This is a genomic window from Burkholderia sp. MSMB1078WGS, from assembly GCF_001528895.1.
Classification (GTDB): Bacteria; Pseudomonadota; Gammaproteobacteria; order Burkholderiales; family Burkholderiaceae; genus Burkholderia.
Genome location: NZ_LPDI01000116.1, coordinates 1 through 93898, shown reverse-complemented (window position 1 = coordinate 93898; position 93898 = coordinate 1). Strand labels below are relative to the sequence as shown.

At 68.0% G+C, this 93898-nt stretch carries 86 protein-coding genes, 1 tRNA gene and 4 pseudogenes; 44 read left to right on the top strand and 47 right to left on the bottom strand.

Annotation, left to right across the window (positions count from 1 at the left end):
* On the bottom strand, window positions 1-1790 hold a 1790-nt coding region (locus WT24_RS31790), incomplete at its 3' end, for an Ig-like domain-containing protein (RefSeq protein ID WP_156441891.1).
* Window positions 1791-2925: 1135 nt separating this feature from the next.
* Here WT24_RS31790 and WT24_RS31785 point away from each other — a divergent pair.
* A complete protein-coding gene (locus tag WT24_RS31785) occupies window positions 2926-3663 on the top strand; it encodes a sulfite exporter TauE/SafE family protein (RefSeq protein ID WP_059502521.1) in 738 nt (245 codons plus the stop codon).
* Window positions 3664-3955: 292 nt separating this feature from the next.
* Window positions 3956-5335, top strand: a complete 1380-nt coding sequence (locus WT24_RS31780; RefSeq protein WP_060037217.1) for an amino acid permease — start codon at window positions 3956-3958, stop codon at window positions 5333-5335.
* Window positions 5336-5368: 33 nt separating this feature from the next.
* Here the strand turns inward: WT24_RS31780 and WT24_RS31775 are convergent, their stop codons facing one another.
* The 5 genes from WT24_RS31775 to ftrA form a co-directional block, all read right to left on the bottom strand.
* Window positions 5369-5947: an NnrU family protein gene (locus WT24_RS31775; RefSeq protein ID WP_060037215.1), complete on the bottom strand. Its 579-nt coding sequence runs from the start codon at window positions 5945-5947 to the stop codon at window positions 5369-5371.
* Between the two features lie 265 nt (window positions 5948-6212).
* Window positions 6213-6776: a TfoX/Sxy family protein gene (locus tag WT24_RS31770; protein ID WP_060037232.1), complete on the bottom strand. Its 564-nt coding sequence runs from the start codon at window positions 6774-6776 to the stop codon at window positions 6213-6215.
* Window positions 6773-7882 (bottom strand): malate/lactate/ureidoglycolate dehydrogenase, encoded by a 1110-nt coding sequence (locus WT24_RS31765; RefSeq protein WP_060037213.1) that lies wholly within the window; start codon window positions 7880-7882, stop codon window positions 6773-6775. Before WT24_RS31765 ends, WT24_RS31770 begins: the two co-directional genes overlap by 4 nt.
* A 60-nt stretch (window positions 7883-7942) precedes the next feature.
* Entirely contained in the window at window positions 7943-9397 is a 1455-nt protein-coding gene (locus WT24_RS31760; RefSeq protein WP_059502513.1) for a M20 family metallopeptidase, read from the bottom strand.
* 258 nt (window positions 9398-9655) lie between these two features.
* On the bottom strand, window positions 9656-10618 hold the full coding sequence (gene ftrA, locus WT24_RS31755; RefSeq protein ID WP_059502511.1) for a transcriptional regulator FtrA: 963 nt from the start codon (window positions 10616-10618) through the stop codon (window positions 9656-9658).
* Between the two features lie 114 nt (window positions 10619-10732).
* Between ftrA and WT24_RS31750 the strand changes: the two genes are divergently transcribed.
* Both WT24_RS31750 and WT24_RS31745 read left to right on the top strand, forming a co-directional pair.
* Entirely contained in the window at window positions 10733-11152 is a 420-nt protein-coding gene (locus WT24_RS31750; RefSeq protein ID WP_060037211.1) for a rhodanese-like domain-containing protein, read from the top strand.
* Between the two features lie 90 nt (window positions 11153-11242).
* Entirely contained in the window at window positions 11243-11569 is a 327-nt protein-coding gene (locus tag WT24_RS31745; RefSeq protein WP_059502508.1) for a superinfection immunity protein, read from the top strand.
* 15 nt (window positions 11570-11584) lie between these two features.
* Here the strand turns inward: WT24_RS31745 and WT24_RS31740 are convergent, their stop codons facing one another.
* The 7 genes and pseudogenes from WT24_RS31740 to WT24_RS31710 all read right to left on the bottom strand — a co-directional run bounded on the left by WT24_RS31740 (window position 11585) and on the right by WT24_RS31710 (window position 18062).
* Window positions 11585-12745: a cytochrome P450 gene (locus WT24_RS31740; RefSeq protein ID WP_059793420.1), complete on the bottom strand. Its 1161-nt coding sequence runs from the start codon at window positions 12743-12745 to the stop codon at window positions 11585-11587.
* Window positions 12746-12846: 101 nt separating this feature from the next.
* The gene (locus tag WT24_RS31735; protein WP_034204377.1) at window positions 12847-13113 is read right to left on the bottom strand and encodes a YodC family protein; all 267 of its coding nucleotides are present in this window, start codon (window positions 13111-13113) and stop codon (window positions 12847-12849) included.
* 344 nt (window positions 13114-13457) lie between these two features.
* Window positions 13458-14318, bottom strand: coding sequence for an oxaloacetate decarboxylase (locus WT24_RS31730; RefSeq protein WP_060037209.1), 861 nt, complete (start codon window positions 14316-14318; stop codon window positions 13458-13460).
* 144 nt (window positions 14319-14462) lie between these two features.
* Window positions 14463-16130 (bottom strand): ankyrin repeat domain-containing protein, encoded by a 1668-nt coding sequence (locus tag WT24_RS31725; protein ID WP_060037205.1) that lies wholly within the window; start codon window positions 16128-16130, stop codon window positions 14463-14465.
* Between the two features lie 183 nt (window positions 16131-16313).
* Window positions 16314-16739 (bottom strand): annotated as a pseudogene (locus WT24_RS31720) (GNAT family N-acetyltransferase).
* Between the two features lie 54 nt (window positions 16740-16793).
* On the bottom strand, window positions 16794-17654 hold the full coding sequence (locus WT24_RS31715) for a MurR/RpiR family transcriptional regulator (protein ID WP_006485686.1): 861 nt from the start codon (window positions 17652-17654) through the stop codon (window positions 16794-16796).
* Between the two features lie 54 nt (window positions 17655-17708).
* The gene (locus tag WT24_RS31710) at window positions 17709-18062 is read right to left on the bottom strand and encodes a YgiW/YdeI family stress tolerance OB fold protein (protein WP_059793427.1); all 354 of its coding nucleotides are present in this window, start codon (window positions 18060-18062) and stop codon (window positions 17709-17711) included.
* Between the two features lie 233 nt (window positions 18063-18295).
* Between WT24_RS31710 and WT24_RS31705 the strand changes: the two genes are divergently transcribed.
* The 4 genes from WT24_RS31705 (at window position 18296) to WT24_RS31685 (ending at window position 21489) form a co-directional block, all read left to right on the top strand.
* Window positions 18296-18958 carry a response regulator gene (locus WT24_RS31705; RefSeq protein WP_060037203.1) on the top strand — a complete coding sequence of 221 codons (663 nt, stop codon included), beginning with the start codon at window positions 18296-18298 and terminating at the stop codon, window positions 18956-18958.
* Window positions 18955-20331, top strand: a complete 1377-nt coding sequence (locus WT24_RS31700) for an ATP-binding protein (protein ID WP_060037201.1) — start codon at window positions 18955-18957, stop codon at window positions 20329-20331. The genes WT24_RS31705 and WT24_RS31700 overlap by 4 nt, the downstream gene beginning before the upstream one ends.
* A 42-nt stretch (window positions 20332-20373) precedes the next feature.
* Window positions 20374-20706, top strand: a complete 333-nt coding sequence (locus WT24_RS31695; RefSeq protein WP_060037199.1) for an antibiotic biosynthesis monooxygenase — start codon at window positions 20374-20376, stop codon at window positions 20704-20706.
* Between the two features lie 582 nt (window positions 20707-21288).
* Window positions 21289-21489: a hypothetical protein gene (locus WT24_RS31685; protein WP_059502489.1), complete on the top strand. Its 201-nt coding sequence runs from the start codon at window positions 21289-21291 to the stop codon at window positions 21487-21489.
* A 471-nt stretch (window positions 21490-21960) separates the two neighbouring features.
* Here the strand turns inward: WT24_RS31685 and blaPEN-bcc are convergent, their stop codons facing one another.
* On the bottom strand, window positions 21961-22899 hold the full coding sequence (gene blaPEN-bcc / locus WT24_RS31680; protein WP_060037197.1) for a PEN family class A beta-lactamase, Bcc-type: 939 nt from the start codon (window positions 22897-22899) through the stop codon (window positions 21961-21963).
* A gap of 148 nt (window positions 22900-23047) precedes the next feature.
* On the opposite strand from blaPEN-bcc, the gene penR reads away from it, so the two are divergent.
* Window positions 23048-23938, top strand: a complete 891-nt coding sequence (penR, locus tag WT24_RS31675; protein ID WP_060037195.1) for a beta-lactamase transcriptional regulator PenR — start codon at window positions 23048-23050, stop codon at window positions 23936-23938.
* 483 nt (window positions 23939-24421) lie between these two features.
* Here penR and WT24_RS31670 read toward each other — a convergent pair whose 3' ends face one another.
* The 4 genes and pseudogenes from WT24_RS31670 to WT24_RS31655 all read right to left on the bottom strand — a co-directional run bounded on the left by WT24_RS31670 (window position 24422) and on the right by WT24_RS31655 (window position 28634).
* Window positions 24422-24673, bottom strand: coding sequence for a hypothetical protein (locus WT24_RS31670; protein ID WP_009694579.1), 252 nt, complete (start codon window positions 24671-24673; stop codon window positions 24422-24424).
* Between the two features lie 96 nt (window positions 24674-24769).
* Window positions 24770-26992 carry an amylo-alpha-1,6-glucosidase gene (locus tag WT24_RS31665; protein WP_059502784.1) on the bottom strand — a complete coding sequence of 741 codons (2223 nt, stop codon included), beginning with the start codon at window positions 26990-26992 and terminating at the stop codon, window positions 24770-24772.
* A 158-nt stretch (window positions 26993-27150) separates the two neighbouring features.
* Window positions 27151-27509, bottom strand: a pseudogene (locus tag WT24_RS35890) (autotransporter outer membrane beta-barrel domain-containing protein); the annotation flags it as partial.
* Between the two features lie 90 nt (window positions 27510-27599).
* On the bottom strand, window positions 27600-28634 hold the full coding sequence (locus tag WT24_RS31655) for a rod shape-determining protein (RefSeq protein ID WP_059502482.1): 1035 nt from the start codon (window positions 28632-28634) through the stop codon (window positions 27600-27602).
* 274 nt (window positions 28635-28908) lie between these two features.
* Here WT24_RS31655 and WT24_RS31650 point away from each other — a divergent pair, with 274 nt between their 5' ends.
* Window positions 28909-31311: a patatin-like phospholipase family protein gene (locus tag WT24_RS31650; RefSeq protein ID WP_060037230.1), complete on the top strand. Its 2403-nt coding sequence runs from the start codon at window positions 28909-28911 to the stop codon at window positions 31309-31311.
* Window positions 31312-31413: 102 nt separating this feature from the next.
* On the opposite strand, the gene WT24_RS31645 is transcribed toward WT24_RS31650, so the two are convergent.
* Together WT24_RS31645 and WT24_RS31640 are read right to left on the bottom strand one after the other, a co-directional pair.
* Window positions 31414-32544 carry an ATP-binding protein gene (locus WT24_RS31645; RefSeq protein WP_059502480.1) on the bottom strand — a complete coding sequence of 377 codons (1131 nt, stop codon included), beginning with the start codon at window positions 32542-32544 and terminating at the stop codon, window positions 31414-31416.
* A 64-nt stretch (window positions 32545-32608) separates the two neighbouring features.
* On the bottom strand, window positions 32609-33319 hold the full coding sequence (locus tag WT24_RS31640) for a response regulator (protein ID WP_034204362.1): 711 nt from the start codon (window positions 33317-33319) through the stop codon (window positions 32609-32611).
* A gap of 218 nt (window positions 33320-33537) precedes the next feature.
* On the opposite strand from WT24_RS31640, the gene WT24_RS31635 reads away from it, so the two are divergent.
* On the top strand, window positions 33538-34452 hold the full coding sequence (locus WT24_RS31635; RefSeq protein ID WP_059793444.1) for a glutaminase: 915 nt from the start codon (window positions 33538-33540) through the stop codon (window positions 34450-34452).
* A gap of 76 nt (window positions 34453-34528) precedes the next feature.
* Window positions 34529-35164, top strand: a complete 636-nt coding sequence (locus tag WT24_RS31630) for an isochorismatase family cysteine hydrolase (RefSeq protein WP_059502476.1) — start codon at window positions 34529-34531, stop codon at window positions 35162-35164.
* Between the two features lie 49 nt (window positions 35165-35213).
* Here WT24_RS31630 and WT24_RS31625 read toward each other — a convergent pair whose 3' ends face one another.
* The gene (locus WT24_RS31625) at window positions 35214-35891 is read right to left on the bottom strand and encodes a TetR/AcrR family transcriptional regulator (protein WP_060037191.1); all 678 of its coding nucleotides are present in this window, start codon (window positions 35889-35891) and stop codon (window positions 35214-35216) included.
* Window positions 35892-36038: 147 nt separating this feature from the next.
* Between WT24_RS31625 and WT24_RS31620 the strand changes: the two genes are divergently transcribed.
* Complete coding sequence (locus WT24_RS31620; protein ID WP_060037189.1) at window positions 36039-37562, top strand: FAD-dependent monooxygenase; 1524 nt, start codon at window positions 36039-36041, stop codon at window positions 37560-37562.
* 135 nt (window positions 37563-37697) lie between these two features.
* Here the strand turns inward: WT24_RS31620 and WT24_RS31615 are convergent, their stop codons facing one another.
* From WT24_RS31615 to WT24_RS31605, 3 genes are all read right to left on the bottom strand, one after another.
* Window positions 37698-38429, bottom strand: coding sequence for a ribonuclease T2 (locus WT24_RS31615; RefSeq protein ID WP_034204357.1), 732 nt, complete (start codon window positions 38427-38429; stop codon window positions 37698-37700).
* Window positions 38430-38555: 126 nt separating this feature from the next.
* Window positions 38556-39128: a hypothetical protein gene (locus WT24_RS31610; protein ID WP_059502470.1), complete on the bottom strand. Its 573-nt coding sequence runs from the start codon at window positions 39126-39128 to the stop codon at window positions 38556-38558.
* 94 nt (window positions 39129-39222) lie between these two features.
* The gene (locus WT24_RS31605) at window positions 39223-40626 is read right to left on the bottom strand and encodes an HdeD family acid-resistance protein (protein ID WP_059502468.1); all 1404 of its coding nucleotides are present in this window, start codon (window positions 40624-40626) and stop codon (window positions 39223-39225) included.
* Between the two features lie 246 nt (window positions 40627-40872).
* On the opposite strand from WT24_RS31605, the gene WT24_RS31600 reads away from it, so the two are divergent.
* The 5 genes from WT24_RS31600 (at window position 40873) to WT24_RS31575 (ending at window position 47187) form a co-directional block, all read left to right on the top strand.
* On the top strand, window positions 40873-41439 hold the full coding sequence (locus WT24_RS31600) for a helix-turn-helix transcriptional regulator (protein ID WP_059502465.1): 567 nt from the start codon (window positions 40873-40875) through the stop codon (window positions 41437-41439).
* A gap of 79 nt (window positions 41440-41518) precedes the next feature.
* Window positions 41519-42100, top strand: a complete 582-nt coding sequence (locus WT24_RS31595) for an HD domain-containing protein (protein WP_059502463.1) — start codon at window positions 41519-41521, stop codon at window positions 42098-42100.
* A 456-nt stretch (window positions 42101-42556) separates the two neighbouring features.
* A complete protein-coding gene (locus tag WT24_RS31585; protein WP_060037228.1) occupies window positions 42557-43747 on the top strand; it encodes an efflux RND transporter periplasmic adaptor subunit in 1191 nt (396 codons plus the stop codon).
* Window positions 43748-43749: 2 nt separating this feature from the next.
* Window positions 43750-45801, top strand: coding sequence for a MacB family efflux pump subunit (locus WT24_RS31580; protein ID WP_060037185.1), 2052 nt, complete (start codon window positions 43750-43752; stop codon window positions 45799-45801).
* 6 nt (window positions 45802-45807) lie between these two features.
* On the top strand, window positions 45808-47187 hold the full coding sequence (locus WT24_RS31575) for an efflux transporter outer membrane subunit (protein ID WP_060037183.1): 1380 nt from the start codon (window positions 45808-45810) through the stop codon (window positions 47185-47187).
* A gap of 30 nt (window positions 47188-47217) precedes the next feature.
* On the opposite strand, the gene WT24_RS31570 is transcribed toward WT24_RS31575, so the two are convergent.
* Window positions 47218-48756: an MFS transporter gene (locus WT24_RS31570; protein WP_060037181.1), complete on the bottom strand. Its 1539-nt coding sequence runs from the start codon at window positions 48754-48756 to the stop codon at window positions 47218-47220.
* 180 nt (window positions 48757-48936) lie between these two features.
* On the opposite strand from WT24_RS31570, the gene WT24_RS31565 reads away from it, so the two are divergent.
* The gene (locus WT24_RS31565; RefSeq protein ID WP_059502454.1) at window positions 48937-49857 is read left to right on the top strand and encodes a LysR family transcriptional regulator; all 921 of its coding nucleotides are present in this window, start codon (window positions 48937-48939) and stop codon (window positions 49855-49857) included.
* Between the two features lie 40 nt (window positions 49858-49897).
* Here WT24_RS31565 and WT24_RS31560 read toward each other — a convergent pair whose 3' ends face one another.
* The 6 genes from WT24_RS31560 to WT24_RS31535 form a co-directional block, all read right to left on the bottom strand.
* The gene (locus WT24_RS31560) at window positions 49898-51037 is read right to left on the bottom strand and encodes an enoyl-CoA hydratase/isomerase family protein (RefSeq protein WP_060037179.1); all 1140 of its coding nucleotides are present in this window, start codon (window positions 51035-51037) and stop codon (window positions 49898-49900) included.
* Entirely contained in the window at window positions 51034-51822 is a 789-nt protein-coding gene (locus WT24_RS31555) for an enoyl-CoA hydratase (RefSeq protein WP_060037177.1), read from the bottom strand. Before WT24_RS31555 ends, WT24_RS31560 begins: the two co-directional genes overlap by 4 nt.
* Window positions 51819-52721 (bottom strand): 3-hydroxyisobutyrate dehydrogenase, encoded by a 903-nt coding sequence (mmsB, locus tag WT24_RS31550; protein ID WP_060037226.1) that lies wholly within the window; start codon window positions 52719-52721, stop codon window positions 51819-51821. The genes WT24_RS31555 and mmsB overlap by 4 nt, the downstream gene beginning before the upstream one ends.
* Window positions 52722-52739: 18 nt before the next feature.
* Window positions 52740-54269 (bottom strand): CoA-acylating methylmalonate-semialdehyde dehydrogenase, encoded by a 1530-nt coding sequence (locus WT24_RS31545; protein WP_060037175.1) that lies wholly within the window; start codon window positions 54267-54269, stop codon window positions 52740-52742.
* Window positions 54270-54381: 112 nt separating this feature from the next.
* A complete protein-coding gene (locus WT24_RS31540) occupies window positions 54382-56088 on the bottom strand; it encodes an AMP-binding protein (RefSeq protein WP_060037172.1) in 1707 nt (568 codons plus the stop codon).
* Between the two features lie 165 nt (window positions 56089-56253).
* Window positions 56254-57387, bottom strand: coding sequence for an acyl-CoA dehydrogenase family protein (locus WT24_RS31535; protein ID WP_060037170.1), 1134 nt, complete (start codon window positions 57385-57387; stop codon window positions 56254-56256).
* Between the two features lie 136 nt (window positions 57388-57523).
* Between WT24_RS31535 and WT24_RS31530 the strand changes: the two genes are divergently transcribed.
* The 3 genes from WT24_RS31530 (at window position 57524) to WT24_RS31520 (ending at window position 60979) form a co-directional block, all read left to right on the top strand.
* Complete coding sequence (locus WT24_RS31530; RefSeq protein ID WP_059502443.1) at window positions 57524-58555, top strand: AraC family transcriptional regulator; 1032 nt, start codon at window positions 57524-57526, stop codon at window positions 58553-58555.
* Window positions 58556-58676: 121 nt separating this feature from the next.
* Window positions 58677-60209 (top strand): nodulation protein NfeD, encoded by a 1533-nt coding sequence (locus WT24_RS31525; RefSeq protein ID WP_060037224.1) that lies wholly within the window; start codon window positions 58677-58679, stop codon window positions 60207-60209.
* Window positions 60206-60979, top strand: coding sequence for a slipin family protein (locus WT24_RS31520; RefSeq protein ID WP_059502441.1), 774 nt, complete (start codon window positions 60206-60208; stop codon window positions 60977-60979). The genes WT24_RS31525 and WT24_RS31520 overlap by 4 nt, the downstream gene beginning before the upstream one ends.
* Window positions 60980-61060: 81 nt before the next feature.
* Here WT24_RS31520 and WT24_RS34035 read toward each other — a convergent pair whose 3' ends face one another.
* Entirely contained in the window at window positions 61061-61351 is a 291-nt protein-coding gene (locus tag WT24_RS34035) for a type II toxin-antitoxin system RelE/ParE family toxin (RefSeq protein WP_082742335.1), read from the bottom strand.
* A complete protein-coding gene (locus WT24_RS31510) occupies window positions 61339-61611 on the bottom strand; it encodes a CopG family ribbon-helix-helix protein (RefSeq protein WP_059502436.1) in 273 nt (90 codons plus the stop codon). Before WT24_RS31510 ends, WT24_RS34035 begins: the two co-directional genes overlap by 13 nt.
* 289 nt (window positions 61612-61900) lie before the next feature.
* Here WT24_RS31510 and WT24_RS31505 point away from each other — a divergent pair, with 289 nt between their 5' ends.
* The 5 genes from WT24_RS31505 to WT24_RS31485 all read left to right on the top strand — a co-directional run bounded on the left by WT24_RS31505 (window position 61901) and on the right by WT24_RS31485 (window position 66589).
* A complete protein-coding gene (locus tag WT24_RS31505) occupies window positions 61901-62800 on the top strand; it encodes a M24 family metallopeptidase (protein ID WP_059502434.1) in 900 nt (299 codons plus the stop codon).
* A 44-nt stretch (window positions 62801-62844) separates the two neighbouring features.
* Window positions 62845-64632: an SDR family oxidoreductase gene (locus tag WT24_RS31500; RefSeq protein ID WP_060037166.1), complete on the top strand. Its 1788-nt coding sequence runs from the start codon at window positions 62845-62847 to the stop codon at window positions 64630-64632.
* Window positions 64633-64667: 35 nt separating this feature from the next.
* Entirely contained in the window at window positions 64668-65573 is a 906-nt protein-coding gene (locus tag WT24_RS31495; RefSeq protein ID WP_060037164.1) for a metal-dependent hydrolase, read from the top strand.
* A gap of 102 nt (window positions 65574-65675) precedes the next feature.
* Window positions 65676-65963, top strand: coding sequence for a hypothetical protein (locus tag WT24_RS31490; protein ID WP_059502430.1), 288 nt, complete (start codon window positions 65676-65678; stop codon window positions 65961-65963).
* 251 nt (window positions 65964-66214) lie between these two features.
* A complete protein-coding gene (locus WT24_RS31485; RefSeq protein ID WP_060037222.1) occupies window positions 66215-66589 on the top strand; it encodes a DUF2917 domain-containing protein in 375 nt (124 codons plus the stop codon).
* Window positions 66590-66761: 172 nt separating this feature from the next.
* Here WT24_RS31485 and WT24_RS31480 read toward each other — a convergent pair whose 3' ends face one another.
* The gene (locus tag WT24_RS31480; RefSeq protein WP_034186190.1) at window positions 66762-67040 is read right to left on the bottom strand and encodes a hypothetical protein; all 279 of its coding nucleotides are present in this window, start codon (window positions 67038-67040) and stop codon (window positions 66762-66764) included.
* Between the two features lie 805 nt (window positions 67041-67845).
* On the opposite strand from WT24_RS31480, the gene WT24_RS31470 reads away from it, so the two are divergent.
* Entirely contained in the window at window positions 67846-69147 is a 1302-nt protein-coding gene (locus tag WT24_RS31470) for an NCS2 family permease (RefSeq protein ID WP_034204332.1), read from the top strand.
* Window positions 69148-69392: 245 nt separating this feature from the next.
* Here the strand turns inward: WT24_RS31470 and WT24_RS31465 are convergent, their stop codons facing one another.
* A complete protein-coding gene (locus WT24_RS31465; RefSeq protein ID WP_006480750.1) occupies window positions 69393-69680 on the bottom strand; it encodes a DUF1488 domain-containing protein in 288 nt (95 codons plus the stop codon).
* Window positions 69681-69919: 239 nt separating this feature from the next.
* The gene (locus WT24_RS31460; protein WP_249189237.1) at window positions 69920-70195 is read right to left on the bottom strand and encodes a DUF2964 family protein; all 276 of its coding nucleotides are present in this window, start codon (window positions 70193-70195) and stop codon (window positions 69920-69922) included.
* A 185-nt stretch (window positions 70196-70380) separates the two neighbouring features.
* On the opposite strand from WT24_RS31460, the gene WT24_RS31455 reads away from it, so the two are divergent.
* The 8 genes from WT24_RS31455 to WT24_RS31425 all read left to right on the top strand — a co-directional run bounded on the left by WT24_RS31455 (window position 70381) and on the right by WT24_RS31425 (window position 75801).
* The gene (locus tag WT24_RS31455; RefSeq protein WP_060037162.1) at window positions 70381-72276 is read left to right on the top strand and encodes a sigma-54-dependent Fis family transcriptional regulator; all 1896 of its coding nucleotides are present in this window, start codon (window positions 70381-70383) and stop codon (window positions 72274-72276) included.
* An 82-nt stretch (window positions 72277-72358) separates the two neighbouring features.
* Entirely contained in the window at window positions 72359-72661 is a 303-nt protein-coding gene (locus tag WT24_RS31450) for a 2Fe-2S iron-sulfur cluster-binding protein (RefSeq protein WP_059502422.1), read from the top strand.
* A gap of 58 nt (window positions 72662-72719) precedes the next feature.
* A complete protein-coding gene (locus WT24_RS31445) occupies window positions 72720-73214 on the top strand; it encodes an SRPBCC family protein (RefSeq protein WP_060037220.1) in 495 nt (164 codons plus the stop codon).
* A gap of 92 nt (window positions 73215-73306) precedes the next feature.
* Window positions 73307-73684 carry a DUF2946 domain-containing protein gene (locus tag WT24_RS31440; protein WP_059795325.1) on the top strand — a complete coding sequence of 126 codons (378 nt, stop codon included), beginning with the start codon at window positions 73307-73309 and terminating at the stop codon, window positions 73682-73684.
* Between the two features lie 290 nt (window positions 73685-73974).
* Entirely contained in the window at window positions 73975-74340 is a 366-nt protein-coding gene (locus tag WT24_RS31435; protein ID WP_059795322.1) for a copper resistance protein CopC, read from the top strand.
* Between the two features lie 83 nt (window positions 74341-74423).
* The gene (locus WT24_RS31430) at window positions 74424-74867 is read left to right on the top strand and encodes a copper chaperone PCu(A)C (RefSeq protein ID WP_060037160.1); all 444 of its coding nucleotides are present in this window, start codon (window positions 74424-74426) and stop codon (window positions 74865-74867) included.
* A gap of 32 nt (window positions 74868-74899) precedes the next feature.
* The gene (locus tag WT24_RS35060) at window positions 74900-75073 is read left to right on the top strand and encodes a hypothetical protein (RefSeq protein ID WP_006486739.1); all 174 of its coding nucleotides are present in this window, start codon (window positions 74900-74902) and stop codon (window positions 75071-75073) included.
* Between the two features lie 98 nt (window positions 75074-75171).
* Window positions 75172-75801: a LysE family translocator gene (locus WT24_RS31425; protein ID WP_060037158.1), complete on the top strand. Its 630-nt coding sequence runs from the start codon at window positions 75172-75174 to the stop codon at window positions 75799-75801.
* 15 nt (window positions 75802-75816) lie between these two features.
* On the opposite strand, the gene WT24_RS31420 is transcribed toward WT24_RS31425, so the two are convergent.
* Window positions 75817-77130, bottom strand: a complete 1314-nt coding sequence (locus tag WT24_RS31420) for a leucine-rich repeat-containing protein kinase family protein (RefSeq protein WP_060037219.1) — start codon at window positions 77128-77130, stop codon at window positions 75817-75819.
* Window positions 77131-77272: 142 nt separating this feature from the next.
* Here WT24_RS31420 and WT24_RS31415 point away from each other — a divergent pair.
* A tRNA-Leu gene (locus WT24_RS31415) sits at window positions 77273-77357 on the top strand.
* A gap of 76 nt (window positions 77358-77433) precedes the next feature.
* Here the strand turns inward: WT24_RS31415 and WT24_RS31410 are convergent.
* On the bottom strand, window positions 77434-78306 hold the full coding sequence (locus WT24_RS31410) for a LysR family transcriptional regulator (protein WP_059502412.1): 873 nt from the start codon (window positions 78304-78306) through the stop codon (window positions 77434-77436).
* Between the two features lie 139 nt (window positions 78307-78445).
* Between WT24_RS31410 and WT24_RS31405 the strand changes: the two genes are divergently transcribed.
* Window positions 78446-79687, top strand: coding sequence for an MFS transporter (locus WT24_RS31405; RefSeq protein WP_060037156.1), 1242 nt, complete (start codon window positions 78446-78448; stop codon window positions 79685-79687).
* Window positions 79688-79869: 182 nt separating this feature from the next.
* On the opposite strand, the gene WT24_RS31400 is transcribed toward WT24_RS31405, so the two are convergent.
* Window positions 79870-80754 (bottom strand): LysR family transcriptional regulator, encoded by an 885-nt coding sequence (locus WT24_RS31400; RefSeq protein ID WP_060037155.1) that lies wholly within the window; start codon window positions 80752-80754, stop codon window positions 79870-79872.
* A 79-nt stretch (window positions 80755-80833) separates the two neighbouring features.
* On the opposite strand from WT24_RS31400, the gene WT24_RS31395 reads away from it, so the two are divergent.
* Window positions 80834-82135 (top strand): aspartate aminotransferase family protein, encoded by a 1302-nt coding sequence (locus WT24_RS31395; protein WP_060037153.1) that lies wholly within the window; start codon window positions 80834-80836, stop codon window positions 82133-82135.
* Window positions 82136-82223: 88 nt separating this feature from the next.
* Here WT24_RS31395 and WT24_RS31390 read toward each other — a convergent pair whose 3' ends face one another.
* On the bottom strand, window positions 82224-82973 hold the full coding sequence (locus WT24_RS31390) for an SDR family oxidoreductase (protein ID WP_059502405.1): 750 nt from the start codon (window positions 82971-82973) through the stop codon (window positions 82224-82226).
* Window positions 82974-83014: 41 nt separating this feature from the next.
* Between WT24_RS31390 and WT24_RS31385 the strand changes: the two genes are divergently transcribed.
* From WT24_RS31385 to WT24_RS31375, 3 genes are all read left to right on the top strand, one after another.
* On the top strand, window positions 83015-83998 hold the full coding sequence (locus tag WT24_RS31385) for an AraC family transcriptional regulator (protein WP_060037151.1): 984 nt from the start codon (window positions 83015-83017) through the stop codon (window positions 83996-83998).
* A gap of 73 nt (window positions 83999-84071) precedes the next feature.
* Window positions 84072-84929: an AraC family transcriptional regulator gene (locus tag WT24_RS31380; protein WP_060037149.1), complete on the top strand. Its 858-nt coding sequence runs from the start codon at window positions 84072-84074 to the stop codon at window positions 84927-84929.
* Window positions 84930-84973: 44 nt separating this feature from the next.
* Window positions 84974-85381, top strand: a complete 408-nt coding sequence (locus tag WT24_RS31375) for a DUF2000 domain-containing protein (RefSeq protein ID WP_059795294.1) — start codon at window positions 84974-84976, stop codon at window positions 85379-85381.
* A 44-nt stretch (window positions 85382-85425) separates the two neighbouring features.
* Here WT24_RS31375 and WT24_RS31370 read toward each other — a convergent pair whose 3' ends face one another.
* Complete coding sequence (locus tag WT24_RS31370; protein ID WP_060037147.1) at window positions 85426-85776, bottom strand: VOC family protein; 351 nt, start codon at window positions 85774-85776, stop codon at window positions 85426-85428.
* A 68-nt stretch (window positions 85777-85844) separates the two neighbouring features.
* A pseudogene (locus WT24_RS31365) lies at window positions 85845-86756 on the bottom strand (DMT family transporter); the annotation flags it as partial.
* 151 nt (window positions 86757-86907) lie between these two features.
* On the opposite strand from WT24_RS31365, the pseudogene WT24_RS35680 reads away from it, so the two are divergent.
* Window positions 86908-87759, top strand: a pseudogene (locus WT24_RS35680) (LysR family transcriptional regulator).
* A 92-nt stretch (window positions 87760-87851) separates the two neighbouring features.
* Here the strand turns inward: WT24_RS35680 and WT24_RS31355 are convergent.
* The 5 genes from WT24_RS31355 to WT24_RS31335 form a co-directional block, all read right to left on the bottom strand.
* Window positions 87852-88553 (bottom strand): ABC transporter ATP-binding protein, encoded by a 702-nt coding sequence (locus WT24_RS31355; RefSeq protein ID WP_060037145.1) that lies wholly within the window; start codon window positions 88551-88553, stop codon window positions 87852-87854.
* The gene (gene livG / locus WT24_RS31350) at window positions 88553-89326 is read right to left on the bottom strand and encodes a high-affinity branched-chain amino acid ABC transporter ATP-binding protein LivG (protein WP_059502395.1); all 774 of its coding nucleotides are present in this window, start codon (window positions 89324-89326) and stop codon (window positions 88553-88555) included. The genes WT24_RS31355 and livG overlap by 1 nt, the downstream gene beginning before the upstream one ends.
* Entirely contained in the window at window positions 89323-90594 is a 1272-nt protein-coding gene (locus WT24_RS31345; protein ID WP_034204314.1) for a high-affinity branched-chain amino acid ABC transporter permease LivM, read from the bottom strand. Before WT24_RS31345 ends, livG begins: the two co-directional genes overlap by 4 nt.
* Before the next feature lie 11 nt (window positions 90595-90605).
* Window positions 90606-91532 carry a high-affinity branched-chain amino acid ABC transporter permease LivH gene (gene livH, locus WT24_RS31340; RefSeq protein ID WP_034204313.1) on the bottom strand — a complete coding sequence of 309 codons (927 nt, stop codon included), beginning with the start codon at window positions 91530-91532 and terminating at the stop codon, window positions 90606-90608.
* Window positions 91533-91705: 173 nt separating this feature from the next.
* On the bottom strand, window positions 91706-92824 hold the full coding sequence (locus WT24_RS31335; protein ID WP_034204312.1) for a branched-chain amino acid ABC transporter substrate-binding protein: 1119 nt from the start codon (window positions 92822-92824) through the stop codon (window positions 91706-91708).
* A 706-nt stretch (window positions 92825-93530) separates the two neighbouring features.
* Here WT24_RS31335 and WT24_RS31330 point away from each other — a divergent pair.
* A partial coding sequence (locus WT24_RS31330; protein WP_179949304.1) for a transposase occupies window positions 93531-93898 on the top strand: 368 nt, incomplete at its 3' end.

Here is a 93898-nt window from a genome sequence, read left to right as displayed (position 1 = left end):
GTGCCGATCGGCAGCGGGGTCGACGGCGTATACGTCCATGCACCGCTCGGGTCGGCCGTCACAGTGGCGTCCGGCGTGCCGTCGCCGTTGGTATCGATGTTGACCGTTGCGCCTGCTTCGGCTGTACCCGACAGCGACGTACCATCCGTCGCGTTCACCGTCGGCAGTGCAGGCGCCGTCGTATCGATCGTCAGGTTGAATGCCGTGCTTGGCGTGCTTACGTTGCCTGCGGCATCGGTTGCGGTGACGGTCAGGCTGTGTGCGCCTTCCCCCAGCGCCGTCGGCGGCGTGAATGTCCAGTTTCCGGACGGATCTGCCGTCGTGGTGCCCAGCAGCGTCGTGCCGTCGTACACATTGATCGTGCTACCTGCTTCCGCAGTACCGTTCAGTGTCGGTGTCGCATCATCCGTACTGCCGCCTGAAACGATCGCGCCAACAACGGAGCCCACGTCGTCCGTCACGGTGCCGATGACCGGTGCCGCAGGCGCGGTCGTGTCACCCGACACCGTCACCGAGGCAGACGGCCCCGTGTTGCCTGCCGCATCTGTAACCGTCACACCAATCACCGTGCCGACCGGCAGCGGGGTCGACGGCGTGTACGTCCATGCGCCACTCGGATCGGCCGTCACAGTGGCGTCTGGCGTACCGTCGCCGTTCGTATCGATGTTGACCGTCGCGCCCGCTTCCGCCGTACCCGACAGCGACGTACCGTCCGTCGCGTTCACCGTCGGCACCGCCGGCGCCGTCGTATCGATCGTCAAGCCGAATGCCGCACTCGGCGCACTCACGTTGCCCGCCGTGTCCGTTGCAGTCACCGTGATCGAGTGCGCGCCCTCTCCCAAACCCGAACTCGGCGTGAAGGTCCACTTCCCGGACGAATCCGCCGTCGTCGTGCCCAGCAACGTCGTGCCGTCATAGACGCTCACCCTGCTACCCGCTTCCGCTGTACCGCTCAACGTCGGAGTCGTATCGTTCGTCGCACCGCCGATCGCAACCGGATGTTGCGCATCGTCGTTGACGGCCGTAATCGCAGGCGCTTCCGGCACGACCGTATCCACCACGATCCCGACCGTGCCCAGTTCGCTCGTATTGCCGCTACTGTCGGTCTGCGTCACCGTGATCTGATGGGCGCCGTCGGGCAACGTACCGGGCGTGTACGACCAGTGCCCGTTCGCGTCCGCGGTCACCGTACCGACCGTCTGACCATCGACCTGGATCGTCACCGTCGCGTTCGGCTGAGCACCCGAACCCGCGATCGTCGGCGACGTGCGACCCGTGACGATATTGCCGTTGCCGCCAATCGGCTGCCCATCGATCGTCAGTCGCGCCGATCCGGTCGGCGTTCCGCCGCCGCTACCGCCACCATCCCCGCCGCCGCCGCTGGCCGCGGCTGCCGCAATGCCGCCGGCCGCGGCGACGCCGCCGAGTATGCCGAGCAGGGCACCGGTCGACAACCCGTCGCCGATCGGCGCATAGGCGAGCGCCGAATCGACGATTCCGTCGCCGGTCGCCTGCAATCCGGGGCCGAACTGCACGAGAAACCGCCCGTCGTCCTGGACGAAGACGAGATTGTGATAATCCGCGCCGTTTTCGAAGAACGCCTGCACGCGCACCGTTCGGCCGTCCTTGAATTCGACGATAAGGTCGTTCCCGGAACGCGCGTAGTTGGCCACGTCCTCCTTGTGAGCCGACAGCAGGAAATTGGCTGGACCACCGGGCGACGCGACGACCTGCGAACCATTGGCGACCGGAACATCGACGTGATTGCTCAATACCGACGAGGAAACCATTGCCCGACTCCTTGTAGATAGGGATGACAAACCTGGCCCGTCGCTGACGGGCAAACGTTCAACCAAACGGGCGCGACGGGGCACGACGCGATTTCGCGCCGCTGCAAATCGGGTATCCGGCTCACGCGGGACGCAACGAGCCGCTAGCCCACCCGAGGCGGTCTATAACGGAAAAGGAAGAAAGGAGCCGGGGCTGCTATGGAATCAGGGGCGAGTCCAGACGGCCGGAACAGCCGTTCGCCCTGCGGGCCAGGCAACGGCCCGACACGGTGCGCCACCCCGCCGGACGGAGGTGTTTGATGGCCCTCGTGCCGCGGATTTTTTCCGTACGGCGATTTTTTGTTTGATATTGGATCTGCATCTCTACCGCCCTCGCCATATTAGTTATTTCCTTTTATCGCGAATAACCAACGATTCGCTTGATCAGAGCGAATTGTCGCGGTGCACCATCACTCTCTTTTATGTTACCGCTCGTGCCTGCATTTAGATTACACCGGTCTTTCACGTACATGATTGCACTCCGCTGAAGCTTTTACAAATATTTTCAGTCTTTCGTGCATATATTTTTCTCTCACCATAAAAAGATGAACAATTTTCAGGATTGATTCGACGAATTCGTTGCCAAGACAATGATTCATCGCGACAGGGTTATCTCGAAAAGCCCGGCCCGCTTGGGTCCGCGTCGACTTCAGCGGAATGAACGCGAGAGCAGATTTCGGTATGCAACTGTATTGAGACTGCGCATCCCGACGCACCGCATCCAGCTATAAACCTCATCGGCAAAAAGGATTTTCAGGAAAACCCGTATACATCCACGGCGCCTCCGAACCCGACACCTATTTCTACCGAGCACCTGGTATCCAATTCAGTCTTCGTCGTAACGATATTCATTCACATCGAAAACCGGCCTCCCCGAACCGATCCGGCGAATCCGAAAAGGAAACAAATAACGGGGTTTTGGCGGAATTGAATCCTCGATACAAATAATCGACGCGCATGCGGTCCGCCACCGGCCATCGCCGGCATGGCGCGGACACGCGTGCGTGGACGGCGGTCCTGAATTACCATCGTGCATCCTCACGCGGCGGGCTTGGCCGTCGGCGGTTCAAGGTCGGATATCCCGGATCAATCGATCGTGCTCGCTCTCATCATCGTCGCCGGCCTGTGGGCCGGCCTCCAGAACGCCCTCGCGGGCGGCGGTTCGTTCGTCACGCTGCCCGCGTTGATCGTGTCGGGAATGTCACCGCTCGCGGCCAACATCACGTCGACGGTCGCACTGTTCCCCGGCCAGGTCACGACGGGCTGGGCAAGCCGGAACATGGTGAGCGGCGTGGGCAAGCTGCCGTTTCGCGCACTGTTCGCGATCAGCGTGGCCGGCGGCGCGCTCGGCGGCCTGCTGCTGCTGAAAACGCCGTCGTCGATCTTCTCGCAGCTGGTGCCGTGGCTCGTGCTGTTCGCGACGGTCGTGTTCGCATGGGGCAGTTTCTTCCGCAAACCGGACGCTGGCGCGCAACATCTCGGCCCCGTCGCGACCGGGGTCTCGCAGTTCCTGATCGCGGTCTACGGCGGCTACTTCGGCGGCGGCATCGGGTTCCTGATGATGGCCGCGCTGACGATGGCCGGCCTGCCGCCACGTCGTGCGACGTCGACCAAGAACGCGCTGGCGGGCGTGATGAACGCGTCGGCGGTCGTCCTGTTCGTCACGTCGCCGCACCTGCACTGGCGCGCGGCGATCGCGCTCGGCGGCGGCGCGATCGTCGGCGGCCTGCTCGGCGCGTGGGCGCTGCATCGCGTAAACGAACGCGTGCTGCGGATCGCGATCGTCTGCATCGGCGCGCTGCTGACCGTCGGGTTGTTCGTCAAGCCGATCTGAGCTCACGCTCGTCCCTGCCGCGATCGCGGCAATTGATGAGCAAACCGCAAGACGTCTTTCGCATATCTCGTTTGCCGTCGCGGCGGTGCCCGACCACAATCCGGGTTGCCGCGATCGGCGCCCTCTCGCGGGCGCCGACCGGCACACTGCGGCCGCCATTTCGATTCACCGCCGGCGGTCCGGCACATCGCGTCACCCCACGCTCCCTCGACATCGGCGCCCGTGCGGCGGCAGAACGCTTGCCGACGCGCCGTCCGATACGTTCCCGGCCAACAATAACTAGAGGTAGGAGATGCAGGACAACTCGTTGAGGCAAAGCCTCAAGCAACGGCACATCACGATGATCGCGCTGGGCGGCGTGATCGGCGCGGGCCTGTTCGTCGGCTCCGGCGCGATCATCGCAACGGCTGGCCCCGCGGCGATCCTGTCGTACCTGATCGGCGGCGTGATCGTCACGCTGGTCATGTTCATGCTCGGCGAAATGGCGTCCCGCCATCCCGACAGCGGCTCGTTCTCCACGTACGCGAGCAGCTATCTCGGCGAATGGGCCGGCTTCGCGGTCGGCTGGCTGTACTGGTTCAAATCGATGATGACGATCACCGTCGAAGCGATTCTGCTCGGCGCGATCCTCCACGATTTCCTGCCGTGGCTGCCTGTGTGGGGCGGCGCGCTGTTCATGCTCGTCACGCTGATCGCGAGCAACGCCTACTCGGTGCGCTCGTTCGGCGAAGCCGAATACTGGCTGTCGTTCGCGAAGGTCGCGACGATCATCGTGTTCATGGCGCTCGGCGCATCGATCCTGCTCGGCTTCCAGCCGCGTATTCCCGCACCGGGGCTCGTGAACCTGACCGATCACGGCGGCTTCATGCCGAACGGCATCTCGCCCGTGCTCGCCGGCGTGATGGTGGTGATCTTCTCGCTCGGCGGCAGCGAGATCGCGGCCGTGGCCGCGGGCGAATCGGAAAACCCGCGCAGGAACGTGATCCGCGCGATCAAGAGCGTGATCGTGCGCGTGATGGTGTTCTACGTCGGCTCTGTGTCGATCCTGATCCTGTGCATGCCGTGGACCGACAAGGTCAACCTGAAATCGCCGTACGTGTCGCTGTTCGGCATGGCGGGCTTCACGGGGGCGGCCGTCGCGATGAAGATCGTGCTGTTCGTGTCGTTCATGTCCGTGATGAACTCGTTCCTGTTCTCGAACTCGCGCATGCTGTTCTCGCTGAGCCAGCGCGGCCACGCGCCCGCGATGTTCGGCCGCACCAACGCGAAGGGCGTGCCGATGAACGCGCTCGTGCTGTGCCTCGCCATCTGCGTGTCGATCCTCGGCATTCACTTCGTGAGCGGCGGCGATCTGTTCCTGATGCTGGCGAAGAGCAGCGGCGCGTTCGTGATGATCGTATGGATCTTCATCGTCGTCGCGCACTTCGCGATGCGCCGGCAGACGCGCCACGAGCAACGCGACCCGACGGCGTTCCGCGCGTGGTTCTATCCGGTGTCGAACTGGGTCGCGTTGCTGGCGCTGGTCGCCGTGCTGGGGTCGCAGGCGTTCAATCCGGATTCGCGCTTCCAGTTCTGGTTCACGGTGCTGACGGCGCTCGCGATCGTCGCGGCGTACTTCTTGCGGCGCAAGCAGCCGTCATTCGGGCAGGCAGCCGACGCGAAGAGCCGCTGACGAGCGGGAAGCCGACCGGCGCGCGCGTTCCGTTCAGCCGAACGGCCGCACGCCGATCAGCGGGCCGTGCAGGAACAGCGCGAACACGGCCCAGGCGACGAGCCCGGCGGCAACGGCCGCGACGTCGCCGGCCAGCCCGCCGGCCGGATAGCGGACACCGTCGCGGCGATCCCGCGCACGCGACACGACAAAATCGACGATCGACCACACGAAGAACGCACCGAACAGCACGAACGCGTGCACGGTGCCGTTCACGAGCAGGTGCGCCACCGCCCAGACCATCACGCCGGCCAGCATCGGATGCCCGACGAGCGTCTTGATCCGGTTGCGCGGCACATACGACGCGGCGATCAGCACGAACGCGACCGCGGTCAGCATGCCCGTCAGGTGGCGCACGCCGACCGGCGACATCCACAGCAACGTCGCGCTCGTGCGGGCGATCCCGGACCCCCAGATGATCAACGCGAAGCCGACGATCGACGCGATCGCGTAACCGCCCTTCCAGCCCCTCTCGCCGATCCGCTCGATCGTCGCGGACCGCCAGCCGTCGGCGACGATCCGGATCGAATGCACACCGAGGAAGATCGCTAAACCGAGAATCAGGACGAGCATCGGCTGTCTCCGTCTGGAATGATGAGTGGGGAAGCGTTCCGCGCGGCGTCCGGTGCGCCGTTCGCGGGGCCGGCGGCGAGGCCGGCGCAGGTCGCGCCAGGCACGGGCGCAACCCGCGCCGATCATAAACGCCGGGGCCGCCGTTGTGAAGCATGCACGATGTGCGGTGCGTCAAGCTCGATGCATGCGTGCGCCGGGTCGTGCGGGTTTGCCCGAAAGAAAGGAAAACGAAAAATCGCGAGGCGGTCGCGCCGCGCGGTCGGTACTACGTCTGCTTGCGCTTCGTCGCGGGCTTCGCCGCCTGCGCCCGTGACGATTTCGAAGCCGGCTCCGCTTTCCGCGCCGACGCCGGTTTCGATGCGGATTTCGCCGCTGGACCGGACACCTTTTTCGGCGCCGGTTTCGATGCGGGCTTCGCTGCAGCTTTCGGCGCGGCTTTCGGCCCTGCTCCCGATACCGTCTTCGACGCCACCCTCGCCTTGCGCTTCGGCGGCCCGGCCAGCAGCGCCGCGCGATATGCGCTGCGGCACCAGTCGAACAGCGCGCCCGCATCCTCGAGCACGTCGGCCGGCGTTTCGTAATAGCCCTCGAGCGCGACGGTGCGCGTGGGCCGCGCATACGAGAACGGCCCCATCCCCGCCGCAACGAACGCAGGGCGGTTCACATCGTCGACGCGCAGGAACAGCGACCCGCGCGACATGAAGCCGAACATCACGCCGTCGAGCCGCAAGGCCGCACCGCTGAAAAACCGCGCGACGGCGACCGTACCGAGCGGCGCAAGCTGATACGCGATTTCCTCGCCGTGCGCCTTCTCCGCCTGCCAGCTCATGCGGATGCCTCGCAGCGCTGCGTCCACGCATCGAGCTCGGCCGCGTCGAAACCGACGGCCGCCGCGCTCTCGCGAATCTGCCGCCACGTCGCGCGGTCGACCGGAATGCCGGCCGTGCCGCGCACGGCGCGGCTCGCCTCTTCCGGCTCGCCGGGCACCTGCACCGGTGCATCGCCGGCCCGCGGCGACGCCTTCGCCCACGCAACGAAGGCATCGGCTTCGCGTTCGGCGTCGGCCGCGTCGAACGCTTTCGGATCGATCAGCACCGACAGCATCCCGTTGACGATCGCGCTCGTCTTCTGCAGCGTATCGCCGTACGTCGTATGCCCGCCCACGAGCGCGCCGCCGAAGATCTCGCACATCGCCGCGAGCGCATACCCCTTATGCAGCCCGAACGGGAGCAGCGCGCCGAACGGCTGCTCGTGCATCACGGCCGGATCGTCGGTCGGCTGGCCGCGATGGTCGATCAACGCGCCGGCCGGCACGCGCTTACCCTGGTTGTAGGCAACGCGCGTCTTACCGTACGCGATCGCGCTCGTCGCGAAATCGAGCAACAGCGGCGGCTTGCCCGCCCGCGGATACGCGGCGCAGAACGGATTCGTGCCGAAACGCGGATCGGTGCCGTGCAGCGGCGCGACCAGCAGGTCGCCCGGCACGTTGACGAAATGGAACGACACGAGCCCCGCGCGCGCGCACTGCTCGGCCCAGTGCCCGATGCGGCCGAGGTGATGGACGTCGCGCAGCCCGATCGCGCAAATGCCCATGCGCCGTGCGCGCTCGATCCCTTCGACCATCGCCTCGAACGCGATCACTTGGCCGAAGCCGCGGCCGCCGTCGATCGTCAGCACCGCGCCGCCGTCGCGGACGATCGACGCGTGCCCGTTCAGTTGCAACTGCCCTTCCCGCCACGACGCGACGTAGTTCGGGATCATCCCGACGCCGTGCGAATCGTGGCCCGCGAGATTCGCGGCGACCAGGTGATCGGCGACGAGCGTCGCCTCGCGCGGGTGGCTGCCGGCCCGTTCCCAGAGTGCCGCGACGAACGCATGCAGCGGTTCGGCGCGCATGCGCAGCGGTTCGGTATCGGGCGTCGGCAGTGCGGTCATCGGCAACACTCCATCAAGTCGGTTCGGGTCGGGCAATCGGCACGTCGGATATTGCGACGATCAGTGCGCGGTCGCGATCACGTCGGCCACCGCCGCCGTGAGCTTCTTCGCGTACGGCACGTGCAGGAACTCGTTCGGGCCGTGCGCGTTCGACTTCGGGCCGAGCACGCCGCACACCATGAATTGCGCTGCGGGGAAGCCCTCCTGCAGCACGTTCATCAGCGGAATCGTGCCGCCCAGGCCCATGTACGCGCAGTCGGCGCCGAAGTGGCGGCGCGACGCGGCGTCGAGCGACGACGCGAGCCACGGCGCGAGATCCGGCGCGCTCCAGCCGGTCGCGGCGCCCGCGTCCGGCTTGAACGTGACCTTCGCGTTGTACGGTGGATCGAGTTCGAGCAATGCCTTCAGCTGCTGCACGGCCTGCGCGGCGTCGACGAGCGGCGGCAGCCGCAGCGACAGCTTGAACGCGGTGCGCGGGCGCAGTACGTTGCCCGCATCGGCGAGCGCCGGCATGCCGGCCGCCCCGGTCACCGACAGCGACGGGCGCCACGTCGAATTCAGCAGCGCCTCGCGCGGATCGGTCGTGGTCGGCAGCACGGGTTTGCCGTCCGCGCCGCACGCCCACGGCAGCCCTTTCCATACCGTATCGCCGAGAATCGCGGCGGCCGCTTCCGCTTCGCGCACGCGGCTCGACGGAATCTCGCAATGAAACGCGCCCGGCAGCAGGTTGCCGTTCTTCGCGTCTTCGAGGCGTTCGAACAACTGGCGCATCACGCGGAAGCTCGACGGCGCGATGCCGCCGTAGACGCCCGAATGGACGCCTTCTTCCAGCACCTCGACCTGCAGGTCGCCGGACACGAGGCCGCGCAGCGACGTGGTCAGCCACATCTGGTCGTAGTTGCCGGCGCCCGAATCGAGGCACACGACGAGCGATACCTGGCCGAGCCGGTCGCGCAATGCGTCGACGTACGGCAGCAGGTCGTAGCTGCCCGACTCCTCGCAAGTCTCGATCAGACCGACGCAGCGCGGCCGCTCGATGCCCTGCTCGTCGAGCGCGCCGAGCGCCGCGAGGCTCGCGTAGATCGCATAGCCGTCGTCCGCGCCGCCGCGGCCGTACAGCTTGCCGTTCTCGAACTTCGGCGTCCACGGGCCGAGGTCCGCGCGCCAGCCGTCGAATTCGGGCTGCTTGTCGAGGTGGCCGTATAGCAGGATCGTGTCGGTGCTGCCCGAACGCGTCGCGGGCGTCTCGAAGAAAATCACCGGCGTGCGGCCGGGCAAGCGCACGATCTCGAGCTTCAGGCCCTTCACGGGCTGCCGTTCAGCCCACTGCGCGGCGTCGGTGACGACGCGCTCGAGATACCCGCGCTTCGCCCAGTCGGGGTCGAATGCGGGGCTCTTCGCGGGAATCGCGATGTAGTCGGTCAGGGCGTGGAGGATTTCATCGTTCCACTTGCGCTCGATGAAGGTCACGAGCTTGTCATGGTCGAGGACGGGGGTGGTGTCGACGGATGTCATGGTGGGGATGCCTGGATCGGGCTGACGAAAATCCAGATCATACGCCGATGCTCCCCTGCCGGCGCCCCCTTGCCCGCCGTTCGGACCGCCTTCGGAAACGCGTCGCGCAGGCCAGGCGCGTCGCGCCGCAGGCACCGCGTCAGTTCACCCGCATCCTCTTCACGCGAACGCGCCGCGGGCTCGCCGACCACCGCGGCGAGAAACCGCTGGCCTGCCGCTCGAACGCGCCGCCCGCGCGAGCGCTCCGCCCGGCGCCTGCTACGTGCCGCCGCGATCCATCCCGCGCCGGTACGCGGCAGGGCTCGTCGCCGCGACACGCCGGAAATGCCGGCGCAACGATTCCTCGGATCCGAACCCCGCCCGCGCCGCGACCTGCGCCAGCGACAACGCGGGCTGCGCTTCGAGCATGTCCTTCGCGACGTTCACGCGTTCGCGGATCAGCCACGCGAGCGGCGACATCCCTGTCGCGTCCGCGAACCGACGCTGCAACGTGCGCGTGCTCATCGCGGCCTGTGCGGCGAGCGACGCAAGCGTGTGCGGCTCGGCCGCATGCGCGCGCATCCAGTCGATCAGCTTCGCGAGCCGGTCGGTGCCGCCCGGTGCGACCGGGCGCGGCACGAACTGCGCCTGCCCGCCGTCGCGATGCGGCGGCAGCACGAGGCGCTGCGCGACGCGGTTCGCGATCGCGCCGCCATGATCGCGGCGCACGAGATGCAGCAGCATGTCGAGCCCCGCCGCCGAGCCGGCCGACGTGACGATCTGCCCTTCGTCGACGTACAGCGCATCCGGATTCACGCGCAGCGCCGGATAACGCGCCTGCAGGCGTTCCGCATACCGCCAATGCGTCGTCACGGTGAGCCCGTCGAGCACGCCGGCCGCCGCCAGCACGAACACGCCCGAACAGATCGAGCAGAGCCGTGCGCCGCGCCGGTGCGCGGCCCGCAGCTTCTTCAGCAACGGCTCGGGCGGCAGTTCGTCCGGATCGCGCCAGCCGGGAATCACGATGGTATCCGCGCGATCGAGCGTCGCGAGCCGGTAGGGCGCGGCGACGGTAATGCCGCCCGCCGCCCGCACGGGCCCCGGCTCGCTCGCGCATACCGCGAAGCGATACCAGTCGACGCCCAGCTCGGGGCGCTCGAGCGCGAACAGTTCGACCACGCAGCCGAATTCGAACGTGCAGAGGCGATCGTAGGCGAGTGCGACGACGAGATGATTGTGCATGGCGCAATGTTACCGGAACTTGTCGATCGCGCCACTGCCGCGACATGCGCCGAACCGCGATACTGCCCTTCATTGCGGCGCGTTCCGCGCTCGTTCAACCAGGAGAGCCTGACCATGTCCTACGTCACCGACGTCCCCGCCGCCGACAGCCCCGCCGCCCTTGCGCATTTCGAGGCATCGCTGCGCTTCGAGACCGATTGCTGGGACGTGCACGACGCACTGGCGTCCGGCACACCCGATTTCGTGCTGCTCGACGTGCGCGGCCCCGAGCAGTTCGCCGCCGGCCACGTGCCCGGGGCGCGCAACCTGCCGCGCCGCAAGATCGTCGAAAGCAAGCTCGCCGGTTACCCGGCCGGCACGCTCTTCGTCGTCTATTGCGCGGGGCCGCACTGCAACGGCGCCGCGCGTGCGGCGATCCGGCTCGCGCGCCTGGGCCGCCCCGTCAAGCTGATGATCGGCGGCGTGACGGGCTGGCTCGACGAAGGTTTCGCACTGAGCAAAGAAGTGCAGCCGGCGGACGCCGAAGCCGCCTGATCGTCACCGAAAGCGCAACAATCAATTGCCGGCACATAAACGGAAAAAGCGCGACAATCAGCCTCATTGCAGTTCGGACGGAGCAGCACCATGCATGATGCAGTCCTGATTCAAGTGGCCGGTTCAGTCGCAGCGATCGCGCTCTATTTCCTGCCGGCCGTCATTGCCGACCGGCGTGCCCGGCACGACAAGCTGACGATCGCGATGTTCAACGCACTGTTCGGGTGGACGGGCATCGGCTGGCTGATGACGCTGTACTGGGCGTGCCAGCCGAACCCGCGCACCGACGTCGCGCAGACGATCCTCGCGAAGCGCCGCGGCGTCAGCATGCGGACCTTCTCGGCCGGCCTCGTCGAACGCGTGCAACGCCGCGTCGCCGCCCAGGAGCAATGGGCGGAAAAGCAAGGCTGCCGTTGAGCCCCGCTTCCCCCTTCACCGTATCGCGTCGAACTTCGGCATCCTGACGTTGGTCGACGCGCGGTAATCCCACTTCAGTGCATCGCGCGGCGGCCAGCCGCCCGCGCGCAACCGCGCCGCGAACGCCCCCGCCGTCACCGCCCGTGCGATCCGCTCGCCCGGACACCCGTGCGGCCCCGTGCCGAAGCCGAAATTCGGCCCCGTCGTGCGGCCAGGCATCAGCCGGTGCGGATCGCGATGCACGGCCGGATCGCGGTTCGCCGCAGCCAGCACGACGAGGATCGCATCGCCGGCCTCGACGCTCACGCCTTCGATCGTCGTGCGTGCCGCGACGAAGCGGCGCGTGTTCTGCACCGGTGAATCGAAACGCCCGACCTCGGCGACGAAGGCGTCGAGCGCGGCCGCGTCCGGCATCGCGCCTGCTTCGCCGTTCCATGCCACAAGCGCATTGCCGAGCCATGCGGCGCTCGCCTCGCACGTCTGCGACAGCAATCCGACGAGATTCGCGACCCGCGCGCCGCTCGCCTGCCAGCCCGACGCCCGGGCCGCCTGCTGCACCGCGGCGACCAGCGTGCCGTCCTCTGCATGCGACTGCGCGACGCGTTCGGTCATCCGGTCGAGCAGTTGCCGCGCAGCGTCGCTCGCGCGCGCCAGCGCCGCGGCATCCGACAGCGGCGACAGCGCGGCGACGAATTCGACGACCCGCGCCGCGATGTCGTCGAGCTGCGTTTCGTCGAAACCGAGCAGATCGGCGACTGCGCACACCGGCACCGTCATGCACCATGCGTTCAGCGCGTCGGCATCGCCGGGCGCCGGCAGTCGCCGCGCGGCAAGCGCGTCGGCGCGATCGCGCAGCGCGTCCGTGTCGATCGGCGCGAACGCCGCGCGCAACGCCTGCTTCGGCACATCGTGTCGCGACGCGCCATCGTTCATGCGCACCAGCTCGCCGAACAACGCGCCGGCCGTCGTGCCGCGCAACGCGGGCGGCACCGGCGCGTCCAGCGGGCGCACACGGCAGGCCGGATCGCCGAGCACGGCCGTCACGGCCGCCGCGCGGCTCGCGACCCACAGGCCGAGCGCGGCGTCGAACGCGAGCGGCGGGCCGTCGACGAGCGCTGCGTAATAGGGATAAGGATCGCGGTGCGTGACCGCTGCAATGGGATCGATCGGGTTCATGCGTCCAGTATCGGCGCAGCGCGCCGTCGCATGTTTCGGGGTGACGTGAAATGTCGTCGCACGGACGCCGCGCGCCGCGGCATTGCAGCGGCCGGCCGGCGTCAGGCCGCCGACCGGTCGCGGTGCGACTGCATGCGCAGCCGTACCCGCCCGGCCGAAATCGCGCGCGGCTCGGGCACCACCGTGTCGTGATGGAACATTTCCTGCCGGAACTCGCCGCTTTCGTCGAACCACTGGCAGATCAACCAGTCGCCGTCGTCGAACACGACCGGCCCGGCATACGTGACGGTCATGCGCGGCCCGCCCGTTTTCAGCGTCACGACATCGCCCACGCGAAACCTGACGCGGTGATTTTCTCGGATCGTCATCGCTCTCTCAGCTTTTTATATATTGAATATATTGATATTCCCGGCGGCCCACTCACCGGTCATTGGAACGTGCCGCAGATTATCAATCAAAAAATCATCCGGCAACTCCCATGCGCGGAAACGCTCTGAACGGGAACCTGCAACAATGTGCGGGATCGTCGCGTATGACGGCCCGCCGGGCGCCAGCCCCGGCGCGGCTTACACGCCGCCTGCGACCGATCGGGCGGAATGCGGAGAATATACGATGATTTTTGCGCCGTCATCGACGATTAATCCGGACGCGAAACCGGTTGATTATCGTCAATCAACGTTACGCCGTAAACGATTCCAGTTTTTATTAGGGATCATTCGTCGAACAAAATCGGCGAATTATCCGGTGCAGCAAACCAGCGGTTGATATCGCGCCCCGGTATGGCCGCCCGGGTAAAGGTGAACGTGCCGTCGCGCCTCATCTCCGTCGCCGCACGCAGGAATGCGCCGAGCGCGGCCCGCGCCAGCGCGCCGCCGACGCTGACGCGCTTCACGCCGAGCGCCGCCAGTTCGTCGACGCTCAGCAACCCGCCCTGCAGACCCATGACGACATTGACGGGCGCGCCGACCGCTTGGGTCACCGCCGCGATCTCGTCGGCGTCGGTGATGCCGGGCGCATACAGCACGTCGGCGCCGGCGTCGCGATAGGCGACGAGCCGCGCGATCGTGTCGTCGAGGTCGTGCCGGCCGTGCAGGTAGTTTTCGCAGCGCGCGGTCAGCGTGAACGGAAACGGCAGCGCACGCGCCGCGTCGACGGCCGCCGCGATCCGCTCGACCGACGCGTCGCGCGGATAGATCGGCGTATCGGCACGGCCGGTCGCGTCCTCGATCGAGCCGCCGACCGCGCCCGCCTCGGCCGCCAGCCGGATCGTTTCGGCCACCGTGTCGGGTGCGTCGCCGAAGCCGTTCTCGAGATCGGCGCTCACGGGCAAGCCGCCCGCGGCGACGAGATCGGCGATGTGAGCGAGCATCGCGTCGCGGTCGATCGCGTTGTCGGGTCGCCCTTTCGAAAACGCGTAACCGGCGCTCGTCGTGGCGAGCGCCTCGAAGCCGGCCATCGCGAGCAGGCGCGCGGTGCCTGCGTCCCACGGGTTCGGGATGATGAACGCGCCGGGGCGCGTGTGCAGCGCACGGAAGGCTTCGGCGTGGCGGGCTTGCAGGTCGGAACGGGTCATCGCGAACTCCGAGGAAAGTGTTGACGGGTGAGCTTACGCCGGTCGTGCACGCGACGTTTCAGCATTCGCCGAAATGTCGTGGCGCAACAGAACAAACTCGCCGATGCCGAATGCAGGCCGCCACGCATGGCCGCCCGCGTCGGTTCACTTCGATGCGGGCCGCCCGGCGTCGACGCCGAGCAACACGTCGGTGACGGCCTCGGAAAACCGCATCGCGCGACCGTCGATCAGCACGCCATCCGGATTCGACGGATCGCGCACCGCCGGCGGCACGCCGTGCGCGATCAGCACGCGCGCGCACGCTTCCCAGTCGGGATCGCCGACGCCCTCCGGCTCGTTGACGGACGCCCAGGACAACGTACCGAGCGCATCGCTGCCGAACCCGTGCACGTCGCGCCAGTTTGCGCCGTGCGCGAGCAGGAACGCCAGCAGTTCGGCATCGCCGCGGAACACCGCGTGGTTCAGCGCGCTCGCGTCCCAGTCGCCGCCGCGCGCGGCGATCGGCCAGCCCAGTTCGACCATCACCTTCACCGCATCGCGCGAACCCCATGCGGCGGCGTCCGGCAGCAACCGCAGCCGGTCGTCGGGCAACGTACCGGGCAGCTCGCGATGGCGCGCCTGGATGCGCCGCGCGTCGTCGGCATCGGCGCGCGCGCAGGCCGCCACGAATGCGTCCTGCGCATCGAGCGCTTCCTCCGCGCCGGCCGCGCGCAACAGCGCCGCGACGTCGGACAACCCGGTCTGCATCGCGAGCCGGTACGCGCTGACGCCCGCGGCGGTCCGCGCGCGGGGATCGGCGCCGGCCGCCAGCAGCGCGGCGACATGGCGCGCCGGGCAACGCACGGCGATTGCGCGCAGCAACGGCGCGCCCCACGTCTTGGTCGGCCCGTCGCCGGCCGGCTCGTTCGGGTCGCCGCCATGCGCGAGCAGGCACTCGAGCGCGGTAGCGTCCGGCACGTCGAGCGCCCGCCGCAACGCATTCGTCCCGCTCACCCGGGCGCCGTGCTCGAGCAGCAGGCGCGTGCATGCCGGATTCTCCACCGAGTGATACAGCGATTCGCCGTCGTTCGGATCGGCGCCGGCTTCCAGCAGCATCGCGGTGAGCGCCGGATCGCGATTGACGCCGGCGGCGCCATACAGCGCCGACAGCGGCGCCGACTCGTCGGGCTGCGCGAGCGAGGCCGGCGGCGTCCGGTTGCCGATCCGCTGGTTCGGATCGGCGCCCGCATCGAGCAGATAGCGCGCGCACGCACGCAGCCGGGCCGCGAATTCGGGAAGCTGGCCGAGCCGCGAATGCGTGACGGCGACGAGCGGCGGCAACTTCAGCGCACCGTCGGCGCGCGCGATCCAGCCGGGATCGGCGGCCAGCGCCGCCTTCACCGCGTCGAGATCGCCCGACGCGCATGCGATCGTCGAGTCCGCCGATACGAGATCGGGGCGATCGCGCAGCAATTGCGCGGCGACGCGCGGCCGGGCCGCGTCGAAACCGCCGGTCACGTCGGCGCCGTACGCGAGGTCGAGCCAGCGGCGAATCAACGACGACCGCGGTTGCCGCGCGAGCGCATGCGTTTCGACGAACACGCCGAGATCGGCCCATGAAGCAAAACCGTACTCGCGCGCGATGCAGGACTGTGCGTCGTGCAGGCGGAGCCCGAGTGCGAGCGTTTCGTCATGCGTGCGATTCGCGGCTGCCGGCAGGGACTGGACGAAGCGCGCGACGGCATCGGCGTCGCCCTGCCGGTACAGGCGCAACAATGCCTTGGCCTGCTTTTTCAGATGATCGGGATGAGCGTTGGGAGGCAGCTTTTTCATGCGGATCCTCGTGCGTGGATGGCCGAAGGTCCGCAATACCGCCAGCACAAAGGATGGGGGAAGACTGGATTTGCAGCGACAGGTGGGTTGAACCCTTTCCGCGGACCCGGAAGCGACCTGCATCGCTGGCCGGTATCGTAGGCGACGGCCGCCGGCGTCGTCAATCGTGCGGCGCTGCGGCGCTCACCCCGCGAGTTTCTTCGTCAGGAAAATGCGGCTGTGCCCGACCGGGTAATCGTGGAGCTCGCCGAAGCGGACATAGCCGCGCTTCTCGTAGAACGGCCGCGCCTGGAAGTCGAACGTATCGAGCCACGCGCTGTGGCAACCGCGCGCGACGGCCTCCTGTTCGGCCAGATCCATGATGCGCGTGCCGGCGCCTTGGCCACGCGCGGCTTCGGGTACTACGAGCAGGTCGACATGCAGCCAGCCGAACGCCGTGCCGCCCCACAGGCCGCCGACCACCGCGCCGGCCTCGTCGGTCACGATCACGGCCAGCGGCCGAAAGTCGACCGGGCCGGCCTAGCTTTCGTTGAAGCGGATGAGCGGCGCGACGATCTGCTTGCGCACCTCCGGGTCGCCCGCATCGGTCACGGCATAGGTCAACGTCATCGGTTGCGCGGGGTCGTGGATGAAAATGGGCGGAAATCGTGCATGCCGCGCCCGTCAAACGACGTATGCGCCCTTCGCGTGCAGTTCCGCTTCGGTCCGCTCGAGCGCCGCGATCGCATCGCTGCCTTCGAGCGCCAGCAACTGCGCGACCAGCGCCTCGGCCATCGCATGCGCGGCCACCAGCGACGGAAAGAACGACGGGCTGTCGTGCGTGAAGATCAGTTGCGCGTCCGCGTGCAGCGCGATCGGCGACACCGCGCTGTCGGTGATCGCAACGATCCGGCTGCCCTGCGCCTTCGCGGCCTGCGCGACGCGCGTCGCTTCGGCCGAATACGGCGCGAAGCTGACGATCACCGTCACGCTCTGCTTCGCGATCGTGCGCAACTCCATTTCGAGGGAACCGGCGACGCCGTTGAGCAGCGACACGGTCGGACGAAACAGCCGGTAGCCGTAGACGAAACCGAAGGCCACCGGATAGCACGAGCGAAACCCCGCCACGTGCACGTGCGACGCCTTGCGGATCAGCTTCGCCGCGTCCGCGAGCGCGTGCTCGTTCTGCGCGGCGGTCGCCGACAGGTTGTGCTGCTGCGCGGCGAGCAGATCGTGCGCGAGCGACGCCTTCGCGTCGGGCCGCACGAGCGAGCGCGCACGCTGCGTGAGCGGCTCGGGACGCGTGCGCACGCGCGCGACGCACAGGTCGCGCAGCTCGTTCCAGCCGGGAAAGCCGAATTGCTGCGCGAGCCGCACGAGCGACGCAGGCTGCACCTGCGCGCGCTGCGCGACCTTGCGCATCGACGACGTGGCGACTTCGTCGGGATGATCGAGCAGGAAGGCGGCGCCCGCCTGGAATTGCGGGCTCAGCTCGGAAAATTGCGCCCGGATCCGGGACGCGAGTTCGTCGAAATTGGCGGCCATCTTGGTGGGAACGGGAACCGGTCGTCCATGGTATCACCGGCCCCGCGCCCACCGTCAGCGCAGCACTTCGACGTGATCGGCGTCGACCTTCACGCGGCCCGACCATTTGCGCTCGAATTCGCCGGTCAGCTTCACTTCGTTCTTGTCGCTGACGGGCTGGCCCGCCGCCCACAGCTTGGGGTCGATTTCGACGCGGATCGTGCCGGTGGCGTCGGCGAACTCGTAATCCTCGCCGCCGACGTGCTTGACGATGCGCCCCTGCAACTGCACGTGCTGGTCGTCGCGGCCGTTGGCGAGCAGTTCCTTCACGGTCGTCGTGGTCAGCGCGGACGGCCCCGTGTATTGCGCGTAGACGGCGGCAGGCAGCGCGACGAGCGCGACCGCCAGGATTCTGGCCAGGTGTTTCATGATCTCGGTCCTCTTCTTCGATGTGGCGCCGCGCTCCGTTGAACGCGACGGCGCCAGCTTACGGACCGTAAGATTAAGCAAACCTGAAGGGCATGCCGAAGCGACACGGTGCCGCATTGGACCGGTACGAACGCGGGCCGCGCACGGCGTGCATTTAAGCTCGGCCTAAGGCGCGTGCGCTTATCATGAGAACCCCGGGCGCCGCGGCGCCCCTGTCGGAGAGACACGAATCCATGCGCGTACTGCTCGTCGAGGACGATTCGCTGATCGGCAGCGGGCTCGAACAGGGCCTCAAGCAGGAAGGCTTCGCGGTCGACTGGGTGAAGGACGGCGACGCCGCGTCGCTCGCGCTGCGTGCGACCGGCTACGGGCTCCTGCTGCTCGATCTCGGGCTGCCGAATCGCGACGGCCTGTCGGTGCTCGCCGCGCTGCGCCGCCGCGACGAAAACCTGCCCGCGATCATCATCACCGCGCGCGACGGCGTGCCCGACCGCATCGCGGGCCTCGACAGCGGCGCGGACGACTATCTCGTCAAGCCGTTCGCGCTCGACGAGTTGCTCGCCCGTATCCGCGCGGTCAGCCGCCGCCATGCAGGCCGCGCGCAGACGACGCTCGCGATCGGCCCGCTGCGGCTCGATCCCGTCAAGCACCTCGTCTGGCTCGACGACGACGAAGTGCCGCTGTCGCCGAAGGAATTCGTGCTGCTGCACGAGCTGATGCGCGAACCGGGCGCGGTGATTTCGCGCGAACAGTTCGAGGAACGGCTGTATAGCTGGGGCGAGGAAATCGAGAGCAACGCGGTGCAGGTGCATATCCACAACCTGCGCAAGAAACTCGGCCACGACATGATCCGCACGGTGCGCGGCGTCGGCTACCGGATCGGTGACGGCACGTGACGCGCCTGCAACGCGCGGTCGCGCGCTGGCGCAACGCGTCGTTGCGGCGGCGCCTGCTGACGTGGCTGCTGCCGGCCGCGTGCGTGATCGGCCTGGTCGCGAGCGCCGGCACCTACTGGGGCGCGCTGCGCGAACTCGACGATCTGCTAGACGACCAGATGCGCAGCATGTCGAAACAGATCGTCGTCGGCCCGAACGGCGAGCTGTCGTTCAGCAACCGCGCCACAGGCAAGCACGGCTTCGAAGCGAGCGACCCCGATGCGGTGCTGCTGCAGGTATGGCGCAACGGCACGCTCGTGTATTCGACCGACCGCGACTCGAAGCTGCCGCCGCCCGCGCAGCAGGGCATCGCGAGCGTCGACGTCGGCGGCCAGCCGTGGCGCACCTATGTGACCGAGCGCGGCGGCACGACGATCCGGCTCGCGCAGGCACGGCATGCGCGCTGGGAAGCGATCGCGGGCATCGCCGTCCACCTGCTGTGGCCCGTCTTCTCGATGCTGCCGCTGCTCGCGCTCGGCCTGTGGTTCGGCATCGGCGCGGGGTTGCGGCCGTTACGGGCAATCGCGTCCGGCCTGAAACGCAGGAATGCGAACAACCTCGAGCCGGTCGACGTCGCATCGATGCCGAACGAGGTCCGCCCGCTCGCCGAGGCCATCAACGACCTGCTCGCACGCCTCGACCGCTCGTTCACGTTGCAGCGGCACTTCATCGCCGATGCCGCGCACGAGCTGCGCACACCGATCATGGGGCTGTCGATCCAGTCGCAATTGCTGCGACGCGCGGCGACTGCCGAGGAACGCGAGCGCATCCTCGCGCAAATCCATGCGGGCACGACGCGCCTCGGCCACCTCGCCGAACAGTTGCTGACGCTCGCACGCCTCGAGCCCGATGCGCAGGCGGCCGTCGGCGCGTCGGCGCCGGTCGATCTCGCCGCGCTGTGCCGTTCGGTGGTGTCGGACCGCGCGCGCGTCGCCGACGCGCACCGGATCGATCTCGGTGCGATAGTCGACGTGCCCGTGACGACGGCGGGCAATGCCGACACGCTGCGCGTGCTGCTGAACAATCTCGTCGACAACGCGATCCGCTATGCGGGCGCAGGCGCGCGCGTCGACGTATCGGCGCGCATGGACGGCGCGACGCCCGTGCTCGAAGTCGCCGACGACGGCCCCGGCATTCCGGAGGCCGAACGCACGGACGTATGGGAACGCTTCTATCGCGGCGAAGGCGCGCAAGCCGCCACGTCGTCGGGCAGCGGGCTCGGGTTGTCGATCGTCAAGCGGATCGCCGAACAACATCGCGCGACCGTCGCGCTCGGGACCACGCGCGGCGGGCGCGGGCTGACCGTCACGGTGCGCTTCCCGCGGCCGGCCTGACGCGCGCGCGGCGGTCGGCTTGTCCCCGGATTATGTTGGCAAATCCGGCAACAGATCGCGATCGACGCGGCGCCGGTCGTGCTCGTCAACATGTTTACGCCGGCGCCCGCCGACGAAGCCGACTTTCTCGCCGTCTGGAAAGACGACATGGAATTCATGAAGCGCCAGCCGGGATTCATCTCGACGCAGCTTCATCGCGCGCTCGGCGACAGCCCGACCTACCTGAACCACGCGGTCCGGGAATCGACGGACGCCTTTCGCGCAGCCTTCACGCATCCGGAATTCGTCGCGAAGCTGTCGGCCTATCCGTGGTCCGCCGTCACCAGCCCGCACCTGTTCCAGAAGATCGGCGTGGCCGGTATCTGCACAGCGTGAGCCGGCGTGCGAAGCGTGGCAGCGCGTGGCATTTGGCCGAATCGCGAATGCGGACTTCTCCACAGAAAATGTTGGCAAGCTTGTGGATATCCTGCGCACCGCGGCGCTAAACCCTTGATCCGATGGACTTTGGCACGCGTGATGCAGACAAGGCCCGGGCAAGGGCCATCGCCGTCACCGCTTCGCCGCACATCGCATCACGACGCCACGACGATGTACGTCCACGATGTACGTCCGATGGGCATCGCAACCGCCGCACGCATGCCGGACCGGCGCTGCGCCACTTACCCACAGATTTTGTTGGCAAGCTTGTGGATATCCTGCGCAAGCCTGCGCTAACCCGTTGATCGGCCTACGATTCGCGCCGCGCGTCACCGTTTCGGCAACGCGCGGCATCGGCATGCGCGAACGCGACGATCGGGCATCCGGGCAGCGCCCTGCCGCTGCCTTGACGCCCGTGCCCGCCGCGCATCAAGATCACGCAAGCCGCACGCGGCCGCGCATCGTCGGCCATGCGCGTCGGCGCCCCGGGCCGGCCGTGCCGCCGGCACCGCATCACGACACCTCACTCCGAGGAAGACCATGGAACACTTCACCGCGTGGCAATTGCTCGTCTCGCTCGTGCTCGTCGCCATCGTCGTCTATCCGTACGTCCGCATCGTTCGGCGCACCGGGCATTCGGGCTGGTGGATCCTGACGATGTTCGTCCCGGTGCTGAACTTCATCATGTTGTGGGTGTTCGCGTTCGCGCGCTGGCCCGCCGTCGACGATCGGCAGCCCTGAGCGTTGCGGTCGCGGCCGCGCGCGAGCTTGTCCACAGATTGTGTTGGCAAGCATGTGGATAGCCTGCGCATACCGCGATCAAGCACTTGATCCGAAAGACTTTGTCCGCGCCGCCTCGAAAAGGGCACGACGACACCCGATCGCGCGTTGCATGCCGCGTCGGCACGTGACGCGCGGGCTGCCGTGCTTGTCCACAGATTGTGTTGGCAAGCGTGTGGATAGCCTGCGCATACCGCGACCAAGCGCTTGATCCGAAAGACTTTGTTCGCGCTGCCTCAAACGCGGCACGCCCGGCGCGCGTCGCGCCGGACGCCGCGGCGCGCGGGCTTGTCCACAATTTTTGTTGGCAAGCATGTGGATATCCTGAGCATGCGCGACCTAAGTCGTTGATCGCACAACGTTTGATCGCGCGGGTCACGACTGCGGCACGGCGCGCCCGCGGCGCTCGCCACGCGCGCCGTGCCGCGCTGCTCAACCGAACGTGCGCGCGACGATGCGCGCGACCGACGCGATCACGTCGTCCTTCGCCCGTGCATCGGCTTGCGCCTGCGTGTAGTACACGGCCAGCACGATCGGCGCGCGCGACGTCGGCCAGATGACGCCCGCATCGTTGGTCGTTCCGTAATCGCCGGTACCGGTCTTGTCGCCGACCGTCCATCCGGCGGGCACGCCCGCGCGAATTCGCTTGTCGCCGACCTTGTTGCCGCGCAGCCACGCGACGAGCTGCGCACGCTGCGCGGCCGGCAGCGCGTCGCCGAGCGTCAGCGCGCGCATGCTGGCGGCCATCGCGGCGGGCGTCGTCGTGTCGCGCGGGTCGCCCGGCAGCGCGGTATTCAGTTCGGTCTCCCATCGATCGAGACGGAACATGTCGTCGCCGATCGAACGCGCGTAGGCCGTTACCGCCGACGGGCCGCCGATCAGCTTCATCAGCAGGTTCGCGGCCGAGTTGTCGCTGTACTGAATCGTGGCCTCGCACAGCGCGCCGACCGTCATGCCCGCGCCGACATGCTTCTCCGACACCGGCGAATAGTTGACGAGGTCGGCCTTGGTGTACGTCACGCGCTGTTGCAGCAAGCCCGGCCGCTCGACGCTCTGCGCGAGGACCGCCGCACTCAGCATCGCCTTGAACGTGCTGCAGAACGGGAAGCGCTCGCCCGCGCGATGCTCGATGGCGCGGCCGCTCGCCGTGTCGATCGCGCACACGCCGAGACGGCCGCCCGCGTCGCGCTCGAGATCGGCGAGCGTCGTCGCCGCCGCGACGGGCGCAATGGCGTCCGCGGCAGCCGCCGCTGCCGCCGCGGCCGGGTCCGGCGCCGCGGCCTGCCGCGACGCGCACGCGGTGACGGTGAGAACGAGCGGCGCCGTCGCGGCGGCCAGCAACAGGGTTCGACGTTTCGTTGAGTAAGTCATGTCGGTTGTCTCGTGGTGGAATGGCGGCGAAACGGCATTGCGTGTCGGTATTGCGTGCCGAAAACGGCCGGCCGCCGAGACAGCACTATCGAGACTTTACGGTTGCCCGACAAGCAACGATAATTGAGCGCTGACAAAAGAAATTCTTATGACCAAACTCCGCCCTCATCTTCCGCTCAATGCGTTGCGCGCATTCGAATCGTCGGCGCGCCACCTGAACTTCACGCGCGCCGGCCTCGAGCTGAGCGTGACCCAGGCCGCGGTCAGCCAGCAGGTGCGCTCGCTGGAAGAGCGGCTCGGCTGCACGTTGTTCACGCGATTGCCGCGCGGCCTCGGGCTGACCGACGAGGGGCGTGCATTGCTGCCGGTGCTGAGCGACGCGTTCAGCCGCATCGAGACGGTGCTCAAGCAGTTCGACGGCGGGCGCTTCCGCGAGGTGCTGACGCTCGGCGTCGTCGGCACCTTTGCCCTAGGTTGGCTAATGCCGCGGCTGAAGCAGTTCGGCGACACACACCCGTTCGTCGAGCTGCGGCTGCGGACCAACAACAACGTCGTCGACCTCGCCGCCGAGGGCCTCGATTTTGCGATCCGCTTCGGCGTCGGCAATTGGCCGACGACACGCAACGAGCAACTGCTCGATGCGCCGCTCACCGCGCTGTGCACGCCGGACATTGCGCGGCGTCTCGCGCAGCCGGCTGACCTCGCGAACGAAACGCTGCTGCGCTCGTACCGCACCGACGAATGGCTCGGCTGGTTCGACGCCGCGCAACTCGAACCGTGGGCCGTCAACGGGCCCGTATTCGATTCGTCCCGGCTGATGGTCGAGGCCGCGATACAAGGTGCGGGCGTCGCGCTCGCGCCCGCCTGCATGTTCGCGCGCGAACTGCAACTCGGCCAGCTCGCGCGGCCATTCGACATCGACGTGCGCGCGGGCGGCTACTGGCTCACGTCGCTGAAGTCGAAACCGCTGACGCCCGCGATGACGCTCTTTCGCGACTGGATCGTGGCGGAAGCGGCCGGCGCGGCGCCCGCCGAATAACGCGGCCGCGCTTGTCCACAGAAAGTGTTGGCAAGGATGTGGATATCCTGGGTATCCGGAGCCTAAGCCTTTGATCGCGCACGCATTCGTGCGCCGATGCGCGGCGCGGGCAGGCTTTGCGCACGGGCTTCGCGCACCCGTCGCATTCCGGCCGGATCCTCAACGCCTGCGACGCAATCGATTGCGAGTTGTCCACAGATTTTGTTGGCAAGCCTGTGGATATCCGCCACATCGGGCGCGTAACATCTTGATACAGAAGGGGATTCAGTTCACGGACCTTGGCCGGTCAATGGTGTGGCACCGCAAAGATTGTCGAACCGCACGCCGCGCACGCGTGGCGCACCCGGCCGATGGCCGGGTGGTTCTCCACAGATTGTGTTGGCAAGCTTGTGGATATCCTGCGTATCGGGCACCTAACTGATTGAGCACACGGGGTTTTGTGCTGCGTCTGCCGAATCGGGCAGCATCTGCGCCGCCCGTGCGTCAATGGCGCTCGAGGCCGCCGCGCAATTCGCTCGCCTTGTCGCGCAACGCTTCGTAGCCCGAACGCGCATGCTCGGGCAGGTCGGGATCGCCGATCAGTGCGCCGAGCGTTTCGATCAGGCTGAACAGGATGCCCTTCGCCGCGCCGACCGCGATGCTCTGCGATTCGATCGACTTGTGCAGGTGGTCGACCGCCGCTTCCAGATTCTCGAGCTTGTGCTCGCCGTCGTCGGGCCGATTGTCGGTCGTCATCGTCTACCTCCGCCATCGTTCAAGGGTCATGTCACGATTCTATGCCGCTGCGCGCGAACGTGGCGCGACATCGCGCAACGTTCGCGCGGCACGCCGCTACAGCACCGCGACCACCTTCACACGGCCCGGCTGCTCCGCCGCCGCGATGACCTGGCCGTCGACGCGGCGGAACGTCAGCGACACGGTTTCGTCGCCGACGCGCAGCGCATCGATCCGCAGCCAGTCGACGCCTTCCGGCAATGCCGGACGCTCGACGCGCACCTCGTGGCGCGCCGCGTCGATGCTCACGCCGAGGCACGCCTGCAGCATCATGAACGGCGCGCCGGCCGCCCACGCCTGCGGCAGGCAGGCCACCGGATACGCGGTCGGCGGTTCGCCGCGTCGGCGCGGGAATCCGCAGAACAGCTCCGGCAAGCGCATCTCGAAGCTCACCGCCGCCTCGAACAGCGCGCGCAGCAGATTCACCGCGGCCGTCTTGTCGCCGTAGCGCGCCAGGCCGCGCGCGATGAGCGCGTTGTCGTGCGGCCACACCGAGCCGTTGTGATAGGCCATCGGATTGAAACGCGGCTGGCCGGCCGCGAGCGTGCGGATGCCCCAGCCGGTCTGGAACAGGGCCGAGCCGAGCACGCCGGCGACCGCCGCGCCGCGCTCGGCGTCGGGCAGCCCGAAGGCAAGCAGATGGCCCGCGTTCGACGCGAACACACGGCACAGGTCGCCATGGCCGTCGAGTGCGATCCCGTAGAAATTGCCTTCCGGCATCCAGAACAGCGCGTCGACCTGCTCGCGCAGCGTCTTCGCGCGCAACGCGTAGCGCGTCGCGTCGGCCGCATGGCCGCGCCGGTGCGAGCACGCCGACATCGCGTCGAGTGCCGCGCATGCATAGGCCTGCACTTCGACGAGCGCGATCGGCCCGTCCGGGAAACGTCCGTCCGCGTGGAACACCGAATCGTGGCTGTCCTTCCAGCCCTGGTTCGCGAGGCCGCGCTCCGACGTGCGCTGATAATCGAGCAGCCCGTACGGATTGCGGTCGCACTTGTCGATCACCCATTGCGCGGCACGCTCGAGCGCGGGCCACAGCTCGTCGATCAGCGCATCGTCGCCGGTGCGCTCGACATAGGCGCCCGCGAGCACGATGAACAGCGGAGTCGTATCGACGCCGCCGTAGTACAGCGCGAACGGCACCTCGCCCGTCGCGGCCATCTCGCTGCGGCGGAACTCGTGCATGATCTTGCCGGGCTCCGCGTCGCGGAACGCGGAGGTCTCGCGCGCCTGATGCTCGGCGAGAAACCGCAGCACGCCGCGCGCGAGCGACGGCTGCAGCCACAGCATCTGCAGCGACGTGATGATCGCGTCGCGGCCGAACGGCGTCGAGAACCACGGGATGCCCGCATACGGGTACGGCCCCGTGTCGAGCTGCGTCGTGAGCAACCCGAGATCCGCGAGCGAGCGATCGAGCCATGCGTCGAACAGCGGATTGCCGGTGTTCACGCGCGCCATCGACTCGCGCCGCGCCCGCATCTCGCGATGCACGCCGACGAGCGCCGTACGCAGCGCGACGCGGCCGCATCCGGGCCCTTCGCCCTGCGCGGGCCCGAGCGTCGCATCGACGGTCAGGTAGATCGACACGCACGCCTGCGCGGCGATCGTCAGCGTGTAGTCGGCGCGATCGACCGACAGCGCGTCGGGCGCCGGCGAGAAATGCACGGTCACGTTGCGCTCCACGCCGTCGAGGCCGTCATAGCGCAGCCGCACCGCGCCCGCGTCGACGCGCGGCGCCCCCACCGTGCCGCGCTTCGGCCGCTGCGTGCCGCGCACTTCGAACATGTCCTTGAAATCGGCCGCGAACGACAGCGACAGCGGCACTTCGGCTTCGCTCGCACCGTAGTTCGTCAGCGTCAGCGCTTCGTACAGCACGTCGCCCGCGAGCACGCGCATCCGCTCGATGTGGATCACGCCCTCGGGTGTCTCGTGGCCGCCGAGCGGCGGCAGCGGGCGGTTCGTCAGGTGCGCGGTGAACGACGCGTTGTCGGCGCTCGTCGCGCCCGACAGCAACGACGGCGCACGGCCGCCGAACGTCAGGCGCCAGGTCGACAGCACGCGCATGTCGTCGACGAACAGGCCGTCGTCATGCCCGCCGATGTCGCCGAGCGCGTCGCTGACCACGAACGCGTCACCGGATTTCAGCACGTACTGATTGTTGCGCGCGATCGCCTGCGGATCGGCTTCGGGCGCGATGAAAGCGGGACCCGACGCGGTGGTCGGGGCAATCGGCGCGACTTGCGGCGCCTGCGTCGTCGTGGCTTCGGCGTGATTCGGCATCGATGCTCCTGTGTCGAGGCGCAACGCGCGGCGCGCGTCGCGTGTTTCGCACAGGATAGGCCAGAACGGGGGGCGCGCGCAGCGCCGAAACGGCCGCGACGCGATGCGAAGTCGCGTCGTCGCACCGTGTCGCGTGCGGGTACATCGGTTGCCGGTCGGAATTTCCGCAGGATGTTGCCGAGGGTCCCGTTGTCGCGCACGCCAGTGTCATACCGGCCGCTGTAACGTGAGGCCGAGCGTCAGGCGCGCTTCGTGACGTTCGCGTCGATGCCGGCTTCGAGCACCGCGCTGTCGCGAGCAATCGGCACGCCCGACACCTGGAACGACGTGCGCCTTTCGCGAACGCGAACGCCGACGACGGCCGCACGTTGCCGAACGCATGCCGCCAGCCGACCGTGCCGCGCGCGGTGAACGTGCCGCTCGCGATCGAACCGGGCGGCGACGCCGCGCGCAGGCCGAGCGTCGAGAAGCTGCTGTGGGTCGTCTCGCCGCCGGCGCGCAGTGCCCGCGCCCGTCCATGCAGTGGACGATGCCGGCCGGGCCGACAACAGCGAGATCGAAAGAATGTGAAGCCTGCACCGCGGCGCCCGGCCGGCACCGCCCCGGCTCAATCGGCCGGGCACATCGCGAGCCGCCCCATCGCCTCACCGGCGCCGCGCACCGCACAGGTGGCAGGCTCGTCGGCGATCCGCGCAACCAGCCCGGTCTCGTCGTACAGCAGGCGTTCGAGCCCGGCGAGCAGCGCGCCGCCGCCGGTGAGCACCACGCCGCGATTCGCGATATCGGTCACGAGTTCGGCCGGCGCGTTTTCCAGCACCGACTTGACCGCGCCGATCACCTGCTTGAGCGGCGCGGCCAGCGCGTCCGCGACGTCGTGATTGGACAGCTCGACCGAACGCGGCAGGCCGTCGCCGATGCCGCGGCCGACGGCGCGGGTCGACGTGCGCGGCACCGCGCTGGTGGCCGAGCCGATCGTCTTCTTCACGTGCTCCGCCGTCTGCTCGCCGAGCAGCACGCCGTACAGGTTGCGGACATGGTTGACGATCGCCGCGTCGAACTGGTTGCCACCGACGCGAATCGCCTCGCGGTACACGATGCCGCCGAGCGCGATGACGGCGACTTCGGTCGTCCCGCCGCCGATGTCGATGACCATCGAGCCGACCGCCTCGGTCACCGGCAAACCCGCGCCGAGCCCGGCCGCGAGCGATTCCTCGATCAGCTCGACCTCCGATACGCCGGCTGCGAACGCGGCCTCGCGGATCGCGCGGCGCTCGACGGCCGTCGCGTCGGACGGCACGCACAACGTGACCTCGACGCGGCGGCCGAAGCGCGAGCGGGTGCGCGACATGTCGATGAAGCTGCGGATCATCTGCTCGGCCGCGTGCGCGTCGGCGATCACGCCGTGCTGCATGGGCCGCACGGATTCGAGATGCCCCGGTTCGCGGCCGAGCAACGCCTTCGCGAGCTCGCCGACGGCCTCGAGCGTCGGCCGCGCGTCGCTTGCGCCGCCCTTGCGGAAGCAGACGACCGACGGCTGGTTCAGCACCACGCCGCGTTCGTGCGTATAGATCCGCGTGCTTGCCGTTCCCAGGTCGATCGCAACGGGTTGCGCAAACAACTTTCCGAACAGCGGTGTCGACATATTTCAAACCTTTGTGAGGGAACGGGCCGGGACAGCCGCGCCGCACGTTTTGCCACGCGTCCATGCCGTCCCATCACGAGCTTAGCGGCAAATCGTTCCGATACTTTAGGCAATTCCCATGATTTTTTCGCGACGAAATTGCCGAATGTGGCGTTTCGGGCACGTCCGGCTACGCAACGAACCTCTCGCGTCGGGCCTGTAAAACACGGTAATCTCTCGGTCTTGCCTGCTCCCGGCAGGCCTCAGACGCACGATCACGCCAGGTATGTTCGCCATGACAGCGACCGTTTTCTTCCGCTGGGCGCCGGTGCGCCCGCTCTGCACGACGCTCGTTGCCTTCTGGTGCTGCACGGTCGCCGCACAACCGCTGCCGGCCACCGAAGCCGTTGCTCCCGTTGCCGCCGCCGACGCGCCGGCTGCCGCCGCGCCGGCCGCGTCGGCCGCGTCGGCGCACACCTGCACGGCCGACGGCGGCCCGGCCGGCCGGCCGTCGATCGGCCTCGTGCTGTCCGGTGGCGGCGCGCGCGGCTACGCACACCTCGGTGTCCTGAAAGTGCTGGAGGACAACCGGATTCCGATCGACTGCATCGCGGGCACCAGCATGGGCGCCGTGGTCGGCGGCCTGTACGCGAGCGGGATGGCGGCCGACGAGATGCAGAAGCGGCTGTCGGAGGTCAATCTGGCGGATATCGCGTTCGACGTGACGGACCGCGCGGACCTGCCGCAAACCAGCCGGGAAGACGAACGCCTGTACATCAACGGGCTGACGCTCGGCTTCGGCAAGAAAGGCGTCAAGGCGCCGGTCGGCCTCGTACAGGGCAACCGGCTGCAGGCGCTGCTCGCGAACTGGACGGCCGCCGTGCCGACCAACCAGCCGTTCGACCACCTGCCGATCCCGTACCGCGCGGTCGCGACCGACCTGCAGACGGGCCAGATGGTCGTGCTCGACCACGGCTCGCTGCCGCTCGCGATTCGCGCGAGCATGGCAATGCCGGGCCTGTTCGCGCCGGCCGAGATCAACGGACGCGCGCTGGTGGACGGCGGGCTCGTCAGCAACCTGCCCGTCGACACCGCGCGGCAGATGGGCGCGAACATCGTGATCGCCGTCGACATCGGCTCGCAACTGCGCCCGCTCGACGCACTCGCGTCGCCTGCCGACGTGATGCAGCAGATGGTCGGCATCCTGATCCGCCAGAACGTGACCGCGCAGCGCAAGCAGCTCGACGCGCACGACGTGCTGCTCACGCCGAACCTCGGCCCGCTCGCGTTTACCGATTTCCAGAACGCGAAGCAGGCGATTGCCGCCGGCGAGGCCGCCGCGACCGCGGCGCTGCCGAAACTGCGGCGTTTCGCGCTCACGCCGGAACAGTACGCGGCCTACCGGTCCGCGCACGCGCAGCCGCTGCCGCCGCCGATCCGGATCACGCGCATCGACATCAAGACCAGCGGCGGCGTGCCGAAGCGCGTCGTCAGCAATGCGCTGCATGTGAAACCCGGCGACATCTACGATCCGAAGACCGTCAGCCAGGATCTGCTCGGACTCACGACCGGCGGCAACTTCGAGAGCGTCACGCAGCAGATCGTGAGCCACGGCGACGACAACGTGCTCGAGATCAACGCGCGCGAGAAGTACTGGGGGCCGAACTTCCTGCTGTTCGGGCTCGGCATGTCGAGCAGTTCGACCGACGAAGGCGGCTTCCGCCTGCACGTCGGCTACCGGCGGCCGTGGCTCACCGAATCGGGGCTCGAATTCCGCGCGGACACGACGATCGGCAGCGACCTGCAGTCGGCACGCGTCGAATTGCGCCAGCCGCTGTCGACCGCGTACGGCGTGTACCTGTCGCCGTACGCCGAATACCAGCGTCGCTATGCGAACCTGTACAACGACTCCGGCGACGTGAAGGTCACGCAGTACCTGATGCAGACGGCACGCGCGGGAATCGATCTGGGCCTGCCGATCGCGCGGCTCGGCGATTTCCGGATCGGCGTCGGTTACATGACCGGGCACGGCTCGCCGACCTACAACGTACCGTTCGACGACGGCAGCGGCCAGACGCTGCTGTGGCCGAGCTTCACGTCCCAGGCGTTGGTCGCGCGGGCGCGGCTCGTGATCGATCAGCTCGACGATCCGATGTTCCCGCGCAAGGGTTATTTCGGCGAACTGCGGATCGACCGCTCGCTCGTGTCGCGTAACGGCGGCTCGGCGCAGGAATTCGACGACGGGATCAACAACTCGCCCTATACCGAGATCTACGGCAAGGCGATGATTGCGCAGCAGTTCGGCCGACACAGCGTCAGCGCGACGATCGAAGGCGGCAAGAGCATCGGCGGCACCAACCTGATCAACGCGTTCAACTTCACGCTCGGCGGCTTCCAGCATCTGTCCGCCTATGCGGCCGATCAGCTGAACGGCAACGAGCTGGCGTACGGGCAGATCACGTACATGAACCAGTTGATGACGTTCAATGCATCGCCGATCAAGGCGCTGTCGGTGGGCGCCAGTGCGGAAGTCGGCAACGTCTGGTCCAGCGGCCAGCAGATCGGCGGCGGCTCGCTCAAGCAGAGCTACACGTTCTTCACGAGCCTGTCGACCGCGTTCGGGCCCGTCTACATCGGCGTAGCGCTCGCGCCCAGCGGCCGACGCAACTTCTACCTGCAGCTCGGCCGCACCTACTGAGCATGCGCGGATGCCGCTTCGGCGGCATCCGTGGCGCGCGTGCGCCCGCCGGCGGCCTGCGTCTTCGCGATTGCCGTCGATCGGCCCGCGCGCAGCGTGGCGCTAGACCGGCCAACTGATCTCGAACCGCGCGCCGCCGAGCTCGACCGGATCGACGACAGCGATCCGGCCGTTGTGCGCGTGGAGCACCTGCCGCGTGATCGACAGGCCGAGCCCGTAGCCGCCGGTGCGACGGTCGAGGCGCACGAACGCGTCGAAGATCCGTTCGCGCTCGTTCTCGGGCACACCGGGACCGTCGTCCTCGACGAAGATCCCGATGTTGCCGTGCAAGAGCGAGATCCCGACGACGATCCGCGATTTCGCGTACTTGCTCGCGTTGCGCAACAAGTTGCGCATCGCATACGACATCAGCCGCCGATCCATCTTCACGCGCAGATCCGGCCCGATCGCGATGCGCGACTCGATCGTGCGGTCCGGATACAGCAGTTGCGCGTCGTTCACCTGGTGCTCGAACCACGCGACCGGTGCGGTCATCTCGAGGTTCGACTGCAGCGAGCTGTATTCGAGCCGGGCATACGTGAGGCTCATGTCGATCAGTTCCTCGAGCTCGGTCACGTCCTGCGCGATGCTCTCGAGCGCGCCCTGGTATTCGGCCGCCGAACCCGGTTCGCGCAGCATTTCGAGCGCGAAGCGCACGCGCGCGAGCGGCGTGCGCAGTTCATGCGAGATCCCGTTCGTCAGATCGCGCTGCGCGGCGATCAGCCGCTCCATGCGCATCGCGAGCGCATTCAGCGTGCGCGCGAGCGGGCCGATGATCACGCTGTGCGATTCGCGCGCGCGCGTGTTGAAGCGGCCGCCGGTGAAATCGATCGCGCGCTCGCGCACCATCACCAGATCCGACCACACCGGCCGCATCCACCGGTACGCGGCGAGCGCGGGCGCCGTGAACACGAACGCCAGCACGATCCAGATGTCGCCCGGCAGCGAGTCGAACGCATGCCACACGACCTGCGGCGACAATTCGACGGACAGCGCGAGCGCGGGCACCAGTGCGGTCAGCAAGACGAGGCCGAGCAGATGCACGTAGGTGCGCACATACAGGCGCGACCAGCTCGGAATGCGATCGGCGCGCGTGTCGGTCCACGCGCGTCGGAAATGCAGCCAGCGCCATTTGACGTAGCGCAGCGGCGGAAGCGGCGGCGCATCGGGGTGCGAACGGGTTCGTCGGATCATCGCGGCTCCCGGCCCGCGGGCGGAATGCCCGCGCGGAACGTGACGGCGTCGCGCGACGGCGGCGTCATTCCCACGCGTGCTTGCTGAATTGATAACCCTTGCTGCGGATCGTCTTGATCCGCTGCGGGTTGCTTGCGTCGTCGCGCAGCTTGCGGCGCAGCTTCGAGATACGCCCGTCGATCGTGCGATCGAGACCGTCGAATTCGACGCCGCGCAGCTGCAGCATCAGATCGTCACGGCTGACGACTTCGCCCGCATGACACACGAGCGCCCACAGCAGGTCGAATTCGGCCGACGTCAGGTCGGGCGTGCTGCCGTCGGGCAGCACGACGGTGCGGTCGGTGCGGTCGATCGAGAACTTGCCGAACGCGTAGCGCTCCGGCTGCGGCGCGGCGCTCTCGGCCGCGCGCACGGGCGCGCGGCGCAGTTGCGCTTTGATCCGCGCGAGCAGGATGCGCGGCTCGACCGGCTTGTGCACGTAGTCGTCCGCGCCGAATTCGAGGCCGAGCAGCTCGTCGAACGGCTCGTCGCGCGCCGTCACCATGATGATCACGCCGTCGTACTGCTTGCGCGCTTCGCGGCAGATCTCGAAGCCGTCCTTGCCCGGAAGGTTCACGTCGAGGATGACGAGATCGGGACGAATGGACAGAATCGCCGGCACCGCGGCGTCACCATGCAGCACGGTGTCGACTTCATAGTCGTTCTTGCGCAGGTAGCCGGCGATCAGCGTGGACAGGCGGGTGTCGTCTTCGACGAGCAGAATGCGAAAAGACATGGGCAGCGGTCGGATCATCGGAGAAGCCGCGGCGGCGCCGGCCGGTGCCGGACGCCGGCCATCGGCCGAAACGTACCGCATGATACTGCGCCCGCCGCTCGCCTGTTTGCCGGTCTTGAAAATAAGGGCGCGATTTCGGCCGCGCTTGACGAATCGGCGCCGGGACGGTTCCATACGGGCTCGCCGGAATCCGGCCTGCCTCTACCCTGCCTGACGCGATGAATTACCCGACGATCCTCGAACGCATCCACACCGAACTCGCCCCCTGGATTGGCCAGGGACGGGTGGCCGACTACATTCCCGAACTCGCGAAAGTGCCCGCCGACAAGTTCGGGATGGCCGTCGTGACGCTCGACGGAAACGTTTACACCGTCGGCGATGCGCACGAGCGCTTCTCGATCCAGAGCATCTCGAAGCTGTTCGCGTGCACGCTCGCATTCCAGTTGCTGGGCGACGCGCTGTGGGAACGGGTCGGCCGCGAGCCGTCCGGCACCGCGTTCAATTCGCTGGTCCAGCTCGAAAGCGAGCGCGGCAAGCCGCGCAATCCGTTCATCAACGCGGGCGCACTGGTCGTCACCGACGTGCTGTGCCGCCGCTTCGTGAAGGCCGAGACGGCGCTCGTCGAATTCGTGCGGCGGCTGATCGGCGCGAACGACATCGACTACGACTCGCGCGTCGCGCTGTCGGAGTTGCAGCACGCGGAGCGCAACCGCGCGATGGCGCACTTCATGGCAAGCTTCGGCAACATGCAGATGCCGCCCGACACGGTGATCGACGCGTATTGCCGGCAGTGCGCGATCACGATGAACTGCGTCGAGCTCGCCAGCGCCGCGCTGTTTCTGGCGAACGGCGGCGTCGCGCCGGCGACCGGCGAGCGGATCGTCGATTCGAGTTCCGCGAAGCGGCTGTCGGCGCTGATGCTGACGTGCGGTACCTATGATGCGGCCGGCGATTTCGTGTACCGGGTCGGGCTGCCGGCGAAGAGCGGCGTCGGCGGCGGGATCGTCGCGGTGCTGCCCGGGGAGATGGCGGTGTGCGTGTGGGCGCCGGGGCTGGATGCGAACGGGAATTCGTTGGCCGGCACGCTGGCGCTGGAGTGGTTGACGACTTATACGGGGCGGTCGATTTTTTGAAGGGGCGATGCCGGGCTGCATCGTCGGCACCGCCGATTTTCCGACATTCCGAAGCGATTACTGGAGAACGCCACGCATGAATCCGGACAACGCATCAGAAATTGCAACCTCCGCCCGCGCGCACGCCGGCAGCCGTTCCTCCTCGCCGATCCCGCCCATCGTGCCATCAAAAACCGCGCTGCTCGTCATGCATTACCAGACCGATATCCTCGGGCTTTTCCCGTCGGTCGCGCCCGAGCTGCTCGCCAACACGCGCCGTCTCTGCGACGCGGCACGAGCCGCCGGCATCGGCGTCTGGTTCGCGAATCTGCGCTTCAGCCCCGGCTATCCGGAAGTCAGCCCGCGCAACAAGAATGGCCAGGGCATCAAGCAGCTCGGCCTCTTCATCGACGACGCCCCGTGTCCCGAACTGGCCAGGCAGCCCGACGAACCGCTGATCGTCGCCCACCGCGCGAGCGTATTCTTCGGCACCGATCTGCAGGCGCGGCTCGTCGCGCAGGGCGTCGATTCGCTGATCATGGTCGGCATCGCGTCGACCGGCGTGATGCTGTCGTCGATCGCCCACGCGAGCGACGCCGATTTCGGCCTCTACACGGTCAAGGATTGCTGCTACGACCCGGACCCGATCGTCCACGAGCATCTGTTCGCCACCGCGTTCGAATCGCGCACGACGGTGTTGTCGCTCGCGGATGCGTTGCGGCTGCTGGCGTGACGACGGACTCGTCGCACCGCTGTTCGAAACCATGCATCCGATGGCGGGCTTACCGAGCCGCCACGCCGATTCCCGCCAGAATGAGATCGATGCCGGCCAGGAACTGCGCGCGCTCGTCGTGCGCGGCCAGTTGTTCGGCCACCTTCCGCACGAACGGATACTGCGCCGGTTCGAGCTGCGCCCACCGCTCGGCCACGGCCGCGACGATCGCCTGCTGCCCCGCCTCGCGCGGATGCAGCCGCGCACCGGCCGCGTATTGGCCGGCCAGCCCGAAGATGTAATGCATCAGCGCCGACGCCGCATTGAATTGCGCGGACTCGGGCACACCCAGCGCCTGAAGCTGCCCGCCGATGCGCTCCAGGATCCTCGGCACCGCGTGCTGCCACGGCTCCCGGAACAACTGCGCACCCACCCACGGATGCGCGCTGAACGCGTCGAACAGGCGCAGCGCGATGCGCCGGATCGCTTCCGCCGCATCGCTGTCGCGCTCCGTCGGCACGTCCGTCAGCGCAGCCTCGATCACTTGATCCGCGGCCGCCGCGAGCAGGTCCTGCTTGTCGGCGACATGCCAGTAGATCGCGCCGCTTCCGGTCGCCAGGTGCGCGGCGAGCGTGCGAAACGTCAGCGCGCCCTCGCCTGAATGGTCGAGTATCCCGATCGCGGCCTCGACGATCCGCTCTTTCGACAGCGCGTCCGCACGCCGCTCGGTCCGGTTGCTGGTTTTCATGGGTGCTAGCTTGACACATCTGGAACATCGTTCCAATATCTCGCCGATGGAACGACATTCCATTACTTTCCCGAAGCGGGCGCAATGCCGGTGCGTACCGCCCTCTCGATCACACCGGGGCCGCCTTGGCCCGAAACCGAGCCACCGATGAACGAGCCCGTGACCCATGATGTCGCGATCGCCGGAGCCGGCCCTGTCGGCCTGTTCCTCGCGTGCGAATTACGCCTCGCCGGCGCCTCCGTGCTGGTGGTCGAACAGGCGGACGATCCGGAATCCCCGCTGAAGCATCTCCCGTTCGGCATGCGCGGCCTGTCCGCGCCGACCATCGACGCGTTCTATCGTCGCGGCTTGCTCGACGGCATCGCGCTACCGTCCCGTGCAAAGGACACCGCGCACTGGATGCAGCAATCGCGTCGGCCGGCCGGCCATTTCGCCGGCATCCAGTTCTTCCACGACGACGTCGATACGTCGCAGTGGCCATATCACCTGCCCGGCCCGGCCGGCACGCACATGGCGACGGACATGGCGCGGGTCGAATCCGTGCTGAGCGCCCGCGCGCGCGCAACGGGCGTCGAGATCCGGCGCGGTGTCGCCGTCGAAGGCTTCGATCAGTCGGACGATGGCGTCACGCTGCACGCCGGCGGCGAGACATTCCACGCACGCTGGCTCGTCGGCTGCGACGGCGGGCGCAGCGCGGTCCGCAAAGCCGGCGGCTTCGCGTTCGCCGGCACCGACGCCGAGTTCACCGGCTACTCGATCGAAGCCGAGTTCGCCGATCCGGGCGCGCTGCTGCCGGGCCGTCACCACACGGCGGCCGGGATGTACACCTACACGCCGCCCGGAACCGTCGCGCTGGTCGAATTCGACGGCGGCGCATTCCACCGGGGCGGGCCGGTGACGCTCGAGCATGCGCAGGCCGTGCTGCGCCGCGTGTCCGGCACCGGCGTCACGTTGACCGCGCTTCGGCTCGCCGCCACGTGGACCGATCGCGCGTACCAGGCATCGACGTACCGCAACGGCCGCGTGCTGCTCGCGGGCGATGCCGCGCACATCCATTCGCCGCTCGGCGGCCAGGGGCTCAATCTCGGGCTCGGCGATGCGATGAATCTCGGCTGGAAGCTGGCCGCGACGATCCGCGGCGACGCGCCGGACGGGCTGCTCGACAGCTATACGAACGAACGGCATCCGGTGGGCGCACGCGTGCTCGACTGGTCGCGTGCGCAGGTCGCGCTGATGCGACCGTCTCCGAGTTCGCGCGCGCTCGCCGCGATCATTCGCGATCTCGTCGACACGCGCGACGGCGCGACGTACTTCGCCGAGCGCCTGTGGGGCGTGTCGCTCGCGTACGATCTCGGCGGCGGCCATCCACTCGTGGGCCACGGCGTTCCCGACTTCGAACTGGCCGACGGCACGCGGCTCGGCGAACACGTCAGGCACGGCAAGGGCATGCTGCTGGACTTCGATGCGAACCCGTCGCTTCGGGCACTCGCAAGCCGTTGGCACGACCGGATCGCGTATCTCGCGAGCGACGCGAAGGACCGGCTCGGATTGCGCGCGGTGCTGGTGCGCCCCGACGGCTTCGTCGCATGGGCCTGCAATGACGATGCGGACGTGGACGCAGTCGCGCATGCGGCCATGCGGTGGTTCGGCGTGCCGTCCGCGACGCGTTGAGCGCAGCCGACCGACAAACCCGCATGCGCTCCGTCAACGGCACGCCCAACATGCTGGAATGCCCATGCCACCCGTCATGCCGCAACCCTGACCGCTCGCGACGTGCGCGATATCGCGCACGTCAGCCGCGCCCCGTCACTTCGCGATGAACACACCCGACGTCGGGCACGTGCCCTGCGTATTGCCGTCCGTCACGAGCGACGCCGCGCTCGGAAACTGCGCGGTCGCATTCGTCTTCACCGCGATCCACGCTTCGGTGAAGTAGCTCACGCCGTTCGTCTTCGTGCACTTCAGCGACACCGCGCTGCGCGTGTTGCTGCCGAACGCGCCTTCGAACGCCGACAGCAACTGGTTACGCGTGACCGTCTTGCCCGCGTTCGCTTGCAGGAACGCGTTGAACGACGTGTTGCCCAACCGGCTGATCATGCCCGACGCCTGATTCCAGTAAGCATCGGGCGTCGCCGAATTCGAACACGTGCCATGCTTGAACCACTCGTGCTTGTCGAGACACGATGCGACGCCCGGCATGTACGTCGACAGCGTGTTGCGGGTCGCGCTGCTGATCGGGTATGCGTCCATGCTGCACCACTGGTGAGCGTTGTCGAGGTCGATGTCGCTCTGCGGCACGCCGCAATAGAACGGCTGATTGCCGTCGTAGCGGTTCGGCCACAGCCCGTGCAGCGACAGGCTCGTCGCCGCATACGAGCCGGCGAGGTTCGTGCATTCCGGCGTGTCGTGCGACGCGCAGAAGCCCGGCTCCCACGATGCGGCGAGCAACAGGTAGTCGTAGCTGGTCTGCGCGGCGGCGTGCAGTGAAACGGAAGCGACGGCGAGTGCGGCAGCGGCGCGGGCGAGCGTCTTGAGCATGGCGTGTTTCCTCGGAAAGGGCTTGCGGTCGCGGGATGCGCCGCAAGGTTGTCGAATGTCTGCCCGCGATTGTTGCTGACGCAACATGGCACGAATGTGAAGGTGGACGAAAGAATGCGCGATCGCTCAGGTGCCGAGCTGCGTGCACGCGCGCGCCGACGCTTCGGGGCCCTCGAGCGCGAGAATCTGCCACACGCCGATGCTGACGCGCCGGCGCGCCGCCGTCGACGCATCGGCCAGCAACGCCTCGACACGGGGAGCGACATCGGGCGCCTTCTGCTGCAGCGCCGCGTGGTGCCGCGCACGCGACGCCGGTTCGGGCTCGTACACGTCGCAGAGGCGCACCATGCCGGCGAGGCCGGCCAGAACGTCGTCCTTGTCGATCGCGGCCGGCTCGACGGGCGCGAGCCCGTTACGCTCCGCCGGCGGCAGCTTGTTGCGCGCGCCTTCGTCGATCGCCGTGGCGGACGCCGGCGGCAGGCCGCCCAGCGCCGCGACGATCCGGCTGCCCGCGGCGATCATGTCGCCCTGGCACGCGACCTTCTCGGCGGCCGCGACGTTCGAGCAGAACGACACCGACATCCGGTAAACGTCGTTGCTCATGCGCGGCACTTCGTCCGTGTCCGCCTGCGCGAGGCCGGCGCTCGCCAGCGTCAGCGCGGCCGGAATCAGGATGCGGAACGCTCTCGTGTTGTTCATCGTCGTCGTCCGTGGGGGGCTGATGGCAGGCAATATCGCGGCGCCGCGCGAAGGCGCCCCTCGTGACGTCGGGCCCGCGTCCGGCGCCACGCGTTCACTTCATCGACGCCGCCTCCGACCCGCCGGGCGACAGCGCCGCGCTGTCCTGCTCGCGCCACGCGCGGCGCGACGCCATGATCGCGCTCACGGCCGAGCGCGCAACCTTCCACCACGCGAACGGACGCGGATCGGCGAGCATGCTGAGCGCGCGCGCATAGTCGAGCGTGAGCCCGGGCGTCCACGCCATCGTCACCGCACGCTTGCGGATCTGCGCGGCCACCCACAGCTCGGGCGTGAGCAGCAGCCGCACGAACGCGCCCCACCCGGCCCGCGCGCCCTTCAGCCGCCACACCGCGCCGTCGAGCGCGGCTTCGAGCGCATTCGACACGGAGCTCGAGCAGTTGCGGTGCGTGAGGTTGTACGTCGTGTTCTGCCGGTACGACGACCAGAACGCATCGAGCTTGGCCGGATCGTAGTTGCGGATGCGCACGCGCACCGTCGACGGACACCACGCTTTCGACTCGGTCGCATAGTCGGGCTGGAACAGGCCCGGCACGTCGTTCTCGCGCGTCGCACGCAGGATGCGCGTGAATTCGTCCGGAGAACGATCGATTTCGACGCCCGGATACAGGCTGATGTAGATACCCTCCGGCGACTCCAGCGCCGCATGGCCGGTCGAGATCACGCCGTTGACGTCCACCGCCGCGATGTAGCGGTCGATCACCGGATAACGCTGCGCTTCGGCCTTCGACGTGCCGGTCGGCGTCCACACGTGCACGGTGAGCGCCCGCTCGCCGTCGGCCGGCGGGCCGTCCCATTCGGATTGCGCGAACTGCGGCAGGTTCGGCGCATCGTCGAGATCCGGCGCCAGCGCCGGCGCGGGCGACGTCGCGAACGCCGGGTTGCGTGTCAGCCGCCGCACGCGTGCGGCAAGGCTCAGCATGTGCATCCCGCCGAACGTCAGCAACAGGCCGAGGCAGTACGGCACGGTGCCCACGTAGTGCGTCGGGTACGGCTGAAAGAAGAAGATCGCCAGCAGGATCTCGACGACGCCCCACGCGAACGCGACGTGCCAGCGGCGATAGCGCACCATCCATGCGGACGTGCATTGCAACAGCCCGTCGACGAGAAACAGCGTGCCGAAGATCATCGACAGCAGGAAGTGGCCGTGATGATGGCCGGCAAACACGAGCCCCGCAGCCACCACGACCGCGATGCCCTTCACGTAGCGCAGGATGCGCTGCCCGCCGACCCCGCTGCCAGCCACCGCGAGCGTCGCGAGCCCCTCGATCAGGAACAGCCATGCGAACAGTTCGATCGGAAAATGCAGCGCGCCGTCGAGCGCATCGACGAAAATGCCGACGCCCGCGACGACCCACAGCCAGCCGAGCACGGTCAACCCGCGCCAGCGGGTTCGCAGATATTCGATGCCCAGCAGCAGCAACACCAGTCGTACCATTGCGCCCTCGTATCTTTTTTCGGGAAACGCACGGCCTCGCGCTCCCTGTCGTTGCGACCGCGCGTCGGGCGACGCGCCGGCCGGAAGGCGGTCATCGTTGCCGGCGCACCATGTCGCTCACATGATCGATGGTGGCCGGCACGCACCGCTCTGGCCGAATAATAAGATATGGTGAGACCGGTTGAAAGCCTCGCGAAAACGATTCCGACGGGGCGCGCACGGCAACGCTGCCACAGGAGCATCGTCATGAATGCCTCACCGCTTCATCCGTCCTCGCTCGGCCCGCAACTCAAGCGCTGGCGCGCGCTGCACCGCGTGAAGCAAAGCCATGCGGCCGAGCTGTTCGGCGTCGCGCAATCGACGATCTCGCGCTGGGAGGCCGGCCTCCAGCAGATGTCGCCCGACGAACGCGCGACGGCCGAACGGCTGCTCGCCGCGCGCCTCGATTCCGCGGGCGACCACGCACTCGCGCGGCTGATCGCCGGCAGTGCGGGCCGCATGCATCTCGTGTGCGATCTCACGCACCGTCTGCTTGCCAGCTCGCCGGCGCGCGCGGCCGAGTTCTCGCGGCCGCTTTCGACGCTGCTCGGCACGTCGCTGTGGCGCTACGCGACGCCGGAGATCGTCCGCATGGAAGCCGCGCTCGACCGGCTCGGCTGGCACGAACGCGCAGGGCCGCCGAGCGTCGAGTTCGACACCGGCGCGAATGCGTCGCGCGTCGTGCCGATTCGCGGCAGCCGGTGCCGGTGGACACGGATGACGTTGTCGGACGGCTCGGCCGTGCGGCTCGTGGAAACGCTCGACGTGCACTGACGGTCCACGCATATTTCATGCGTGGACGAAGCCCGGCTGGCCGGCATACGCTTGACGGCTCATCGCAAGGACGCCGACCATGAATCCCGATACGATCCACGCGCGGCTCGCTTTCCTGCGCGAAGCCGAACGCCTGAAGGACGTGCTGCGCAGCGGCCATACGTCGGCCGGCCGCCCCGAAAGCACGGCCGAGCACAGCTGGCGGCTATGCCTGATGGCGCTCGTATTCGCCGATGCACTGCCCGCCGTCGACACGCTGAAGCTGCTGAAACTGTGCGTCGTCCACGACCTCGGCGAGGCGCTGCACGGCGACATCCCCGCGATCGCGCAGGATGCATACCCCGACAAGCGCGCGCACGAACGCGACGACCTGCTGACGCTGACCGCGCCGCTCGACCGCGCGGTGCGCGACGAGATCGTCGCGCTGTGGGATGAATACGAGGCAGCCGCCTCGCCGGAAGCCCGCGCGGCGAAGGCGCTCGACAAGCTCGAAACGATCCTGCAGCACAACCAGGGCAGCAATCCGCCCGATTTCGACTATGCGTTCAATCTCGGCTACGGGCGTCGCTACACCGACGCCGCACCGCTGTTCAGCGCGATCCGCGAGATCGTCGATGCCGATACGCAGCGCAGGATCGACGCGGGCGGACACCGCGCGTGAGCTCGCGAGATCGGGCGGGCTACCCCGCTCGCCCCGCTCGTACGAACGCGAATGCACGCTCGTAAGCCTGCCGATCGGCAGCGGCTTCACGGTCACGCACCTCGACGAATGGGGGCCGGCGCTCGAGCAAGTCGACGCGCTGCCCCGCTCGACGAAAAACGCGACCGGCCGATGATGGCGATTGTCGTCGCGCGGCGGATCGTCGCCTTTTCACGGATCGAAACAATTGCACTGTTCGGCAGCGCGTCGGTCCGGCATCCACACAATTCAGCACAATTTCCACACGATTTGGCGCGAATTCCTCGCTTACCATGAGCGCCTGATTCGATTCGGCACACCCGCGCGATGCGTACGCGGAACCCGTCGCGGACAACGCGTCCGGCATGCGACACCGACCGGATCGTTCCGTTCGGCCGCACGCATTGCCGGCGCCTGCTTCATCCTCGCTGCATTCTCATGATCCAGAAGACCCATCGCCGCCGGCGCATCGTGCTGGCCACCCTTGCCATCGTCGCGATCGCCGCCGGCGTCACGCTGAAGGCCTGCGCGCCCGACAAGCATCCGCAGTACCTGTCCGCGCCCGTCACGCGCGGCGATCTCGAGAATGCGGTGCTCGCGACCGGCGCGCTGCAGGCGTTCAAGCAAGTGGACGTCGGCGCGCAGGTGTCGGGGCAGTTGAAGACGCTGAAGGTCAAGCTCGGCGACAAGGTCACGAAGGGCCAGTGGCTCGCCGAGATCGATCCCGTGATCTCGGAAAACGCGCTGCGCCAGGCGCGCGCCAGCGAAGAAAGCCTGCGCGCGCAGCAGCAATCGACCGCCGCGCAACTGACACAGGCCGAGCTCGCGTTCCGCCGCCAGCAGGCGATGCTGCCCGACGATGCGACGTCGCGCGAAGCGTTCGAGGCCGCGCGCGCGGCGCTCGACGTGCAGCGCGCCACCCTCGCGTCGCTCGCCGCGCAGATCCGTTCGGCCCGCATCCAGATCGAGACCGCACAGGCCAACCTCGGCTACACGCGTATCGTCGCGCCGATCGACGGCGAGGTCGTCGCGATCGTCACGCAGGAAGGCCAGACCGTGATCGCTCAGCAGCAGGCGCCGGTGATCCTGAAGCTCGCGAATCTCGACACGATGACCGTGAAGGCGCAGGTATCGGAAGCCGACGTGATCCGCGTGAGCGCCGGCCAGAGCGCCTATTTCACGATCCTCGGCGAACCGGACAAGCGTCATTACGGCAAGCTGCGCGCGATCGAACCGGCACCGCAGAACTACGCCGACGCGCAAAGCACGCTCGGCGGCGCAGGCGGCAGCGCGAAGCCCAACAGCGCGGTGTTCTACAACGCACTGTTCGACGTGCCGAATCCCGAGCACCGGCTGCGCATCGCGATGACCGCGCAGGTCAACATCGTGCTCGGCAACGCGCGCAACGCGCTGATCATTCCGGCCGCTGCGCTCGGCGAGAAGCGCAAGGACGGCACCGTCGCGGTACGCGTGCTGCGCGCCGACGGCAGCACGGAAACGCGTCACATCCGCATCGGCATCAACAACAACGTGCGCGTCGAAGTGCTGGCCGGCCTGAAGGACGGCGAGCGCGTCGTGATCGGCGAAGCGTCGGCGGACGAGCGCGCGCCATTGTCGGACGTGGTGTAACGATGAGCCAGCCTCTGCTGAAACTCGCCGCCGTCACGCGACGCTTTCCGGCCGGCGACAAGGACGTCGTCGTCCTGAACAACGTCAGCCTGTCGATCGACGCGGGCGAGATCGTCGCGATCGTCGGCGCGTCGGGGTCCGGCAAGTCGACGTTGATGAACATCCTCGGCTGCCTCGATCATCCGAGCGAAGGCACGTACACGGTCGGCGGACGCGACACGCAGATGCTCGACAGCGACGAGCTCGCGCAGTTGCGCCGCGAGCACTTCGGCTTCGTGTTCCAGCGCTATCACCTGCTGCCGCACGTCGACGCGGTCGCGAACCTCGAAATGCCGGCGATCTACGCAGGCACCCCGCGCGCCGAGCGGCACGCCCGCGCCCGCGCGTTGCTCGCGCGCCTCGGGCTCGCCGATCGCGCGCATCACCGGCCCGGGCAACTGTCCGGCGGCCAGCAGCAGCGCGTGAGCATTGCACGCGCGCTGATGAACGGCGGCCAGGTGATCCTCGCGGACGAACCGACCGGCGCGCTCGACACGAAAAGCGGCCAGGACGTGATCCGCATCCTGCACGAACTGAACGCGCTCGGCCATACGATCGTGATCGTCACGCACGACAAGGCGGTGGCGCGCCATGCGCGGCGCATCATCGAAATCAGCGACGGCGAGATCGTCGCCGACCGGCCGAACCGCCACTACGCGGAAGCGCTCGCGGAATCCGGCGTCGGGCCAGCCGCAACGGCCGAAACGGCACCCGACGGGCGGTCCGCACCGGCTTCCGGGGATGCCCCGCCGGCCGTCGACGCCGACGCCGACGCCGACACCGCTCCCGCCCCGCGCGCCCGACGCTTCGCCGCCGGCACCGGCCGCTTCGGCGAGGCGTGCCGGATGGCCTGGATCGCGCTCGTGTCGCACCGGCTGCGCACGCTGCTGACGATGCTCGGCATCATCATCGGCATCACGTCGGTCGTGTCGATCGTCGCGGTCGGCGAAGGCGCGAAGCGTTACATGCTCGACGAGATCGGCAGCATCGGCACCAATACGATCAGCCTCTATCCGGGCACCGACTGGGGCGACAGCCGCGCGGACACGATCCAGACGCTCGTGCCCGACGACGTCGCCGCGCTCGCGGAGCAGCCGTACGTCGACAGCGCGACACCCGAGACGTCGCGCACGCTGCTGCTGCGTTATCGCAACATCAACGTGAATGCGCTCGTCAGCGGCGTCGGCGACCGCTACTTCCAGGCGCGCGGGATGCGTTTCGCGCTCGGCGTCGCGTTCGACGACGACGCGGTGCGCCGCCAGGCGCAGGTGGTCGTGATCGACCAGAACACGCGCCGCAAGCTGTTCGGCGCGACGCGCAATCCGGTCGGCGAAGCGATCCTCGTCGACAACGTGCCGTGCGTCGTGATCGGCGTGACCGCCGACAAGAAAAGCGCATTCGGCAGCGTGAAGAGCCTGAACGTGTGGGTGCCGTACACGACCGCGAGCGGGCGCCTGTTCGGCCAGCGCTATCTCGACAGCATCACCGTGCGCGTGCGCGACGGGCAGCCGAGCGCCGCCGCCGAGAAAAGCCTCGAGAAACTGATGATCCAGCGCCACGGCCGCAAGGACTTCTTCACGTACAACATGGACAGCGTGGTCAAGACCGTCGAGAAGACCGGCCAGTCGCTGACGCTGCTGCTCTCGCTGATCGCGGTGATCTCGCTCGTGGTCGGCGGGATCGGCGTGATGAACATCATGCTGGTGTCGGTCACCGAGCGTACGCGCGAGATCGGCATCCGGATGGCGGTCGGCGCGCGCCAGTCCGACATCCTGCAGCAGTTCCTGGTCGAGGCCGTGCTCGTGTGCCTGCTCGGCGGCACGATCGGCATCGCGCTGTCGTTCGGGCTCGGCGCGCTGTTCTCGATGTTCGTCGCGCAGTGGAAGATGGTGTTCTCGGCCGGCGCGATCGCGACCGCGTTCGTGTGCTCGACGCTCACCGGTGTGATTTTCGGGTTCATGCCTGCGCGCAACGCGTCGCGGCTCGATCCGATCGATGCGCTCGCGCGCGACTGACGAAACATGGCCATCACGCAATCCTCCCCGCTTCACCGCCTCGGCGCATTCGCGTGCGCGGCCGCGCTGCTCGCCGGCTGCGCGGGCGTGCGCCACGATCCGCTGCCGGCCGTCGCGATGCCCGCGAACTGGGCCGCGCCGGTCGCGGCCGACGCGCCTGCCGCCGCGCGCGACTGGTGGCGCAGCTTCGGCGATCCGCAACTCGATGCGCTGATCGACGGCGCGCTACGCGCCAACGGCGATCTCGCGATCGCGGCGATCCGCGTGTATCGCGCGCAATTGCAGGCGGGACTCGTCGACACGAACCTGACACCCAACGTGACGCTGGGCGCGAACGGCGCCGTGTCGCGCACGCTCGATACCCACCGAACGAGCCGAGCGAGCAGCCTCACCGGTTCGCTCAGCTACGAAATCGACCTGTGGGGCCGGCTGGCCGCGCTGCGCGATGCCGCGCACTGGGAAGCCGACGCGACGGCCGCCGATCTCGAAGCCGCGCGGCTGTCGCTGATCGGCACGACCGCGGCGCTGTACTGGCAGATCGGCTATCTGAATCGGCAGATCGCGCTCGGCGAAGCGAACATCGCGTATGCGGTGCGCACGCTCGCGCTCGTCCGGTCGCGGCACACGGCCGGCGCCGTGTCGGAGCTCGATGTCGCGCAGGCCGAACAGAGCCTCGCCGCGCAACGCGCGGCGCAAACGCAACTGATCCAGCAGCGCACCGAGAACCGGCACGCGCTCGCGATCCTGTTCGACCGGCCGCCGCAGCAGCTCGCGGCCGAGCCGACGGCACTGCCCGACGCCGCGCCGCCCGACGTGGCGGCCGGCCTGCCCGCGAGCCTGCTCGGCCGGCGCCCCGACCTGCGTGCGGCGGAATTCCGGCTGCGCGAGTCGCTCGCGCAGGTCGACGCGACGCGCACGAGCTTCTACCCGACCTTCACGCTGACCGGCAGCGCCGGCACGACGAGCACGAGCCTCGAGCGTGTGCTGACGAACCCGGTCGGCACGCTCGGGCTCGGCCTCGCGCTGCCGTTCATCCAGTGGAACACGATGCAGCTGCAGATCAAGGTGTCGAAGTCGCAGTACGAGGAAGCGGTGGTCGGGTTCCGCCAGCGGCTCCATACGGCGCTCGCGGAAGTCGAGAACGCCCTGTCGGCCCGTGTGCAGCTCGAACGCGAGGCCGAACAGCGCGCGCTGTCGCTCGCCCAGGCGCAGCGCGCCGAGCGGCTGGCCGCCGCGCGCTTCGCGGCCGGCGCGACCGCCGTGCAGCCGTGGCTCGACCAGCAGCAGGTCCTGAGAAGCGCGCAGAGCGCCGACGAACTGACGCGCCTGAACCGGCTCAACAACCAGATGAAGCTCTACCGCGCGCTCGGCGGCGGGACGTCCTGACCGGCCGCCATATGCCGTACGCCGGCTGCGTCATTCGCATACGGCCGCCCCGCGCCGCGCCGGCGCGAACGCCACCATGCTCGCGGTCGCGAGCACGGCCACGCCCGCCGCACCGTACACCATCACCCAGCCGAACCCATGCACCAGCGCCGCGTGCAGCGCCGCGCCGGTCGGGTCGGCCTGCGCGAGCGCCGGCGCGACGGCCTGCAGCCCGTCGGTGCGACCCGACGCGATTTCCTGCGCGAGCCGGCGCAGCGCCGCGTCGCCGATCGCGCCGGCCGGCCCGCGCTTCAGGCTCGCGACGATCCCCGCCACCAGCACGAAGCCCATCGCCGCGATGTTCAGCGCGAGCGAGATCATCCGCGCGCTCATGTCGATGCCCGACGCCATCCCGGCGCGCGCGCTCGGCACCGCACCCGTCGTCGTGTTGGTGACGGGCGTGTTGGTCAGCCCGAGCCCGATGCCGGCGATCACGCAGCCCGGCAGCATCGTCAGCCAGCTCGCATGATCGGCCGCGCTGCCCAACCGCATCAGCACGAAACCGGCCGCGATCGTGAACAGGCCGCCCGGAATCACGACACCCGGCCCGTAGCGCAGGGCGAGCTGTTCGCCGAACGGCGGCGCGATCAGCGTCGGCAGCGTGTACGCGAGCAACGCGAGGCCGGCCGTCACGCTGTCGTAGCCGAGCGCGACCTGGAACCAGATCGGCAGGTAGATCATGAACGGCCAGAAGCTGAAGTTCATTCCCATCGAGCCGAAGATCGCGCCGGTGAACGCGCGAATCCGGAACACCGAGAAGTCGAACATCGGCCGCGCGCTGCGGCGCTCCGCGGCGACGAAGCCCACCAGCGCGAGCACGGTCGCGCCGAGCACGCCGAGGCCGGCTCTGCTCGTCAATCCGAGTTCCGCGCTTTGGGTGATGTAGAACGCGAGACCGAGCACCGCGAGCGACAACGTGACGATGCCCGCGACGTCGAGCGAGCCCGCATGCGGATCGCGCGATTCCTGCACCGCGCCGCCGATCAGCACGAGCGCGACGGCCGCGAGCGGCGCATGAACGAGGAATACCCACGGCCAGCTCGCCAGCGCGACGATCGCGCCGCCGACGATCGGCCCGAACCCGAGGCCGATGCCGAACACGATCCCCCAGATCCCGAATGCGCGGCCGCGCTCGCGCCCTTCGCGAAACTGGTGCGACAGCACGGCGATCTGGCAGATCAGCATCGCGCCGCCGCTCGCGCCTTGCAGCAGCCGGCCCGCCACGAGCACCGGCACGTTCGGCGCGAGCCCGCAGAGCAGCGACGTCGCGCCGAACAGCACGGTGCCGATCACGTACACGCGCTTGCGGCCAAACCGGTCCGCGAGCGTACCGGCCGCCATCAGCACCGTCGTACACGCGATCGTGTACGCGTTCATGATCCACTGCATGCCGTTGAAATCGCCATGCAGCACGTGTTCGAGCGTCGGCAGGATCACCGGCACGCTCGAAATTTCGAGGCCGAACATCAGCGACGTGAGACAGACGGCCGCGAGTGCGACCGCATTCCTGCGAGAGTCGGATAGCGTCATGCGTATTGCGCGGCGGCTCGACGACAGGCCGCGCGCCTCCAGGTTGAGTAGGATTCGCCGCGTGCGGCCGGCGACGCACGCTGAGCGGGAATCGGTACTATAGTGAGAATTCACCTCCCCATTGGCGTACGCATTTCCATGCACTGGGGAATCTCAGGACTCAATCGACGCAATCTCGCCATGACCGACAGACTCGACGGCGTAACGACCTTCGTCCAGGTCGTGGAATCGGGCAGCTTTGCGCTGGCCGCGCAGCGGCTCGACATGACGCGTTCCGCGGTCGGCAAGGCGATCGCGCGGCTCGAGAAGCGGCTCGGCGCACGGCTGCTGCAACGCACGACGCGCAGCCAGAGCCTGACCGACGACGGCCAGGCGTACTACGACCGCTGCGTGCGCGCGCTGGCGGAACTCGAAGCGGCGGAAGCCGATCTCGACTGCGGCCGCCACGAGGCGCGCGGCAAGCTGCGGCTGAGCGTGCCGCTCGCGTTCGGGCACCACTGCGTGACGCCGATCGTGCTCGACCTCGCGCGCAATTACCCTGACCTGCGGATCGACGTGTCGATCACCGACCGCTTCGTCGATCTCGTCGAGGAAGGGATCGACCTCGCGGTGCGGATCGGCACGCTCGCGGACAGCACGAGCCTCGCGGTGCGGCGGCTCGGCACGCAATACGGCAGCCTCGGCGCGGCGCCGTCGTATCTCGCGCGTTACGGGACACCGAAGACGCTCGACGACCTGAAGCACCACCGGACGATCGCCTATTCGCGGTCGGGCGTGGTGCAGCCGTGGGACTTGCGCGCGCCGGACGGCTCGACGGTGCGGATCGACATGCCGCATCAACTGAGTTTCGATGACGTGCAGGCGATCGCCGCGGCCGGTGCGTCGGGGTTCGGGATCGCGTGGCTGCCGAGCTGGCTGCTCGACCATTACGTGAAGCGCGGGGAGATGGCGGTCGTGCTGGATCGCTGCTTCGTCTGCGAAGGCGACATTCACGCGATCTGGCCGAAGACGCGCTACTTGCCGCGCAAGACGCGCTGCGTGATCGATGCGCTCGCGCAGGCGGTTCCGCCGATGATCGAGCGAGCGGACGAAGCGCGATGAGACGCGTGAAAGCCGACGCGCCGCATGGCGCGTCGGCGCATCACGCCGCGCCGAGATCGGCGAGCGGATGTGCGAACAGCTTCCACGGCGACGTCAGGAAATGCCGCACGCGCTCGGGGCGCAGCTCGACGAGCGACGCAGGGGCCCAGCGCGGCTTGCGATCCTTGTCGACGAGATGCGCGCGCACGCCTTCGCAGAAATCGCCTTCCTCGATCGCGCGCGCCACGATGCCGAGCTCCATCCGGAACGATTCCGCGAGCGTCATCTGCCGGCCGCGCAGCAGCGCTTCGCGCGTCACCGCGAGCATCGTCGGCGAATGGCTCGCGAGCGCATCGAGCGTCGCCTGCAACCATTGACGGTGCTCGCGCGCCAGCTCGTCGCGCGCCAGGTCCTGCGTGAGCGTCGCGACGATCCGCTCGACGGTCGAGCGCTTGTCGAAGTGACGGACGATCCACGGCATCTGGCCGTCGAGCGCCGCGTGCGGCACCACGTTGCACGGCGGCTCGAATACCTTGCGCAGCAACGGCAGCGCATCGCCGTCCCACTTCACGCTTTCGATGCGCGTCTCGAACGTGTCGAGCCACGCGGACGGCACGCACAGGTCCGCGAGCTTCGCGCTCAGCGCGTCGGCACCCGACAGCATCGCGCCGGTCAGCCCCACGTACAGTTCGAGTTCGGCCGGCATGCGCGACAGGAAATGCGTCGCCCCCACGTCGGGCACGAGGCCGATGCGCGTTTCCGGCATCGCGATCTTGCTGCGCTCGGTCGCGACGCGCAGCGCCGCCCCCTGCGCGAGCCCCATGCCGCCGCCCATCGTCACGCCGTCCATCAGCGCGACCACCGGCTTCGGGAACGTGTGGATCGCGTAGTCGAGCCGGTATTCGTCGACGAAGAACGGCAGCCAGGTCTCGCGCTGCGCGACCATCCTGTACAGCGCACGCACGTCGCCGCCCGCGCAGAAGCCCTTCTCGCCCGCGCCGCGCAGTACGACCGCGACGATCCGGTCGTCGTGGTGGCAGCGCTCGAACAGCGCGGTCAGCTCGCCGATCATCGCGTACGACAGCGCGTTGAGTGCGACCGGCCGGTTCAGCGTGATCAGCGCCACGCGGTTCACCACGCGATACAGCACCTCGGGCGCATGCTCCGCGAATGCGTCGTGATTCGTCACCGGCGTGCTCATCGTTGCGACTCCTCATCGGTGCGCCACTGCGGTGCGCGCTTGCCAAGGAACGCCGCCACGCCTTCGCGCGGATCGGCCGTGTCGAACAGGTCGACGAAGCGTTCGCGCTCGACCGCGAGCGCCGCGCCGCGCGGCACGCCGCGACGGGCGAGGCCGATCAGCTCCTTGCTGTAGGCGAGCGCGTGCGGGCTTTGCCGCACGACGTCGCGCGCCAGCGCGAGCGCCGCATCGCGCGCGGCGCCGCTTTCCACCACGTCCTCGACGAGGCCGATCCGCAGCGCAGTGGCCGCATCGACGCGCGCGCCGGTCAGGATGATCTTCTTCGCCCAGCCTTCGCCGACGAGCCAGGGCAGCGTCTGCGTGCCGAGCCCGCACGGCAGCAGGCCGACCGACGGTTCGGGCAGCGCCATCTGCGCATGCGCCTCCGCGATCCGCAGGTCGCACGCGAGCGCGCATTCGAGGCCGCCCATCGCATAGCCGTTGATCGCCGCGATCGTCACGACGCGCGCATCCTGCAGCGCCTCGAACGCCGCGCCGAAGCGCGACGCCATCGCGCGTGCGACCGCACGATCGCCGTCGGCGAACGTGTTGAGGTCGGCGCCCGCGCTGAAGAACTTCGGGCCGTCGCCGGTGATCACCAGCGCGCGCACGCGCGGGTTCGCATTCAGTTCGGCGACGCTCGCCTGCAGTTGCCGCAGCCCGTCGGCAGTAAAGGCGTTCGCGGGCGGACGCTTGAGCGTCGCGCACGCGATCGCGCCGTCGTCGACGTAGTCGAGTTCGATCATGAGGCGTCCTTCTTCGTGGCCGGTTGGTACAGGCGGATCACCGCCGAGAAATCGAGCTGGCCGTCGCCGCGGCTGCTCATCGTCTGGTACAGCTGCTGCGCGAGCGCGCCGAGATAGACGGGCTGGCGCGCCTGCTTCGCCGCATCGTTCGCGAGGCCGAGATCCTTCAGCATCAGGTCGGTGCCGAAGCCGCCCGTGTAGCCGCGCGACGATGGCGCGGTCTCGATCACGCCCGGATACGGGTTGTAGGTGTCCGAACTCCAGCAGCGGCCCGTCGACGTGTTGACGATGCCGGCCAGCACCTTCGGGTCGATGCCGAGCGCGACGCCGAGCGACATCGCCTCCGACACCGCCGCCATCGAGATGCCGAGCACGAGGTTGTTGCAGACCTTTGCGACCTGCCCCATGCCCGTCGCGCCGCAGTGGACGATGTTCTTGCCCATGCCGGCGAGCACGGGCTTCACGCGCTCGAAATCCGCATCGCTGCCGCCGACCATGAAGGTCAGCGTGCCGGCCGCCGCGCCGCCGGTGCCGCCCGACACCGGCGCATCGACGAACGTGCCGCCGTGCTCGCGCACCAGCGCGCCGAACGCCTGCGCGCTCGCCGGGTCGATCGTGCTCGAATCGATCACCGTCGCGCCCGCGCCGAGGCCGGCCAGCACGCCGTTCTCGCCGGACAGCACCGAGCGCACGTGCGGTGCGGCCGGCAGCATCGTGATCACGAACGTCGCGCCCGACGCCGCATCGCGCGGCGACGCGGCCGCCTGCGCGCCGGCGTCCTGCAGCGCGCGCAACGCGTCGGCGCTCAGGTCGAATGCATGCACGTCATGGCCGGCTTTCAGCAGGTTCAGCGCCATCGGCGCGCCCATGTGGCCGAGGCCGATGAATCCGATTTTCATGTTCGTTTCCTCCACCGCTCAATGCAGCCGGATCGTCGTATTCACCGGGCCGGCCGTCGTGTCGTCGTCGAACCAGCGCGCGGTGACCGTCTTGGTCTGCGTGTAGAACTGCACGACCTGCTTGCCGTACGGGCCGAGATCGCCCAGCTTCGAGCCGCGCGAACCGGTGAAGCTGAAGAACGGCACCGGCACCGGAATCGGAATGTTGATGCCGACCTGGCCGACGTCGATCTCGCTCTGGAACTTGCGCGCCGCCGCGCCGCTCTGCGTGAAGATGCCCACGCCATTACCCATCGGGTTCGCGTTGACGAGCGCGATCGCGTCGTCGAGCGTGTCGACCTCCATCACGACCAGCACCGGCCCGAAGATTTCATGCGTGTAGATCGACATGTCGGTCGTCACACCCGAGAAGATCGTCGGGCCGATGAAGTTGCCGTCCTCATAGCCGGGCACCTTCACGTCGCGACCGTCGAGTTCGAGCTTCGCGCCTTCCTTGATGCCCGCGTCGATCAGCGTCAGGATCCGCGCCTTCGCGCCGCGCGACACGACCGGGCCGACGTCGGTGCCGGCTTCGGCTCCCGCGTTGACCTTCAGCGCCTTCGCCTTCGCGACGATGTCGGGCAGCCACTCGCGCGCCTTGCCCACCAGCACCGCGACCGAGGTCGCCATGCAGCGCTGGCCGGCCGCGCCGAAGCCCGCGCCGACGAGCGCGTTGATCGCCTGCTCACGGTTCGCGTCGGGCAGCACGATCGCGTGGTTCTTCGCGCCCATCATCGACTGCACGCGCTTGCCGTGCTGGCTGCCGAGGTTGTATACGTGCGTGCCGACCGCCGTCGAACCGACGAACGAGATCGCCTTCACGAGCGGATGCGTGCAGATCGCGTCGACGACTTCCTTGCCGCCATGCACGACGTTCAGCACGCCTTTCGGTATGCCGGCCTCGAGCGCGAGCTCGACGAGTTCCATCGTCGACATCGGGTCCTGCTCCGACGGCTTCAGCACGAACGTGTTGCCGCACACGATCGCCATCGGGAACATCCACAGCGGGATCATCGCGGGGAAATTGAACGGCGTAATGCCCGCGCACACGCCGAGCGGCTGGCGCAGCGTGTAGGTGTCGACGCCGCCCGCGACGTTCTCCGCGAATTCGCCCAGTTGCAGCGTGCCGATCGAGCATGCGTGCTCGACCACTTCGAGGCCGCGGAAGATGTCGCCCTCGGCGTCGGGAATCGTCTTGCCCTGCTCGGCCGTCAGCGTCTTCGCGATGCGCTGCTGGTTCGCACGCACCAGATCCTGGAACTTCAGCATGATGCGCATGCGCGCGGCGATCGGCGTGTTCTTCCACGTCGCATAGGCGGCGTGCGCGGCCTGCACGGCCGCGTCGACTTCCGCGACGGTCGCGAACGGCACGCGCGCGAGCACCTGCTGCGTCGCCGGGTTGACGACGTCGCGCCACTCGTCGGTGGCGGACTCGACGAAGGCGCCGTCGATCAGCAGCTTGACCGTCGGCACGTCTTGCCCCGTACGGGGCGTCGGATTCGCGTTCATCAGAGCACTCTCCTTGCAGTGGGTCGCAGCATAGCGGCATGCCGCCGCGCGACCGGTTCGATTCGGCTGCGGGCGGCGGCCGCGGCATGCGGCTCGCGCGGCCCGCGATCGGTCATTTCAGTTCGGCGGCGAAATCCTCTTCCCAGTATTCGCCTGGCATGCGCGCGGTCGCGTCGTCGCCGCGCTCGATCTCGCGGCGGCGCAGCTCGACGCGGCGGATCTTCCCCGAGATCGTCTTCGGCAGCTCCGCGAATTGCAGGCGGCGAATGCGCTTGTACGGCGCGAGCTTCTCGCGCGAGAAACGGAAGATCTCCAGCGCGAGCGCGGGGCTTTCCTCGTAGCCCTGGCGCAGTGTGATGAAAGTCTTCGGCACCGACAGCCGTACGGGGTCCGGGCTCGGCACGACGGCCGCCTCGGCGATCGCCGGATGTTCGATCAGCACGCTCTCGAGTTCGAACGGGCTCAGCCGGTAGTCGGACGACTTGAACACGTCGTCCGCGCGGCCGACGTACACGTAGTAGCCGTCGTCGCGACGCATCGCGATATCCGACGTGCGGTAGTGGCCGTCGCGCATCGCATGGGCCGTCGCGTCGGGATTGTTCGCATAGCCGTTCATCAGCCCGACCGGGCGCGCGGCGCCATCGCCGAGCGGCAGCGCGACCTCGCCTTCGCTGACGGGCGCGCCGTCCGGATCGAGCAGCGCAATCCGGTAGCCGGGCAGCGGCCGGCCCATCGATCCTGCGACCACCGGCTGGCCCGGCGAGTTGCCGATCAGGCAGGTCGTCTCGGTCTGGCCGTAGCCGTCGCGGATCGAGATGTTCCACGCCTTCTTCACGCGCTCGATGATCTCGGGATTCAACGGCTCGCCCGCGCCGACGATCTCGCGCAGCTTCACGTCGAACGACGCGAGCGGCTGCTGCACGAGCATGCGCCACACGGTCGGCGGCGCGCACAGCGTGGTCACCCGGTATTTGACGAGCGCATCGAGCACGACCTTCGGCTCGAAGCGCGCATAGTTGAACGCAAACACGCACGCCTGCGCATTCCACGGCGCGAAGAAGCAGCTCCACGCATGCTTCGCCCAGCCGGGCGAGCTGATGTTCCAGTGGATGTCACCCGGCTGCAGGCCGACCCAGTACATCGTCGACAGATGGCCGACCGGATAGGTGCGATGCGTATGCTCGACGAGCTTCGGCTTGGACGTCGTGCCCGACGTGAAGTACAGCAGCATCGGATCGTTCGCGTGCGTGACGGCGTCCGGCTCGAACGCGGCGCTCACCGCATAGCCGTCGTTCATCGCGAGCCAGCCCGCGCGCGGCGCACCGGCGACGATCTTTTGCGCGAGGCCGAGATCGGGTTGCTCGAACTTCGCGGTTTCGTTGTCGTCGACGATCGCGTATTTCGCGCCGCCGATCCGCACGCGGTCGCGCACGTCGTCGGGCGACAGTTGCGTGGTGGCGGGCAACACGATCGCGCCGAGCTTCATCGCGGCCAGCATCGCGTCCCACAGCTCGACACGGTTCGGCAGCATCAGCAGAATGCGGTCGCCGCGTACGACGCCGATCGAGCGCAGCCAGTTCGCGATCCGCGACGAACGCTCGGACATCTGCGCGAACGAATACGGATCGCCCGTGCCGGTCGCCGCATCGACGATCCACAGCGCGGGCTGGTCGTTGCCGCGCGCCATCGGGTCGAAGTAGTCGAGCGCCCAGTTGAACGCATCGAGCACCGGCCATTCGAACTCGCGGTACGCGGTGTCGTAGTCGGTGCGATGGCGCAGCAGGAAGTCGCGTGCGTCCAGGAATGCCTGTACCGTCATGTGTCGTCTCCGTCCAGTCTCCATGCCCAGCGGTCAACCGGCGCATGTGCCGCCGCACATGCCCGGCTCCGTGTTGCACGGCGCACGGTCACGTCGTTGCGTGCCGCGTTCGCCGCGCTGCCCTCGTGCCCTGCGTGATGCCGTCGTCGGTGCGACCGTCGCGACTCAAAGCTGTCGCGCGATCACCATCCGCTGCACTTCGCTCGTGCCTTCGTAAATCTGCGTGATGCGCGCGTCGCGATAGTGACGCTCGACTTCGTAATCGACCAGATAGCCGTAGCCGCCGTGAATCTGGATCGCGTCCGAGCACACGCGCTCGGCCATCTCGGACGCGAACAGCTTCGCCTGCGACGCTTCCGACAGGCACGGCAACCCGGCCGTGCGCAGCTTCGCCGCGTGATGCACGAGCAGGCGCGCGGCGTTGATCTGCACGGCCATGTCGGCGAGCTTCTGCTGGATCGCCTGATGCTCGGCGATCGGCTTGCCGAACTGCACACGCTCGCCCGCATAGCGGCACGCCTTGTCGAACGCGGCGCGCGCGATGCCGAGCGCCTGCGCGGCGATGCCGATGCGCCCGCCTTCGAGGTTCGACAACGCGATCTTCAGCCCTTCGCCGCGATTGCCGAGCAGGTTTTCTTCGGGAATCGCGCAGTTCTCGAACGTGATCGGGCAGGTGTCGGACGCGCGGATGCCCATTTTCTTCTCGGGCTTGCCGACGATGAAGCCCGGCGTGTCGGTCGGCACCAGGAACGCGGAAATGCCGCGCTTGCCGGCTTCGGGGTCGGTCATGGCAAAAACGATCGCGACGCCCGCGCGCTGGCCGTTGGTCACGAACTGCTTCGCGCCGTTCAGCACCCATTTGCCGTCGCGCAATTCGGCCCGCGTGCGCAGGTTGTTCGCCTCGGAACCGGCATGCGGCTCGGTCAGGCAGAATGCGCCGATCACGCGGCCGGCCGCCATGTCGGCCAGCCAGCGATCCTTCTGCGCGGGCGTGCCGAAGCCGAGGATCGGCCCGCAGCCGACCGAGTTGTGCACGCTCATCATCGTCGCGCACGCGGCGTCGCCGGCCGCCACTTCCTCCATCGCCAGCGCGTAGGCCACGTAATCCGTATACGAGCCGCCCAGTTCCTGCGGCACGATCATCCCGAGCAGGCCCAGTTCGCCGAGCTGCGCGACGATCGCGTCGGGCAGGTGGGCGTCGCGGTCCCACTGCGCGGCATTCGGCGCCAGCATCTCCGTGGCAAAAGCGCGCGCCGCATCGCGGATCATCCGCTGGTCTTCGGTGTAAAGCTCGTCCATGTGCTGCAGTCTCCCGCGGCCGCCGGGCGCGACCGTCCTTGCGTTTCGATGCAACAAGTGTAGGCAAGCACGCGCGACTGTTCGATGCTCGCGTCGCTCATTTACACTGAGCGTTTTTGCCATACCGGCGACACCGATGAAGCAGGAAGACAAGGGGACCGTCGCGATCGGCCTCGTCGCGTACAGCGTCGCGCTGGCCACGCGGCGCGGCGTCGCGGCCGAGCCGCTGCTCGCGCAGGCCGGCATCGCGCCCGCGCTGCTCGGGCAGCCGCGCGCACGCGTGTCCGCGCAGCAATATGGCGCGTTGTGGAACGCCATCGCGCGCACGCTCGACGACGAGTTTTTCGGGCAGGATCGCCACCCGATGCGCAGCGGCAGCTTCATCGCGATGAGCCAGGCCGCGCTGTCCGCCCGCGACGGGCTTCACGCGATGGCGCGCGCGGTGAATTTCATGCACTGCGTGCTCGACGACCTGCACGCCGAACTCGACGCGAACCCGCAGCGCGTGCGGCTGCGTTTCGTGCACCGCAACGGCGCGACGCCCGCGATGTTCACGTACGCAACCTATTTCATCATCGTCTACGGCCTCACGTGCTGGCTGATCGGCCGGCGCATTCCGCTGCTGCATGCGAGCTTCCGTTGCGACACGCCGCCCGCCGATCACGAATATCCGTCGATGTTCTGCGACGACATGCGTTTCAACGAGCCCGATTCGTATGTCGATTTCGATCCCGAATTCGCGACGCTGCCGGTCGTGCAGAACGCGAAGACGCTGAAAACGTTTCTGCGCAACGCGCCGGCCAGCTTCATCGTCAAGTACCGCAACCCGAACGCGCTCGCGCAGCGCGTGCGCGCAGTGCTGCGCGGGATGCCGCCCGCCGCGTGGCCGGGCGCAGGCGGGATGGCTGCGCGGCTGCACGTGGCCGAGGCCACGCTGCGACGCAAGCTGCACCAGGAAGGCCACGCGTACCAGTCGATCAAGGACACGCTGCGGCGCGATCTCGCGTTCGAGGCGCTGGCCGACCCCACACGCACGATCGCCGACGTCGCGGCCGCGACCGGATTCGCGGAGCCGAGCGCGTTCTACCGCGCGTTCCGCAAATGGAGCGGGCGCAGCCCGGCCGACTATCGCGACGAAGTGCTCGCGCGCGGTGGCGGCGCCAGCTGAATCCGGCCGGCGCGGCCGCACCTTCGCGCTTTGCCCCGAAACCGCCTAATCTTCAAGTATCGGGCCCACGCCCTTTCCGCAAGCCGGACGGCACGCGGCCGTGCGCCGCCCGGACGTCCCGATGCGCTTTCACCGTCATGAGCCGCCGCCGGCGCCTGCCGCGCCCGCCGGCCGCCCCCGTCACCCGCTGTCCGCGCGGGTCGCGCGCGCCGCGCTGTTCGCGGCGCTGCTCGTCGTATGCGCCGCGCTCGCCGCGCCGCCACCGGCCGACGCGCCGGCCGCGCGTCCGGTCGTCGTGATTCCCGTCAATGGCGCGATCGGCCCGGCCAGCGCCGATTTCATCGTGCGTTCGCTCGACCGCGCGGCCCGCGAGCACGCGCCGCTCGCGATCGTGCAGCTCGACACCCCCGGCGGCCTCGATACGTCGATGCGGCAGATCATCAAGGCCATCCTCGGCTCGCCGGTGCCGGTCGCCGCGTTCGTCGCGCCGGGCGGCGCGCGGGCGGCGAGCGCGGGCACCTACATCGTCTATGCGAGCCACTTCGCGGCAATGGCGCCCGGCACCAATCTCGGCGCGGCGTCGCCCGTGCAGTTCGGCATCGGCGGCGCCGCGCCGCCGGGCGCACCCACCGGTGCATCGGGTGCATCGGGCGCGTCCGCCACGGCCGCAGCGCTGCCGACCGACACGCAATCGACCGAGATCCGCAAGGCGATACAGGACGCTTCCGCGTACATCCGCGGCCTCGCTCAATTGCGCGGGCGCAATGCGGAATGGGCCGAGCGCGCGGTGCGCGAGGCCGTGAGCCTGTCGGCGAACGAGGCGCGCATACAGCACGTCGTCGACCTGATCGCGCAGGATCCGGCCGATCTCGCGCGCCAGCTCGACGGCCGCGCCGCGACGACCACTGCCGGCACGCTGCATCTCGCGACCGCGCACGCGCCGCTAATCGTGCTCGCACCCGACTGGCGCAGCCGCTTCCTGGCGATCATCGCCGATCCGAACGTCGCGCTGATCCTGCTGACCATCGGCATCTACGGCCTCTTCTTCGAATTCGCGAACCCCGGTTTCGTGCTGCCGGGCGTCGCCGGCACGATCTGCCTGCTGATCGGGCTGTTCGCGATGCAGTTGCTGCCGGTCAGCTATGCGGGCCTCGGCCTCGTGCTGCTCGGGCTCGGCTGCCTCGTCGCCGAGGCATTCCTGCCGACCTTCGGCGTGCTCGGGTTCGGCGGAATCGTCGCGTTCACGATCGGCGCGCTGATGCTGATCGACACCGACGTGCCCGGCTACGGGATTCCGTGGCCCGTGATCGCGAGCCTCGCGCTCGGCGGCGGGCTGCTCGTCGCGGGCGTGTCGAGCGTCGCGCTGCGCGCGCGGCGCCGCCCGGTCGTGACGGGCGCCGAGGCGATGCTCGGCAGCATCGGCGAAGTCCTCGACGACGGCCTGCATCCGGACCAGCCGAACGACGCGGCCGGCGCGCCGCCGTCGGCCGCCGGCTGGGCGCGCGTGCACGGCGAGCGCTGGCGCGTGGCGAGCAGCACGCCGCTGGCCGCCGGCTGCCGCGTGCGCGTCACCGGCCGCCACGGGCTGACGCTGACGGTCGCGCCGCTCTACGACGTGCCCGCCCCCGCCCATCCCCAGGGAGAACCTCCATGATCGGTTACACGTTCGGCTTCAGCAGCGTCCTGGTCGTCTTCGTCGTGGTGCTCGTCGCGTCGTCGATCCGCATCTTTCGCGAATACGAGCGTGGTGTCGTGTTCATGCTCGGCCGGTTCTGGAAAGTGAAGGGGCCGGGGCTGGTGCTGATCATCCCGATCGTCCAGCAGGTCGTGCGGATCGACCTGCGCACCGTCGTGTTCGACGTGCCGCCGCAGGACGTGATCACGCGCGACAACGTGTCGGTGAAGGTCAACGCGGTCGTGTATTTCCGTGTCGTCGATCCGGAGAAGGCCGTGATCCAGGTCGCGCACTTCTTCGACGCGACGAGCCAGCTCTCGCAGACGACGTTGCGTTCGGTACTCGGCAAGCACGACCTCGACGCACTGCTGGCCGAGCGCGAGCAACTGAACGCGGACATCCAGAAGACGCTCGACGCGCAGACGGACGCGTGGGGGATCAAGGTGTCGACGGTCGAAATCAAGCACGTCGACCTGAACGAGACGATGATCCGCGCGATCGCCCGGCAGGCCGAAGCCGAGCGCGAGCGGCGCGCGAAAGTGATTCATGCGGAAGGCGAATTGCAGGCGTCGGAGAAGCTGCTGCAGGCCGCGCAGCGGCTCGCGCAGCAGCCGCAGGCGATGCAGTTGCGCTACCTGCAGACGTTGACGACGATCGCCGCGGACAAGAATTCGACGATCGTGTTCCCGCTGCCGATCGATCTGCTGGGGGCGTTGCTGGAGCGGTTGGGGGGGAAGCGGGAGGATTAGCGGTGCTGATGTGCGTATGGACGATACCCGGCCATCGTGCAACGGAGCGTGACACGATGGCGGCAGGCGTGGCCCGGTCGCTCAATACCCGGCTTCCCGTTGATGCCTGATCGTCAGGATCGCGACGCCATCATCATCGACCCTGTACATCACCACGTATCCGCTGTCGCCGAAATCGATCAGCCATTCGCGAAAAACCGTATCGAGTTCGTCGACGGGACGACCGAGCCGGGGCTGTCGAACCAGAACGTCGACGCCAGTACGAATCGCCTTGATCGCACGACGCGCGGCCAGCGGATCCTGGTCGGCGAGAAAACGATGAAGGCGAACAATCGCTTGCTGGGCAGTTCGCGTCCAGATCAGTCGTGACACTCGGGCGGCTCCGCTGCTTCACCGGCCTCGAGCTTCTCGAGATACGCGTCCATCTCCTCGTGCGTCACGTGCAGCCCCGTCGACTGATAGTCTGCCCATGCCTGCATCGCTTCCTGCTTGAACGACTCGCGCTTTTCCTCGCGCGCCACATATTGCGCGATCGCCTCGCGCATGATCCAGTGCGGCGTGCGCCGACGCTGTTCGGCCAGATGACGCACCCGCTCCTGAAGGGCCGGATCGAGTTTGATCGAGGTTGCCACGATAAAAAGTATCCAGAGGTATTACCTTTGAATATTGTAGGTCTGGCCTCGCTCGAAAAGCAATATTGGATCGACACCGAAAAGTACCCCGGCCATCAGTGCGCTAGAGCCTTCCTTCCATTTCGCCTCTCCATTAGGACAAATCCTCACCCCACGGGGCTAGCGCGTTTTCCGGAACCGTCTATTATCGTTACATCGCGCAATGACACATTAAATGCTGACTGAATAGCTCGTGGTGATGAACACTGGCGGGCGCGTTCCGGATCAGCACCCTCGACGGAGACGCATCATGACCGCCCACCACCCGCTGCCGGAAGTCCATCTCGACGAGTTGCCGCAATTCCGCGCGGTCCAGCAGCTCGCGTACCGCTGCGTCGAAACCGTCGGCGCGATGCTGTACCCCGGCATCACCGAGAAGGAAGCCGCGCGCCTCTTGACCGAATGGCTGCAGGACAACGGCGTGCACGACTGGCTGCACAAGCCATTCGCATGGTTCGGCGATCGCACCGCGTTCGAGGGCTTCTCCGGCCTCAAGCACATGGGCGGCTTCAATCTCGCGTTCTTCCCGAGCAACCGCCAACTCGAAACCGACATGCCGGTGATCCTCGACGTCGCGCCGGTGCTCGACGGCATCGTCGCCGATGTCGGCTACGCGCACTGCCTCGGCCGCAACCCGATCCTCGAGCAGTTGCAGGACGACCTGATGGACCATCGCGACATGATCGTGCGGCTCGTGAAGGCGCGCCGGCCGATGGCGGAAGTCGCGCAGGAAGTCGACGCGCTGTGCCGCCGCCAGGGCGTCGAGCCGCGCCACAAGGCCTACCCGTTCAAGGTGCTCGCGCATCGTGTCGCGAAGATCCACAAGCTGTCGAAGCCGCGCTTCGTCGCCCGCTTCGGGCTGAACGCGACGCGCAACCTGCTGCTCGACCAGGGCCGCGCGGCGAAGCAGCAAGGCTGGTCGCCGCTGTGGTCGATCGACCGCCGCTCCGAGCATGCGCCCGTGCCGGGCCTGTGGGCCGTCGAGCCGCATCTCGGCTTCGCGGGCGTCGGCGCGAAATTCGAGGAACTGCTGGTGATCACCGACGACGACGCGTACTGGCTCGACGACGATCTGCCGCACGTGCGCCGCTGGCGCCGCCGCCAGGCCGAACGCGCGCACGCCGCGGCGAACGTGCCGGCCGCTGCCTGACGCACCCGCTCCCGCCTCCCGACTCTCTGAACGACGGACTCACGATGCAGTCTCTTTCCGACGAAGCGCCGCTGGCCCTGTTCGAATCGGTTCACGCCGAAACGGCGGTCGCCTCCGGCGACCTGACGCTCGCGGTCAGGACCTGGGGCGATCCGGCCCGCTCGCCGGTCGTGCTCGTGCACGGCTATCCCGACGACAGCAGCGTCTGGCAGCACGTCGCGCCACTGCTCGCACGCCGGCACTACGTGATCGCGTACGACGTGCGCGGCGCGGGCCTGTCCGGCGTGCCGAAGCGCACGGCCGACTACCATCTCGCGAAGCTGACCGACGATTTCGTCGCGGTGATCGATGCGCTCTGCCCGGGCCGCGCCGTGCACCTCGTCGCACACGACTGGGGCTCGATCCAGGGCTGGGAATTCGTCACCGACCCGCGCCTCGCCGGCCGCATCGCGTCGTACACGTCGTGCTCGGGGCCATGCCTCGACCACGTCGGCTTCTGGCTGCGCGAGCGCGTGCTGCGCCCGACGCCCGCGTCGCTGGCCACGCTCGGCGGCCAGCTCGTGCGCTCGTGGTACGTGTATCTGTTCCACCTGCCGCTCATCCCCGAGCTCGGCTGGCGGCTGTGGCTCGGCCGCGCGTGGCCGGGCCTGCTGCGCCGGCTCGAGAAAACGCCCGCCGCGCCGCGGCCGACCCAGGCCGACGACGGCGCGCGCGGCGTACGCCTCTATCGCGCGAACTTCATCCGCTGCCTGTTCGCGCCGCGCGAACGCTATGCGCACGCACCGGTGCAGACGATCGTGCCGCTCGGCGACAAATACGTGAGCCCCGCGCTGTCCGAGAACCTGTCGCGCTGGGTGCCGCAGTACTACCGCCGCGAAGTCGCTGCCGGCCACTGGCTGCCGCTCGCCGATCCCGCGCGCTTCGCGGATCTCGCCGGGCAATTGATCGACGCGGTCGAATCCGGCAACGAACCGCCTGCGCTCGCTAACGCGCGCCGCCGCGCAACCAGCGGGCGCTTCGGCGGCAAGGTCGCGGTCGTCACCGGCGCGGGCAGCGGGATCGGCCGCTGCGCGGCGCTGGCCTTCGCTCGCGAAGGCGCGACGGTCGTCGCATGCGACATCGATCTCGCGAGCGCCGAGCGCACCGCGCTGCTCATCGGGCTGACCGGCGCGCACGCGCATGCGAAACGTGTCGACGTCGGGTCCGCGGACGAAATGGAAGCGCTCGCGACCTGGGTCGGCGGCGAACTCGGCGGCGCGGACATCGTGATCAACAACGCGGGCATCGGCATGGCCGGCGGCATCCTCGACACGGGCACGCGGGACTGGGAGCGCATCCTGCACGTGAACCTGTGGGGCGTGATCCATGGCTCGCGGCTGTTCGCCCAGCAAATGGCCGCGCGCGGCACCGGCGGGCACATCGTCAATACCGCGTCGGCCGCCGCGTTCGGCCCGTCGCGCGACCTGCCCGCCTATGCGACGACGAAGGCCGCGGTGCTGATGCTCAGCGAATGCATGCGCGCGGAACTCGCGGGCAAAGGCATCGGCGTGACGGCCGTGTGCCCCGGTTTCGCGGAGACCGGAATCATGGCGTCGACGCACTACGCAGGCGCCAGCGCACAGGACGAAGCGCGGTTGCGTAAACGTGCGACCAGGCTGTACCAGATGCGCGGCCTGAAACCCGAAACCGTCGCGCGGGCGATGGTCGACGGCGTGCTGCGCAACCGCCCCGTCGTGGCGGTCGGCGGCGAAGCGCACGCGATGCGTTTCGTCGGCCGCTTCATGCCGTGGCTGGGCCGGATGCTCGCGCGCATCAGCATGGCATCACATTGACGGCGCTCGACGCTGCACAGGGACAAGGAGACGACATGACCGATACCGCCGACTACCACAAGATCAAGGCCCGGCACGTGAAGTTCGACTTCAGCGATACGCCGATCACCTGGGTGCCGAACGATCCGGGCAGCACGCACATCATCAACACGCTGAACCTGCTGTTCCCGGAAGGCGAGCTGTGGTTCTGCCGCGTGTACAACAAGGCGCTGCCGCTGATCACCGATGCACGCCTGCGCGACGAAGCCGAAGGCTTCCTGCGGCAGGAGGCCGTGCATTCGCGTTCGCACGGCGGCGTGCTCAAGCACTACTACGATCGCCACGGCATCGACACGAAGCCGTTCACGCAGAAGCTCAACCGGTTGTTCACGCGCGTGCTCGGCGAGCAGCCGCTGGGGCTGAAGATCGGCCATACGCGTTTCTGGCTGCGGCAGCAACTGGCCGTGATCGCGTCGCTCGAGCATTTCTTCGGCTATCTCGGCAACTGGGTGCTCAACGCGCACGGCCTCGACGAAGGCCGCGCCGACCCGACGATGGTCGACCTGCTGCGCTGGCACGGCGCCGAGGAAGTCGAGCACCGCACCGTCGCGTTCGACATCTACCGGCACATGGGCGGCACCTATCCGGAGCGCTGCGTGCACATGGCGTTCGTGATCGTGCTGCTGCTCTACTACATCACGACCGGCGCGAAATTCATGTACCGGCGCGACCCGGACGCCGGCCGTTACCCCGGCTTCGCGCGCGCGTGGCGGCAGGGTTCGCGGCGCGGGCACCTGCCGTCGTTCTGGAAGGTGATCGGCGCGGCGCTGCGCTATTTCAAGCCGGGCTATACGCCGCACCACGAGGGCTCGACCGAACAGGCACTCGCCTACCTCGCGCGCTCGCCGGCCGCGCAGGCGGCCGCGCACGGCGGCAACTGGGGCACGACGAAAGGCGCGTGAGCGGATGCGCGGGCGGCGTCGCAAGCGGGGTTGCGATGGCGCCGCCGGGCGGCGTCCGCCGAAATGCGTACAATCGCGGCTTCAATTCCCGGAGGTGCCGCGATGGCCATGAAGAAAACCGATCTCGAAAAGAACAAGGCGCTCAAGCTGACGCACGCGATGAAGCAGTCGAGCTCCGCGCGTTTCGGCAAGGGCGCCGAGGAGGCGGCGAAGCTGGATCGCCGCGCGCAACGCAAGCTCGACCAGGAACAGGGCCTCGTGCCGTTCGCGTGCAAGCTCAACGCCGAGTTGGTCGAACAGTTGAAGGCGCGCGCCGCCGACCATCCGAACGGAATGACGGGCCTACTGTCCGAACTGCTCGTGAACGGGCTCGCGCAACGCGACGCGTGATCGCCGTCCATCTCGAAAATAGTCGTTGACAACGCCGCACGCCGACAACAAAATCGTTCGCATGCCTACGTTCAAGCTCATCGCCATCGCGAATCATTGCCCGGTGAACATTCGAAAGAATGGATCACGGGAGGCGCTTGTGCGTTAGCAATCGAGCAGTACCGCATGTCACACAAGGCCTCGCCGGAAACGGATGAGGCCTTTTTGTTCTGGTGCACGTCATCCGTCCGGCTCACTGAATGGAGAAGACGATGGACCAGGCAAGCCCGCTGTTCGAACGCCGCGATCGGCGCCACGCCGGCACGATCGCGTTACCGACCGTCGTGATCCGCTTCGCGGTCGCGCCGCGCACGACACTGACCTGGCGCGCGCCCAGCGATGCGGAAATTCGTGCGCACGGCGCGCCGCTGTGGATCACGCGCCCACCGAGCATCGACGACTACTGGGTACGCCCCGGCGACGTGCTGCGCATCGCACGCGGCGATCGCATCTGGCTCGGCACCGACGATGACGCGGCGGCCGAAGCGTCGATCACGACGGCGTACGTGCGGCGCGGCGAGCGGCTGAGACGCGCGCTCGCGCCACTACGGCGTTTGCTCGTTGGACGATGGCGAAGAAGGGATTGACGCGGTGAGTTCGCACGCACGACGGCAAACCGTGGCGTGCGGCATCACGGTATCCGGAAACGGACACACCCGCGGCGCAACGCGCCGCAGGTGCGCATCGAAGGACGCGGCACGCCCGTGCGTGCCGCGAGCGATCACGCGCCGTGCGCAGCGAGGGGATGCAGCAGGTGCATCAGGTGCTGGCGGCGAGACGCGGGCCCGTGCTTCGGGGCGTGGAATCGACGTCGGGACGTTGCGCGGCCTGCGAGGTCACCCACGGATCGATGCCCTGCTTCTGCACCTCTTCGAGGAATGACACACGTGTGCGCCAGTAATCCGCCTGTAATTTCGCATCGATGACGCGCTGTTCGGCTGCGAACAGTTCCATGCGCGCCGTCACGAGCATCGAAGCGGCGGTTTTTTCCGGCGTGGGGGCGTGTCGCATCGCCCAGCGGCTGATCCAGTTCAACATGCTGACCTCCGTGATTACGGACGAACCCGCATCGGGCAATCGCAATCGGCCATGCCTAACTGGCCGTGCCTGACCGGCCGTGCCTGCCCAAACGCGCAATGGCCTTGACCGCCATTCACCGCCTGGCCTGCACGGACTGCGACTCCCCGCGTCGGCAATGACCGGCCGGCGTGTGCATGCGCGGTGTATCTATCCTAGAAAGAGTTGCCGGTTTACGCGATGGGGTCTTGCAATCTTTTACACAGAAACCACAGTCGCCCCCGCATCGCGAAATGACAGTTGCGGACGGAACGGCTTCGGCGCACGATTGCCCGATACCCGCCACCGCCTGGACTGACGAATGACCGCTGCACGCCGCCGCGCGCACGTGCCGGCCGCGCACGTGCATTCGCGTGCACGCGCCGCCTGCACCGCGTTCGTGCAGCATGCGGTCGCCCCGTTTCAGTCGCATGTCATTGCGCACCGGCCGCGTGCGACGCTGCCGCCGTGCCGTTGCGCATGCATCGGCTGGCGTCGTGCGCCGGCCCCGCGCCCCTTCCGCTCGTTTCCCCCGTTTCAGCCATTTCTGCCGGCCCGTGCCCCGCGAACCGGTAAAATGCGCGCCTTCGTCGCGCGGGCGGGCTGCCCGACCGTTCGCGCGCAGGCAATCGATCGTGCCCTCCAACTATATCGTCCGAGCTATCCGCGCTATTACAATCCGCCGATAGCCGGGCAATAGTGGCTGGTTACAGTTAGCCGGCCGCGCTGCCTTTACAACAAATCGGCACAACAATCAACACGACAACCCGACCGGAGAAACGCCTTCATGGAATCCATCAAGCGGTATTTCGGCTTCGCTGAAGCCGGCACCGACTTCCGCACCGAAATACTCGCGGGCGTCACCACGTTCCTGACGATGGCCTACATCATCTTCGTCAACCCCGCGATCCTCGGCGACGCCGGCATGCCGAAGGAATCCGTGTTCGTCGCGACCTGCCTCGTCGCGGCGCTGGCGTCGATCATCATGGGGCTGTACGCGAACTACCCGATCGCGTGCGCGCCCGGCATGGGCCTGAACGCGTATTTCGCGTACACGGTCGTCAAGGGCATGGGCTTCACGTGGCAGGCCGCGCTCGGCGCCGTGTTCATTTCCGGCTGTCTGTTCCTGCTCGTCACGCTGTTCCGCGTGCGCGAGGCGATCGTCAACGGCATTCCGAAATCGCTGCGGATTTCCATTACCGCCGGCATCGGCCTGTTCCTCGGCATCATCTCGCTGAAGACGTCGGGCGTGATCGTCGGCAACCCGGCCACGCTCGTCACGCTCGGCGATCTGCACAAGCCCACGACGATCCTCGCGATCGTCGGCTTCTTCACGATCGTCACGCTCGACCACCTGCGCGTGCGCGGCGCGATCCTGATCGGCATCATCGGCGTGACGATCCTGTCGTTCTTCTTCGGCGACAACCAGTTCCACGGCGTGTTCTCCGCGCCGCCGTCGATCGATGCGACGCTGTTCAAGCTCGACATCCGCGCCGCGCTGTCGACCGGCATCATCAACGTGATCCTCGTGTTCTTCCTCGTCGAGCTGTTCGACGCGACGGGCACGCTGATGGGCGTCGCGAATCGCGCGGGCCTGCTCGTCGAAGGCAAGATGCACCGCCTGAACAAGGCGCTGCTCGCCGACAGCACGGCGATCGTCGCGGGCTCGGTGCTCGGCACGTCGTCGACCACCGCGTATATCGAAAGCGCGTCGGGCGTGCAGGCCGGCGGCCGCACCGGCGTGACGGCCATCACCGTCGCGGTGCTGTTCCTCGCGTGCCTGTTCATCGCGCCGCTCGCCGGCGTCGTGCCGGCCTACGCGACCGCGCCCGCGCTGCTGTACGTGTCGTGCCTGATGCTGCGCGAGATGGTCGAGGTGCCGTGGGACGACGCGACGGAAGCCGTGCCGGCTGCACTGACCGCGCTGCTGATGCCGTTCACGTACTCGATCGCGAACGGCGTCGCGTTCGGTTTCATCGCGTACGGCGGCCTCAAGCTGCTGACGGGCCAGGGCCGCACGGTCAAGCCGATCGTGTGGATCATCGCGGCCGTGTTCCTGTTCCGCTTCTTCTATCTCGGCAGCGAGTAAGCGAAGCGCATCGCTGCACCGCGCGGTGAAATGAAAAAAACGCCACCTTCGGGTGGCGTTTTTCGTTTTCGCACGATTCGTCTGCGATCCTGACGAACCCGCGCGCACGCTCCTATCGACGCTCGATCGTCCCGCACGGCCCGCATACGAAAATGCCGCCCGGCCCCGCCGAACGGCATTGCGTGAAGGCAACGTCTTCGCGTGCGCCGCCCGGAGGCGCGCGCCGCCGGACGTGCGTCGTCGCGTCAGCGCCAGTTGGCCTCGTAGAAACGCACATAGCCGCTGCGCAGCGTCACGCATTGCGCGCGCGTTTCCGACAGCAGGCGCCGCGCGGCCGCCTCGATGCGCTCGCGGTGCTGGTCGAATGCGCCGACCATGTCCTCGAAGCGGGGCGATGCCGCGCCGAAGTGGTCTTCCAGCGCCTCCGCGGTGATCTGGCATTGGACGCGCTCGCCATTGACCAGAGCCGTGAACGCCAGCATCAGGTCACGCCCCGAATACTCAGGCTTCTCGTTCGTGAAATGGATCTGCATGGAAGCCGCCTCGACCGGTAGAAAACGAATGACCGCGTCCGTCGTCCGCCACCGGCCGGACGAAATGGATGCGGGCTCGCCGGCAGAGGCCCCGACCGCGGGGTGTCGCGCAGTCGAGGCATGCCGGTTGAATTCCACTTTAGACGGTTTCGCGCGGGAGACAAAAATTTCGGTGTGCGTCGTTCCGACGCGCATTTCGTCTGATCTGCGCGGCATCCGGCACCGTTTCGCAAACGGAGTCAGTGCGGATCGGTCGGCCAGACGTTGAGCGCGATCGCGGCGGTCGTGACGCCCACCGCAATCGCGGCCGCTCCGTATCTCACCGCGTCGGTCAAATCGAACAGCAATCCGTGGATCGCCACGGCAATGCCGCCCAGCATGATGAAGGTGGCGATGGCCGCCAGCACGACTCTCAGTTCCGCCCGAACCATGATGCGTCTCCCGAACGGATGCATGTCGCGTCGCATGCTTGTTGCAGTGCGGAACACGGCGCGTGCGTGCTCCATTTCCATCATTGCAGGCGGGCGCTTAAAAGCAAGGGGATTTTGTTCGCGGTCGCACATCGCACGTGGCGCTTGTATGATGATGCGTACCCGGACGGACGACTGTCGCGCCGAATGGCGCACCGCGAGCGGAGCCGCACTCCGCCGCCGATTCCGATCCGATCGGTCCCGACGGCCCCGGGAACAGGAGACAAACCATGCCGCAACCCTTCGTGCTGCCCGCCGCCGCGGGGCGTACCGACCTGCTCGCGCAGGCGCATGCGCGTTCGACCGCGGTCGGCCTGCGCGCGCACGAACGCCCCGATTTCTCGCCGCTGTCGCGCGTCGCGCTGCGCGAACTGCTCGACACGAACCACACACTGTTCTCACATGCCCGCCCGGTGATGGAGGATCTTCACGCGCAGATCGCCGAGACGCAAAGCCTGGTGCTGCTGACCGACGCCGACGGCGTGATCCTGCACAGCATCGGCGACGCGGACTTCATCGAGAAAGCCAACCGCGTCGCGCTGTGCAACGGCGTGTCGTGGGCCGAAGGCGCGCGCGGCACCAACGCGATCGGCACCGCGCTCGCGTCGGGCCAGGCCGTCGTCGTGCACGGGTCCGAACATTTCCTGCGCGCCAACCACATCCTCACCTGCGCGTGCGCGCCGATCGCCGATCCGTTCGGCCGCACGCTCGGCACGCTCGACGTGAGCGGCGACCCGCGCGGCGCCAGCCCGCATACGCTCGCGCTCGTGCGGATGTCCGCGCAACTGATCGAGAACCACCTGTTCGCGAACCAGTGCGGCGAAGCGCTGCGGCTGCGCTTTCACGCACACGAGGATTGCGTCGATTCGCTGTTCGCGGGGCTCGTCGCCTTCGGCCCCGATGGCGGGCTGATCGCCGCGAACCGCAGCGCCCAGTTCCAGCTCGGCGCGTCGTTCGACGCACTGCAGCACCAGGCCAGCGACGCGTTGTTCGGCATGCGCTTCGGCCAGCTCGCGCAGCAGGCCGCGCGCGCACCGGGCGCCACGTTCCGCCTCACGCTGTCGACCGGCGTGCGCGTGCTCGCGCGCTGCGAATTCCCGGAAGCGCAGAAAACGACCGTCGCCGTCAGGCCGGCCGCGCCGGCCGCGCGCGTGCGTGCTCCGGACCCCGACGCGATCACGTTCGCGACGCTCGACACCGGCGACGCGCGCATGGCCGCCGTGCTCGAACGCGTCGCGAAGATCCGCGGGCGCGACCTGCCGCTGCTGATCCTCGGCCAGACCGGCACCGGCAAGGAATGGCTCGCCCGCGCGCTGCACCAGGCGTCGCCGCGCGCGGACGGCCCGTTCGTCGCGGTGAACTGCGCGGCGCTGCCCGATTCGCTGATCGAGGCCGAGCTGTTCGGCTATGAAGACGGCGCGTTCACGGGCGCGCGCAAGCGCGGCAGCCCCGGCAAGATCGCGCAGGCCGACGGCGGCACGCTGTTTCTCGACGAAATCGGCGACATGCCGCTCGCGCAGCAGGTGCGGCTGATGCGCGTGCTGCAGGAGCGCGCGGTGATGCCGCTCGGCGGCGCACGCGCGGTGCCGGTCGACGTGCGCGTGGTCTGCGCGACACACCGCGACCTGCGCGCGATGATCGCCGACGGCACGTTCCGAGAAGACCTGTTCTACCGGATCAACGGGCTCGCGGTCACGCTGCCGGCGCTCGCCACGCGCACCGACCTGCCGGCGCTCGTCGAGCGGATCCTCGCGCGGCTCGCGCGCAGCGAGCCGATGCCGCGCCGCCTCGCGGCCGACGTGCTCGACGCGTTCGCGCGCCACCGCTGGCCCGGCAACCTGCGGCAGATGACCAACGTGCTGCGTACGGCCGGCATGCTCGCCGAGGACGAAGACGAGATCACGCTCGCGCATTTGCCCGACGATTTCTGGCTCGACTGCGACGACGCCGCGGCTGCGCCGGAAGCAGCCACGCCGGCCGGCAAGCGCGAAGGCACGACGCTGCAAAGCCACCAGGCCGCGATGATCGATGCGGTGCTCGCGCGGCATGGCGGCAACGTATCGGCGGCCGCGCGCGAACTCGGTCTCGCCCGCAATACCGTGTACCGGTATCTGCGACGGCACTGACGCCCGCGGCTGGCGGCCTCCGGCCGCCGGCGGGTTCGGGTATGCTTGGCGCGTCGCCGCCGAACCGCTGCCCGCTTCAGTCATGACCGATCCAGAACACCCGTCCCTCGTGCGCATCGAGCCGCTCGGCGCAACCTTCGACGCACCCGATTCGCTGACGGTGCTCGAAGCCGCCGCGTTCGCCCGCGTGTCGCTGCCGCGCTCCTGCCGCAACGGCACGTGCCGAAGCTGCCTTTGCCGGATCGTCAGCGGCAGCGTACGCTACACGATCGAATGGCCGGGGCTGAGCCGCGAGGAAAAGGCCGACGGCTATACGCTGCCGTGCGTGGCCGTCGCAACGTCGGACCTCGTGCTCGACGTGCCCGACGCGGCCATGCTCGACTAGACGCGGCGCGCGAGCGCGCGCGTCGTCCTGCAACGCTCGATCCTGCATGGAGAACACGATGACCCAGCAAACCGATCGCATCGAAAAACAGGCGCTGCTCGGCGCAGCGCCCGACCGCGTCTGGGCAGCCGTCAGCAATTCCGGCGAATTCGGCCAGTGGTTCGGCGTCTCGTTCGACGGCCCGTTCGAGGCCGGCCAGCCGCTGTTCGGCCGCATCACGCCCACCCGCGTCGACGACGATGTCGCGAAGGCGCAGGAGCCCTATGCGGGCACCGTGTTCGAAATCGTCGTCGATCGCATCGAGCCGCAACGACTGTTCTCGTTCCGCTGGCATCCGTTCGCGATCGATCCGAACGTCGATTACGCGTCCGAGCCGATGACGCTCGTCACGTTCACGCTCGCGGCGCAGGCCGGCGGCACGTTGCTCACGGTCACCGAAACAGGTTTCGACCAGTTGATCGAAGCGCGTCGCGCGACGGCGCGCGCAATGAACGACCAGGGTTGGGCCGCGCAGATGACGCTGATCGCGAAATATCTGGCGCTGCACGCGTAGCGCGCCGCTACGCCGCACGTTCGTGCCGGCCGACGCATCGACGTGCGTGGCATAATCGGCGGCATCGTCGTCCACCCGCCGCCGCGCATCGCATGCTGAATCGTCGCCTCCGGAAGATCGGCAGTCTGCTCGGGATGCTCGCCATCCTGATGACGGCGCTCGCGCCGACGATCTCGCAGGCGCTGACCACGCAAGGCCGCGTCGACGCGCTGCTGGCCGGCTACTGTTCGTCCGCGCCAGCCTCCGGCGATCGCTCCGCCGATACGTCGACGAAAAGCCTGCAGGCGCATCTCCACGCATGCGGCTACTGCAGCCTGCTTGCTCATACTCCCGCGCTGCCTGCCCCCGAACTGACGTTCGCGGCCCACGTGCACGCGATCGAGCATCGCGCGGCGACCCGCTTCGAAAGCCTGCGCCGCGCGCTGCCGCTCACGGCCGCGCAACCGCGCGCCCCGCCGCTCGCGTCCTGATCCGTCGTCATTGCGCGTGATGCCGTCGTGCATCGCGCAGCCTGCGCACGCCGCCCGCGTGCGCGACGTGTCACGTTTCGAAGGACGATCATGTCTCACCATGCTGCGCGCGGCGCCGTGCCGTGTGCGCGGTTGGCCGCCGCCGGTTCGAATGACCGCGCCTGCATTCGCCCGCATGCGAATGTCCGACCGCGCACGGCCGCGCCAATCGCCGCCGACATCGATGCCGCTCGCGCAGCCGTCCGTCGAATCCGTCTTTTCCATCCGATTCGTCACTCGCTCATCCAGCCATGAAAACCACCCCTTTCGTTCGCGGCGCGCTCGCCGCACTCGGCTTCGTCGTCATCCAGGCCGCCCATGCGCACGCGCTCCCGAAAACGCAGGACCCGGCCCCCGACGCCACGCTGTCGAGCGCGCCGCACGCAGTCACGATCGACTTCGGCGAGGCGCTCGAGCCGGCGTTCAGCTCGATCGCCGTGACCGATAGCCACGGGCAGTCGGTCGTCGACGGGAAGTCGGCCGTCGACACCGGCAACCGGAAGCGGATGCGCGTCGCACTGGCCGATCTGAAGGCCGGCACGTACACGGTCGCGTGGATCGCGGTGGCCAGCGACGGCCATCGCACGCACGGCCGCTACGCATTCACGCTGAAGTAACGCACGCGATGCGCATCGGCGCGCCGTGCCGATCGCATTCGCATCGATGCCCCCGGCATCGCACTCGATCAGGAGAACAAACGATGAAACGCACGATTTCGACCGGCCTGCTCACGGCGCTGGCGCTGCACGTGACCGCCACGTTCGCCGCGCCGGCCCTACAGGCCGATGCGTGCTGGATCCGCACGATGCCGGCGACGGTGCCGTCCTCCGGCTACTTCACGCTGAAGAACGACGGCGACGCACCCGCGACGCTCGTCGGTATCGACACGCCCGCCTACGGGATGGCGATGATGCATGAAACGCAGACGAGCGGCAGCACCGCGAAGATGGTCCACATCGACTCGGTCGTCGTGCCGGCGCACGGCACGGTCGCCTTCAAGCCGAAGGGCTATCACGCGATGCTGGAAGCGCCGCGCCAGGCCGTCGCGCCCGGCGCGAAGGTGCCGCTCCGGCTGCATTTCGCGGACGGCTCGACCGTGTCCGTGACCTGCGACGCGAAGGCGCCGGCCTACGCCGGCCAGTAACGCCGCCTGCCCCTCGACCGAAGGAGACGCTCATGAAAGACCGCCTGCCGCTCGCCGACCTGATCGTCCGCTACCGGACGCCGCTGAATGTCGCGGTACTGATCGTCTGCGGCTTATGGGCCGCGTGGATCGCATGGATGACGCGGCCTGCCGCCATCGATACACCGCCGTCGATTCCCGCGTACTGCATGCGCGACGCGCGCTGACGCGCGACGACGGCACGGTTGCGGCGGCGGCCCGCGCCATTATTGGCGTGGCATCATCGCTTCATCCCGACCGCCGCAACCGCCTTTCGGAGCGCCGCATGTCCATTCAGACCTGGATGCTGTTCGCCGCAGCCTATCTCGCCACGACGCTGTCGCCGGGGCCCAACGTGCTGCTCGTGATCCGCAACACGGTGCGCTATGGCATGCACGGCACCGTCGCGACGATCGCGGGCAACCTCGTCGCGCAGGGCGTGGTCGTGCTGCTGGTCGCGCTCGGTGTCGGCGCGGTGCTGGCGGCGATGCCGCCGCTGTTCGTCGCGATGAAGGTGATCGGCGCCGCGTATCTGATGTACCTGGGTGTCCGGCAGTTGCGCGGCGATAGCAAGACCGCCGCATCGAGCGGCGCGGCCGAGATCGTCGCGCCCGATCGCCGGAAACTGTTCCGCGAAGCGCTGTTCGTGTCGGGCAGCAATCCGAAGACGATGATCTTCCTGTCCGCGTTCATGCCGCAGTTCATCGTGCACGATCGCCCGCTCGCGCTGCAGTTCGTCGTGATGTACGCGACGATCGCCTGCACGGTCGTGATCGTTCACAGTGTCTATTCGGCCGGCGTGCGCCGCCTGCATCGCGGTTTCGGCATGAGCCGCGCGGTGCGCGCGCTCAAGCGCGCGAGCGGGCTGCTGTTCGTCGGGCTCGGCATCAAGCTGCTGACCGCGCGGCAGGCGTAGGCCGGCCCGATCCCGTCAGTGCATGCGCGCGGCCAGTGCGGCCGCGATCTCGTCGAACGACGGCCGTGCATCGACATCCTCGTTCACGCACGCCGCCGCAAGCGCATCGAGCGCGCCGGCATGCGATTCGCATCGCTCGAGCAATTCGCCGAGCAGATAGCCGAACGCGCGCACTTCGAGCCGCTCGAACCGGGCGCCGCGTGTGCGCTCGTTCACGTCGTACGGCGACGCCGCCCCGAAATCCCCGAGCAACGCGCCGCCTGCGCCGTCGTGCAGGATGTTGTGCGCGTACAGATCGCCGTGCATGATGCCGCGCGCGTGCAGATGGCCGGCCGCCGATGCGATGCCGTGCGCGATCCGCAGCGCCTGCGCCGGATCGAATCTCGCATCGGCGGCATAGACGTCGCGCGTGCAGGACGCGAAGCTCGGCGGCCCGGCGAGATTCGTCAGCGCGGGATCGACCAGCTCCATCACGAGGCCGTGCGTGCCGTCCGGATGCCCGCGCACCTTGCCGATCACCGGGATCAGATGCGGATGACGGCCGGCATGCAGGCATGCGGCCATTTCGCAATCGGGCAGGCCGTCGCTCGTGACTGCGCCCTTGAACAGCTTGACCGCGACCGTGCGCGGCGGATGGCCGTTCGCCCGCCATTGCGCGCGATAAATGACACCCGACGCGCCCTCGCCCAGTTTCCGTTCACACGAAAGCGCCGCCCAGTCGATCTCCGCGACGTCCGGCCCGGCAGACGCCGCGGCCTCCGGCGCCGCGCCGAACGGATTGCCGGCCACGGCGAGCCATGCGAGACGCGGCAGGCGCAGCAGCCAGTCGGGCAACGCATCCAGCCGGTTCGCCGACAGGCGCACCAGCTCCAGCGCGCGGCAGGCGGCCATTTCGGCGGGTAGCGTCCGCAACCGGTTGCCGGCAAGCATGAGCTTCTGCAACCGCGCACAATCGCAGATGTCGGCCGGCAGTTCGTCGATGGCGTTGTCGGTCAGGATCAGCCAGCGCAGCGCACGCGGCAGCGCGCCGCGCGGCACGGTGCGGATCCGGTTCGCCTTGAAGCCGATCATGTCGAGCCGATCGCATGCGCCGAGCACGTCGGGAAAGGCGGTGAAGCGGTTGCCCGACGCGAACAGGATGCGCAGACGATGCAGCCGCGGCAGATCGTCCGGCAGCGCGGACAACGCATTGCCGGTCAGGTCGAGCACTTCGAGCGTGTCGGCCAGATCGAAGATCTCGCGCGGAAATTCGGTCAGCCCGCACGCGAGCTTGAGTTGCCGCGCGCCCGACAGTTGTCCGGCCTGCAGCTGTTCGAGGGTGTGTATCACGGGGAGAAAACGGGTGGCGGTTGCGGTGATCGTCGGGTCGATCGGACGAATTCTACCGGGATCGATCGCGTGCACGCACACGACCTTGTCACACCCCCTTCACAAACGCGCGATGTGACGTTAGAATTGCGCCCCTTGCAGTGCCGACGTGGTGAAATTGGTAGACACGCTATCTTGAGGGGGTAGTGGCGAAAGCTGTGCGAGTTCGAGTCTCGCCGTCGGCACCAGATGCGCTTCCAGCGCATTCCGAGCATGATCTGAAACCCGCGACAGCATATGGCTTCGCGGGTTTTTTGTTGCCGGCTACGCGAGCAACAGAAAATTGCGCACCACCGCCGACGGCTCGTCGCAGCGCGACGCGATGGCGAGCCTGGCGCGAAACCGGTTACCGGCGAACGGCCGGTACACGACCCCGGGCACCTGCACCTGCGTAATCGCTTTCGGCACGACCGACACGCCGAGCCCGGCCGCCACCAGCGTCACCGCGGACGCGATCTGCGGCGCCGGTTGCCCCATGCGCGGCTCGAACCCGGCGGCCTGGCACGCGGCGACGATGTCGTCGAACAGCGCGGCGCCGGCCGCGCGCGGCACCTGCACGAACGACTCGTCGGCCAGCTCGGCCAGATCGATACGCCGGCGCGGCGCCAGCCGATGCGCGACGGGCAGCGCGACGAACATCGGCTCCTCGTCCCAGTCGGATACCCGCAGCGCCGCGGCGACGCGACGCTCGGGCCGCACGATCGCGACGTCGAGACGCCCGGCCTCCAGCGCCTCCAGCAGCACGCCCGACGTCGCCTCCTGCAACGTTAGCTCCGCATCCGGATACGCCTCGCGAAAACGGCGAATCAGATCCGACACTTTCGGATTGAACGCGGCCGTGCCGGTGAAGCCCACCCGCAAATGGCCGGTTTCCCCGCGTGCGGCGCGCCTGGCCGCCCGCGCCGCGCGCTCGGCATCTTCCAGCACGCGGCGCGCCTCTTCCGCGAAGACCTCGCCCGCCAGCGTCAGCTCGGCGCCGCGCGCGGTGCGTTTGAACAGCTCCACGCCGAGTTCGCTCTCGAGCGCCTTGATCTGCTGGCTCAACGGCGGCTGGCCGATGCCGAGCGTTTCGGCGGCCTTCGTGAAATTCGACGCGGCCGCGACGGCCAGAAAGTAGCGCAGATGCCGGAGTTCCATGCGTGACGTGATCTCGCGGTGAGTCGGGCTGGCCTGTCAGCCAGTGTTAAAACATATTGCTGCGGTTCATTTCATATATTGGACATATACATGACCGTGCGCAAGAATTCGTGTATTCCGTCGCACATCGAGTGCCCCCATGTCCTCCGCTTCGATTTCCCGATCCATGCCCGGCACGCAACCATCCGCACCCGATGCGCTGCCGGCCGGCGTGTCCCCGCGCTCGGCCGCGTACAAGCGCATCGCGCTCGCGCTTTTCCTCGCCGGCTTTGCCACTTTCTCGCTGCTGTACTGCGTGCAGCCGCTGCTTCCCGCGTTCGCACGCGAGTTCGACGTCGGCGCGGCGTCGAGTTCGCTCTCGCTGTCGCTGTCGACCGGGATGCTCGCAGTGTCGATCCTGTGTGCCGGCGCGCTGTCCGAACGGGTCGGGCGGCGCGGGCTGATGTTCGTGTCGATGACGCTGGCCGCGGTGTTCAACCTGCTCGCCGCGCTGTCGCCGAACTGGCACCTGCTGCTTGTCTGGCGTGCGCTCGAAGGCTTCGCGCTGGGCGGCGTGCCGGCGGTGGCGATGGCCTATCTCGCGGAAGAAATCGCCGCCGACGGGCTCGGCTTCTCGATGGGGCTCTACGTCGGCGGCACCGCGTTCGGCGGCATGATCGGACGGATCGGGATGAGCGCGCTCGAGGAGCACTTCTCGTGGCGAACGGCGATGCTGTCGATCGGCGTCGTCGACCTGCTCGCGGCGCTCGCGTTCGTGATGCTGCTGCCGGCCTCGCGACGCTTCGTGAAGCGCACCGACCTGACGCTGCGTCACCACCTGCGGCTGTGGCACGCGCAACTGCGTCATGCACGCCTACCGTTCGTGTTCGCGATCGGCTTCCTGATGATGGGCGCGTTCGTGACGATCTACAACTACGCCGGATTCCGGCTCATGGCGGCGCCGTTCAACCTGAGCCCGACCGCATGCGGGCTGATCTTCGGCGCGTACCTGTTCGGGATGGTGTCGTCATCGAGCGCCGGCGCGCTTGCCGATCGTCTCGGGCGGGGGCCGGTCCTGGTCAGCGGCATCGTCGTCTTCGCGGTGGGCCTCGCACTGACGCTGTCGCACTCGCTCGCCGCGATCGTCGTCGGCATCGTGCTCGTGACGATCGGCTTCTTCGTCGCCCATTCGGTCGCGAGCGGCTGGGTCGGCGCGCTCGCAGGCGCCGCGAAAGGGCATGCGGCCTCGCTGTATCTGCTCGCCTACTATGTCGGGTCGAGCGTGCTCGGCTCGGTCGGCGGCGCGTTCTGGCAACGCGGCGCATGGACGAGCGTCGCCGCCTATGTCGCGGTGCTGCTCGTCATCGCAGTGCTGGCGGCGCGGCGCTCGAGCCGCGCGTGATGCGACGCCCGACGACAATCGCGGCATCGTCGGCGGGCCCGAACCGGCCGGTGAATATCAGGAAACCGAACTGAAGCTGCCGGCCATGCAGGCGGCGATCCGCGTACGCGATGCGACGGCGGAGATGCCCGGCTCCAGGCAGGTGTCGGCCTCGTCGATGGTCGACTGATTCGCGTCGCCCGTCACAGCAACGGCAGCGTTTGCCGGATATGGTCGGCGAATGCTGCCGTCAGGTGCGACGGCCGCTTCCGGTCGAACCTCAGCGTGATGCCCACGGCCGGCAACGGCGGCAAATGCGGATCGCCGTTGACGATCGCGAGGTCGGCCGGCACTGCCGTCTGCGTCATCACCGCGAACGCCTGCCCCGAGCGCACGAGCGCGATCAGCCCGGCGAGGCTGCTGCTCGCGTACGCGACGCGATAGTCGCGGCCGGCGCCGCTCAACGCGTCGCAGGCCGCGAGATGATCGAGCGTGTCGCGGTCGGACAGCGCGAGCGGCAGCGGATCGAAATGCGCGGGTTCGAGCCCCGGATAGCCGATCCAGACCAGTTGCTCGCGGCGAACGATGTCGTCGGTCGCGCCGTCGTCCGGCACGGCAATCATCGCCAGATCGACCGCACGCTTCTCCAGGTGTTCGACGAGCCGCGGCGTGGGCGCGCAGACGACTTCGACGATCGCCTGCGGATGCTGGCTCGAAAACTGCCGCAGCAGCGACGGCAGCCACACCTCGGCGTAATCGTCCGGGCAGCCGAACCGGATGGTCCCAGACAACCCCGTGCCGCACAGGTCGGCCATCGCCTCGTCGTGCAGCCGCAGGATGCGCTGCGCGTGCACGAGCAGCCGCTCGCCCGGATGCGTCAGCACCACGCCGCGGCCGGTACGCTGGAACAGCGGCTGATCGACGGCCGCTTCGAGCCGCTTCATCTGCTGGCTGAGCGCGGATTGCGTGCGGCCGACCCGCGCGGCCGCGCGGCTCAACGCGCGCACCTCGGCGATCGCGACGAACGAGCGCAGCAGGTCGATTTCGAGCGAAAGCGCCAAGGTATTAGCTCCCTTTCTAGCTTGCATTAGAACTATTCGTTTCCATCAAACCAGACGCGCGCCTAGACTGCAAGCGATCCCCCGCCCTTTTGCCCGGAGCCGCCCGATGTCCCTGAACGACGACGCAACCTTCTGGCGCAACGCCAGGCAGCACCTGGTCCGCTACGGCGGCACGTTCGAGCCGATGATCGTCGAGCGCGCGAAAGGCAGCTTCGTCTACGACGCCGACGGCCGCGCGATCCTCGATTTCACGTCGGGCCAGATGAGCGCGGTGCTCGGCCACAGCCATCCGGAGATCGTGTCCGTGATCGGCGAATACGCGGGCAAGCTCGACCACCTGTTCAGCGGCATGCTGTCGCGGCCGGTCGTCGATCTCGCGACCCGCCTGGCCGACATCACGCCCGCCGGGCTCGACCGCACGCTGCTGCTCAGCACCGGCGCGGAATCGAACGAGGCGGCGATCCGGATGGCGAAGCTCGTCACCGGCAAGTACGAGATCGTCGGGTTCGCGCAGTCGTGGCACGGGATGACGGGCGCCGCCGCGTCGGCCACGTACAGCGCCGGCCGCAAGGGCGTCGGCCCGGCGTCGGTCGGCTCGTTCGCGATTCCGGCGCCGTTCGCATACCGGCCGCGCTTCGAGCGCAACGGCGCCTACGACCCGCTCGCCGAACTCGACTACGCGTTCGACCTGATCGATCGCCAGTCGAGCGGCAACCTCGCCGCGTTCATCGCGGAGCCGATCCTCAGTTCGGGCGGGATCATCGAATTGCCGGAAGGCTATATGGCTGCGCTCAAGCGCAAGTGCGAGGAACGCGGCATGCTGCTGATCCTCGACGAAGCGCAAACGGGCGTCGGTCGCACCGGCACGATGTTCGCGTGCCAGCGCGACGGCGTGACGCCCGACATCCTGACGCTATCGAAGACGCTCGGCGCGGGGCTGCCGCTCGCAGCCCTCGTGACGTCCGCGGCCATCGAGGAACGCGCGCACGAACTCGGCTATCTGTTCTATACGACGCACGTGTCCGACCCGCTGCCGGCAGCCGTCGGCCTGCGCGTGCTCGACGTCGTGCAGCGCGACGGCCTCGTCGCGCGCGCGAACGTGATGGGCGAGCGGCTGCGGCGCGGCCTGCTCGACCTGATGGAACGCTTCGACTGCATCGGCGACGTGCGTGGGCGCGGGCTACTGCTCGGCGTCGAAATCGTCAAGGATCGCCGCACCAAGGAGCCGGCGGACGGGCTCGGCGCGAAGATCACGCGCGCGTGCATGAACCTCGGGCTCAGCATGAACATCGTGCAGTTGCCCGGCATGGGCGGCGTGTTCCGGATCGCGCCGCCGCTGACCGTCAGCGACGACGAGATCGATCTCGGCCTGTCGCTGCTGGAGCAGGCGATTACGCGCGCGCTGTAACGGCACGCGACAGCCCCGTTCCCGCGCGATCCGTCGCGCCGGTTCGACCGACCGGCACGACGCGCTCATGCTTCGCATTCCGTATCGATCAGCGGGCTTCGGCGGCCCAAGCTTCGGCATCGGCGCCGGCAGGGATACGCATCGGGCTCGACGGATCGGTCGCCGCGCGCCACACGGCTTCGGCAACGTCCTGCGCATGGGTGATCGGCCCCGATGCATCGAGCATCCGCGCCACGGCCTTGCCGACGAAGTCCGCGTACGCTTCGTGCTCGAAGCCATGCATGTTGGCCCGTGCGTTGTCGGCGAAACGCGTGCCGGGCGCGCGGCCCGGCAGCACGAGATGCGTGCGCACGCCGAACGGTGCGAGCTCGACCGCCATCGATTCGGTGAACGCATTCACGGCCGCCTTGCTTGCACGATACGCGCTGACCAGCGGCAGCACCTTCAGCGTGACGCTCGACGTGACGTTCACGATCACGCCCGCGCCGCGCGTGCGAAATTGCGGCAGCACGGCCTGCGTCACCGCGATCGTGCCGATCGTGTTGGTGTCGAACAGCGCGCGCACCGTGTCGAGCGGCGTGAGTTCGGCCGGTGCGGCCGCGCCGAAGCCCGCGTTGTTGACGAGCACGTCGATCGGGCCGGCGGCATCGATCGCCGCGTGAATGCTGTCCGCGTTCGTCACGTCGAGCGGCAGCACGCGCAAGCGCTCCGACGGCGGCAGCACGTCCCCGCGCGGCGTGCGCATCGTCGCGACGACCTGCCAGTCGCGCGCCAGGAAATGGCGCGCGATTTCGAGGCCGAAGCCGGAAGAACAGCCGGTGATCAGTACGGTCTTCATGCGAACTCCTGGGATGTGTTGAGCACGTGTCCGTACGATAGATGGCCGCCGCCGTATTCGCTACAATCGAAAATCCGCTTTTCTTTTGCGAGAGTCCGGCGATGATCGACCCGCTGACCGAAGTCGTGACGCTGCTGCAACCGGCTGCGCGGTACTCCAAGTCCGTTCACGGTGCGAGCCCATGGCTCGTGCGTCGTACGGTCGCCGGCGAGCCGTTCTATTGCGTCGTTCTCGACGGCGGTTGCCGGATCGAGATCGACGGGCACGCGCCGATCGAATTGCGGGCCGGCGATTTCGTGCTGATTCCGGCGGCGTACGGCATCGCGACATCGAGCCTCGAACCGCCGCCGCCGGGCGTCGAATCCGCACCGCCGATGGCGCTCGACACCGGCGAATACCGGGTGGGCGATCCCGGCAACCCCATCGACACGCGCATGATGCTGGGCAACTGCAGCTTCGGTTCGCCCGACGCGGCATTGCTGGTGTCACTCCTGCCGCGATTCGTGCACGTGCGCGGCGATCCGCGACTGACCACGCTCGTGCAACTGGTGCGCGACGAATCGCGCGCGCAGCGGCCCGCGCGCGAGATCGTGCTGTCGCGGCTGATGGAAGTGCTGCTGATCGAGGCGTTGCGATTCACGGCCGGCACGCACGCATCGCCGGGCCTCGTGCGCGGGCTCGCCGACAGCCGCCTCGCGGCCGCCATCCGCGCCATGCATGCGCGCCCGTCGCATCCGTGGACGATCGTCGAGCTGGCGAAGGAAGCGGCGCTGTCGCGCTCGACCTTCTTCGAGCGTTTCAGCCGTGCGGTCGGCGTCGCGCCGATGGAATACCTGCTGACGTGGCGCATGGCGCTCGCGAAAGACCTGCTGCGCCGCAACGAAGGCCGCATCGCCGAGATCGCGGCGCGCGTCGGCTACAGTTCCGCGAGCACCTTCAGCGTCGCGTTCGCGCGGCACGTCGGCCGGCCGCCCGCGCAATACGCGCGCGACGAACAGGCCGAACAGGCGGCGAACGAACCATGAGCCGCACCCGCCTTCCCTGTCCCGCCGCCTGCAACCTCGTTTCGTCACGCCACGACGATGTGCGAGGCGCGCGATGACGACCGACGCAAAGACCGTCGGCACGACCGACCACTGGCTCGTCGCGCGCCGCGATGCGGAAACCGGCATCGAAAGCCTGCACGCCCATTTCAACGGCCATGCGTACGATGCGCACGATCACGACGACATGCTGGTCGGCTTCACCGAACAGGGCGTGCAACGCTTCCAGTGTCGCCGTTCGCTGCATACCAGCGTGCCGGGCCGCGCGATCCTGATCGAGCCGGGCGCGATGCACGACGGCCACGCGCCCGAAGCCGGCGGCTTCACGTACGGGATGCTGTACCTGCCGCAGGCGTGGGTCGAGCGCGCCGCGCGCCGGCTGGACCTGCCGGGCCTCGGCAGCGTCGAAGCCACGTTCGGCCATACGCTCGTCGACGATCGCGGCCTCGTCGACGCGATCCGGAACGCCTTCTTCGCGATCCACGACAACGAAGGCCGGCTTGCGCGCGACCAGACGCTCGACCGCCTGCTGATGCGCCTCGGCAGCCAACTGGCCAGCCCGCTCGTGCTGGAGAGCAGCGCCGTGCCGCCTGCGATCGCGCGCGTGCGCGACCTGCTGCACGAACGCATGGACGGCAACATCGGCCTCGACGAACTCGCGAGCGCCGCCGGCATCGACCGGTTCCGGCTCACGCGGATGTTCCAGCGCGCGTTCGGCACGTCGCCGCACGCGTACCTCGTGCGCTTGCGGCTGCGTGCCGCGCGCAAGCTGCTGGCGGCCGGCCGCACGCCCGCGCAGGCGGCCGCCGACGTCGGCTTCGCCGACCAGAGCCACCTCGGCCGCTGGTTCCGCCGCGCATACCGGATCACGCCGGCCGCGTACCGGCAACTCTGCACAAACGTTCCAGACTGATCGCGCACGACGTCCGATCATGGATGCTCCAACCGGGAGCAAGCATGTTCGATACCAAAGTAGCGCTGATCGTGCGCGACGATCTCGCCGCGTGGCAGAAACTCAACGTGGTCGCGTTTCTCGCAACGGGCGTCGCGGCCGGCGCGCCCCAAGCACTGGGCGAGCCTTACGAGGATGCGGCCGGGCGCCGCTACGGCCGGATGCTCGGCCAGCCGATGCTGGTGTTCGCCGCCGATTTGAACGGATTGCAGGCCGCGCACCGTCAGGCGCTGTCGCGCGAGCTCACGATCGTGCCCTACGTGCGGGCGATGTTTTCGACCGGGCACGATGCGGCCAACCGCGCGGCGTTTCGCGCCGAGGACGCGGAGCATCCCGATCTCGTCGGCCTGGCGTTGCACGGGCCGAAGAAGGCCGTCGACAAGGCGGTGAAGGGGCTGGCGTTGCATGCGTGAACGCCGGCGTGCCCCGCCCGCCGGCCGCCGCACGCCACCGCCGCTCAGCGATGCGCGAGCACGTTGACGAGCTTGCCGAACGGGTCGCGCACGTAGAAGCGCCGCACACCCCATGGCTCGTCGGCCGGGCCGTATTCGACCGGAATGCCGGCAGCCTGAATGCGCGCGAGCGCTTCGTCGAGGTCATCGACCTCGATCGACAGATCGGGCGTCGGCGTGCCCGACCCGCCCTGCGACGCGAAGCTGATCTGCACGTCCATCTGCTCGGCATTGCCGTAGGTCGCGATCCAGCCGTGGTCCATCAGCAGGTCGAGGCCGAAAATGTGCTGATAGAAGCGCTTGGCGTCGTCGACGGATCGCGTGTCGATGTTGGCGACGATTCGTTTGACTTTCATCGGATTCCTTCACGATTCGGGCAGTCTCGCGAAGCTACACTGGAATCACGCGCGCGACCAGCACGTCGGCGGCCGGGCGTCTTCATGTCCGCGCAGCGCGGCCGCGCGCCGTGCTTGCCGGCCAGCCAGACGCCGAGCGCGACGACGACGATACCGACATAGGTCGTCACCTCGATCCGGTCGCCGAACATCCACGCGGCCCACATCAGCGTCACCGGTGGCTCGAGATAGACGAGCGTCGCCACGCGCGTCGCCGGCATCCGCCTGAGCAGCGCCCACAACGACAGATAAGCGACGAACGTCGAGAACACCGTGAGCCACACGACCGACACCCACACGTTCGGCTGCGTCGGCACGTGCAGGTCGCCCGTGACGATCCCGCCCGCCGCGAACAGCACGAGGCTCACGCAGCCCTGCACGAACAACGGCAGGATCAACCCGTCCTCGTTACTGCGCACGTCGGACAACGCGCGGCGGCGCTGATAGATCGTCGCGATCGACAAGCCGAACGCGGACACCAGCGGCAGCAGGTACATCACGATCCCGACCGACCCGGCCGGCAGCGCGTATTGCCCGCCGATCACGATGCCCACGCCGACGAACCCGACCAAGAGCCCGGCCCATTGGCGCGCCCCGCTGCGTTCGCTGCCGCCGAACGACGCCATCGCCGCCGTGATGAGCGGCTGCAACGCCGCGACGATCGCCGCGATGCCCGGTGGCAGCCCATGCTGGATCGCAACGTACACGCAGGCCAGATAGAGAAACTGCGACAGGAAGCCGATCACCGCGTGATAGCGGATTTTTTCGAGCGTCAGGCGCCCGATCCGCCGATTGACGACGATCGCGACGCACAGCGTGACGAGCAGGAACCGCCAGAACAGCAGGTTGAACGCGCCGGCCGTCTCCGCGCCGAGCTTGGCGCCGATGAATCCGGAACTCCACGACAGGACGAAAACGAGTTGAAGCAGGAATAGCTGCATGGAGCGACGATTCTCGGAAGGTGGCAGGAGACCGGCGCGGGTCGCAGGTCCGCCGGGCGAATCGGCTCGAGCCGTTGACCCGAGAATATGGGTTGCTCAATAATTCCGTCAATCGACATTACCTGAATCACCGATTCGGAAAAACCAAATCATGCCGCGTACCCTGGACGTCGACCTGCTCCGTACCTTCCACGCCGTCGCGAAGCTTGGCCGCTTCAAGGATGCGGCCGTTCATGTGAACCGCAGCCCGTCGTCCGTCACCGCGCAGATTCAGAAGCTGGAGGAGATGGTCGCGCAGCGGCTATTCACGCGAAACAACCAGGCGGTCGAACTTACGCAGTTCGGCCACAAGCTGCTGAGCGACACCACCGAGTTTCTGCTGAGCCACGACCGGCTCGTCGAATCGCTGTCGCCGCAGATGCTGACCGGCAAGCTGCGGCTCGGCATCCCCGATTCCTACGCGGCGCACTTCATGGCGGAATTCCTGCCGCGCTTCGCCGCGGACCGGCCGCTGCTCGAACTGACGGTCGAAGCGCGCTCCAGCGACGAGTTGCAGCAGCTGTTCGCGCGCGGCCAGCTCGACATCACGATCGCCGTAGTACCGAAAGCGCCGCCGCACGCCGAGCTGCTCGGCAAGACCCATCCGGTGTGAGTAGCGGCGCGCACGTTCAAGTTCAATCCCGACGCACCGCTGCCGATCGCGGTGCAACTGCCGGGCTGCCCGTACCGCGACACCGCATTGCGTGCGCTGAAGAAGGCGAAGATCGCGCACCGGATGCTGCTCGAAAGCGCCAGTTCGCCGGCGGTGGAAGCGTGCATCGCGAACGGCCTCGCGGTCGGCCTGATCGAGCATGAGCGTGTGTCGGGCAACCTGACGAGCCACATCGCCGGAATCGCGCTGCCCGATCTGCCGCCGCACCTCGTCACGGTGCTGACGGACGACAGCAATCGCGCCGCGCTGCATCTGCGCGACGTGCTGAAAAGCACGTTCAGGATCGGATAGGGAAGACAAGGCCGGGAACCGGCCTTGCAAACGAACGCGAACAGTCCCGCAAAACTGCCGCCAGCCCGTTGCAGGCCGGCGGCTTTCTCTCGTCAACCGCCGAGATACGCCTGCTTGATCCGGTCGTTCGCGAGCAGGTTCGCGCCCGTGTCAGCCAGCACCACGCGCCCCGTTTCGAGCACGTAGCCGCGATCGGCCACGCCGAGCGCCTTGTTCGCGTTCTGCTCGACCAGGAAGACCGTGACGCCTTCGTCGCGGATCGTCCGGATGATGTCGAAGATCTGCGCGATCACGAGCGGCGCGAGGCCAAGCGTCGGCTCGTCGAGCAGCAGCAAACGCGGCTTGCTCATCAGCGCGCGGCCGATCGCCAGCATCTGCTGCTCGCCGCCCGACATCGTGCCGGCCCGCTGCGCCGCGCGTTCCTTCAGGCGCGGAAACAGTTTGAACACGTGCTCGACGCCGTCGTCGATCTCGTGACGACTCGCGAAGAAGCCGCCCATCTTCAGGTTCTCGAGCACCGTCAGGCTCGGGAACACGCGCCGCCCTTCCGGCGAGATCGCCATCCCCTGCCGCATGATCTGGTGCGTCGACATCGCGGTGATGTCGTTGCCTTCGAACAGCACGCGGCCCGACGATGCACGCGGCGTGCCGCATACCGTCATCATCAGCGTCGTCTTGCCGGCGCCGTTGCTGCCGATCAGCGTGACGATCTCGCCCTTGTTCACCTCGATCGACACGCCCGCGAGCGCCTCGACCGCGCCGTAGTGCGTATGGACCTGTTCCAGCTTCAGCATCACTCTTCCCCCAGGTACGCCTTGATCACGCGCGGGTCGTTGCGGACCGCTTCCGGCGTGCCGATCACGATCGGCCGGCCGTGCTCCATCACGAGGATGCGGTCGGACACGCCCATCACGAGGCTCATGTCGTGTTCGATCAGCAGCACCGATACGCCGAACTCGCGGCGCAGCTTGTCGATCAGATGCTGCAGCTCGATCTTTTCCTGCGGGTTGAGGCCGGCCGCCGGCTCGTCGAGCATCAACAGGCGCGGCTCGGTGATCATGCAGCGCGCGATCTCCAGACGCCGCTGGTGCCCGTACGACAGCGTGCCCGCCGGCCGGTTGGCGACCGACGTCAGCCCCATCCGGTCGAGCCACACGGCCGCACGTTCGAGCGCTTCCTTCTCGGCGTGACGATACGCGGGCGTCGCGAACAGGCCGTGCAGCAGCCCCGCCTTCACCTTGCGATGCTGCGCGACGAGCAGGTTCTCGACGACGGTCAGCGACTTGAACAGGCGGATGTTCTGGAACGTCCGCACGAGGCCCTTCAACGCGATCTTGTGGCTCGGCAGCCCGGCGATCGCGTGGCCGTCGAGCACGACGTCGCCGCCGGTCGGCTTGTAGAAGCCGCCGACGCAGTTGAACACCGTGGTCTTGCCCGCGCCGTTCGGCCCGATGATCGCGAACACCTCGTCGCGGCGCACGTCGAAATCGATGCCGTCCACCGCGAGCAACCCGCCGAAGCGCATCTGCAGCCCGGCGACCTTCAACAGTTCTGCATTCACGCTCATTGCGGCAGCTCCACGTGGGGACGGCTCGCGGGCAGCAGGCCCTGCGGACGCCACATCATCATCAACACCATCACCAGGCCGAAGATCAGCATCCGGTACTCGGCGAACCCGCGCGCGACTTCCGGCAGCACGGTCAGCAGAATCGCCGCGAGAATCACGCCGAGCTGCGAGCCCATCCCGCCGAGCACGACGATCGCGAGGATCAGCGCCGATTCGATGAAGGTGAACGATTCAGGATTCACGAGGCCCTGACGCGCCGCGAAGAACGCGCCGCCGATCCCCGCGAACGCCGCGCCGAGCGTGAACGCCGACAGCTTGATGCGCGTCGGGTTGAGACCCAGCGAACGGCATGCGATCTCGTCGTCGCGCAGCGCTTCCCACGCGCGGCCCATCGGCATGCGGATCAGGCGGCTCGTCACGAACAGCGTGAAGCCCACCAGCAGCAGCGCGATCAGGTACAGGAAGATCACCATGTGCTCGCCGCTGTATTCCAGCCCGATCAGTTCATGGAAGGTCTTCGCGCCTTCGACGCTCGCCGAGCGCGCCATCTCGAAGCCGAACACCGTCGGCTTCGGAATGCTCGAGATGCCGTCCGGGCCGCCGGTGAGGCTCGTCAGGTTGTTCGCGAGCAGGCGAATGATTTCGCCGAAGCCGAGCGTGACGATCGCGAGATAGTCGCCGCGCAGGCGCAGCACCGGGAAGCCGAGCAGGAAGCCGAACGTCGCCGCGGCGATCGCCGCGATCGGCAGACACTCCCAGAACGACAGCCCGAAATACTGGTTCAGCATCGCGTACGTATAGCCGCCGACCGCATAGAACCCGACATAGCCGAGATCGAGCAGCCCCGCGAAACCGACCACGATGTTCAGCCCGAGGCCGAGGATCACGTAGATCAGCGCGAGCGTCGCGACGTCCACCGCGCCGCGCGAGCCGAAGAACGGCCACACGAGCCCCACCGCGAGCAGCACCCAGATGATCGCGCGCTGCTGCCGCGCGCCCATCGCAGGCGCCGCCGGCAGCTTCACGGCCGCTTTCGCGCGCATCAGCCACGGCTTGAACAACTGGAACAGGAATACCGCCGCAACGGCGATCCACACCGGGCGCCAGTGCGGCGTCAGCACGACCTGGTAGCCGTCGAGCTTCAGTTGCAGCCCGAGCACCGGAATCGTGAGGATCGCCGTCAGGATCGCGGCAGCCACCGCATTCTTCAACGCCTGGCCGATCGAAGCATCGGCGGCCGGGCGGCGAACGGAAATGACTTGACTCATCTGCGTCTCCCTCAAACCTTTTCGATGTCCGACTTGCCGAGCAGGCCGGTCGGGCGGAAGAGCAGGATCAGCACGAGCAGGCCGAACGCGACCACGTCCTTGTACTCGGCCGGCATGTAGCCCGCGGCGAAGGTTTCGGCCAGGCCCAGCAGCACGCCGCCGAGCATCGCGCCGGGGATGCTGCCGATCCCGCCGAGCACCGCGGCGGTGAACGCCTTGATGCCCGCGACGAAGCCGATATACGGATTCAGCTTGCCGATCGTCAGCCCGATCAGCACGCCGCCGACGGCCGCCAGCATTGCGCCGAGCACGAACGTGAACGAGATCACACGGTTCGTGTCGATGCCGAGCAGGTTCGCCATCTTCATGTCCTCGGCGCACGCACGGCACGCACGGCCCATCCGCGAATGCGAGATGAACAGCGTGAGCGCGATCATCAGCACGAGCGTCACGCAGACGATCAACAGGCGCGCATACGGGATCGTCACGTCGTAGTCGCCGCCGAGATGGATGTCGAACGCGCCGGAGATCAGCACCGGCACGGACACGTCGCGCGCGCCCTGGCCGATCTGCACGTAGTTCTGCAGAAAGATCGACATGCCGATCGCCGAGATCAGCGGCACGAGCCGCGGGCCGCCGCGCAGCGGCCGATACGCGACGCGCTCGACCGCGAAGCCGTACAGGCCCGTGACGATCACCGACACGATCAGCGCGGCGCCGAGCACGAGCGGCAACGGATAGCCGGCGGAGATGCCGATGGCCGTCAGGGTCACGAGGCCCACGTACGCGCCGATCATGTAGATCTCGCCGTGGGCGAAGTTGATCATGCCGATGATGCCGTAGACCATCGAATAGCCGATGGCGATCAACGCATAGATCGCACCCAGCGTCAGGCCGTTGACCAGCTGCTGGGCGAATTGAGGAAAGAAGTCAGTCATGTGCGGGAAGCTCCCGTTGGCGCTGTGTCGCATGCCTGCGCCGGATCACGGCGGTCGGCCGCGCGCAACGCACGGTGTCGTCTCGGGCCGCCCGTTGGCCGCGGAACGGCCAAATGCGCACGCGCTCCGCCCGGGTGACGGGCAGAGCGCGTGTGCGGGGCGGGTACTCCGTATTACTTGGCGGCGGTCTTCGTCGCGTCCTTGTGCCACGTGTAGACGACGAACTTGAACGCCTTCAGGTCGCCCTGTGCGTCATACGCGACCTTGCCGATCGGCGTGTCGAACGTCGTCTTGTGCATGTACGCGGCGACCTTGGTCGGATCCGTCGTCTTCGCACCCGCGATCGCGTCGGCGATGATCTTCACCGCGGCGTACGACGGCATCTGGAACGGGCCGTTCGGATCGCGCTTCTTGTCCGCGAACGCCTTCACGAGCGCCGCGTTGGCCGGATCGGCCGAGAAGTCGGCCGGCAGCGTGACCAGCATGCCTTCCGAAGCCGGGCCGGCAATCGCCGTCACGTCCTTGTTGCCCACACCTTCAGGCCCCATGAACGTCGCCTTCACGCCCTGCTCGCGCGCCTGGCGCATCAGCAGACCCATTTCCGGGTGGTAGCCGCCGAAGTAGACGAAATCGACGCCTTGCGACTTCAGCTTCGTGATGATCGCCGAGTAGTCCGAATCGCCGGCGTTGATGCCTTCGAACAGCACGACCGGGATCTTCGCGGCTTCGAGGTCCTTCTTCACCGACGACGCGATGCCCTGGCCGTACGACTGCTTGTCGTGCAGGACCGCGACCTTCTTCGGCTTCACGTTGTTGATGATGTAGTGCGCGGCGGCCGGGCCTTGCTGGTCGTCGCGGCCGATCGTGCGGAAGATGAAGTGGCGCTTCTTGCCTTCGGTCAGCTGCGGCGCGGTGGCCGACGGCGTGACCATCACGATGCCTTCGTTCTCGTAGATGTCCGACGCGGGAATCGTCGAACCCGAGCACACGTGGCCGATCACGTACTTGATCTTCTGGCTGACGATCTTGTTGGCGACGGCGACGGCCTGCTTCGGTTCGCACGCGTCGTCCATCAGCACGACTTCGAACTTGTTGCCGCCCGCACCGCCTGCCGCGTTGATCTGTTCGATCGCGGTCAGCGCGCCGGCCTTCACCATGTCGCCGTATTGGGCGACCGAGCCGCTCATCGGACCAGCGATGGCGATCTTCACGGTTTCCGCTTGCGCGGCGGCGGCGCCCGCGGCGAACAGCACGGCGGCGACGGAAATGGACGTAAGACGGGACAGCGTCATCTGGGAGCTCCTCGATGTTGTTTAGTCATACGGGCAAAGGCGGCATGACTTGCGCAATCGAACAGCACCCGGGGCGAGGACATGGGACACGCCCGAGACACATAGAAGACGGAACTCCGGCGGAATGTTGCGTAGCGGGGCCCGGCTCTTGCAGTCCCCGAAGGGGACGTCTGGTTCGGAAAGACATCGTGATGCGTCTTGCATTGCGCAAGCGTTTCGCCTGCCCCGCTTGCCAAATCGCTGGCTCGGAGGGATGGTCCGACAGCTGTTGGCAAGGCAGCCGAAATTATATGGGCGTTTTTCAATCGTCTGTCAAAAATGCCTGTCGATTGAGGGAAAACACGTACGTTTTTGAGATGGGTGGGTGGCGATGGGGGCGCAACCTCGGCGAGGCGGGAACGTTTGCTTCGAGTGCAATCGGGTTGCTATTGGGCAGAGGGATCGGGGCAGATTCCTTGCTGGGCGGGGTGTTCGGCGATGCGAGATTCGCGCCGGCGCATTTTTCGAGCGACCGACGGCCCAGACGCTGGAAATCAATCGACTGATGATTGTGAGCGTGCGCACCAGGACGGGGCGCTACGCGAGGCGGGAAAAATTTCCGTTTAGCGGAAAAACTAAACATATTGAAAGCTTTTTGATATATCCGTGAAATAGGGCCTGTCAGGAATTTTGTGTTTAAGGCATAACATGCTCCCAAGGAGAGTTTATGCCTCGCAAACCGAAAGCCCAGCCGGTGGCACTGCCGGCGATTCCGGCCGAGCTGCTCGAACAGTTCGGCAACGGCCCGATGACGGCCGAAGCCATCAATGCCGCGACGCTAGCGCTCAAGAAGGCGCTGATCGAACGGGCACTGGGCGGCGAGATGAATCATCATCTCGGCTACCCTCCCGGTGCTGCCAAGCCGGCCAACGCCACGAATCAGCGCAACGGCAAAGGGGCCAAGACGGTTCTGACCGAAGACGGTCCGATCCGTATCGAGGTGCCGCGCGACCGCGATGGCAGCTTCGAACCCATCCTGATTCCCAAGCACGAACGGCGCTTCACGGGCTTCGACGACAAGATCGTCGCCATGTA

Bases quoted from the DNA above. Each gene is read 5' to 3' on its own strand.
- WT24_RS31775 (WP_060037215.1), bottom strand. From the start codon at position 5,947: ATGCTCGTCCTGATTCTCGGTTTAGCGATCTTCCTCGGTGTGCATTCG.
- WT24_RS31635 (WP_059793444.1), top strand. From the start codon at position 33,538: ATGAATTACCCGACGATCCTCGAACGCATCCACACCGAACTCGCCCCC.
- WT24_RS31630 (WP_059502476.1), top strand. From the start codon at position 34,529: ATGAATCCGGACAACGCATCAGAAATTGCAACCTCCGCCCGCGCGCAC.
- WT24_RS31605 (WP_059502468.1), bottom strand. From the start codon at position 40,626: ATGGTACGACTGGTGTTGCTGCTGCTGGGCATCGAATATCTGCGAACC.
- ftrA (WP_059502511.1), bottom strand. From the start codon at position 10,618: ATGCACAATCATCTCGTCGTCGCACTCGCCTACGATCGCCTCTGCACG.
- WT24_RS31450 (WP_059502422.1), top strand. From the start codon at position 72,359: ATGACCGATCCAGAACACCCGTCCCTCGTGCGCATCGAGCCGCTCGGC.
- WT24_RS31760 (WP_059502513.1), bottom strand. From the start codon at position 9,397: ATGACATCCGTCGACACCACCCCCGTCCTCGACCATGACAAGCTCGTG.
- WT24_RS31670 (WP_009694579.1), bottom strand. From the start codon at position 24,673: ATGACGACCGACAATCGGCCCGACGACGGCGAGCACAAGCTCGAGAAT.
- WT24_RS31375 (WP_059795294.1), top strand. From the start codon at position 84,974: ATGTTCGATACCAAAGTAGCGCTGATCGTGCGCGACGATCTCGCCGCG.
- livH (WP_034204313.1), bottom strand. From the start codon at position 91,532: ATGACTGACTTCTTTCCTCAATTCGCCCAGCAGCTGGTCAACGGCCTG.
- WT24_RS31625 (WP_060037191.1), bottom strand. From the start codon at position 35,891: ATGAAAACCAGCAACCGGACCGAGCGGCGTGCGGACGCGCTGTCGAAA.
- WT24_RS31485 (WP_060037222.1), top strand. From the start codon at position 66,215: ATGGACCAGGCAAGCCCGCTGTTCGAACGCCGCGATCGGCGCCACGCC.
- WT24_RS31405 (WP_060037156.1), top strand. From the start codon at position 78,446: ATGTCCTCCGCTTCGATTTCCCGATCCATGCCCGGCACGCAACCATCC.
- WT24_RS31535 (WP_060037170.1), bottom strand. From the start codon at position 57,387: ATGGACGAGCTTTACACCGAAGACCAGCGGATGATCCGCGATGCGGCG.
- WT24_RS31685 (WP_059502489.1), top strand. From the start codon at position 21,289: ATGGAACACTTCACCGCGTGGCAATTGCTCGTCTCGCTCGTGCTCGTC.
- livG (WP_059502395.1), bottom strand. From the start codon at position 89,326: ATGAGCGTGAATGCAGAACTGTTGAAGGTCGCCGGGCTGCAGATGCGC.
- WT24_RS31430 (WP_060037160.1), top strand. From the start codon at position 74,424: ATGAAACGCACGATTTCGACCGGCCTGCTCACGGCGCTGGCGCTGCAC.
- WT24_RS31610 (WP_059502470.1), bottom strand. From the start codon at position 39,128: ATGAACAACACGAGAGCGTTCCGCATCCTGATTCCGGCCGCGCTGACG.
- WT24_RS31595 (WP_059502463.1), top strand. From the start codon at position 41,519: ATGAATCCCGATACGATCCACGCGCGGCTCGCTTTCCTGCGCGAAGCC.
- WT24_RS31570 (WP_060037181.1), bottom strand. From the start codon at position 48,756: ATGACGCTATCCGACTCTCGCAGGAATGCGGTCGCACTCGCGGCCGTC.
- WT24_RS31410 (WP_059502412.1), bottom strand. From the start codon at position 78,306: ATGGAACTCCGGCATCTGCGCTACTTTCTGGCCGTCGCGGCCGCGTCG.
- WT24_RS31440 (WP_059795325.1), top strand. From the start codon at position 73,307: ATGCTGAATCGTCGCCTCCGGAAGATCGGCAGTCTGCTCGGGATGCTC.
- WT24_RS31575 (WP_060037183.1), top strand. From the start codon at position 45,808: ATGGCCATCACGCAATCCTCCCCGCTTCACCGCCTCGGCGCATTCGCG.
- WT24_RS31560 (WP_060037179.1), bottom strand. From the start codon at position 51,037: ATGAGCACGCCGGTGACGAATCACGACGCATTCGCGGAGCATGCGCCC.
- WT24_RS31380 (WP_060037149.1), top strand. From the start codon at position 84,072: ATGACGACCGACGCAAAGACCGTCGGCACGACCGACCACTGGCTCGTC.
- WT24_RS31740 (WP_059793420.1), bottom strand. From the start codon at position 12,745: ATGAACCCGATCGATCCCATTGCAGCGGTCACGCACCGCGATCCTTAT.
- WT24_RS31545 (WP_060037175.1), bottom strand. From the start codon at position 54,269: ATGAACGCGAATCCGACGCCCCGTACGGGGCAAGACGTGCCGACGGTC.
- WT24_RS31655 (WP_059502482.1), bottom strand. From the start codon at position 28,634: ATGTCGACACCGCTGTTCGGAAAGTTGTTTGCGCAACCCGTTGCGATC.
- WT24_RS31585 (WP_060037228.1), top strand. From the start codon at position 42,557: ATGATCCAGAAGACCCATCGCCGCCGGCGCATCGTGCTGGCCACCCTT.
- WT24_RS31505 (WP_059502434.1), top strand. From the start codon at position 61,901: ATGACCGCCCACCACCCGCTGCCGGAAGTCCATCTCGACGAGTTGCCG.
- WT24_RS31780 (WP_060037217.1), top strand. From the start codon at position 3,956: ATGCAGGACAACTCGTTGAGGCAAAGCCTCAAGCAACGGCACATCACG.
- WT24_RS31370 (WP_060037147.1), bottom strand. From the start codon at position 85,776: ATGAAAGTCAAACGAATCGTCGCCAACATCGACACGCGATCCGTCGAC.
- WT24_RS31400 (WP_060037155.1), bottom strand. From the start codon at position 80,754: ATGCAAGCTAGAAAGGGAGCTAATACCTTGGCGCTTTCGCTCGAAATC.
- mmsB (WP_060037226.1), bottom strand. From the start codon at position 52,721: ATGAAAATCGGATTCATCGGCCTCGGCCACATGGGCGCGCCGATGGCG.
- WT24_RS31445 (WP_060037220.1), top strand. From the start codon at position 72,720: ATGACCCAGCAAACCGATCGCATCGAAAAACAGGCGCTGCTCGGCGCA.
- WT24_RS31615 (WP_034204357.1), bottom strand. From the start codon at position 38,429: ATGCTCAAGACGCTCGCCCGCGCCGCTGCCGCACTCGCCGTCGCTTCC.
- WT24_RS31355 (WP_060037145.1), bottom strand. From the start codon at position 88,553: ATGCTGAAGCTGGAACAGGTCCATACGCACTACGGCGCGGTCGAGGCG.
- WT24_RS31710 (WP_059793427.1), bottom strand. From the start codon at position 18,062: ATGAAACACCTGGCCAGAATCCTGGCGGTCGCGCTCGTCGCGCTGCCT.
- WT24_RS31525 (WP_060037224.1), top strand. From the start codon at position 58,677: ATGCGCTTTCACCGTCATGAGCCGCCGCCGGCGCCTGCCGCGCCCGCC.
- WT24_RS31745 (WP_059502508.1), top strand. From the start codon at position 11,243: ATGCATGATGCAGTCCTGATTCAAGTGGCCGGTTCAGTCGCAGCGATC.
- WT24_RS31750 (WP_060037211.1), top strand. From the start codon at position 10,733: ATGTCCTACGTCACCGACGTCCCCGCCGCCGACAGCCCCGCCGCCCTT.
- WT24_RS31490 (WP_059502430.1), top strand. From the start codon at position 65,676: ATGGCCATGAAGAAAACCGATCTCGAAAAGAACAAGGCGCTCAAGCTG.
- WT24_RS31715 (WP_006485686.1), bottom strand. From the start codon at position 17,654: ATGGCCGCCAATTTCGACGAACTCGCGTCCCGGATCCGGGCGCAATTT.
- WT24_RS31455 (WP_060037162.1), top strand. From the start codon at position 70,381: ATGCCGCAACCCTTCGTGCTGCCCGCCGCCGCGGGGCGTACCGACCTG.
- WT24_RS35060 (WP_006486739.1), top strand. From the start codon at position 74,900: ATGAAAGACCGCCTGCCGCTCGCCGACCTGATCGTCCGCTACCGGACG.
- WT24_RS31540 (WP_060037172.1), bottom strand. From the start codon at position 56,088: ATGACGGTACAGGCATTCCTGGACGCACGCGACTTCCTGCTGCGCCAT.
- WT24_RS31765 (WP_060037213.1), bottom strand. From the start codon at position 7,882: ATGACCGCACTGCCGACGCCCGATACCGAACCGCTGCGCATGCGCGCC.
- WT24_RS31565 (WP_059502454.1), top strand. From the start codon at position 48,937: ATGACCGACAGACTCGACGGCGTAACGACCTTCGTCCAGGTCGTGGAA.
- WT24_RS31395 (WP_060037153.1), top strand. From the start codon at position 80,834: ATGTCCCTGAACGACGACGCAACCTTCTGGCGCAACGCCAGGCAGCAC.
- WT24_RS31705 (WP_060037203.1), top strand. From the start codon at position 18,296: ATGCGCGTACTGCTCGTCGAGGACGATTCGCTGATCGGCAGCGGGCTC.
- WT24_RS31555 (WP_060037177.1), bottom strand. From the start codon at position 51,822: ATGATCGAACTCGACTACGTCGACGACGGCGCGATCGCGTGCGCGACG.
- WT24_RS31495 (WP_060037164.1), top strand. From the start codon at position 64,668: ATGACCGATACCGCCGACTACCACAAGATCAAGGCCCGGCACGTGAAG.
- WT24_RS31730 (WP_060037209.1), bottom strand. From the start codon at position 14,318: ATGACCCGTTCCGACCTGCAAGCCCGCCACGCCGAAGCCTTCCGTGCG.
- WT24_RS31645 (WP_059502480.1), bottom strand. From the start codon at position 32,544: ATGATCCGACGAACCCGTTCGCACCCCGATGCGCCGCCGCTTCCGCCG.
- WT24_RS31480 (WP_034186190.1), bottom strand. From the start codon at position 67,040: ATGTTGAACTGGATCAGCCGCTGGGCGATGCGACACGCCCCCACGCCG.
- WT24_RS31640 (WP_034204362.1), bottom strand. From the start codon at position 33,319: ATGTCTTTTCGCATTCTGCTCGTCGAAGACGACACCCGCCTGTCCACG.
- WT24_RS31385 (WP_060037151.1), top strand. From the start codon at position 83,015: ATGGCCGCCGCCGTATTCGCTACAATCGAAAATCCGCTTTTCTTTTGC.
- WT24_RS31425 (WP_060037158.1), top strand. From the start codon at position 75,172: ATGTCCATTCAGACCTGGATGCTGTTCGCCGCAGCCTATCTCGCCACG.
- WT24_RS31500 (WP_060037166.1), top strand. From the start codon at position 62,845: ATGCAGTCTCTTTCCGACGAAGCGCCGCTGGCCCTGTTCGAATCGGTT.
- WT24_RS31470 (WP_034204332.1), top strand. From the start codon at position 67,846: ATGGAATCCATCAAGCGGTATTTCGGCTTCGCTGAAGCCGGCACCGAC.
- WT24_RS31650 (WP_060037230.1), top strand. From the start codon at position 28,909: ATGACAGCGACCGTTTTCTTCCGCTGGGCGCCGGTGCGCCCGCTCTGC.
- WT24_RS31665 (WP_059502784.1), bottom strand. From the start codon at position 26,992: ATGCCGAATCACGCCGAAGCCACGACGACGCAGGCGCCGCAAGTCGCG.
- WT24_RS31530 (WP_059502443.1), top strand. From the start codon at position 57,524: ATGAAGCAGGAAGACAAGGGGACCGTCGCGATCGGCCTCGTCGCGTAC.
- WT24_RS31435 (WP_059795322.1), top strand. From the start codon at position 73,975: ATGAAAACCACCCCTTTCGTTCGCGGCGCGCTCGCCGCACTCGGCTTC.
- WT24_RS31620 (WP_060037189.1), top strand. From the start codon at position 36,039: ATGAACGAGCCCGTGACCCATGATGTCGCGATCGCCGGAGCCGGCCCT.
- WT24_RS31460 (WP_249189237.1), bottom strand. From the start codon at position 70,195: ATGATGGAAATGGAGCACGCACGCGCCGTGTTCCGCACTGCAACAAGC.
- WT24_RS31600 (WP_059502465.1), top strand. From the start codon at position 40,873: ATGAATGCCTCACCGCTTCATCCGTCCTCGCTCGGCCCGCAACTCAAG.
- WT24_RS31735 (WP_034204377.1), bottom strand. From the start codon at position 13,113: ATGACGATCCGAGAAAATCACCGCGTCAGGTTTCGCGTGGGCGATGTC.
- WT24_RS31725 (WP_060037205.1), bottom strand. From the start codon at position 16,130: ATGAAAAAGCTGCCTCCCAACGCTCATCCCGATCATCTGAAAAAGCAG.
- WT24_RS31580 (WP_060037185.1), top strand. From the start codon at position 43,750: ATGAGCCAGCCTCTGCTGAAACTCGCCGCCGTCACGCGACGCTTTCCG.
- WT24_RS31770 (WP_060037232.1), bottom strand. From the start codon at position 6,776: ATGAGCTGGCAGGCGGAGAAGGCGCACGGCGAGGAAATCGCGTATCAG.
- WT24_RS31520 (WP_059502441.1), top strand. From the start codon at position 60,206: ATGATCGGTTACACGTTCGGCTTCAGCAGCGTCCTGGTCGTCTTCGTC.
- WT24_RS31345 (WP_034204314.1), bottom strand. From the start codon at position 90,594: ATGAGTCAAGTCATTTCCGTTCGCCGCCCGGCCGCCGATGCTTCGATC.
- WT24_RS31465 (WP_006480750.1), bottom strand. From the start codon at position 69,680: ATGCAGATCCATTTCACGAACGAGAAGCCTGAGTATTCGGGGCGTGAC.
- penR (WP_060037195.1), top strand. From the start codon at position 23,048: ATGACCAAACTCCGCCCTCATCTTCCGCTCAATGCGTTGCGCGCATTC.
- WT24_RS31390 (WP_059502405.1), bottom strand. From the start codon at position 82,973: ATGAAGACCGTACTGATCACCGGCTGTTCTTCCGGCTTCGGCCTCGAA.
- WT24_RS31335 (WP_034204312.1), bottom strand. From the start codon at position 92,824: ATGACGCTGTCCCGTCTTACGTCCATTTCCGTCGCCGCCGTGCTGTTC.
- blaPEN-bcc (WP_060037197.1), bottom strand. From the start codon at position 22,899: ATGACTTACTCAACGAAACGTCGAACCCTGTTGCTGGCCGCCGCGACG.